The sequence below is a fragment of the Paenibacillus sp. PvR133 genome (genome assembly GCF_017833155.1).
Taxonomy (GTDB): Bacteria; Bacillota; Bacilli; order Paenibacillales; family Paenibacillaceae; genus Paenibacillus; species Paenibacillus polymyxa_B.
The window spans coordinates 951,029-1,066,371 of record NZ_JAFIBS010000001.1; the positions used below are offsets into that span (position 1 = coordinate 951,029).

The 115,343-nt window shown below is 47.5% G+C and carries 99 protein-coding genes, 1 pseudogene and 1 riboswitch (1 of these 101 cut by a window edge); of the genes and pseudogenes, 35 read left to right on the top strand and 65 right to left on the bottom strand.

The annotated features are described in order from the left end of the window. The first annotated feature begins 38 nt into the window (after positions 1 to 38). Both JOE49_RS04215 and JOE49_RS04220 read left to right on the top strand, forming a co-directional pair. On the top strand, positions 39 to 1,115 hold the full coding sequence (locus JOE49_RS04215; RefSeq protein ID WP_209940613.1) for a GGDEF domain-containing protein: 1,077 nt from the start codon (positions 39 to 41) through the stop codon (positions 1,113 to 1,115). A 135-nt stretch (positions 1,116 to 1,250) separates the two neighbouring features. Continuing rightward, positions 1,251 to 1,424 (top strand): aspartyl-phosphate phosphatase Spo0E family protein, encoded by a 174-nt coding sequence (locus tag JOE49_RS04220; protein ID WP_013312483.1) that lies wholly within the window; start codon positions 1,251 to 1,253, stop codon positions 1,422 to 1,424. Between the two features lie 105 nt (positions 1,425 to 1,529). On the opposite strand, the gene cidR is transcribed toward JOE49_RS04220, so the two are convergent. Then, the gene (gene cidR / locus JOE49_RS04225; protein WP_245248344.1) at positions 1,530 to 2,429 is read right to left on the bottom strand and encodes a cidABC operon transcriptional activator CidR; all 900 of its coding nucleotides are present in this window, start codon (positions 2,427 to 2,429) and stop codon (positions 1,530 to 1,532) included. Positions 2,430 to 2,560: 131 nt separating this feature from the next. Here cidR and JOE49_RS04230 point away from each other — a divergent pair, with 131 nt between their 5' ends. Both JOE49_RS04230 and JOE49_RS04235 read left to right on the top strand, forming a co-directional pair. Next, positions 2,561 to 2,932, top strand: a complete 372-nt coding sequence (locus JOE49_RS04230; RefSeq protein ID WP_013312485.1) for a CidA/LrgA family protein — start codon at positions 2,561 to 2,563, stop codon at positions 2,930 to 2,932. Beyond that, entirely contained in the window at positions 2,929 to 3,606 is a 678-nt protein-coding gene (locus JOE49_RS04235; protein WP_013312486.1) for a CidB/LrgB family autolysis modulator, read from the top strand. The genes JOE49_RS04230 and JOE49_RS04235 overlap by 4 nt, the downstream gene beginning before the upstream one ends. A gap of 115 nt (positions 3,607 to 3,721) precedes the next feature. On the opposite strand, the gene JOE49_RS04240 is transcribed toward JOE49_RS04235, so the two are convergent. The 4 genes from JOE49_RS04240 to JOE49_RS04255 form a co-directional block, all read right to left on the bottom strand. Continuing rightward, a complete protein-coding gene (locus JOE49_RS04240; protein ID WP_280922052.1) occupies positions 3,722 to 5,425 on the bottom strand; it encodes a glycerol-3-phosphate dehydrogenase/oxidase in 1,704 nt (567 codons plus the stop codon). Between the two features lie 228 nt (positions 5,426 to 5,653). Then, positions 5,654 to 7,144, bottom strand: a complete 1,491-nt coding sequence (gene glpK, locus JOE49_RS04245) for a glycerol kinase GlpK (protein ID WP_209940615.1) — start codon at positions 7,142 to 7,144, stop codon at positions 5,654 to 5,656. 57 nt (positions 7,145 to 7,201) lie between these two features. Continuing rightward, positions 7,202 to 7,759 carry a glycerol-3-phosphate responsive antiterminator gene (locus tag JOE49_RS04250; protein ID WP_025721809.1) on the bottom strand — a complete coding sequence of 186 codons (558 nt, stop codon included), beginning with the start codon at positions 7,757 to 7,759 and terminating at the stop codon, positions 7,202 to 7,204. A gap of 206 nt (positions 7,760 to 7,965) precedes the next feature. Further along, a complete protein-coding gene (locus JOE49_RS04255) occupies positions 7,966 to 8,919 on the bottom strand; it encodes an alpha/beta hydrolase (RefSeq protein WP_209940616.1) in 954 nt (317 codons plus the stop codon). Between the two features lie 260 nt (positions 8,920 to 9,179). Here JOE49_RS04255 and JOE49_RS04260 point away from each other — a divergent pair, with 260 nt between their 5' ends. Then, entirely contained in the window at positions 9,180 to 9,815 is a 636-nt protein-coding gene (locus tag JOE49_RS04260) for an NAD(P)-dependent oxidoreductase (protein WP_160788416.1), read from the top strand. Positions 9,816 to 9,973: 158 nt separating this feature from the next. Here the strand turns inward: JOE49_RS04260 and JOE49_RS04265 are convergent, their stop codons facing one another. The 8 genes from JOE49_RS04265 to kduI all read right to left on the bottom strand — a co-directional run bounded on the left by JOE49_RS04265 (position 9,974) and on the right by kduI (position 18,579). After that, on the bottom strand, positions 9,974 to 11,161 hold the full coding sequence (locus JOE49_RS04265) for a cation:proton antiporter (protein ID WP_209940617.1): 1,188 nt from the start codon (positions 11,159 to 11,161) through the stop codon (positions 9,974 to 9,976). A gap of 313 nt (positions 11,162 to 11,474) precedes the next feature. Beyond that, entirely contained in the window at positions 11,475 to 12,065 is a 591-nt protein-coding gene (locus tag JOE49_RS04270) for a GNAT family N-acetyltransferase (protein WP_071558084.1), read from the bottom strand. A gap of 62 nt (positions 12,066 to 12,127) precedes the next feature. Further along, on the bottom strand, positions 12,128 to 13,489 hold the full coding sequence (locus JOE49_RS04275; protein ID WP_209940618.1) for an MFS transporter: 1,362 nt from the start codon (positions 13,487 to 13,489) through the stop codon (positions 12,128 to 12,130). A 92-nt stretch (positions 13,490 to 13,581) separates the two neighbouring features. Next, complete coding sequence (locus tag JOE49_RS04280) at positions 13,582 to 14,733, bottom strand: winged helix-turn-helix domain-containing protein (RefSeq protein ID WP_209940619.1); 1,152 nt, start codon at positions 14,731 to 14,733, stop codon at positions 13,582 to 13,584. Continuing rightward, positions 14,714 to 15,952 carry a CynX/NimT family MFS transporter gene (locus JOE49_RS04285; RefSeq protein WP_209940620.1) on the bottom strand — a complete coding sequence of 413 codons (1,239 nt, stop codon included), beginning with the start codon at positions 15,950 to 15,952 and terminating at the stop codon, positions 14,714 to 14,716. The genes JOE49_RS04280 and JOE49_RS04285 overlap by 20 nt, the downstream gene beginning before the upstream one ends. 247 nt (positions 15,953 to 16,199) lie before the next feature. Beyond that, a complete protein-coding gene (gene kduD, locus JOE49_RS04290) occupies positions 16,200 to 16,976 on the bottom strand; it encodes a 2-dehydro-3-deoxy-D-gluconate 5-dehydrogenase KduD (protein ID WP_071643751.1) in 777 nt (258 codons plus the stop codon). 49 nt (positions 16,977 to 17,025) lie between these two features. Then, positions 17,026 to 17,670, bottom strand: a complete 645-nt coding sequence (locus tag JOE49_RS04295; protein ID WP_209940621.1) for a bifunctional 2-keto-4-hydroxyglutarate aldolase/2-keto-3-deoxy-6-phosphogluconate aldolase — start codon at positions 17,668 to 17,670, stop codon at positions 17,026 to 17,028. Positions 17,671 to 17,748: 78 nt separating this feature from the next. Next, entirely contained in the window at positions 17,749 to 18,579 is an 831-nt protein-coding gene (kduI, locus tag JOE49_RS04300) for a 5-dehydro-4-deoxy-D-glucuronate isomerase (protein ID WP_023990866.1), read from the bottom strand. 340 nt (positions 18,580 to 18,919) lie between these two features. Between kduI and JOE49_RS04305 the strand changes: the two genes are divergently transcribed. Continuing rightward, complete coding sequence (locus tag JOE49_RS04305) at positions 18,920 to 19,876, top strand: sugar kinase (protein WP_209940622.1); 957 nt, start codon at positions 18,920 to 18,922, stop codon at positions 19,874 to 19,876. A gap of 182 nt (positions 19,877 to 20,058) precedes the next feature. Here the strand turns inward: JOE49_RS04305 and JOE49_RS04310 are convergent, their stop codons facing one another. After that, positions 20,059 to 21,072 (bottom strand): LacI family DNA-binding transcriptional regulator, encoded by a 1,014-nt coding sequence (locus JOE49_RS04310; RefSeq protein WP_023990869.1) that lies wholly within the window; start codon positions 21,070 to 21,072, stop codon positions 20,059 to 20,061. A gap of 224 nt (positions 21,073 to 21,296) precedes the next feature. After that, positions 21,297 to 22,706 (bottom strand): MATE family efflux transporter, encoded by a 1,410-nt coding sequence (locus JOE49_RS04315; RefSeq protein WP_023990870.1) that lies wholly within the window; start codon positions 22,704 to 22,706, stop codon positions 21,297 to 21,299. Positions 22,707 to 23,063: 357 nt separating this feature from the next. Here JOE49_RS04315 and JOE49_RS04320 point away from each other — a divergent pair, with 357 nt between their 5' ends. From JOE49_RS04320 to JOE49_RS04330, 3 genes are all read left to right on the top strand, one after another. After that, positions 23,064 to 24,071 carry an acrylyl-CoA reductase family protein gene (locus JOE49_RS04320; RefSeq protein ID WP_028540801.1) on the top strand — a complete coding sequence of 336 codons (1,008 nt, stop codon included), beginning with the start codon at positions 23,064 to 23,066 and terminating at the stop codon, positions 24,069 to 24,071. 285 nt (positions 24,072 to 24,356) lie between these two features. Then, positions 24,357 to 24,917 (top strand): RNA polymerase sigma factor, encoded by a 561-nt coding sequence (locus JOE49_RS04325; protein WP_025721972.1) that lies wholly within the window; start codon positions 24,357 to 24,359, stop codon positions 24,915 to 24,917. Next, positions 24,877 to 26,562 carry a DUF4179 domain-containing protein gene (locus tag JOE49_RS04330; RefSeq protein ID WP_209940623.1) on the top strand — a complete coding sequence of 562 codons (1,686 nt, stop codon included), beginning with the start codon at positions 24,877 to 24,879 and terminating at the stop codon, positions 26,560 to 26,562. Before JOE49_RS04325 ends, JOE49_RS04330 begins: the two co-directional genes overlap by 41 nt. Positions 26,563 to 26,670: 108 nt before the next feature. On the opposite strand, the gene JOE49_RS04335 is transcribed toward JOE49_RS04330, so the two are convergent. The 13 genes and pseudogenes from JOE49_RS04335 to JOE49_RS04395 all read right to left on the bottom strand — a co-directional run bounded on the left by JOE49_RS04335 (position 26,671) and on the right by JOE49_RS04395 (position 40,630). Then, a complete protein-coding gene (locus JOE49_RS04335; RefSeq protein ID WP_023990874.1) occupies positions 26,671 to 27,495 on the bottom strand; it encodes a carbohydrate ABC transporter permease in 825 nt (274 codons plus the stop codon). Beyond that, positions 27,495 to 28,361, bottom strand: coding sequence for a carbohydrate ABC transporter permease (locus JOE49_RS04340; RefSeq protein WP_209940624.1), 867 nt, complete (start codon positions 28,359 to 28,361; stop codon positions 27,495 to 27,497). Before JOE49_RS04340 ends, JOE49_RS04335 begins: the two co-directional genes overlap by 1 nt. A gap of 16 nt (positions 28,362 to 28,377) precedes the next feature. Then, on the bottom strand, positions 28,378 to 29,610 hold the full coding sequence (locus tag JOE49_RS04345; RefSeq protein ID WP_023990876.1) for an ABC transporter substrate-binding protein: 1,233 nt from the start codon (positions 29,608 to 29,610) through the stop codon (positions 28,378 to 28,380). 153 nt (positions 29,611 to 29,763) lie between these two features. Further along, positions 29,764 to 30,564, bottom strand: a complete 801-nt coding sequence (locus tag JOE49_RS04350; protein ID WP_076295224.1) for an ABC transporter permease — start codon at positions 30,562 to 30,564, stop codon at positions 29,764 to 29,766. Continuing rightward, positions 30,561 to 31,289, bottom strand: a complete 729-nt coding sequence (locus tag JOE49_RS04355) for an ABC transporter ATP-binding protein (protein WP_023990878.1) — start codon at positions 31,287 to 31,289, stop codon at positions 30,561 to 30,563. Before JOE49_RS04355 ends, JOE49_RS04350 begins: the two co-directional genes overlap by 4 nt. 344 nt (positions 31,290 to 31,633) lie before the next feature. Next, positions 31,634 to 33,710 (bottom strand): annotated as a pseudogene (gene abc-f, locus JOE49_RS04360) (ribosomal protection-like ABC-F family protein). A gap of 103 nt (positions 33,711 to 33,813) precedes the next feature. Further along, a complete protein-coding gene (locus JOE49_RS04365) occupies positions 33,814 to 33,957 on the bottom strand; it encodes an RAxF-45 family protein (protein ID WP_016822706.1) in 144 nt (47 codons plus the stop codon). Between the two features lie 80 nt (positions 33,958 to 34,037). Then, positions 34,038 to 35,216, bottom strand: coding sequence for an MFS transporter (locus tag JOE49_RS04370; RefSeq protein WP_160788426.1), 1,179 nt, complete (start codon positions 35,214 to 35,216; stop codon positions 34,038 to 34,040). A 69-nt stretch (positions 35,217 to 35,285) separates the two neighbouring features. After that, positions 35,286 to 35,385, bottom strand: a riboswitch (purine riboswitch). A 57-nt stretch (positions 35,386 to 35,442) separates the two neighbouring features. Then, positions 35,443 to 36,402 (bottom strand): acetylxylan esterase, encoded by a 960-nt coding sequence (locus tag JOE49_RS04375; protein WP_209940625.1) that lies wholly within the window; start codon positions 36,400 to 36,402, stop codon positions 35,443 to 35,445. 11 nt (positions 36,403 to 36,413) lie between these two features. After that, entirely contained in the window at positions 36,414 to 37,463 is a 1,050-nt protein-coding gene (locus JOE49_RS04380) for a glycoside hydrolase family 130 protein (RefSeq protein ID WP_209940626.1), read from the bottom strand. Positions 37,464 to 37,523: 60 nt separating this feature from the next. Next, positions 37,524 to 38,357: a carbohydrate ABC transporter permease gene (locus tag JOE49_RS04385; protein WP_028540810.1), complete on the bottom strand. Its 834-nt coding sequence runs from the start codon at positions 38,355 to 38,357 to the stop codon at positions 37,524 to 37,526. Positions 38,358 to 38,359: 2 nt separating this feature from the next. Then, positions 38,360 to 39,244, bottom strand: a complete 885-nt coding sequence (locus JOE49_RS04390; protein WP_053326360.1) for a carbohydrate ABC transporter permease — start codon at positions 39,242 to 39,244, stop codon at positions 38,360 to 38,362. Between the two features lie 66 nt (positions 39,245 to 39,310). Further along, positions 39,311 to 40,630, bottom strand: a complete 1,320-nt coding sequence (locus JOE49_RS04395; protein ID WP_053326361.1) for an ABC transporter substrate-binding protein — start codon at positions 40,628 to 40,630, stop codon at positions 39,311 to 39,313. 235 nt (positions 40,631 to 40,865) lie between these two features. Between JOE49_RS04395 and JOE49_RS04400 the strand changes: the two genes are divergently transcribed. The 3 genes from JOE49_RS04400 to JOE49_RS04410 all read left to right on the top strand — a co-directional run bounded on the left by JOE49_RS04400 (position 40,866) and on the right by JOE49_RS04410 (position 44,498). After that, the gene (locus tag JOE49_RS04400) at positions 40,866 to 42,041 is read left to right on the top strand and encodes an AGE family epimerase/isomerase (protein WP_209940627.1); all 1,176 of its coding nucleotides are present in this window, start codon (positions 40,866 to 40,868) and stop codon (positions 42,039 to 42,041) included. Continuing rightward, positions 42,038 to 43,237, top strand: a complete 1,200-nt coding sequence (locus JOE49_RS04405) for a glycoside hydrolase family 130 protein (RefSeq protein WP_028540814.1) — start codon at positions 42,038 to 42,040, stop codon at positions 43,235 to 43,237. The genes JOE49_RS04400 and JOE49_RS04405 overlap by 4 nt, the downstream gene beginning before the upstream one ends. 247 nt (positions 43,238 to 43,484) lie before the next feature. Then, positions 43,485 to 44,498 carry a substrate-binding domain-containing protein gene (locus JOE49_RS04410; RefSeq protein WP_023990888.1) on the top strand — a complete coding sequence of 338 codons (1,014 nt, stop codon included), beginning with the start codon at positions 43,485 to 43,487 and terminating at the stop codon, positions 44,496 to 44,498. A gap of 155 nt (positions 44,499 to 44,653) precedes the next feature. Here the strand turns inward: JOE49_RS04410 and JOE49_RS04415 are convergent, their stop codons facing one another. Both JOE49_RS04415 and JOE49_RS04420 read right to left on the bottom strand, forming a co-directional pair. Then, positions 44,654 to 44,866: a cold-shock protein gene (locus tag JOE49_RS04415; RefSeq protein WP_023990889.1), complete on the bottom strand. Its 213-nt coding sequence runs from the start codon at positions 44,864 to 44,866 to the stop codon at positions 44,654 to 44,656. Positions 44,867 to 44,985: 119 nt separating this feature from the next. Then, complete coding sequence (locus tag JOE49_RS04420; protein ID WP_023990890.1) at positions 44,986 to 45,501, bottom strand: DUF2179 domain-containing protein; 516 nt, start codon at positions 45,499 to 45,501, stop codon at positions 44,986 to 44,988. 156 nt (positions 45,502 to 45,657) lie between these two features. On the opposite strand from JOE49_RS04420, the gene JOE49_RS04425 reads away from it, so the two are divergent. Beyond that, a complete protein-coding gene (locus JOE49_RS04425) occupies positions 45,658 to 45,834 on the top strand; it encodes a CsbD family protein (protein WP_068939077.1) in 177 nt (58 codons plus the stop codon). 255 nt (positions 45,835 to 46,089) lie between these two features. Next, entirely contained in the window at positions 46,090 to 47,136 is a 1,047-nt protein-coding gene (locus JOE49_RS04430; protein WP_069290637.1) for a stalk domain-containing protein, read from the top strand. An 81-nt stretch (positions 47,137 to 47,217) separates the two neighbouring features. Here the strand turns inward: JOE49_RS04430 and JOE49_RS04435 are convergent, their stop codons facing one another. Further along, positions 47,218 to 48,015, bottom strand: coding sequence for a copper amine oxidase N-terminal domain-containing protein (locus JOE49_RS04435; RefSeq protein WP_209940628.1), 798 nt, complete (start codon positions 48,013 to 48,015; stop codon positions 47,218 to 47,220). A 185-nt stretch (positions 48,016 to 48,200) separates the two neighbouring features. Continuing rightward, the gene (locus JOE49_RS04440) at positions 48,201 to 49,307 is read right to left on the bottom strand and encodes a hypothetical protein (RefSeq protein ID WP_209940629.1); all 1,107 of its coding nucleotides are present in this window, start codon (positions 49,305 to 49,307) and stop codon (positions 48,201 to 48,203) included. A gap of 304 nt (positions 49,308 to 49,611) precedes the next feature. Between JOE49_RS04440 and JOE49_RS04445 the strand changes: the two genes are divergently transcribed. Continuing rightward, positions 49,612 to 52,167 (top strand): LamG-like jellyroll fold domain-containing protein, encoded by a 2,556-nt coding sequence (locus tag JOE49_RS04445; protein WP_209940630.1) that lies wholly within the window; start codon positions 49,612 to 49,614, stop codon positions 52,165 to 52,167. Between the two features lie 94 nt (positions 52,168 to 52,261). Here JOE49_RS04445 and JOE49_RS04450 read toward each other — a convergent pair whose 3' ends face one another. Together JOE49_RS04450 and JOE49_RS04455 are read right to left on the bottom strand one after the other, a co-directional pair. Further along, entirely contained in the window at positions 52,262 to 53,443 is a 1,182-nt protein-coding gene (locus JOE49_RS04450; RefSeq protein ID WP_023990895.1) for an NAD(P)/FAD-dependent oxidoreductase, read from the bottom strand. Positions 53,444 to 53,470: 27 nt separating this feature from the next. Next, positions 53,471 to 53,902, bottom strand: a complete 432-nt coding sequence (locus tag JOE49_RS04455) for a DUF1641 domain-containing protein (RefSeq protein WP_013312528.1) — start codon at positions 53,900 to 53,902, stop codon at positions 53,471 to 53,473. 501 nt (positions 53,903 to 54,403) lie between these two features. Here JOE49_RS04455 and JOE49_RS04460 point away from each other — a divergent pair. Next, positions 54,404 to 54,799, top strand: a complete 396-nt coding sequence (locus JOE49_RS04460; RefSeq protein WP_023990896.1) for a rhodanese-like domain-containing protein — start codon at positions 54,404 to 54,406, stop codon at positions 54,797 to 54,799. A 24-nt stretch (positions 54,800 to 54,823) separates the two neighbouring features. Here the strand turns inward: JOE49_RS04460 and JOE49_RS04465 are convergent, their stop codons facing one another. Further along, a complete protein-coding gene (locus JOE49_RS04465; protein WP_209940631.1) occupies positions 54,824 to 55,651 on the bottom strand; it encodes an HNH endonuclease in 828 nt (275 codons plus the stop codon). A gap of 262 nt (positions 55,652 to 55,913) precedes the next feature. On the opposite strand from JOE49_RS04465, the gene JOE49_RS04470 reads away from it, so the two are divergent. Continuing rightward, a complete protein-coding gene (locus JOE49_RS04470) occupies positions 55,914 to 57,407 on the top strand; it encodes an alpha-amylase (RefSeq protein ID WP_209940632.1) in 1,494 nt (497 codons plus the stop codon). Between the two features lie 64 nt (positions 57,408 to 57,471). On the opposite strand, the gene gpmA is transcribed toward JOE49_RS04470, so the two are convergent. From gpmA to JOE49_RS04495, 5 genes are all read right to left on the bottom strand, one after another. Next, the gene (gene gpmA, locus JOE49_RS04475) at positions 57,472 to 58,221 is read right to left on the bottom strand and encodes a 2,3-diphosphoglycerate-dependent phosphoglycerate mutase (protein ID WP_190298221.1); all 750 of its coding nucleotides are present in this window, start codon (positions 58,219 to 58,221) and stop codon (positions 57,472 to 57,474) included. 133 nt (positions 58,222 to 58,354) lie between these two features. Beyond that, positions 58,355 to 59,095, bottom strand: a complete 741-nt coding sequence (locus JOE49_RS04480; protein ID WP_023990900.1) for a Bax inhibitor-1/YccA family protein — start codon at positions 59,093 to 59,095, stop codon at positions 58,355 to 58,357. A 147-nt stretch (positions 59,096 to 59,242) separates the two neighbouring features. Beyond that, positions 59,243 to 59,530, bottom strand: a complete 288-nt coding sequence (locus tag JOE49_RS04485) for a hypothetical protein (RefSeq protein WP_160788436.1) — start codon at positions 59,528 to 59,530, stop codon at positions 59,243 to 59,245. Between the two features lie 243 nt (positions 59,531 to 59,773). Further along, positions 59,774 to 62,068, bottom strand: a complete 2,295-nt coding sequence (locus JOE49_RS04490) for a glycoside hydrolase family 2 protein (RefSeq protein WP_209940633.1) — start codon at positions 62,066 to 62,068, stop codon at positions 59,774 to 59,776. A gap of 200 nt (positions 62,069 to 62,268) precedes the next feature. After that, positions 62,269 to 63,333, bottom strand: coding sequence for a LacI family DNA-binding transcriptional regulator (locus JOE49_RS04495; RefSeq protein ID WP_209940634.1), 1,065 nt, complete (start codon positions 63,331 to 63,333; stop codon positions 62,269 to 62,271). A 179-nt stretch (positions 63,334 to 63,512) separates the two neighbouring features. Between JOE49_RS04495 and pepT the strand changes: the two genes are divergently transcribed. After that, positions 63,513 to 64,748, top strand: a complete 1,236-nt coding sequence (gene pepT / locus JOE49_RS04500; RefSeq protein ID WP_160788439.1) for a peptidase T — start codon at positions 63,513 to 63,515, stop codon at positions 64,746 to 64,748. Between the two features lie 200 nt (positions 64,749 to 64,948). After that, positions 64,949 to 65,785 (top strand): methyl-accepting chemotaxis protein, encoded by an 837-nt coding sequence (locus JOE49_RS04505; protein WP_023990905.1) that lies wholly within the window; start codon positions 64,949 to 64,951, stop codon positions 65,783 to 65,785. Positions 65,786 to 65,972: 187 nt separating this feature from the next. Here JOE49_RS04505 and JOE49_RS04510 read toward each other — a convergent pair whose 3' ends face one another. Beyond that, complete coding sequence (locus JOE49_RS04510) at positions 65,973 to 66,848, bottom strand: DNA-binding protein (protein ID WP_076264544.1); 876 nt, start codon at positions 66,846 to 66,848, stop codon at positions 65,973 to 65,975. A 561-nt stretch (positions 66,849 to 67,409) separates the two neighbouring features. On the opposite strand from JOE49_RS04510, the gene hxlA reads away from it, so the two are divergent. Together hxlA and hxlB are read left to right on the top strand one after the other, a co-directional pair. After that, on the top strand, positions 67,410 to 68,045 hold the full coding sequence (gene hxlA / locus JOE49_RS04515; protein WP_013312540.1) for a 3-hexulose-6-phosphate synthase: 636 nt from the start codon (positions 67,410 to 67,412) through the stop codon (positions 68,043 to 68,045). A 5-nt stretch (positions 68,046 to 68,050) separates the two neighbouring features. After that, positions 68,051 to 68,608: a 6-phospho-3-hexuloisomerase gene (hxlB, locus tag JOE49_RS04520; RefSeq protein ID WP_023990908.1), complete on the top strand. Its 558-nt coding sequence runs from the start codon at positions 68,051 to 68,053 to the stop codon at positions 68,606 to 68,608. A gap of 121 nt (positions 68,609 to 68,729) precedes the next feature. Here hxlB and JOE49_RS04525 read toward each other — a convergent pair whose 3' ends face one another. From JOE49_RS04525 to JOE49_RS04565, 9 genes are all read right to left on the bottom strand, one after another. After that, on the bottom strand, positions 68,730 to 70,421 hold the full coding sequence (locus JOE49_RS04525) for a glycoside hydrolase family 43 protein (protein WP_209940635.1): 1,692 nt from the start codon (positions 70,419 to 70,421) through the stop codon (positions 68,730 to 68,732). A gap of 52 nt (positions 70,422 to 70,473) precedes the next feature. Continuing rightward, positions 70,474 to 72,606: an endo-1,4-beta-xylanase gene (locus JOE49_RS04530; protein ID WP_209940636.1), complete on the bottom strand. Its 2,133-nt coding sequence runs from the start codon at positions 72,604 to 72,606 to the stop codon at positions 70,474 to 70,476. A gap of 61 nt (positions 72,607 to 72,667) precedes the next feature. After that, entirely contained in the window at positions 72,668 to 73,591 is a 924-nt protein-coding gene (locus JOE49_RS04535) for a carbohydrate ABC transporter permease (RefSeq protein ID WP_028540826.1), read from the bottom strand. 633 nt (positions 73,592 to 74,224) lie between these two features. Further along, the gene (locus JOE49_RS04540) at positions 74,225 to 75,205 is read right to left on the bottom strand and encodes an ABC transporter permease (protein WP_023990911.1); all 981 of its coding nucleotides are present in this window, start codon (positions 75,203 to 75,205) and stop codon (positions 74,225 to 74,227) included. A 14-nt stretch (positions 75,206 to 75,219) separates the two neighbouring features. Then, positions 75,220 to 76,887 (bottom strand): ABC transporter substrate-binding protein, encoded by a 1,668-nt coding sequence (locus JOE49_RS04545; protein ID WP_023990912.1) that lies wholly within the window; start codon positions 76,885 to 76,887, stop codon positions 75,220 to 75,222. 211 nt (positions 76,888 to 77,098) lie between these two features. Then, on the bottom strand, positions 77,099 to 78,862 hold the full coding sequence (locus JOE49_RS04550; protein ID WP_023990913.1) for a sensor histidine kinase: 1,764 nt from the start codon (positions 78,860 to 78,862) through the stop codon (positions 77,099 to 77,101). After that, positions 78,859 to 80,490: a response regulator transcription factor gene (locus JOE49_RS04555; RefSeq protein ID WP_209940637.1), complete on the bottom strand. Its 1,632-nt coding sequence runs from the start codon at positions 80,488 to 80,490 to the stop codon at positions 78,859 to 78,861. Before JOE49_RS04555 ends, JOE49_RS04550 begins: the two co-directional genes overlap by 4 nt. Before the next feature lie 273 nt (positions 80,491 to 80,763). Further along, complete coding sequence (locus JOE49_RS04560; RefSeq protein WP_028540834.1) at positions 80,764 to 81,537, bottom strand: class I SAM-dependent methyltransferase; 774 nt, start codon at positions 81,535 to 81,537, stop codon at positions 80,764 to 80,766. Positions 81,538 to 81,651: 114 nt separating this feature from the next. Next, complete coding sequence (locus JOE49_RS04565; protein ID WP_025721355.1) at positions 81,652 to 81,993, bottom strand: cupin domain-containing protein; 342 nt, start codon at positions 81,991 to 81,993, stop codon at positions 81,652 to 81,654. Between the two features lie 224 nt (positions 81,994 to 82,217). On the opposite strand from JOE49_RS04565, the gene JOE49_RS04570 reads away from it, so the two are divergent. The 4 genes from JOE49_RS04570 to JOE49_RS04585 all read left to right on the top strand — a co-directional run bounded on the left by JOE49_RS04570 (position 82,218) and on the right by JOE49_RS04585 (position 85,622). Beyond that, positions 82,218 to 83,453, top strand: a complete 1,236-nt coding sequence (locus JOE49_RS04570) for an FprA family A-type flavoprotein (protein WP_160788443.1) — start codon at positions 82,218 to 82,220, stop codon at positions 83,451 to 83,453. Positions 83,454 to 83,489: 36 nt separating this feature from the next. Next, positions 83,490 to 84,683 (top strand): NAD(P)/FAD-dependent oxidoreductase, encoded by a 1,194-nt coding sequence (locus tag JOE49_RS04575; RefSeq protein WP_160788444.1) that lies wholly within the window; start codon positions 83,490 to 83,492, stop codon positions 84,681 to 84,683. A gap of 2 nt (positions 84,684 to 84,685) precedes the next feature. Continuing rightward, on the top strand, positions 84,686 to 84,856 hold the full coding sequence (rd, locus tag JOE49_RS04580) for a rubredoxin (RefSeq protein WP_007432984.1): 171 nt from the start codon (positions 84,686 to 84,688) through the stop codon (positions 84,854 to 84,856). A 61-nt stretch (positions 84,857 to 84,917) separates the two neighbouring features. Further along, positions 84,918 to 85,622: a Crp/Fnr family transcriptional regulator gene (locus JOE49_RS04585; protein WP_209943541.1), complete on the top strand. Its 705-nt coding sequence runs from the start codon at positions 84,918 to 84,920 to the stop codon at positions 85,620 to 85,622. 130 nt (positions 85,623 to 85,752) lie between these two features. Here the strand turns inward: JOE49_RS04585 and JOE49_RS04590 are convergent, their stop codons facing one another. The 4 genes from JOE49_RS04590 to JOE49_RS04605 form a co-directional block, all read right to left on the bottom strand. Further along, on the bottom strand, positions 85,753 to 87,516 hold the full coding sequence (locus JOE49_RS04590; RefSeq protein WP_209940638.1) for a glycosyltransferase 87 family protein: 1,764 nt from the start codon (positions 87,514 to 87,516) through the stop codon (positions 85,753 to 85,755). 99 nt (positions 87,517 to 87,615) lie between these two features. Further along, the gene (locus JOE49_RS04595) at positions 87,616 to 88,326 is read right to left on the bottom strand and encodes an MBL fold metallo-hydrolase (RefSeq protein ID WP_209940639.1); all 711 of its coding nucleotides are present in this window, start codon (positions 88,324 to 88,326) and stop codon (positions 87,616 to 87,618) included. A 358-nt stretch (positions 88,327 to 88,684) separates the two neighbouring features. Further along, a complete protein-coding gene (locus JOE49_RS04600; protein ID WP_209940640.1) occupies positions 88,685 to 89,326 on the bottom strand; it encodes an SDR family oxidoreductase in 642 nt (213 codons plus the stop codon). Positions 89,327 to 89,426: 100 nt separating this feature from the next. Further along, the gene (locus JOE49_RS04605) at positions 89,427 to 90,026 is read right to left on the bottom strand and encodes a TetR/AcrR family transcriptional regulator (RefSeq protein ID WP_053326378.1); all 600 of its coding nucleotides are present in this window, start codon (positions 90,024 to 90,026) and stop codon (positions 89,427 to 89,429) included. Positions 90,027 to 90,269: 243 nt separating this feature from the next. Between JOE49_RS04605 and JOE49_RS04610 the strand changes: the two genes are divergently transcribed. From JOE49_RS04610 to JOE49_RS04630, 5 genes are all read left to right on the top strand, one after another. Then, positions 90,270 to 91,010, top strand: a complete 741-nt coding sequence (locus JOE49_RS04610) for an ABC transporter ATP-binding protein (protein WP_209940641.1) — start codon at positions 90,270 to 90,272, stop codon at positions 91,008 to 91,010. Continuing rightward, positions 91,007 to 91,768, top strand: a complete 762-nt coding sequence (locus JOE49_RS04615; protein ID WP_023990927.1) for an ABC transporter permease — start codon at positions 91,007 to 91,009, stop codon at positions 91,766 to 91,768. Before JOE49_RS04610 ends, JOE49_RS04615 begins: the two co-directional genes overlap by 4 nt. Before the next feature lie 124 nt (positions 91,769 to 91,892). Next, positions 91,893 to 92,180, top strand: a complete 288-nt coding sequence (locus JOE49_RS04620) for a KGG domain-containing protein (RefSeq protein ID WP_209940642.1) — start codon at positions 91,893 to 91,895, stop codon at positions 92,178 to 92,180. 243 nt (positions 92,181 to 92,423) lie between these two features. After that, positions 92,424 to 92,720, top strand: coding sequence for a hypothetical protein (locus JOE49_RS04625; RefSeq protein ID WP_209940643.1), 297 nt, complete (start codon positions 92,424 to 92,426; stop codon positions 92,718 to 92,720). Between the two features lie 131 nt (positions 92,721 to 92,851). Further along, entirely contained in the window at positions 92,852 to 93,754 is a 903-nt protein-coding gene (locus tag JOE49_RS04630) for a helix-turn-helix domain-containing protein (protein WP_209940644.1), read from the top strand. A gap of 191 nt (positions 93,755 to 93,945) precedes the next feature. Here JOE49_RS04630 and JOE49_RS04635 read toward each other — a convergent pair whose 3' ends face one another. The 3 genes from JOE49_RS04635 to JOE49_RS04645 form a co-directional block, all read right to left on the bottom strand. Continuing rightward, a complete protein-coding gene (locus JOE49_RS04635) occupies positions 93,946 to 94,551 on the bottom strand; it encodes an ATPase (protein ID WP_028540845.1) in 606 nt (201 codons plus the stop codon). Beyond that, a complete protein-coding gene (locus JOE49_RS04640; RefSeq protein ID WP_023990932.1) occupies positions 94,548 to 94,721 on the bottom strand; it encodes a hypothetical protein in 174 nt (57 codons plus the stop codon). The genes JOE49_RS04635 and JOE49_RS04640 overlap by 4 nt, the downstream gene beginning before the upstream one ends. Before the next feature lie 484 nt (positions 94,722 to 95,205). Next, positions 95,206 to 95,709 (bottom strand): hypothetical protein, encoded by a 504-nt coding sequence (locus JOE49_RS04645; protein WP_023990934.1) that lies wholly within the window; start codon positions 95,707 to 95,709, stop codon positions 95,206 to 95,208. A gap of 257 nt (positions 95,710 to 95,966) precedes the next feature. Here JOE49_RS04645 and JOE49_RS04650 point away from each other — a divergent pair, with 257 nt between their 5' ends. Next, on the top strand, positions 95,967 to 97,148 hold the full coding sequence (locus JOE49_RS04650) for a serine hydrolase domain-containing protein (protein WP_209940645.1): 1,182 nt from the start codon (positions 95,967 to 95,969) through the stop codon (positions 97,146 to 97,148). Here JOE49_RS04650 and JOE49_RS04655 read toward each other — a convergent pair. Continuing rightward, complete coding sequence (locus tag JOE49_RS04655; RefSeq protein ID WP_028540848.1) at positions 97,134 to 97,577, bottom strand: Lrp/AsnC family transcriptional regulator; 444 nt, start codon at positions 97,575 to 97,577, stop codon at positions 97,134 to 97,136. The genes JOE49_RS04650 and JOE49_RS04655 overlap by 15 nt on opposite strands. Positions 97,578 to 97,733: 156 nt before the next feature. Here JOE49_RS04655 and JOE49_RS04660 point away from each other — a divergent pair, with 156 nt between their 5' ends. After that, positions 97,734 to 98,912: an MFS transporter gene (locus JOE49_RS04660; RefSeq protein ID WP_209940646.1), complete on the top strand. Its 1,179-nt coding sequence runs from the start codon at positions 97,734 to 97,736 to the stop codon at positions 98,910 to 98,912. Between the two features lie 134 nt (positions 98,913 to 99,046). On the opposite strand, the gene JOE49_RS04665 is transcribed toward JOE49_RS04660, so the two are convergent. After that, positions 99,047 to 99,754, bottom strand: coding sequence for an SDR family oxidoreductase (locus tag JOE49_RS04665; protein ID WP_076264557.1), 708 nt, complete (start codon positions 99,752 to 99,754; stop codon positions 99,047 to 99,049). Positions 99,755 to 99,813: 59 nt separating this feature from the next. Continuing rightward, positions 99,814 to 100,758, bottom strand: a complete 945-nt coding sequence (locus JOE49_RS04670) for an AraC family transcriptional regulator (protein WP_069081058.1) — start codon at positions 100,756 to 100,758, stop codon at positions 99,814 to 99,816. 166 nt (positions 100,759 to 100,924) lie between these two features. Between JOE49_RS04670 and JOE49_RS04675 the strand changes: the two genes are divergently transcribed. From JOE49_RS04675 to JOE49_RS04685, 3 genes are all read left to right on the top strand, one after another. After that, a complete protein-coding gene (locus tag JOE49_RS04675; RefSeq protein ID WP_209940647.1) occupies positions 100,925 to 103,123 on the top strand; it encodes a glycoside hydrolase family 52 protein in 2,199 nt (732 codons plus the stop codon). A gap of 35 nt (positions 103,124 to 103,158) precedes the next feature. After that, positions 103,159 to 105,327, top strand: a complete 2,169-nt coding sequence (locus tag JOE49_RS04680) for an alpha-glucuronidase family glycosyl hydrolase (RefSeq protein WP_209940648.1) — start codon at positions 103,159 to 103,161, stop codon at positions 105,325 to 105,327. A 319-nt stretch (positions 105,328 to 105,646) separates the two neighbouring features. Then, positions 105,647 to 109,240 (top strand): family 14 glycosylhydrolase, encoded by a 3,594-nt coding sequence (locus JOE49_RS04685; protein WP_160788458.1) that lies wholly within the window; start codon positions 105,647 to 105,649, stop codon positions 109,238 to 109,240. Between the two features lie 169 nt (positions 109,241 to 109,409). Here JOE49_RS04685 and JOE49_RS26270 read toward each other — a convergent pair whose 3' ends face one another. The 5 genes from JOE49_RS26270 to JOE49_RS04705 all read right to left on the bottom strand — a co-directional run. Beyond that, the gene (locus JOE49_RS26270) at positions 109,410 to 109,523 is read right to left on the bottom strand and encodes a putative holin-like toxin (protein WP_010347020.1); all 114 of its coding nucleotides are present in this window, start codon (positions 109,521 to 109,523) and stop codon (positions 109,410 to 109,412) included. A 322-nt stretch (positions 109,524 to 109,845) separates the two neighbouring features. Further along, positions 109,846 to 110,874, bottom strand: coding sequence for an NADH:flavin oxidoreductase/NADH oxidase (locus tag JOE49_RS04690; protein WP_209940649.1), 1,029 nt, complete (start codon positions 110,872 to 110,874; stop codon positions 109,846 to 109,848). Positions 110,875 to 111,192: 318 nt separating this feature from the next. Beyond that, positions 111,193 to 112,497: an ABC transporter substrate-binding protein gene (locus tag JOE49_RS04695; RefSeq protein WP_023990947.1), complete on the bottom strand. Its 1,305-nt coding sequence runs from the start codon at positions 112,495 to 112,497 to the stop codon at positions 111,193 to 111,195. Positions 112,498 to 112,603: 106 nt separating this feature from the next. After that, positions 112,604 to 114,250: a response regulator transcription factor gene (locus JOE49_RS04700; protein WP_209940650.1), complete on the bottom strand. Its 1,647-nt coding sequence runs from the start codon at positions 114,248 to 114,250 to the stop codon at positions 112,604 to 112,606. Continuing rightward, on the bottom strand, positions 114,243 to 115,343 hold the 3' portion of the coding sequence (locus JOE49_RS04705) for a cache domain-containing sensor histidine kinase (RefSeq protein ID WP_209940651.1). 759 nt of this gene lie beyond the right edge of the window; only the last 1,101 of its 1,860 coding nucleotides appear in the window; the start codon falls outside the window, past its right edge — the gene reads right to left on this strand; the stop codon is at positions 114,243 to 114,245. The genes JOE49_RS04700 and JOE49_RS04705 overlap by 8 nt, the downstream gene beginning before the upstream one ends.

Consider the following 115,343-nt stretch of genomic DNA (forward strand, 5'->3'; position numbering starts at 1 on the left):
GATACTACAACTCTCATTACAGCATAAAGGATAGGGATATGTTAAAAGAATTAATTAACAATTTTGCGTTATTAACAAGCTTCTTATTCTTTGGAAATTTATTTTTCCGGAAATATGAACGTTACCTAAAAAAACATGTATTCATTTATCGGGTAATGAACGGTTTAATGCTGGGTCTGTTTGGCATTCTGTTAATGATGACCGGTTTATGGATCCGTGGGCACTTTGTGGTCGATCTGCGCCAATTGGCGATTATCATATCTGTTTATATGGGAGGATCGGTATCCGGTCTGCTGACCACCTTGATCATAAGCCTGTACCGTATTTACATCATAGGTGGTTGGACAGATGTCTCTCTGACTGCTACCGTCAATTGCTTCATGACACTGGGCATTTCACTTATCTTTATTCGAGAAAAAAGCCTAACACTCCGCAAGTGGATGTCGGCTGTGCTTGGAGCTGCTGTAGTGTCACTGTTATCTACTTTCTATGTGGTTAATCCTCCTGATAATGAATCTATGATAATAATCACAACCGTTAAGTTACTTGGCGGCCTGTTCACTTATTTTATGATGTCCCATATCAAAAAAACAGAACGGGCTGTTCATCTGTTGGAAGAAGCTGCAAATCGGGATCATTTAACCGGACTCTACAGTCCGCGTGCTTTCGATGCGCTATTCGAAGAGGTCTTTCATACTTCCAAGACTACAAAACAACCCTTTGGACTCGTTATGCTGGATATTGACCACTTTAAAAATATTAATGATACGTATGGTCATTTGAACGGAGATACCGTCTTAAGCCAATTAGGAATGCTGTTAATCCGGGAATCTACAACGAGGGCGTACCCCTCCCGTAAAGGCGGAGAGGAATTTGCCATTCTGATTGGAAATTGTGATAGTCAGAAAGCAGCAAGCTTTGCCGAAAAGATTCGGAAAGCTGTGGAAAATGAACGTTTTCTTTTGAATGACGGAACCTCGATCTCGCTAACCGTATCCATCGGAGCAGGCAGTTCACCTGTCATTGCATCGAGGCACTTACTGGAAAAGTCAGATGAGGCATTATATGAAGCTAAGCGTTCAGGACGCAATCAGGTGAAACTGGCAAAACCATAGATATTAGTCGCTAAATGTCAGGAAAGCTGGATTATTGTTAATAAAAAGTGGTAAAATGGAAATAACATCGTTATCAAAAAAAACTTCTGCCGCTAGTGGAGACATGCCTTACAATCGACATGGGGGGTGGGCTTTGTGAACCTCGAACAATTGGAAAAACTCATGGAAAAAGAACGCCGTGAACTGAATCGCATGGCTGACTTACACGGATTAAAAGATGAACGTGTATTGGACAAATCCTCCAGACTTGACCGTATTATGGACAAGTACCTTCACACCAAGCGTGCAATAAACCAAACACACTCATAGAAGCAAGCTACATCGCTGCCCCTCAGGGCAGCTTTTTTATGATGTAAGCAGTATTCGTCCTCCTTCGGTACACATCTGCATCGTACTCACCTTCTTGCGGACTGACTACTTCCCGCCATATTCCGTCCGCAACAATTGCTGTGTGAACGATATCCATTCTCTGGCGGCAAAGGACAGATAACGATCGTTCCGCCAGATCATCCCCAAATGCCAAGGAATGACGGGGTCCACCAATGGAAGAACACGCAAACGCTCGGAATCCAGATCTCGGCATATAGCCTCCGGCAACAGTGCTACTCCCAGGTTTGCAGCAACCATTTCGCTAATCAGATCCCATTGTGAGCTTTCGTAGACTACACGCGGTTGAAAGCCAGCACGAACACATTCCGCAATGATACGGTCATGCAGCGTAAAATCCTCACGGAACAGTACAAACGCCTCCTCCGCCAGCGCAGATAACGGTACCTCCTTGCACTCTGCCAATGCATGCGTAGGATGAACGAGCAAATTCAGCTTTTCCTCCACAAACAGAAATGTCTCAAACATATCTCCAACCGCAGGCAGCACAATCACCCCGATATCCAATGCCCCGGCTTCTACGTCCCGTTCCACTTTCTTCGCCCCGTCCTCAAATAATTGAATGGTCACATCAGGATATGCCTTATGGAATTCTCCAATGACACGCGGAAAAAAGCTCGATCCGACCATAGGGGGCAGGCCAATACGGATATGTCCCTTTTTCAGGTTCATCAAATCACTCAGCTCCGAGGACAGGCTCTGAAAGGACTTTACAATCGCTTGTGCTTGAAGCTCAATTACCTTTCCCGCGTCCGTCAGTTCGATTCTTTTGCCAATTCGGTCGAACAAAGCGACCCCCAATTCATCTTCCAGACTTTTAATCGTCTTACTGATCGTCGGCTGGGTAATAAACATGCTCTGGGCTGCCTTTGTAAAGCTACGCAACCGCGCGACTTCTAAAAAGTATTGTAAATGTCGGATATCCAAAGCTACACCTTCTCCCATAGACAAACGGAATAGATTACATTCTTTATATGCATTTTACTCATGAAAGCTTGTGATGTAAAATTTCATTACAGTTTGAAAATAACCGATCTCAAAGATAGGAGCCATTATATATGAAAAGCTTCATACGCGGTGTCCTCCAGATCGCCGTCCTGATGGCCTTTTCGCTCATCCTGAACGCGGTAGTCTCCTGGCTCCACCTGCCTGTACCCGGTAGTATCATTGGTATGCTGATCCTTTTTATTCTGCTGCAAACCGGCTTGGTCCGGCTAAGCTGGATTGAAGTTGGTGCAAATTGGTTGCTGGCCGAGCTGCTATTATTCTTTATCCCCTCCGCTGTCGGCGTTATGAATTATTGGCCGATGCTGGAACACGATGGTATGAGCATTATGCTGGTCGTGTTGCTCGGCACCTTTCTGGTGATGGCCTGCACAGGTATGGTCGCTAGTCTGCTTGGTAAACGAAAGGAGCATAAATCATCATGACCGGTCTTCTATGTATTGTATTGACACTCGCTATTTACTGGATGGCCAAACGCATGTACCGCACACTACCCAAGGTGTATTTGTCTCCATTGCTCATTACACCTATTGTTATCATTTTGATTTTGACGCTGACGGGTGTGAACTACCGTTCTTATAATTCGGGCGCTCACTTGCTGTCCATGCTGCTACAGCCAGCTACGATTGCATTTGCTGTCCCTTTGTACCGATATTTCCCTGTGTTAAAAAAACACGCGACCCAAATCGTGCTTAGCGTGCTGTCTGGGTCTGTTGTAGCCGTGTTGTCCTCCATGGCGCTTGCTAAGTGGATGCACCTGAATTCTTCGCTGCTGAGCAGCCTGATTCCTCGCTCCATTACGACGCCCATTGCGATGAATGTATCGCAAACGATTGGCGGCAATCCGACGGTCACGGCTGTATTCGTTATTCTGACCGGATTGAGCGGTCTTATTATCGGTCCGATGATTGTAAAACTGTTCCGTATCGAAAATGAAGTCTCACGTGGGGTGCTGCTCGGTACCGGTGCTCATGGTACAGGCACTTCCAAAGCATTCGAGTTCAGTTCGCTGACGGGGACGATATCCAGCATCTCGATGGTGCTCGCCGCTCTCTTTACCTTGGCAGCTGCCCCGTTCCTGTTCCACTTGATGCTGTAAGCCATCTGTATACAAAGAAGCAGCGATTCTCTTGTTATGAAGAATCGCTGCTTCTTTGCTTTCAGTCCATGTCTCAAAGCAATGGATGGCTCAAGGATATATATCCCTCGCGGCCTCAAATAGCTTTAACGTCACCGGGTTTCACCTCTACCTCTACAGGCGTTACAGCTTCATACAGGTAAGCATCCAGCTCAGCCGTATATTGTCGTTCTTGCGCGGCGCTCCAGCCTGCATGTTCGGACATCCATGCGATGGCGGGCTGTTTCCAGCGCTTCACCTCGTCAATCTGGAAGAACAGAGCCCCAGTTCGGCGTATAAAAAAATCAGACGGTGTCACTGTCATTTCCTGTTCCATCGCATACAGGAGCGGGGCACGCACTTCCACAGGCAGCGCCGCTTCCTTCTCGGTAGCCTCCTTCATGCTCTGTGCCGCTATGGCAAACAATCGCTCTGTGTTGGAGCCATAGCGGGTAGCCCATGCTCTAGCTATATCCGGCGACAGGCCGAGCGCAACACCTGCTGCGGTTTGCTTACCTACGTACGCGTCCCAGCCCGCTGAGCCTCCTACGCTGCCACCCGAAATCGGGATATGTCTGGTGCGGCATGCCCGGAAGCTCTGCCCATGCAAGCGCCCCAGCTCCCGTACCGCACGATCCACGACGAGTTCGGACATTTTCCGGTAGCCCGTCAGCTTGCCGCCTGCAATCGTGATCAGACCTGAACGGGATTCCCAAATTTCGTCCTTACGTGAAATTTCCGAAGGGCTTTTACCGTCTTCATAAATGAGCGGCCGTACCCCTGCCCAACTGGATTCTACATCCGTAACAGTCAGCTTTACATCCGGAAACATTCCGTTGATCGCTTGAAGCACATAGGCCCGATCTTCGGCGGTCATCCGGGGATGCGCCGTATCCCCCTCATACACCGTGTCGGTCGTACCTGCATAGGTTTTTCCATCACGTGGGATGGCAAATACCATGCGTCCATCCGGTGTATCGAAGTACACTGCCTGTTTGAGCGGAAAGCGCTCAGCATCGAACACCAGGTGAATACCTTTCGTCAGGCGAAGCACCTTGCCCTCTTTGGAGCGATCCATTTCCCGTAACGTGTCTACCCATGGTCCGGCTGCATTAATAACCAGCGAAGCTCGAATTTCGTATGGTTTTCCCGTTACCCGGTCCGTTACGCTTGCACCGCTTATTCGTCCTTCGTCATACAGCAGCTTGTCAGCCTTGGCATAGTTCACCGCCAGCGCCCCTCGTGTAACAGCTTCCTTCATGACCTCAATCGTCAGGCGAGCGTCATCTGTGCGGTACTCTACATAGCTGCCGCTTCCCTTCAGTCCATCACGCTTCAGCAAAGGCTCGCGCTCTAGTGTAGCTTGGATGTCCAGCATGCGGCGGCGCTCACTACGCTTAACACCAGCAAGGAAATCATATACCAGCAGCCCGACAGAGGTGGTGAATGCGTTAAACGTACCGCCCTTGTGAAAAGGAAGCAGCATACGCTCCGGTATGGTCACATGTGGACCATTTTCGAATACGATTGCCCGCTCCTTCCCGACCTCGGCTACCATCTTGACTTCAAACTGCTTCAAATAACGAAGACCACCATGCACTAGCTTGGTCGAGCGACTGGACGTACCCGCTGCGAAATCCTGCATCTCCACCAATGCTGTCTTCAAACCACGATCCGCCGCATCCAGCGCAATACCCGCCCCTGTAATGCCGCCGCCAATGATTAAAATATCAAAATGCTCATGTCCCATACGTTCCAAAACAGCGGTTCTCTCCTGCGCAGCAAATCCCTGTTCTCCCATCATTTATCCCTCCAGCTTTGTATATATTCACGATGCAATCTGCCAACCGAATCATCATAAGGTACAAAAAAAGACCACGAACATCACTGCGGCGGATGCCGAGCGGTTCATGGTCTCTCCAAGTCTCCTGACGAGTATTAACTTATCTATATCGTAGCATACACGGTACGCTATGAAAAGGGAAATCTGCCTGTTGCCAGATGGCTCCCTTCTATCGCAAAACCGTCTCTACTTGAACGCCATTGCGGCATGAACTGCCTTTTTCCAGCCACCATAAAGCTCAGTCCGCATGTCCTCACTCATGCACGGAGTAAAGGTATGATCACTCTGCGCATATCCCCGGACTTCATCCAGACTGCTCCAAAACCCGACTGCCAGTCCCGCTAAATACGCCGCACCGAGTGCAGTTGTCTCGTTCACAGCAGGTCGTTCTACAGGCAGATCGAGAATATCGCTCTGGAACTGCATCAGGAACTCGTTCATCACTGCGCCTCCATCTACACGCAATGAACGCACAGGTACACCCGAATCGCTCGCCATGGCAGTTAGGACATCTTTAGTCTGGTAGGCCAGCGATTCCAGTACCGCTCGTATAAAGTGCTCCTTGGTCGTTCCCCGCGTCAAACCAAATGTCGCGCCGCGCACGTCACTGTCCCAATACGGGCTGCCCAAACCCACAAAGGCTGGGACAAAATATACCCCTTCCGTCGAGGTCACACGCGCCGCATACGCTTCACTATCTGTGGCCTCGCGGAACATGCGCAGCCCGTCACGCAACCACTGAATAGCAGATCCCGCTACAAAAATGCTGCCCTCCAGCGCATACTTTACCTGACCATTCAGCCCCCATGCAATGGTCGTAATCAGTCCATGTTCCGAGTCACAGGGTTCATCTCCGGTATTCATCAGCATAAAGCATCCCGTACCGTATGTATTTTTAATCATGCCCTTGTCAAAGCATCCCTGACCGAACAGAGCTGCTTGCTGATCGCCCGCCGCTCCGGCAATAGGAATTTCCTGCCCAAAAAAGTGATAATCCACCGTATGCGCATATATCTCAGAAGATGATTTCACCTCTGGTAGCATAGACGCAGGAACGCCGAGAATATCCAGCAGCTCCTCATCCCATTTTAGCTCATAAATGTTGTACATGAGTGTGCGGGCCGCATTGGAGTAGTCCGTCACATGTGCTTTACCACCGGACAATCTCCAGATTAGCCAGGTATCAATCGTACCAAACAGCAAATCCCCACGCTCCGCTTGAGCTCGTGCCCCTTCGACGTTGTCGAGTATCCATTTGACCTTGGTGCCAGAAAAGTAGGGATCAATGAGTAGTCCCGTTTTGCTATGAAAAATATGATCAAATCCACGGCTTTTCAATTCCTCGCAGATCCCGGCTGTTTGCCGTGACTGCCATACCAGCGCATGATATACAGGAAGACCCGTATGTTTATCCCACACCACTACGGTTTCCCGTTGGTTTGTAATACCAATCCCGGCAATTTGGCTGGCTTTCACACCTGATTCCGACAGGCAGGAGGCGATGACGGCCAAAATAGAGCTCCATATTTCATTTGCGTTTTGCTCTACCCACCCCGGCTGGGGAAAATACTGTGGGAACTCCCGTTGTGCCTTGTATACCACTTTTCCCTGCCGATCAAACAAGATGGCCCGCGAACTGGTTGTACCCTGATCCAAGGCAAGAATGTATTGCTCCATCGTTTCCCAGCCTCCTTGCATATTTATGTATTGTTACCCACTTGATTCAAATAAAAGCTATTGCTTATAATGCTCGAACAGTTGTTTATTGGAGGTCGTAACTGCTGTAGCTCCCGCAGCCAACGCCGCTTCCACATCCTCTGGGGTGCGAATAAGTCCGCCCGCCAAAATAGGAATGCCTGTGCGTTCGCTAACTTCCTTAATCATCGGTGGAACAACACCGGGCAGCACCTCAATATAATCAGGCCGTGTTTTTTCCACCAGCGCGTAGCTTTTTTCCAGCGCAATCGTATCGAGCAGGAACACGCGCTGTACAGCAAGAATCCCCTTCTTTTTAGCGGTTGCAATCACCCCGGATCGGGTCGAAATAATCCCAAACGGCTTAATTTCCTGACACAAATATTCAGCCGCATACTCGTCATTCTTCAAGCCTTGCACCAGGTCGGCATGCAGAAGCATTTGCTTGTTGCGACTCCTAGCCATCTGGTACAGGTTGCGCAGCTGCGCTACATGCGTATCCAGAAAAACCGCATACTCATAAGAGCTGTCCAAAATACCCTCCAGCTGCTTCATATGCTTAGCTGCAGGTAAAATGCGTTGTCCCTGAAATGGCATGGATATCCCCCTTAAAGCTGAATGTCGGTCAAACTCGTTCAAATTTTATATTATCACTCTGTTCGACGAAGGTGAAGCGGTTTCATTGCAGATATGTATAAAGGCTGCCTTCCCTGCAATAGATGTCAGCAGGAAGAAGACAGCCTAATCGTTCAAAAAACTGGATCAAATCACACGACGGCACCCTTAAAATGCTCTATAGTGTACTAGCCTTCAAACCCTCGGCGCAGCCATGAGGTAGCGAGCATGATCGCACCGCGCTTGGCTGCTGTTTCCGACAATGGATTCAGCATCACAAAGTCGTGTATGATGCCTTGAAAACGTGCAGCGGTCACATCTACCCCCGCTTCACGCAGCTTGTTCGCATAGGCCTCACCTTCATCGCGCAGCACATCGGCCTCGCCTGTAATGACCAGCGCACGCGGTAGCCCTTTGAGCTGTTCTGTGGTGGCACGTAACGGGGACGCCGTAATCTGCGCTCGTTCGTTGGGATCCGTCGTATATTGATCCCAAAACCATTGCATTCCTTCGCGGCTCAGGAAATATCCTGTGGCGAACTCCTGGTATGACTCCGTGTCAAAGGAAGCGTCCGTCACCGGATAAAATAACAACTGTTGCCGGATGGAAGGACCACTGCGTTCTTTGGCCAGCAGCGTTACGGCCGCGGTCATGTTACCGCCGACACTGTCTCCGGCTATCGTCAGGGTATCAGGCTTCAGTCCATGCTCACGACCATGCTGTGCCACCCATTGAACGACCGCGTAAATTTCCTCAATTGCCGTCGGATATTTAGCTTCAGGTGACAAGCTGTATTCTGGGAATACAACTGCTGCCTGTGAGCCGACTGCCAATTCACGAATCAGACGATCATGCGTATGGTCATTACCGAATACCCAGCCTGCTCCATGAATATATACAATGACCGGGAGATCGCTTGTCACTTGTTGTGGGCGAACAATTCTGACCTTCACCTCGCCGCCAGGCCCACCTGGAATAGTTAGATCCTCTAAATCTGCGGCAGGTTTGTCTGCTGGACCGGATTGGACCTCATTGACCGTTTCACGTCCTTTTTCAGGACCCAAATCATATAGAAACGGAGGCTTGGCATTATCGTCTGCAAATTTCTGTGCTGCGGGTTCAAGCTGTACTTTTTTACTCATATCAGTTCACCCTTCCTTTCTTATCTGTGGTCTACATTTATCCAATATGGCTTAAGTTGGCTCATTCAGTTTCACCTTATATATTTAAACGAGTTCCTTTCTTTCCAATCGGAGGACTTTAGTTTGCCCAACAGAAGAGCTTGACTTTTATTTTGTATTGTAACTATAATAGTTACATATTAAAGTTCGTAAATGCACTGGGTACACTTACGATCAAACTAATGAATCATCCAAATCATATTTATAGGAGGCTATCTATTATGAAAATTGCAGTTATTGGTGCAACCGGTAAAGCAGGAAGTAATATCGTAAAAGAAGCATTAGACAGAGGACATGAAGTAACCGCCATCGTCCGTGACTTGGCTAAAGTAACGGAAAGCCGTGCTACTGTAGTACAAAAAGACGTTTTTGATCTGAAAACAGATGATCTGAAAGGTTTTGACGTAGTCGTTAATGCTTTTGCCGCTCCACTCGGACAAGAGCATCTGCATGTCGATGCAGGTAACGTACTGATTGAAGCCCTGCGTAATGCATCCGGTACTCGCCTAATTGTCGTAGGTGGTGCAGGCAGCTTGTTCACTGACGAATCCCAAACACTTTTGGTAAAAGATACTCCTGGCTTCCCGGATTTCGTATACCCTACAGCAAATAACCAAGGAAAAAACCTGGAAATTCTGCGTGGTACCCGCGACCTGAACTGGACTTTCATTAGTCCTTCCGCTGAATTTGCACTGGGCAAACGTACAGGCTCTTACCAAGTGGGAAAAGACACTCTGTTGGTTAATTCCAAAGGTGCAAGCTATGTCAGCTATGAAGATTATGCAGTTGCCGTAGTGGACGAAATCGAAAAACCGCAACATCTGAACCAACGTTTCACAGTGGTGTCCGAATCCTAATTTCCCTATTCTTGCAGCGTTTATAGCATAAAAGAGACCCTTCGCCCATTTTCTCATGCTGCATGGAAAGTCCGCTTTACTCTAAATCAGACTTTCCATGCACGCTATGAGAAGCTGAACCCGAAGGGTCTTTTTGTTATGACCTGTTGATACTCTCGTTATGACTTGTCAGTACTGACCTTCTTTTCTATATCGTGAGCGGAACTCTCCCTCTTATCGCTAAAACACAGCTTGAGAATCGGAGGCGAAGCCAAGGTCGTCAGAATGATGGCAATGATCACCGATGTAAAATATTGCTGTGCCAACAGACCCGTCTGTAGACCGGTAGCTGCAATAATAAGTGCAACCTCGCCGCGAGATATCATCCCGGAGCCGATCGCAAGGGCAGAACGGTTATCGAAGCCCGTCAGCCGCGCCCCGAGACCTCCCCCGATTAGCTTTGTCACCAGCGCAATCAGTGTCAAAACAACAACAAATCCGAGCTGCTGCCCTACTCCCTCAAAGGAAACATTTAATCCGATGCTGACAAAAAATACAGGAACAAAGATGGAATAAGCGATGGGCTCCACCTTTTCTTCTACGACGTGCTTAAAGCTGGTTTGTGCAATGGCAATCCCGGCCGCAAAAGCCCCGATAATACCTGCCATCCCCAACATATCCGCAAAATACGCAAACCCAAAGCAAATAATCAACGCAGTCGTGATGACTGCTTCAGTCACCTTGAGTGGAGCAAGTATTTTCATAATCCACGGAACAACGAACCAGCCACCCAGAATAGCTACTACGAAGAAAACTAGCTTTTTGCCAACAAGAAGTCCCAGCGAAGTTTCTCCACCCATACCGAATATACTCATTACTACCGCTAGTAGCACCACGACAAGCACATCATCCAGCACTGCCGCACCCAAAATGGTCGAGCCTTCCCGGGTATTCAGCTTATTCATATCCTTGAGTACCTGTACCGTAATGCTTACAGAGGTAGCACTCAGAATAATTCCTAGAAACCAGCCTTCATGCACCGAGAATCCAAAGGCTTCCCCTACACCAAAACCGCAAATTAGCGGTAAAATAATACCTCCAACCGCCACAGCTACCGCAGGCTTCCAGTTACGTCGAAGTTGATCCAGGTCCGTCTCCAGTCCAGCAATGAACATCAGCAGCAGCACGCCGATTTCAGACATATCATGAATCAGCGAATCATTCTGAACCCATCCTAATACGGCTGGGCCCAGGACAATTCCTGCGATCAGCTTTCCCAACACCGCTGGTTGACCGAGCTTGACAGAGAAATGACCCGCGACTTTTGTGAACAACAGAATCAGCAGAAGATATAGTATAAATTGCATAGGCTGATAACCTCCTTTGGTTTAATCCTTGAACTTATTTGCGCATAATTCACAATATTGAAGAAAACTAATAATCATAAAGTGTAAAACAAACGTGCAAAATATGTGTCTGACCTTAACGGACAACTCGCAAAATAAAAAGGGGAACCCGAGATACAGCACAGGTTCCCCTAAAAAAGACATAAAGGAGCCTTGGTGACAGGCTCCTCCGGTAATTCATATATTCATTTGATGTTGTCGGTCATACTTGCGCAAACAAGCAACTTTATCCTTTAATTATATCTCTTCTGTAAACCCGTGTAAACGTGTTGAATTAACTTTCTGCTTTTTTCACATAGCGGTCGCGGTATTCGTGGTCCAGCATACTCATCAGAATCGAATCATGGTATTCATGATTGTAGAATAAAGCATCCCGTTGTACACCTTCACGCTGAAAGCCTACTTTTTCATAGCAACGAATGGCACGTTCATTAAAATCAAATACATTCAGCTCAATCCGATGCAGATTACAGATACCAAATCCGTAACCCAGCATGAGTACAAGCGCTTCGGTGCCGTAGCCTTTCCCCTGATTTCCCTGCTCATTGATTGCAATACGGATGTTGGCGCTGCGGTTCAAGCTGTCCATATCCTGCAGGGCTATATCCCCAATGACACGATCATCTTCGCGAAGCGCAATCAACAGAAGCAGGCTTGAGGCATCCTGTCCTTTAGCTTCAATATAACGGGCAATTTGATCCTTGGTAAAGCTGCGTTGTGTGCCTGTCAGCCGCCGCACATCCTGATCGAACAATGTATTATAGTACAGCTCGGTGTCCTCTACGTTAACGGGACGCAAGTATACCCGTGATCCTTCAAGTAACCGTGCCACAGGCTCTGAGGATGAAGTTTGTTGAGTCATCATGATCTCTCCCATGCTAAAAATATAAATGACGAAAATCAAAGCAAATTATTGCGCAAGATCGACTACGCAAGGTCTGCATTTTGCTCCGTAGTCAAGCTAGAATCGGCGAGGGACTCGCGCCAAATTACAGATTGAAGCAACAGTCCCGTCAAACCCAGGATTCCAACAGTCATTCCGATCCAGACAAAAGCCGTGCCCGCCCCTGCTATTCGGATCAATACTCCTCCGGCAAGCGGTGAAACGACCATGATTGCTCCAATCACGGTACTTTGGATACCAAAGACGCGTCCTACCATATCAGCAGGGGTTTTGGCTTGTAATATATAGTTCTGGGTGATAATGTACAGGCCGTTGCCCACGCCCAGCACGGCCCCGATCATAAGCAGTACGGGCAATCCAGTTCCAGGTTGCGCCCAGCCTAAAGCAGCAATAGCTCCGCCAACCAGCACATATCCACCACCGAGCCCCCAGCCTGCGCTTATGCGATTCAAGCGATTAAGCACAAGCATGCAGCCGACGGCGCCAGCCCCAATGGCTGAAACCAGCCAGCCAAGCAGCGATTCATTACCTGGAGCGAGCACTCGCAGCAATGTAGGGAACTGGTAGTCGATCATGAGAATGGCGATTAAGCCGAAAAGTCCGAATATGAGCGTATGCAAAAGCATTCGACTGCGCCATAAGAACGCCCAGCCCTCACGCCATTGGTTGAAAAAACGAGATGCGCGGACATGCTCCTCCCGCATTTTAGCTTCATCAGCCTCAGGCGCTGTATGCGCAGCCGACTTTCCTTGCTGCTCGGCTGCAACAGCTTGTTGGTCTGCGCTGACCAGCGCCGGACCGATTCCGCGCAGCGGCCACAGCAGCAGGCCGGAACAGAGACGCAGCAATGCATTGAGAATAATGCATGCCTGGGGGGACAACACAGTCAAGGTCATAGCGCCCAGTAATGGCCCTGCCACTTTGGAGGCCTGATTGACCAACCCATTCAGCGAGGTTGCCCGAAATAGGTCGTCGCTGGTGACTACCGTGCGGGTCAAGCCTTGCTGTGAAGGCATTTGGAATACGCCAGCCGCCGCGCGCAGACCAAGCAAAGGCAGCAGCCACGCCGGGCCCGGGACGGCGAGGATGGCCAGCGTCAATAAGGCAATAGCTGCATCGCAGACGATCATCAGCCTGGCCTTGTGTACCCGGTCGGCTAACGTGCCCGCGATGGAACCCAGCAGCAGACCCGGTAGGGCCATCACTACCGGAATCAGTGCAATCATCATAGGGTCGGCTTCCCAGCGATAGGCAACAAGCACCTGAATGGCGATAGCATCAAACCAATCGCCAAAGGAAGCAGCCGTGTGCGCCGCAAACATCCGCCGAAAACGGCCATTGCGCCAAATGCTAGGCGTGGATTGCAGTTCTTTCTTTTCCTTCATTATCTACTCACCCTGCTCTCATTTTCAGCTTCTTTAGCAATAAGAACATTCTAGCGGGTCTATATCAGAGGAAAATCAGACAGCTAAAAACATCAGACGACAGAAAGTGTTTGTTCCAACCAGCGCCTTAGCGCTGGACGAAGCAGTGTTAAACTGTTATCCCGGTCAAGCCGATCATATTGAGCCGCATATTTCTCTTCCAGCATGGGATAGGAGCCGCAAAGCTTCAAAAAACTGCGGATTTGGCAGATCGCCTTGATTTTTAGCAATTCCTGTTTAGCCATATCAAGGGTGTCCAGCCCTTCATCCATGAGCCGCTCGGCGTTGCCCACATCTCCAGTACGTAAAAGCATAAGTCCGCGCATCATGCGATAACGGCCCAGTTCGCGCAAATACGGAGCCTCCGACAGCATGCCTTCCAGACGATCAGACAGTTTCGCAGCCTTTTCCATATGATTGGAAGCCAGATGCATGTACATCTCCATCAGTGCAACAGGCATCACAAATTTATCGAGATCATCCCGCTCCATGACCCTCAAGGTCAGTGGTAGACCTTCCTGTGCGCGTTCAGGTTTTCCATTTTCCACATAAGCCTCCAGGATGTTGAGAATGCGTAATTCCCGTTCCTGATCACTGGACAGCAGCCTGCTGGAAAGCGCACACTCACATAGAGCAAGCCCCTCATCCGTCACCCCTGCTGTGCACATATATAGCAGCAGCATCCAATACAATCGGTCTGCGCGTGTAAAGTCCTCCCGCTCCAAGAACCAGGACACATCCGCCTGTACAAAACGGGTATACATTTGATAAAAGACAGACAATTCAAAACCCATCTGCTCCTGCTGGGCAGCCAGCGCTACGATGGAATTCCCCTGCCCCAACAGCTGGTATTTCCGGAATAGTCCATGTACGGCGTCCTGCACCTCCTGATCGTGCAAGGACGGATGATTCTGTGACCGCACGTCAGTCAAGGTCAAGCTGTAGCCATACCCTCTGACCGTATGAATACGGAGCACATCCCATGACTTAAGTTTTTTGCGCAATCTGTAGATATGATCATCCACCGTACGCTCCACCGGATACTCCAGCGGCCACACACGATCCAGCAGTTGTTCCCGGGTGAACACCTGATTCCTGTTATCGTACAGAAAGCGCAACAGCGCAAACTCTTTAGCCAACAACATAACACGATCTGCATTACAGATCACACTGTAACCGTCTGCATCAAATTGCAGTCTGATCATCCACCTCGCCTCCGACATATCGTTTCTTGGCTGCACCCAGCCCTATAAACATAAGCAGAACACTCAGGCACAAGAGCAGCAGCAGCGGAATTGTCCAGCCTTGTGTCGCATCATGCAAATAACCGAACAGCGTCGGTCCTGTTGCTGCTAACAGATAACCAAAAGATTGCGCCATACCAGACAGCTCTGCTGCCTGCTGCGGTGTCCGCGTCCGCAAATTAAAGAACATCATCACTAACGGGAAAGCAAAACCACCCGCTATACCGATACAAATAACCCAAATCACACTCCACTGTGTAGCTCCAAGCAAAAATCCACCCAGACCGATAAAATACAGCGCAGCCATAATCAGAACCAACACCCGTTGATCCTTCACCCGTGCCGCCCAAATAGGCACAATAAAGGTAAATGGCATTTGCGAAAACTGCAGCACGGACAGCATCCATCCCGCAGTCTCTGAATCCATTCCCTGTCCGCTCATCATTTCGGGAAACCAAGCGGCAGGAACATAGAACAAGGCAGATTGCAGCCCCATAAACAGCGTCACCTTCCAAGCCAAAGACGATGTATATACATTCACGGTTCGGGTAGACACTGCCGCTTTATTGGCTGTTTTGCGTGCCTTAAGGAGCTGGGGCACCCAGAGTAAAATACCTACGACACCCACAATCCCCCATATTCCCAAAGCACCTCGCCAGCCCATACCTCCATTTATAGCCAGCGGTATACTCAGGCCAGATGCGGTTGCTGCGACCACATTCATGGATACTGAGTATACGCCGGTCATTAGTCCGCTGTTGCGAGGAAACTCCTCTTTGATCAGACTGGGCAGTAACACATTACACACGGCAATAGCCAGTCCCAACATGGCGGTCCCGACAAATAATGCGGTCACCCCCAGCGTTGAGCGCACCACAATACCTGCGGTCAACAACAGCAAGGCTGCAAAAATAACAAGAGACGACCCGAAGCGGCGCGACAGTTTTGCTACAAAAGGCGACAACAGGGCAAAAGCCAGCAGCGGCAATGTCGTTAATAGGCCACTCAGTGTATTCGAAATATGTAAAGAATCCTTAATCAAACCGATAAGAGGTCCTACCGAGGTAATCGAGGCGCGCAGATTGGCACCTACCAGAATGATCCCTACGGCAAGCACCCAAGGACCGGCATGCCACAAAGATTTGTATACCAAAGCTCGTTGGTGTTGCTGTGAACTCATCTCTCCATTCTCCAATCCATCTGTATTATGCTCAAAGGCTCCAACCAAGTGTACGGCTGGAGCCTAGCAATTTTTATCTCATTAAATTATAAAGGCATTCGTGCCATATGCATAGGACGGATCGACACAGCGCCCCAAGTCTTCAAGTTCACCATATAGCTTCATTGAAAAAATAAAAGCTGCCTGAAAGGATAGTTTCCTTTGGAGGCAGCTTTCAGTTCATAAACTTCGATGCGACCAGCGCTGCTTAACGTACCAACCAGCCGCCGTCCACCGCCAAGATATGACCGTTCATGTAGTCGGAACCCTGACTGGCGAGGAAAACCACAACTCCCATCAAATCAGACGGATCGCCCCAACGACCCGCAGGAATACGCGACAAGATTTCTTGATTGCGACTTTCATCCGCACGGATTGGAGCTGTATTTGCCGTAGCAATATACCCCGGCGCAATCGCATTAATCTGAACGTTATGAACCGCCAGCTCGTTCGCAAATGCCTTGGTCAAACCAGCTACCGCATGCTTGCTCGCTGTATACGGCGGAACGAATTTGCCACCCTGAAAAGCAAGCATAGAAGCGACATTGATAATCTTCCCGCTTTTTTGCTCTACCATTACCTTTGCCACTTCCTGGCTCAGATGATATACGGCATTGAGGTTGATCTCCATGACAGCGTCCCAATCCTCATCTTTATACTCCAGCAGAGGGGCGCGACGAATCGTACCTGCATTGTTTACAAGGATATCAATTTTACCGAATTCATTGACGCATTCTTCTACAATTTTTTTAATGGATTCTTTTTGCGTCAGATCCGCCTCATGAAAGACAACCTTCACACCTGTAGGTTCGACCAGACGTCTTGTTTCTTCATAATCATCATTGTTAGCTACAATGAACAGGTCTGCACCCGCTTTGGCCAAAGCTACGGAATACCCTTGACCCAAACCACTGTTGCCTCCTGTTACAATCGCCGTTTTACCCTTTAGACTGAAAAAATCCAATGAAAAATTGTCCAGACCCATGTCTACGCCTCCATCACAAATTAGTATAAAAACCTATATTTCCTGAAGCCTACAGCGCTGCGCATACTTCCTTATATTTAGCTACATAACGTGCTGCATTTTCTGTGATCAAGTCGTAGCGACCTTCCTTGGCTGGAGCCGTCAAATTACCCCCAATTCCCACGGCTACACATCCATTACGCAGCCAGGTTTCCATATTGTCCAGATCAACGCCACCGGTTGGCATAATCTGTACATGAGGCATTGGACCTCTGACGGCCTTAACAAAGTCCGCTCCCATTGCACTTCCTGGGAACAACTTCACGACATCGCTACCCAATTTCATGGCTTCCTTAATCTCATTCAGCGTCATACAGCCGGGCATATAAGGAATCGCGTACAAATTGCATAGCTTCGCTGTTTCTTCTTCAAAAGAAGGACTCACAACAAACTCTGCTCCGGCCAGAATAGCAATTCTCGCCGTCAGTGACTCCAATACTGTTCCTGCACCAATCACTGCCCGATCTTTAAATTCGTCTCTCAATCTTCGAATGACCTGATCCGCATCCGGCGTCGTAAATGTAAGCTCAATATTATCCAAGCCGCCTTCAATGCAGGCTTTAGACATGAGATATGCTTCCTCCGCCGTGTTTCCCCGAATGACTGCGACGACACCTACTGAAGTGATATGTTCCAAAACTTTCTTTTTCGTCATGTTCCTGATCCTTTCCACGAATGGGATGACCATGTACCTCAGCCGCTTGCAGGTCTACGCTCCAATACACTGATCGGATTAACGCAACTCGCTCATGGCAACCTGATCCATGTCTTTGTATGTTTTATTTTCACCGGCCATGCCCCAAATGAAGGTATAGCTGCCCGTAGCCGCACCGCAGTGGATAGACCAAGGTGGAGAAATAACGGCTTCATCATTCTTCATCACCAGATGGCGCGTTTCGTTCGGTTCACCCATCAGGTGGAACATTCTCGCATTCTCATCCAGTTCAAAGTAGAAATACACTTCCATACGACGGTCATGAACATGTGTCGGCATGGAGTTCCACACACTGCCGTTCTCCAACGTCGTCATCCCCATAACCAATTGGCAACTTTGAATGCCTTCATCATGGATAAAGCGACGCAACGTACGGTTGTTGGCTGTTTCCTGCGAACCCAGACTTTCAGACGGTACATCGGCAAAAGACTGCTTTGTCGTCGGATATGTGGTATGAGCCAGGGCCGAAACGATATAAAATTTTGCAGGCTTTTCACTGGAATCGCTTTCAAAGATCAACTCCTTACCACCTTTACCTACGTAGAGACAGTCTTTTGTGGCCAGCTCGTAAGTTTCACCGTCCACCTTGACCGTACCGCTGCCCCCGACATTAAAAATACCCAGTTCGCGGCGCTCCAGGAAAGTTTCCGCTTTGATTTGATCGTTACCTTCCAGTGCAACAGATTTATTCACGGGATAAATGCCCCCGATAATGACACGATCTTCATGCGTATAGACCAGCTTTACCTCCTCAGGTACAAACAGTTCCTGGATCAGATAGTGCTGACGCAACTCTTCAGTCGTAAAATGCTTGGCATGTTCGGGATGAGTTGAATAACGCATTTCCATAAAAACATTCCTCCTGTTTAGATAAACTTTTTTATCAACGGAATTGTTATAAAAGCGGTTTCTAACTCTACTTCTTAGCTAGAATTGTAATAATTATCTAAGAGGGTGTCAACCCAAAACTTCACTATTCCTAGAAAAACCCTTAATACACACGAAGTTTTACACGATTTTCACATTTTGATAAACAGAATCGAATTTTTTTATCTATATTACCCAAAAAGTTTTTAGCAAATATATCAACTTCATCATTGTGAAAAACCGATTTATGTGATAATTTCAATTTATTCAGTTGGTGCATGCGCTTACAGATTAAGTTTACTAAACATAAGGAGGAATACAAATGACCGCAACATTGGATGCTGTTACCTTCGGAGAACCGATGGCCATGTTTTATGCCAATGAAGCAGGCTCTCTGGATGAGGTGTGTTCATTCACCAAAGCGTTGGCCGGGGCAGAGACGAATGTTTCAGCCGGTTTGGCGCGTTTGGGTCTACGGGCGGGACTCGTGACCAAACTCGGCGAGGATACGTTCGGCAAGTTCATTGCTAGTGCGCTACGTCAAGAAGGGATCGACACCCAGAACGTCATGTTTACCAAAGACCACTCTACTGGCATGCTGATTAAATCCAAAGTTACAAGTGGGGACCCAGAGGTGGAATACTTTCGCAAACATTCCGCCGCCTCCACACTAAGCATCGCTGATTTTAACGAGGCTTACTTTTCCGGAGCTCGCCATCTGCATTTTACAGGTATTTCTGTCGCCCTCTCCCCTGAGTGCCGTGATTTCGCACGACATGCACGGCAATTTATGAAAAAGGCTGGCAAAACCGTATCCTTTGATCCGAACCTCAGACCCAAGTTATGGCCTGACACGCAAACGATGGTGGAGGCGATTAACGAAGCATCTGAGGGGTGCGACTGGCTTCTACCCGGCATTCATGAAGGTAAAATATTGACAGGCTACACCTCACCGGAGGATATCGCTTCCTTCTATCTTGACCGAGGTACCTCGCTGGTCATCATCAAGCTGGGAACCGAAGGTGCATATTACAAATCCGCAGATGCTGAGGGATACGTCAAACGCTTCCGTGTAGAGCATGTCGTTGATACCGTAGGCGCGGGTGACGGATTTGCCGCAGGCGTTATCAGTGCGCTACTGGAGGGCTTGCCCCTGGCAGAGGCAGTCAAACGCGGTAATGCCCTTGGCGCACTGGCTGTCATGTCAGCTGGAGATATGGACGGCTATCCGACACGAGCCGAGCTGGAATCCTTTTTGCTCAGTGCCAGCACGAATTAATCCGGTTTTATTCCCCGCATAGCCTTCACCGCTATTAGCGCAAGCTCAACAAGGCCGAATCCAAAGTCAGCCTTAACTTCCAATAGCCCGTATTCGCGTTTGTACGATCTGAGCAGCATACGCATACTCAGATCGTACAAAGGAATACGGGCTATTTTTATAATATATGACACATTGCTCGTCTACAGCGTTTTGACGGATTCTCCCCGATTAATATCCGGTACAAATCGGTAGATAATCGGAACCGATTCGCCGCCCTCCTCAATGCTGGACAGCAGCGTCTTTGCCGCTTGCTTCCCCATATCCGCAATCGGTTGCGTAATAGTCGTAATCGGCGGATTGTAAATATGGGCAAACTCCGCATCGTCAATCCCGATAATAGACAACTCCACCGGAATGCGTATACGGCGGGCATTCACATATTTCAGCGCTTCTGCTAGCACAATATCATTCCCGGCCAACAGCGCAGTCGGTGGCTCTGGCAGCTGGAACAACTCCTTCAGTGTCTGCTGGATTTCTTCTCTCGGCACACTGCGCATATACTCTTCTCGAAATGGCAAGCCATGCTCCTCCAGCGCCTTTTTGTATCCGCTGAGCCGCTCCACCCGTGGAGTAATCCGATTCAAGCCAAGCGGCAAAGTAATCAGCGCAATTCGCTCATGTTTGTGAGCCACAAGTTCCTGAATCGCCAGCTTAATCGCCATTTCGTTATCCAGCAGCAGGCTGCGCGTATTCACCCCGTCTACCAAACGGTCCAAAAACACTAACGGATACTTTTCACGAATGAGCTGGTTGTAAATATCTGCATGCTTGCCTGTCGGGAAGATGATCAGGCCGTCCACCTGCCGAGCCTTGAGCATCTCAATATATTGGCCCTCCTTGTCCGGGTTTTCATCGGCGTTGCAAATGATCACCTGAATGCCAAAACGCTGCAATTCCTCCTCAATCGCACGGATGGACTGGATCGAAAGGGTATAGTCAATGTTGGCTACAATGACCCCGACCATAAACGTCCGGTTTTGCTTCAAGCTGCGGGCCAGCCCGTTAGGCTGATAGTTCAGCTCTTGAATAACCTCGGCAATCCGGTCTCTGGTCTGGTCGCTCATATATTTATATCGTTTGTTCAGAAATTGCGAGACAGTGCTTTTAGACACTCCTGCCTTCTGGGCAACATCTTCAATCGTCGGCTTCTTCATCGGTACACTCCTTGTCTTTCATGTACTGCGTTAGTGCAACAAAAGTATATCTTTTTTTTAGTAAATTTACCATACTTCTATTTATGAATGCCATTATGATATAAGTCGAACTTCAAAGTTGCCTATCGTGCCACCGTGTAGAAGTATGGTTCTCCAGCAGCAAAAAGAGGCAGCTCAAGATGTTCTCTTGAACTGCCTCCACGTAACCATAAATACTGCTCGGATCAGTGTGCCGGAACGGGCGTTGCAGACTGATCTGGTGTATCGTGCTCGACCAACGCATGCTTTTCCCATAACCGGCTTTTCCAGCGGGCATACATGATGACAGCACGAGTCCATTCATCAGCAGCAATCGCCAGCCACACGCCGGCGAGCCCCATGTCCAGCTTGAACACAAGCAGATAACCAAGCGGCAAGCTCATGCAGACCATGGAGATCAGACCCATAAAGACCGGGAACTTCGCATCTCCAGCAGCACGCAACGAGTTAATAATGACGATATTCGTTGTCCGGCCAGTTTCTAGCAGAATGCTAAGTAAAATGACCTGTGCTCCCAAACGAATAATTTCAGGATTTTCCGTGAACAAACCAAGCAAGGGAACACGGAAAAAGATGACCACCGCATCAATAATCACGGTCACGAGCAACGCCCATTTCACACTGGTCAGTACACGTTTATAGGCAGTATCCTTCTGTCTGGCTCCCACGAGCCTTCCTACCACAATAGCCGTACCCATACCGACTGCCATACTGAACAAGTAAATATAGCTTGAAATATTATTCGCATATTGACGTGTCGCCATTGCTTCTGCGCCCAGATAAGTCACGTACAGTGTGAAAATGAGCTGACACGACTGATACATAATGGACTCCAGCGCGGATGGTACACCAATGCGCAATATTTTAGAGATGAACTTTTTGGACAGTTGAACGTAATATTTCCACTCGACACGAACCTCAGTGACCCGGTACATCAGCCAGAAGAAGATCAAGAGACAAATAAAGCGGCTACCTACTGTAGAAATAGCAGCACCCTCTACTCCAAGTGCAGGCATTCCCCAATGCCCAAAAATCAAAACATAGTTGCCGACCACGTGGATCACGTTCATAAAAACCGATACATACATCGTTTCTTTGGTAAAACCATGTGTACGAATGGTCGCCGCCAGCGCATTAATCAATGCTTGAAGAAAAATGGCACCCCCGACGATGCTCATATACGACTCCGCGTAAGCCAGAATCTCACCCTGGACATTCAGCCATTGCAACATGTGCGTACCAAATACAAGAAAAATTACGCTAAGTAAAAGACCTACCATCAAATTCAACGTAATGGCCGTACCTGTAACCTGGGCCGCTTCGACTAGTTTCTTAGAACCGATATATTGAGCTACGACGATAGCAGCGCCGTTGCCGATAACCTCCAGTACAAGGATGGCAATTGAAATAATTTGATTGGACGCGCCCACACCCGACACTGCATTATCAGATACAGAACTGATCATGAACGTGTCGACGCTCCCCATTAGCATAAACAGAAACAATTCAAGGAAAATAGGCCATGTTAAACGGAACAAATTCAGTTCCTTAGCTTCGGACAATACCGAACCTTTTTTTAGTGCTCTGGTTGTCATTCATTCACCTTTCTTCATAGATTTATTTAACGATCAAAAGGTATGTTAGCACAGTCATTCTGAAAATACATCCCGTTTACGTAAAATGATTTGCAAAATGCGTAAGAATTCATTTATCACCCTCTTTATAATTGATTATCGAACTTTATTGAAACAGAATATTGCAAGAATATACCAGGAATCTGGTCTTTTCGACGTAATTATGAGCTAAAGAGTATAATAGAATACGAGCCTGTGAGCATTGCCGCTGACAGGTTGTGAAGATTGTTGTATGCTTCCTAAGCATAATTTGTGAATTAAAGATGGAATATATAGGACATTCATAGGGTTAAAAGGTAATAAAGGAGGCTTTTACAGATGACTCAATCATTTCAAGCTCTTGTCGTCGATCAGACGCAGGACGGTGAAGTTCAAGCAGAGGTACGTTCTCTGGAAGCTAGCAGTTTACCTGCTGGAGAAGTATTGATTCGTGTCGCTTATTCCAGCATCAATTATAAAGATGGGCTTGCTGCCCGCAAGGATGGCAATATTGTCAAAGCCTATCCGTTCGTACCAGGCATAGATTGCTCGGGAACCGTCGTCTCTTCGGAGGATAGCCGCTTTAGCGAAGGACAAGCGGTGCTCGTTACTGGATACGGGCTGGGTGTGTCTCAATTCGGGGGATTCAGCCAATATGCACGTGTGCCTGCGGACTGGGTGGTTCCACTTCCAGACGGACTCACGCCGAGAGAGGCGATGATTTTCGGGACAGCTGGATTCACCGCAGCCCTGTCGTTATATCGGCTGGAGCAAAACGGCGTTACTCCGGAGCAGGGCAAGGTACTCGTCACCGGAGCGACGGGCGGCGTAGGCGGGGCAGCCATTGCCCTGCTGAACAAGAGAGGCTATCATGTCGTAGCCAGCAGTGGCAAGGCTGATGCTCACGATTACCTCAAGGCGCTCGGAGCAGCCGAGGTCATTTCCCGCGAGGAGGTCTACGACGGTGCGGAGAGCATCCGCCCGCTGAGCAAGCAGCTTTGGCAAGCGGCTGTTGATCCTGTAGGCGGAAAGCCGCTCGCTTCGCTGCTCAGCCAAATCGCCTACAATGGCTCTGTAGCCGTGAGCGGCCTGACGGCAGGCACCAAGCTGCCTACGACGGTGCTGCCGTTTATTTTGCGCGGCGTAAGTCTGCTGGGCATAGACTCTGTCTTCTGCCCATACGACACCCGCGTAGCGATCTGGAAGCGACTCGGCAGCGAATGGAAGCCGGAGCGGCTGGAGCAGCTCGTTGAGCGCGAAGTCGGATTGGCTGACCTGCCAAGCGCGCTCGAAGACATCCTTGCAGCCCGCTCGCAAGGAAGAACGCTAGTACGGCTGGTTGACTAAGCAGAAGTATGTCCGCAAGCTAATCCGTAAACGCAGTTTCGCGTGAAGGAATGTTCATTCCGTAAGCTCTAGCTTCGGAAAATGTAAGAAGCCTGTAAATCTGCATTTTTTGAGATTTACAGGCTTCTTTTCGTTTATTGCTACTTCCTTATCCATAGATGAGCAAACAACATAGATACATCATGGTACATTTGAAGCAGACGGTTTACTTTTCGCAACCAAATGAACCTTTTGAGAACCTCAGTTGTTATATAGATAAACTGCACGAGAAAGGAGAGCACATCATTGGAGAGCAATCGAGAGTTGTTTGATTTGTATCAACGAGATGTATACCGAACCTGCTACTACATGGTACATAATGCATCGGATGCAGAGGATTTAACACAGGAAGTGTTTATCATCCTGTTTCGCAGCAATCGTGAACAGATCGAACAACTAAAAGCCTGGATTATGAAGATTACGGTCAATCATTGTCTGAATTACCTTAAACGCCAGAAAAGCCTGCATTTGAAGGTATCGGCTAATCCCTATCTATTTAGCGGGGCGGAAGGTAAGCCTGTAGACAGGCTGGTGGAAGAACGCGAATCGGCAGAGGAATGGGCCGTTTATATGAATCGTCTTCCAGCCAAAATCCGCGCTGTGCTGACACTCCGCTATATGCATGATTTCACGCTGGCGGAAATATCAAAACTGCTGGAAATTCCGCTGGGAACCGTCAAATCGAGGACTCACAAAGGACTAAAGTTATTGGAGCAAATATTGCGGGATGCAGGGGTACAAATTCCGGAGATGGAAGGAGAGAACTATGAACAACATAGAAAAGGCATTGAAGCGCAAGTTAAATGATGATTCGGAAATGGCCTATCCTGACTTCGATGAGATGTGGAACCGGATGGAACAGACAGGGCATACTGCCCCTACGCTAACCGACACTTCCAATTCATTCACTCCCCACCGACACAGAAATTGGCGCAAAATAGCTATCGCCGCCTCTCTGAGTGCACTTCTCGTTGCCGTTCCCGTCTATGCCGCCATCCACTATAATTGGGGCGATCTGCTGCACGGAAGAAGCGGCATTCAGACGGCACTAAATCAAGATCTTGGACAGCCCTTGGAGCAATCCGTAACCAGAGACGGAGTGAAGCTGACGCTACATACCGCTATTGTCGATGAGAACCGGACCGTGATTCTGTACAGCTTGGAGGTCGGAAAACGAGCAGAGAACGAGTTTTGGAATGTCAAAGGCGTATCGCTAAAAAGTGCTGCGGGGGAAAGCAGTGCAGGGGAATATAACTTTCAGCAATGGGACCCGAAAAATCAACGGTACAACGGGTACTTTGAAAGTGACTGGACACCGCAGCAAGAAACAGAGAACGTGCGGCTGACCGTAGATCATATTGAGCTCACCAGCGTTCAAGAACTGGAATTGCCGCTCGATATCACATCGTCTCAGATGCAGACGTTCAAGCTGGATCGTAATGGCTTACAAGATTTGAAGGTACAGGTATTCGAACAAGGGAAGGATAAGCTAATGCTGTCCTCGGCAATTACCTTCGATTCGTCGATACCCAAGAGATGGGATAATCCGCAAATTGTTGCTTATAGAGGCGGCGAGCCTGTGATGTCGCAGCCTGGAGGGGCTTTTGGCAAACCCGGAGATAACGGGGAGTATACAGCACAGCAATATTTTTCTAAAGCAGATATACCGGAAGGACAGACTACTTTCAAACTGCAATATGCACAAACTGAGAAAAGTATACATGAACCCATAAACTTTGATCTGCAGCTAAGCAAGAAGAAAATGGAAAGCGGAACGATTAAAAGCGTGCTGAACACCCCATTGGAGAACGGCAATCGAAATTTTACGCTAGAACAAATGATTGTCACACCTACACAAATCCGTGTCACGATCAGAAGCGAAAAGAAATTCGCCATGTTACCTTATCAAAAGTACTTTCTTTCTGTGAACGGCACAACGTTAGAGGGTAGTCGTTGGTCTTCACCTGATCAGGAACACGATCTGAACACGATTCGTTTTGAACGACCGTCCAATCTTGTGATTACCAAGGACACTCCTGTTACTTTTACAGGCAAATACAAAGTTACGACCCATTCGGATGACAAAACGCCACAGCGTTTAACTGATATTTCTGAGCAAAGGCAGACGCTAACGACGCAAATCGGTGGCTATCCTGTGAAGTGGACCTACTACAAACAGGGATCAGACTTATTCGTAGAAACCGAAAGCGAGGATGCTCACTTTGGAGGGATTAACCAGACGCATATTGGCCTGGGTAAAGAACGGATTATCGGCAAGCCGATCACAGCCAATTTTGCCGGAGACGGCAATAACAAGGCAGTGGATGTCTACAAGAACTTCAAAGGGAAGGAAGCTTCTATCTATATGTTCTATTATACAACGGACGACCCAGAAGCAGAGACAACCATACCCTTGCGGCCTCTGACAAGCAACAGCAAAGCATCTAAATAGCAATGTTATAAAAAGAGGGTCCTCTATACCTGTGTGAACCGTGGTATAGGGAACCCCTTTTTATTTTCCTAGTAAGGCACAGTCTGCCTGAGACGATTGACTCCCGCCCTACTTCACAGAACCTTGCGTAACGCCATTGATAATCCATTTTTGTGCAATCAGATAGACAATAATCATCGGCAGCAAGGCCATCAGGTACGAAGCAAAAGCCAGATTAAAGTCGGTATTGAACTGCCCCTGGAACACATACTGAACGAGCGGCAGTGTATACTGCTCTGCATCGCTGATAATAATGAGCGGCAGCAGGAAGTCGTTATATGTGGACAGACAAGTGAGAATTCCCACCGTAGCACTAATCGGCGCCATCAGCGGGAATATAATGCGCCAAAAAGTACCCCATGTCGTCGCACCATCTACCGTGGCTGCCTCTTCCAATGCCACCGGAATGGAGCGAATATAACCGACATACACGAAAACATTAAACGCCAAACCATACACCGTATGCAGCATAATAAGACCCAACAGATTAGTCATATGAAGGCCCGAGGCCAGTTTTACAATCGGCAGCATGATGATCGGGAACGGTATAAACATGGCGCTCACAAAGTAAAAATATAATCCCTTAAAAAAGCGTCGCTGCATATTACGGGCAATCGCATAAGCGACCATCGAATTGGTTAGCAAAGTGAGTATGACCGTCGATGTCGTGACCATCACACTGTTCTGAAAAGCGCTGAAGAAGTTGGTCATTTCCACTGCACGACTAAAATTCTCCCAATGCAGCTCGGTCGGAAAGGCAAAGGCGGAATGCGCCATCTGCTCGGGATTTTTAAGTGCTATCGTCACCGTCATATAGAGGGGAAACAGAATAAATATTGTCCCCAACGCTACCAGAAGCAGCACAGGCCAGTTGGTACGTCTGCTTGTTTTCATCAGTTATCCATCTCCCTTCTCTGGAGGAATCGCAGCTGTAAGATGGAAATGATCGCGATCACAATAAAGTAAATAACAGAGTTAGCCGACTGATAAGCAAATTCTCCGCCTCTAAAGCCTCCGGTGTATATCAGGTGGGAAATCGACTGGGTGGCCCGACCCGGCCCGCCATTCGTCAAAGCCACGATCTGATCGAACACCATCAGGGAATTTTTCATCGCCAATACCATATTGATCGTAAAAAATGGAGCAATTAACGGAAAGGTAATGCTCCAGAATTCGCGCCATTTACCCGCACCGTCCAAATTGGACGCCTCATACAGACTTGTCGGAATGGTTTGCAGCCCGGCCAGATAGAGAATCGTATTAAAGGCAATCCCCTGCCATACAGCTACGATGACAACCCCCACCCAAGCCAGTTGTTCGCTGCCCAAAATGTTCGTCGACAATGAGGTAATCCCTAAATTTTGCCCCCAAATCGTAAACACGTTCGAGAACAAGTAATTGAATATGTAACCCACGATTAGCACGCTCAAAATATTAGGCAGAAAATAAATACCGCGGAAAAAGTTACGAAACCGTATTTTAGCATTCAGCCCTAGCGCAATCAGCAAACTAAGGATATTAGTCGCAATGGTAACCACAACCGCAAATTTAAAAGTAAACCAGTATGCGTTCCCCACATTGTCATCCTGAAACAAATTAATATAGTTCTTAAACCCGACAAAGTGATACTGATGACCAAAGCCGTTCCAGTTCGTAAGCGAATAATAAAAGCCCTGCAAGGCAGGCAAGGTCAAAAATACAAAAAACAATAGCACCGCCGGCACCGTCATCCAGTAAAAAGTCGTTAGTCGCTTATTCATGTCTCCTCCTCCTCTCCTATCGGCGGTTAGCTACCTTATTCCACTCACTGTCTAGCTTGGCCAGATAAGCGTCGATGTCTCTGTTTTGCAGGAAGGCCTGCACAATAGAATTCAATTGGACCGCTTTGGGAATATAGTGATCGGCAAAATCAATGACGCGGCCCGATTTAAAATAAGGCAACAGCTCCGCCACACTCGGATCATCCTGCGTAACTCCCTTCACCGCCGAAAACAGCGTTTGCTCTGTAATGTATTGCTTGCTGTTCTCCGGCTTCAACAAGAAGGCAATGAACTCCTCGGCTTCCTTTTTATGCGGAGTGCTCTCCGATACGGCTAATAGTGTATCTATACCGGACACCAGTTTGACCGCCTTTTCGTCATTCCCTGTCGGTAATGGGAAAAAACCAAGCTCCACTTTCGGGTTGGCTTTGCGAATTTCAGATATGGCCCACGAGCCCTGAATGTACATCAATCCCTGCCCGTTAGCGAAGGCACGATTACCGTCGGCATAGTTTTTGCCAAAATTATCACCATGCCCGTATTTCAATAGCTCCAGCTGCTTTTCAGCAACCTCGCGGTACTTGTCCTGAAAGGTGACCTGATTTTCACGCCGTTGCAGGAAAAAATCAATGCCCACCAGATTCGGGCCCAGCGCATTAAAGGGGAGGTTCGTTTGCCAATCATCTTTATATGTAAAATAGAACGGGATTTTCCCAGCAGCCTTGATCTTTTGCGCCGTTGCAATCAGCTCATCCCACGTTTTAGGCACCTGTAATCCCATTTCCTTAAAAAGAGTTTTGTTATACATCACACCATTCGCATTCGCAGCATAAGGAATTCCATACACGGGATCGACCCCGGTCACATCCTTAAGCATTTTGAGGTAAATCGGGTCAATCGTACGTGGCAATTCTGTATTCGCCAGATCCGTAAAAATACCGCTTTGTGCCAAAATGGAGTAGGTATCTGTGGCCCCAAGCCCCACAATGTCAGGTACATCGTTTTTGACAACCCGGGTCAATAACACGGTCTCTGCCTCTGGCGGGTTGACCTGTGTCACTTCAATACCGGGATGTTCCTGATTGAATTGAGAGATTAGCTTATCGAATGAACCCTTGGCCTCCGGCTTGTTTTGAAAAAACTCAATTTTCACCTTACCCGAAGCATCGCCCTTGTTGCATGCGCTTACAAAAACAGCCAACAAAAGGATCGCCGCCAGTGTAGACAGCTTTTTGACCCAACTCCACATGCTCATACCTCCTTTTCCCCTATGTCAATCTATGCGGGACTAGACAATTAATACCCGTCCCTTATGGAAAAGAAACGATAAAAGATCCAACTGACCTCAAGCGGTCGGTTGGATCTTTCTTTTACTTTTATGATGTTCAGGCTACGGATGCCCCTAATACAGATAATCATCAGTCACAAAACGGCGGTATGCGCCCCAAGTAAAAAAGATAAGATATAGACTAACCACGGTGATAATCGCCCTATCCACAGACGAATTCCCGATTAAGGACCTATCTAATCCTGTATGCTGCATATATGGAATAACCATAAATGCGATCACATTGTATAGGTATGGGATATGAGAAACAAAAGAGACCAATTTTAAATACAATGAATCAAACAACAAAGAGCCCAGATTGTAAACCATACAAACACCGATGGCATACGTCACACTTTTGCTATACATAGCGATAAAACAATAAAAAGAGCTTATTGCTAATAATGAGGCAAGCGCCCAACCATAGTATTTAAGCATCTGCAGTCCTTGAGATCCGGACAGCCCAGCATCACTTACATCATAGGAAAGAGTCCATACTTCAACGATCACCTGCGAGGATACTGCAAATACAATGAGAAGAAACAAAATAGTAACATTTAAAACCAGCAGCTTACTCCAGAAAATCTGCCCGCGGGTAAATCGGCGCATAAATAACAACCGCAGTTGCCCGCTTCGAAATTCCTCTGTGTATACAGCAGCAGCTAAAGCAGCCACAGCTATGTTGCATACTAAAAACAAATTCTCACGCAGACCAGTAACGACAAAGTTTAAGGATAATACCTCTACAGGAACCTTCATCGTGCGCAAAAAATATACTCCTGTCGAACAGGCTAGAATCGGTGTACATAATACCATGAGCCAGAACCACTTCCGTCTCCACAATCGCTCGAACTCGCTGTATATTAATGATTTCATAGTCCCATCAATCCCATAAAAGCATCCTCTAGCCGTTGGCCGTCCTCTACTAATTGATCAGTAGGTCCCTGCCAAACTAGCCTGCCCTCTTTGATAACAACGAGTTCGTCACACATCTGTTGCAGTTCATCCAACAAATGACTGGAGATAAAAAAGGCATAATTCGCTGAATCACGTAGCTGAAGCACAATATCTTTCAGCTCCTGCATTCCCATAGGATCAAGCCCATTGGACGGTTCATCCAGCAATAAAAGCTCAGGAGTCCCCAGCATGGACTGCGCAATACCTAGCCTTTGCTTCATTCCCAGCGAATAGGTTTTCACCTTGTCATCTCCCCGTGTTTCCAGCCTCACCTTTGTAAGCAACTCTTCAATATGTGTCTCCCGATCTGAGGACGCAATCTCAAAGTGTAACCGTGACAAATTGCGCAAAACCTGCCTGCCTGTCATATAATCAAAAAAAACCGGAGATTCAATAATAGCCCCCACCTTGGACAGCGCCTTTTCCCGATCCGTCTGTACATCATATGAGGCTATCTTTACAGAACCGCTGGTTGGCTGCATTAATCCGGTCATGATTCGCATCATTGTAGTTTTACCAGCTCCATTAGGTCCGATGAATCCATAGATCTTCCCTTTCTGAAGCTTAAAAGAAACACGGTCTAACAAGTGCCTTTTTCCCATTTTTTTCGTTACCTGACTGACCTCTAGTAAGGAGTCCGACATACTATTCCCTCCATCCATAACAAATCACAACATAGTTCCAACGCGTGCATTTGATATGTAAGATCATGATGGATAACACAAACTTCATTTAACAATGACTCATATTATTTATTCAATTTAAAAAGTATCATATGTTGCGAAATGCAAACAACTTTCTTTATATGTAAAATATAATAACAATAATATATCAATACCATTTATCTTAATTAATGGTCATTAATTTTTGTGATGATATCTTTGTCTTTTCACTGCAAAAAAGGTAGCCCTTCAGTAAACGTTCTACCTCAGGGCTACCCTCTATATAAAATAAACTGTTTTCTAGCCAGTAACTACTAGCCTGTCACCTACTCCAACTCAACCCACTCGCCGAGCAACGTGTCCAGCTCGGCTTGCAACCGCTCACGCGCATCCCACAGCTCCGCCATGTGGATTGTGTCGCCGCTTGTGCCGAGCAGCTCCAGCTCGGCATCCGCCGCCGCCAATTCTGCTTCTTTGGCGGCGATGGCCCGCTCCAACCGCTCGCTGGATGCAGCGGGCGTGCGTGATGGCTTCGCGGCCTTCGCTTCGCGGGCCCCAGACCCGGCAGCGGGCGAGCCCAAGCGATTTGAGCGTGCACGGCTCGCATCGGCTCCCGCAGTCGCTCCCGTATGCGCAGCCGGCCCCGTGCCATTGCTCGCTGCACTGGAATGTGCAGCTGTGCCCGAGCCTGAGCCGCCACCGGATGCGGCTCTGCTTGCAGATGTCGGGCGCGTCCCGGTACCCCCCCTCGCTCTGTAGATGAGCGTTTTCCAGCTCCCGCTTCTTCGCTCGGTACTCATCAAAGCTGCCCAGATAAAAGGTCAGCTTTCCAGCCTCCAGCTCCCACACGCGTCCTGCCAGCTTATTCACAAAATAGCGGTCATGTGAAATCGCCAGTACCGTTCCCGTGTAGGTGTCTAACGCTTCCTCCAGCGCCTCGCGTGAGTCAATGTCCAGATGGTTCGTCGGCTCATCCAGCACCAACAAATTTGGCTTTTTCATGACCAGCAACGCCAGCCGCAAGCGGGACCATTCGCCACCGGACAGCATGCTCACGGGCTTAAACACATCAGCACCGTAAAACAAATACTTCGCTAGTAACCCGCGTGCCTCACCTTCTTCCACCCCTGCTTCCTCCTTGAAGTAAGCAAGCACAGTCGCCCGGCTATTCCGTTCTCTCTCTTGCTGCGCCAAATATCCATACTCCACGCGCGCACCCCACTGGACTGTGCCTGCATCCGCGCTTTCCTGACCAAGCAACAGCTTGAGCAGCGTCGTTTTGCCTGAACCGTTATCGCCCAGCAAGGCCACCTTTTCACCGAATTCCAGGCTGCCCGTTGCCCCGTTTAATATCTGACGCTCTCCATAGGCTTTAACGATTTCTTCAAACTGCAGCACCCGGCGACCGGAACGATCCTCCAGCTTTAAGTGAAATTCCGCCCCCTGCGGGTCCAATACAGGCCGCTTCACCAGCTCCATACGCTCCAACGCCTTACGAATGGAGGCTGCTTTTTTGAAAAACTTTTCGTTGTCGCCATTGCGCCCCCACTCTTCAAAACGCCGAATGGCCTCTTTCATCTTTTTGATCCGCTTTTGCTGTTCCTTATAATCTTCAAATTGCAGTAGCAATCGTTCTTCCTTTTCCTTAACATAGCCGCTGTAGTTCGTATAATACGTAAACGCCTCGCCATCCTCAAGCTCAATCATTTTAACGGCGACCCGATCCAGAAAATAACGATCATGAGATACAACCACACACGCACCTGTGTAGCCCTGCAAAAATTGCTCCAGCCATTCCAGCCCCTTCAAATCCAGATGGTTGGTCGGCTCATCCAGCAGCAACAAATCCGGCCGCCCGATGAGCTGTGATGCCAGCGCTATTTTTGTTTTCTCTCCACCCGACAGCGACCCGAAGCTGCGCGTATACATTCCTTTGGGAATACGCAGACCATCCGCTACCTGGTCAATGTTTGCATCCATTTCGTAGCCGCCGTTGCACTCAAACCGTTCCTGCAAGGCAGCATACGATTGCAGCAGCTTCTCCAGAAGGCCCACGTCTGCTGCCACAACCGGATCTGACATTTCCCGTTCCAGTGTGCTCATCTGATTGCGGCAATCCTTCAGCTCACGATAGGCGTAAGCCAGCGTTTCGTACACAGTAAAACTCTCAAACTCCGCCGGAATTTGCGGTAAATAGCCGATTTTCGTATCCTTGGCGATGACGAGCTGCCCTTCATCCGGGCGGGACAAACGTGCGATTAGGCGTAATAGGGTGGTTTTACCGCTTCCGTTGCGGCCGATGAGTCCCACCTTTTCTCCTGTATGGATATCAAACGATGCACCATCCAAAATCAGATTGGCAGCGTGGTATTTTTTCAATTGTTGGCCGTTTACTATATACATGTTCAGGCTCTCCTTTTTTTAGGAAGACCCTTACCCGGGTAACACAAAAAGAGCCGCAGGAGCAACCCCGCGACTCTTCGGAAGATACAGCAATCCGTTCGAGTTAAGGTAGGCGTCTTCTCGCGATGTTTACAACCGTATGATTAAAATTGGACAGACTTCTCCCGTTGTATGGAAAAGCATGAACAATGCCAGCCATAGCAATCGGCAGCTGGCTAATACGGTTGTTCAGCATCTCGTGATTCACCTACCTCACCTCCTTCTTCATAATTGTGTGTAGTATAACATGTTTGCTCGTATTATAAAAGAGGGTGATGGTCCAGCAAACTATGAAACAGAATGGTGCCCTCCGACAGCCTGGGATGTCCCGGCTCTGGTAATCGAAAATACGCCGCAGACAAAAGCAACAATCACAAATGCCCCACCCACCCAAGCGTTCGTGGCAACAGATTCACTATTCTCAATCACTACTCCTCCCAAGGCAGAACCGAGAGCGATCCCGACCTGAAGTGCGGAGAAATTAAAGCTTTGCTGAATACTACCCGATTCGGGTGCATTTTCAATAAGATAACTTTGCATCGGGGGCGACAAGGCCCAACTCAGTATGCCCCAGATGATCAATAATGGCGCAAATACATAAATCGAGTGGATTGAGAATGGCAGCAGGAACATCACGGCGATAAACACGCCTACGACGACTAAAATACTTTTCGCTGTGCCGAACCGATCTGCCAAAGAGCCGCCAATAAAACCGCCGCTCACTGCCGCCAGCCCAAAGACAAAATAGGCCACACTAACCCACGAAGCGTTTAAGCCCATCATATTTTCTAAAAACGGAGTGAAATACGCATATAACGTGTAATGACCCGCCAGTGTCAGCGTGGTCACCAGATGAGCACTGATGACTTTAACATTTTTCAAGGATTTCAATTGATCGCGCATAGGTACAACATGTTCCGTCGGAATCCGCTCCATAAACAAGTTGATAACGATCATAGCAACGACCGTCAACAAGGCAATGATCAGGAAAAGCACCCGCCAGCCAAACGCATTTCCAATCAGCACCCCGGCTGGAATACCTAGAACGATGGAGGAGCTAACCCCCATGGAGATGACACCAAGGACACGGGCCTGATAAGCCTTGGACACCACTTTGACTGCAATGGTCAGTGACAATGTCACGATCAGCGACCCGCTTGCAGCGGTAACGATACGGGATACAAACAAGACAGCATAATTCGGACTCCAGAAGGCCAGCAGACTTCCCAGAATAAAGATAAACATCGACCACAGGTACAGTCGTTTTCGTTCAATTTTGGCGGTCAACGCCAACAAAGTTGGCCCAGCAATAGCATACACGAGCGCATAGATCATGATAAGCTGTCCTGCCGTGCTTACGGAGACATTCAAATCCTGTGCAATTTGGGGTAGCACACCACCGATAATCAGCTCCACCAAACCCACCGTAAAGGTCGCAATCGTTAAAATAACTACTTTGAAGTTCATTACATTAACTCCTTTGCTGTCATGTAAATTCCCTCGTATTACGCAAAAAAATCCTGACCACAAGAAATGTACAAGACGTACACTTTTTGTAATCAGGATTTATCGGTTCCTGGTAGAGACCCTCAAACCATATTATTGAGGTTATACAAATGGGGCATTCATTTATTACGCATTCACGAAGGTTATAGCTATTACTATAAAGGAGCCTGTGGCTAAGTTCAACCCCCTACAGCCGCAAAAATTCGCTCATGGCACGATCCGACAGATAGGGTAGATACTCATGACCGTATTCGTGATACAGGAGTATTTCCTTGTCTGATACGATTTTATTGTACACCGCAAACTGCGTGGAGGGTGGACAGATGGTGTCCGACAGCCCTGTCACAAACAACACACGACCACGAATACGATCTGCCAAATGTTGAATATCGATGTAGCCTAGTCGGTGAAAGAGCTCCTCCTCGCGCATATGATTCGGATCAAACCAACGAAAATAATAAACCAGTTCTTCATATGCAGATGTAGTGGCATCCAGCGCCCAAGATCTTTTATAGTCCGACAGAAATGGATATACCGGAACTGCCATACGGACACGTGGCTCCAATGCAGCGCAGGCAACCGTTAAGGCCCCTCCCTGGGAGCAGCCAAATGCGCCGATCCGTTCAGGGTCGACCTGCTCCATAGACATCAGAATGCGTACCGTCTGCACGGTATCCAAAAATACATTGCGGTAATACATCCGATCCGGGTCCGGGTCGTCAATCCCGCGGATAATATGGCCGCGAACCGTCGTTCCTTGAACCTGCAAATTGTCCTCTGATAGCCCTCCTTGCCCCCGGCAATCCATAGCCAGCACGGTGAATCCGTGTGCCGCATAGCTTACCTTGTCGAACCAGTCACCACTGTCGCAGGAATATCCATGAAACATGGCCAACGCTGGACCTTGTTCCGTAAGGTGCTTAGGACGAGCCAGCTTCCCATGAACCTTCGCTCCGCCCACTCCAGTAAAATATAGATGGTAACACTCCACCATCGGAGAGACAAAATCAGCAGGCTCCAGTGTATAATCAAGCGGCTGCCGCTCCAGCTCCTGTAATGCCCGTTCCCAGTATGCGTCAAAGTCCGGCGGCTTCGGGTTACTCCCTATATATGACTGCAATTGCTGTAAAGACATATCCTCTGGCATTCAAGTTCCTCCTACATCCGGCCCGACTCGCGGTCGTCTGCGACCACTTCATCCGTTGCGATAACATACTTCATAATGTCAGTTACTGTCGTGTATGCGATACCTACATACGTGTCAGCGGCTCCATAATAAATCGCAATCCGCCCAGTGTCCGCATCATGCAGCGTAGCACACGGGAAAACCACATTCGGCACAAAGCCCCGTTCTTCGTACCATTCCTCTGGGGTCAGCACGAAATTGGAGGAACGATATTTAACTTTAGACGGATCATCCAGGTCAAGAACGGCTACGCCCATACTGTATACCAGCCCATTGCACGTGCCCGTCACCCCGTGGTAGAACATCAGCCAGCCCTCTGTCGTCTCAATCGGGGCCGGTCCGCCGCCAATCTTTACCGATTGCCACCAGCCCTGTCCGCCCTTGCTCATGACATGACGGTGCTTGCCCCAATAGACCAAGTCAGGACTTTCACTTAGAAAAATGTCGCCAAACGGTGTATGTCCGCTGTCGCTCGGACGGGATAGCAACATAAAGTTTCCGTTTAGCTTGCGGGGCAACAGCACACCATTGCGATTAAACGGCAGGAACGGATTTTCCAATCGTACAAAGCTTTTAAAATCCTTTGTTTGTGCTATTCCCAACGCTGCACCGTAAAAATCTGTACACCAGATGATATAATACGTATCCTCCACGCGGACCAGACGCGGATCGTAGGCATAATTAGGCTGGTAATCGCTTCCTTCCTCATCGACCAAATGCAGACGTTCTGTCTCAATGTCCCAAGCCAACCCGTCGTCACTCCAGCCTAGATGCAAATGCGGACGTCCATTAATCGTTTCAGCCCGGAATACCCCTACAAACCGTCCCTCATACGGGGCTACTGCACTGTTGAAAATACGGGCAATACCCGGCACCGGATTGCGTCCAATGACTGGGTTTTCAGTATGCCTCCACACCGGAGCCTCGCTACCTTCCGGCTTATCCTGCCACGGCATTTTCGACAAACTTTCTCCCACAATTCGTACGTTACCTACATCCAAATCCACATTCAATTTACTCATACGTATATTCTCCTCTCACCGAGATACTTGATCTCATCATTTTTCTATTTCGCCGTTATTCTATTTCACTGAACCCTGCGCGAATCCGTTATAGATATATTTTTGTAATGATAAAAACGCAATCAGCGTCGGAATAATGGCAATGATAATGCCCGCGCTAATAACTTCCCATTGCGAGCCATATGGCCCTTTAAACTTGAACAGCGCCGTCGATATAACCTGAAGGCTTGTTTTGGGCATATACAGGAACGGGGTGTAAAAGTCGTTGTAAATATTAACGCCCTTGATAATGATCACCGTCACAATGGCAGGCTTCAGCAGGGGCAAGATAATGCGCCAGTAGATCGTCAGATAGGAGGCCCCATCCAACATGGCCGATTCATCCAGCGCCACCGCAATGGAATCCAGAAATTGCAGAAAAATATACACCGCAATAATATCCGTTCCCAAATACAGCAAGATTGCCGCCCAAGGCGTGTTAAACAGCTCCAGCTTGTTGATAATTTGAAATGTCGACACCTGTGTCGTTACCCCCGGAATGAGGGTCGCGAGCAGGAACGCTCCGAGCATAAGACTTTTGCCCTTAAATTTAAAACGGTTCAAAATATACGCGATCATGGAACCCGTTAACGTGGCTCCGATGATCGAAATCAACAGGATAAAAGCTGTGTTCACAAATCCGGTCAGCATATTTCCGTTAATAAAGGCTTTGGTATAGTTAGCCCAATTCAGCCAGTTCACGGGGGGAGTCAGAGGACTGGTTGCCGCATATTCAGTCTTCGTCTTCAAAGATGCAAACAAAATGACGACAATCGGCAGCAGTGCAATGAACGCACCTAGTAGTAGCGCCGCATACTTGATGCTGCTAGCCAGTATTATTTTCAGCTTATACATGATTAGTCCTCCTCTCCCCGAATTAGCAACCGTTGAAGCAGCGTAACAGCGATTACGATCAGCAGCAGAACAACCGCCATCGCCGAGGCCAAACCGACCTTGCTGTATTTGAATGCCACATCAAGCGTTTGAATGACGAATGTTTCGCTACCGTTGGAGCCACCGGTCATAATATACGGAATATCGAATGCACTGACCGCACCGCTAATTGCCAAGATGAGATTCAACTGCAAAATCCGCTTGATGCTCGGCAAAATAATTGAGCGGAACTGATGCCAGCGGTTGGCTCCATCGATATCGGCTGCTTCATACAAATCACTGGATATGGAAGAAATCGCACCCAGAAACACAATAAAGTTAAAGCCCATGTATCTCCAGATCGACGTGCCAGCCAGCGAAATATTGATAATCTCCGGGTTGCCCAGCCACAGCTTGACATACGAACCCAGCCCCACTGCCTGAAGCAGGGTATCGAGCGTGCCGTCTGGCTTAAAAAAGAATAGAAAAATAAAACCAATGGCCACCCCGTTCATTAGGGAAGGAAAAAATAAAACGCCTTTAAAGAAATTTTTAAACCAGGTCTGAAAGCTGAGAATGGTTGCAAAATAAAGGGCCAGACCCATCTGTACAAACGTGGCTACAAAGTAATACAGACTGACCTTAAACACCGAGAAATACTCGGGGTCGGTAAAGATTTTGATATAGTTTTCAAAACCCACATATTCCAGACGCTTACTATAGCCGTTCCAGTCCGAAAAGCTGTATTTAAACATATTGATCACCGGCAAGTACGCAAAAGTGATCAGCAGCGCTAGCGGAATAAATGAAAAGGCAACAATAATCGCCAATCTTTGTTTGGAGTAGCTGAGATTCGAAAATTTTAACATGCTGCACCTCCTGGCTATCCGTCCATCGACTGCTACGTCGATCCTTTTTTTCGTCAGTTCAGATGGCTATTTTGCTTCCTTTGCAGCCACTTCAGCACGCGCCTTCACCCATGCATCGTTCAGGTCTTTCATAATAGCGTCATACGATTCCGGGCGGTTACCAACCGCTGCCTCAATAATGCGTTTCTTGAAATCGGGCTGCCACAAACCAATTTCGCCCATTTTGTCTATTTTATCAACAATTCCTTCCTGTCCTTTTTGAGACGGAGTAAGCGTTTCAAAAACGACTCCCTGATCTTCGTATTGCTTCAAAATGCTAGGCATTGGGGCACCCTTCAGCGGACTAATACTGCCTGCCTGCTCTACAGCATAGTTGGACTTTTCGGTAAACCAGTCCACCCAAGCACGGGCCGCCGCTTTATTTTCACTGTTTACGTTAATACCGAGATTAAAATCACCCGCTAGCGGTACAAGTACCTTCGAGGCATTCGTCGGGAAAGGCATAAAACCGATATCTTCCTTGTTAGGAGCTGTGCTTTTGATCTGGTCAATCGCCCAAGAGCCAAGTACCATCGCACCGATTTTGCCTTGAGCGAGATCCGCCTTGGAGGTCTCCCAATCCGTAGTCGTTGGATCTTTTTCAATCAGGCCTTTTTTAGCTGCATCGTACAGGACCTTATACAGTTCATAGTGGGGCTGTCCTTTCGTGAAATTGTCATCTGTATTTGGCTGTGTGATATTCACGTATTCCTTCGTACCCGCCAATGTTGCCAGACTAGACTCCCACTGGGTCAGTGCCCAACCAGAGGCATAGTTCGTAAACAGCGGCACTGCCTTGGTTTTGTCCTTAATCTGCTGTAACGCTGTTAGGAATTGGTCCGGTGTTTTGGGAAGCTGCGTGATTCCTGCGTCCTTGAACACCTTTTTGTTATAAATCACACCAGAGTAAACCATCGCAATCGGAATACCGTAACTGTTATGATCCACCGTACGTTCTTCAAGGCCGGTATACTTGTTTTTCATCTCCTCATAAGTACCCAGTGGCTCGAAAAAATTGGGCAGCTCTTCAACTGGAATACTGCCAGGAATCAGCAAAACATCTCCATAATCCCTGGTCCCCATACGGATTTTAATTTGACCCTCATAATCGGCCAATGCCTGAAAATTGACCTTCACGTTCGGATAAAGTTTGTTAAATTCCTTGGCGTAATCCTGAAATACGGTATCCACAATATCAGTCCGCTGTGTGATAACCGTAATTTCACCTTCCACACCCTTCGGATCAGAGCTGGCAGCTGGCTCATCCTTCTTTGAGGTACAGCCAGTAAACAGCCCCGCTAACAAAACCACGGATAGTAATGACATCAAAACCTTGGACAACTTCATGAGACGACTCCTCCTGTTGTTTTAGAATAAGGTTATCGTTAAAGTAACAAAATCATTTTATTATGTTAGCGCTTACTATGTCAATTGCAATATTCTTTTTGTAAAGTGAAATGGGTCACATCTTATAAAAAAACACCAATTTAGCATGGTTGACAGTTTACAAACAGCTAGATATGATAATCCTATAAAGTTAACGATAACCTAATAATTCATTTTCCGAAGGAGGCTTTGTCTCTTGGAAACATTACTGGACGAAATTAGACAGGAATGGAAGGAGCACATACTCCCATTCTGGCTTGGACTGAAGGATGAGACACACGGTGGGTTTTACGGCGAGGTGGACGTGGATCTGCACATTCATAACCAAGCCGACAAAGGCGGGATTGCCACTGCACGGCTACTCTGGTCATTCTCGGCGGCTGCCCGTGTAACAGGGGAAGATACCTATGCAGAAGCCGCACGACATGCATTCACATTCCTGCGAGATCACCTGCTTGATCCATTACATGGAGGAATGTACTGGATGGTGGACTACACCGGGCAACCCGTGGACACGTGCAAGCATGTATACGCGCAGGCATTCGCGATCTATGCGATAGCAGAGTATGCACGTGCCACAGACGACCCGAATGCATTACCACTAGCTATGGAGCTGTTCCACCTGCTGGAGCAAAAAGGATATGATCGCACCCGGCAGGCATACGGCGAACAATATGACCGATCGTGGAACACGCAGCCTAATGAGCTACTCAGCGAAAATGGGGTTACCGCGCATATCACCATGAATACGCATATTCATGTTTTGGAGGCGTACACCCAATTGCTGCACGTCTGGCCAAATGAAGAGGTTCGAGATGCACTGACGAACGTACTGGATATTTTATATCATCGTGTTTACGATGCTTCTGCCCGACGACTGGGGGTATTTTTCGACCGTGAATGGCGCTCTCTGCTTGACCTGACCTCATATGGTCACGACATCGAAGCCAGCTGGTTGATTGAGGACGCTATGAGTGTGTTGGGTTATTACCCGTCAGAATACGTGGATATGGTGATGGATATTGCCAATGCGGTAGCTGAGCGCGCTGTTCAGCCAGACGGATCGCTCATCAACGAGCGGGAAGGAGAGCGGGTAGACACCTCACGTATCTGGTGGGTACAGGCCGAGGGGATGGTTGGTTTTTACAATGCATTTCAACGTACAAAAGACGAACGATTTTTGCAAATTGTGCGTAATCTGTGGGCCTATACTCGGCAATATATCATCGATCCGCGCCCCGGAGGCGAATGGTTCTGGTCAGTTCAAGCGGATGGTAAGCCTGATGCGAGAGAGATTGCAGGCCCTTGGAAGTGCCCTTATCACAACAGCCGATTTTGCATAGAAATGCTAGAAAGGATGGAAAACCAATGATCCATAGCAAATACAATGAGCTGCGGTTGCAGCAAGAGGAACTGATTACACGCCCCAATGAGGTTAAAACTACCTTTTATAATGGTATCTACGAACGCTACCTCTATCCAGTGCTCACACGCCATCATGTTCCACTTCACTGGCGGTTTGATCTGGATGCGCAAACTAATCCCTTTTTCATGGAGCGGCTGGGGGTAAATGCGGCATTGAATCCAGGGGCAATCTATCATGAAGGAAAATACATTCTTGTTTCGCGTACCGAGGGACTGGATCGAAAATCATTTTTCGCTTTAGCAGAGAGCGATAACGGCATTGATCAATTTCGATTCATTGACGCCCCCCTAGTATGGGAGGATATCGACCCAGAAGAAACAAATATGTACGATATGCGGCTGGTGAAGCATGAGGACGGCTGGATTTACGGTATTTATTGCTCAGAGAAAAAAGACCCTGACGCACCACCTCACGATACCTCCAGTGCTGTCGCTCAGGCCGGACTGGTCCGTACTCGTGATCTTCGTACATGGACCCGGCTTCCCAACATCACTACCCAATCCCCACAGCAGCGCAACGTTGTCCTGCACCCTGAATTTGTGGACGGTCAATACGCCTTCTATACTCGTCCCCAGGACGGATTTATTTCCACCGGCTCGGGCGGTGGCATCGCCTTCGGCCTGTGCAAAGATATTACACAACCCGTGATTGAACACGAAACCGTCATTGATGAGCGTTGTTATCATACGGTGTACGAAGCCAAGAATGGTCAGGGCCCTGCCCCGATCAAAACCAGTCGCGGCTGGATTCATATCGCTCATGGGGTACGCAATACGGCCGCCGGGCTGCGGTATGTGCTGTATACCTTTGCCACCAGTCTGGAAGACCCTACGCGCGTCATCGCTAAGCCCGGCGGGCACTTTCTGGCTCCTTATGATGAGGAACGCGTGGGCGACGTTTCGAATGTTATTTTTTGCAATGGGGCAGTCGTTAACGAACAAGATGAAGTCTTTATTTACTACGCATCCAGTGATACCCGTATCCACGTAGCGACGACCACCATCGCTCGACTGGAGGACTACACCTTCAATACACCATCCGACCCGTTGCGCTCTCTCAGCAGCGCCGCTGTTCGTCGTGAGCTAATTCATCACAATGAAGCGCTATTGCAAGCACACTCCCGTCCTTCCCAGCGGACATAAGCCGCAGGCTTTATCCTGCTTGCGGAACCATGTATACTATCCATAGAACAACTGTTACCCGCAGGCTAATAGTTGTTCTATGGGCAGCCATGCTGCCAGTCTTTGTATCTTTACAGGACAGCAACCCTGCTAAGTCTTTTGGATTTTTACAGGCGGCTAAGCTACTGATATATTCCCCAGCATTTTGCATCCATTCTCTGGATTAGGCAAAATGCTTATCTTTTTAAAATTGGAAGGCGGAACAGGAATGAAGAGCAACGTAACGATGCGGGATATTGCAGATAAGCTGGGAGTAAGCAGCGTGACCGTGTCGAAGGCGCTCAATGACAAGGATGGGGTTAGCGAGGAGCTAAAAGAGCGTATTAAGACGCTCGCAGGAGAAATGGGTTATCGTTTCAATACCGTTGCCAAGTCCATGAAGGAGGGCCTCACCTATAACATTGGTGTTGTCATCCCTGAACGTTTTACCGGCCCTGGCCAATCGTTTTATCTGCACATCTACCAGCAAATTTCACGGGCACTGGAGCCATACGGCTACTACGGTATCCTTCACATCCTCCATCGCGAAGACGAAGAACAGCTTAATCTGCCACGTATCTATTACGACCGCAAGGTGGACGGCTTCATTCTCCTGGGCCAAGTGAGCAAGCCATATATTGAGCTTGTACAAACCATGGACCTACCCAAAATGTTTCTCGATTTTTATGATGAGCATGCCGATATCGACTCCGTGGTGACGGATAATTTTTACGGAGCCTACGAGCTGACCAACTATTTGATCGCCCAGGGACACCGGGATATTGCATATGTGGGTAATATCTATTCCACCAGTAGTATTCAGGATCGTTTCCTCGGCTACTATAAATCCTTGCTGGAGCACAGGTTGCCCCTCCGTAACGAGTGGGTGCTCAGTGACCGAGACGACGAAGGTACTTATGTTGAAATGGAGCTTCCTCAGCCGCTACCAACTGCCTTTGTATGTAACTGCGATCAGGTCGCTCACAATCTGGTGCATAAGCTCATTGGTCTGGGATACCGCGTACCTGAAGACTGCTCTGTGGTCGGCTTTGACAACGATGTATACGCCACTCTTATTGTTCCGCAACTGACCACGGTCGGAGTAGACATCGAGCAGATGGCACGTACCGCGATTGATTCGATGATGAAAAAAATAAGCCATCCCGGTAGCCGCTTTGGTCGAGTCCTGGTGCAGGGACATATTGTATATCGTGATTCCGTGCAGCCCATCCAGAGACCATGATCAATGCATACCTTACTTGGGGACAGGTCACCCCTACTCTAATTTCCACAACCAAAAGCCGCTCAGCATGTCGCTGGAGCGGCTTTTGACGTTCATAAATTCTGCAGTGTGATCATCGTACTCACATTCAATTGTAGATTTTGCAAAATCCTGGATTAGGAGCGCTGGGCGACAAAGGAATTGCCCGCCCGATTGAGAATCGGCAGCATCCGCATTTCTTGCCCCATCGAGGCTTGACAAAGTGGACAAGCTGGCTCGTTCAAAAAGGTGAAATCCGTTCGCATCCAACCGTTGCAACCCTCGTTTGTACACGACCAAATAGCCGTATTTTCCTCTGGAATGATTTCCGGGGCCTGGCGTCTGTACATCTATATTCCCCCTCGGTTTTTATAGGGTAATATCCCCTGTCGGCTTACTGTTAATTTCCACCTGTCCGGGTATTAATATGCTCTAACGTCCAAAAAATATGCGCAATTTACCAAAATGTTTATTTACGGATAGCCTTGGTCCAGAAGCCGCCATGAAATTGCTTCGGCTCTACCGTAATGACAAAAGCCTTAGGGTCCAGCTCCAGAATGGACTGATACAACTTATTCTGGTTTTTCCGTTTAGCCAAAATTTCCATCACCAGGCGCTCTCCATCACGTCCACTGCCCAGCCAGGCTGTAACACCGTATCCTTTGTCCCGTAGCGCATTGGCAATTCCTCCATTGATCTCATTGCTGATCACCTTAACGGTGACATAACCAAGCGCTATTTTTTCCTCAATCCATGCTCCAATAAGAATGCCCAATGCATAGCCAATGGCGTATACTGCAAGACTTGCCACTTGATCCAGGTACTTAAGCACAACATTCAAGCCCAACACATAGACCGTAACTTCCACGGTGCTAATGAGCGCAGCAATGTACTTCTGTCCTTTCAACGTCAGAATCATGCGTAGTGTATACGCCGATACGTAAATAATTTGAATAACGAGAATAAACAATAAAATTTTGAGCATGCGCTCACTCCCCACTTCACGTTCTGATTTAACCCGTATCCAACATTATACCCCCGTCTGTGATATACAGCCTCTGGTTTCATATTACCCTCACTCGGGTAATGACTAACTACAGCATGCTGAATGAAAGTTCGATCACATAAGGAGGGCTACAACATGAAGGATAACGGAATTAGCGATAAAATCAAAGGTAATGTGAACAAAGCCAAAGGTGAAATCAAGGACCAAATCGGGAACGCTACCGATAATAAGTCCCTTCAAGCCGAAGGTAAACTGGATAAGGCCAAAGGCCATCTTCAGGAAACAGCAGGCAAACTGAAGGACGGCAAATAATCCTGAATGGATAACCTCGACGCACTATTTTACCAACAAGTCACGCTGTCTTGTGCAGCGGGCTTGTTTTGTGTTGTTCGGATACTTTTGGAAAAACTTTTGCGCAAACAGGGCAACTTTTACGGTTGCTGTTGCGTCTAACCAATATAAGCACAACCCATAATGACTCTCCAAGCTGTTGGATTTTGTAGGCATTAATGTTACTCTAGTCTATGAACCAGGCTATAATTCTTAAATAAAGGGGTAGACCAACGAATGAAATCACTGAAATCTATCAAAAAACCTGTCATCATCACTGCCGTATCCGCCTTGGCCATATCCGGGGCTCTTTTCAGCCAATCCACATATGCCGCACAAGTGACTAAGCCGATCCAAGCAGTATATAACAATATCAAAATCATCTACAACGGAACCGAGGTTCCTTATGATGCCAAAACAGAACCGTTCCTGCTGGATGGCGTAACGTATATCCCACTGAAGCTGGCAGGTACAGCTTTGGATAAAAAGGTAACATGGGATGGTACAAACAAACGCGTAGTCATTGCCGACAACGGCGTTCCGATTGATCAATCTACAGTGACGGCGTTGAACAACCAGATTACGACGCTGACTCAAGAGCTCAACACAGCGAAAGCAGCGAACACGACGAAGGACGCTACCATTGCTCAATTGCAAAAAGACAACCAGACGCTAAAAGATGAAGCAAGCAAAAATAGCTCTAGCTCCTTGAAGGATCTTCAAAAGAAGCTGAACGATGATCACAGGGATGACTACAATACCAACTCGGATATTACGCTGGATGGTAACAAAAACGATATTACGGTGACCATCGAAATGACAAAATCCAGATGGACTGAGCTATCTGACAGCAGAAAGGAAAGCTTCCTGGAGGACATCGTGGAAGATATTTTGAAAGAGTATAAAGATGCCGATGTAGAGGGTACAGTTAAAAACTCCAGTAATAGAGATAAAATGGCAACCTTCACAACCAACAGCAGAGGCGATGTTACTTTGAAGGATGTAGCTTCTTCCTTGGATGCAAGTACGATTCAACGCGATTTGGTTAATAGATATGGCAATTACGCTGGCGTTGGCTTTGATTTCACAGTAAGAGGCGACAGCAGTGAAGCTAGCGTGGATGTATATGTAAAGACTGACGCTTGGAACAATACACTTACTAATGCGCAAAGAAACTCTCTTATAGAGAATGTTCTTTATGAGCTTAAAAACAGAAACTCGGTATCTCGAGTAGTGGGTAAAATTAAGTCTAGCGAAAACAGCAACACGATAACTTCGTTCTAAATCGCACTTTTTTCAAAAAAAGCGACAAAGGCTACAAAGCCTTTGTCGCTTTTTTTTGATGTACAAGCAACCTGCATTCAATTATTGAATCAGCCTGCCTACGGAAGTAATATATTTTATATAATCATTATCAGCGTCAATTGTATCGATATTCATTGTATAAACCAAATGACCGTGGCTGGTTATTTTCACTTTGTGAAATGAACCGGGTTTAGAATAAGGATCTACAGTATAGGTCCCTTTGCTATATACAATCATAGGATTAAAGTCAATTTGCTTGAAGGCGGGCGATAAGTCACTCTTATACGTAGCATGAATATTCAATACACCTTGCCTTTGATCCCAGTCAAAGGAAATAAGATCAAATGCATTCGCATCAATGACTTGGGCCAAGTCTTGTCCCTTAAACCTCATAAGAACTGGACTTTCCGTAAAGCTATCATGCCTTAGCTTCAATAAGCCACGCTTGGAATCCCACTCCATCTTCGCATCTGTATCTTTCAACAAAATGGATACCGGTAAAAACATTGCATTACTTAGCATGATAGGGACTGTGTCCATTGTCATGGGTTCGCCGTTAACCGATATATCGGGTGATCCAATCGTTGCCGTTACATTACGGTCTAACAGATCAACAGAAGCGGTTTTGTTCGCTGCATTATAAGTTACTTTACCGCCCAGTATATCCTCAGCCACTTGGAGCGGTATAAGCAGTCTTCCCTTCTTATCCACAAAGGGGGATGCAGGGAAGGTGTATAAAACGTAATGATCATTGACCTTCAAGTGTATGGGGGTATGATCTTGAGCCGATGCCAAATTCGAGTTTGTAGTAGCAAAACTCAGTACAATCATAATACCGATTAATAACCTGATTTTCATAATGCCCTCCTAATCATTTTGTTTAGGCTCAAAACCAAAATTATGGTGGAGGAGTCCAGTTGAGTAAGCTTAACATGGAAAAACATCTGCCAAGCCACATTGTTGTAAGTCCCACCCAACAACAAAGGAAATGACAGATGCTATTCAGTATATTTTAGCTTGAGCCATTGTTTAACTAATTGTTCTTATCGGTTTGGATTTCTGATCCACACACTTGTGTCAAAATGAGTAATATAATCGGTGGGCCAATCAATCGTACCGAACCACTGACTTCCATCCCAAAAAGAGTAATCCCGATAGTTATCCCATGGATAATAATAATCCGAATTGAACTTTGAGACTACCAAATCTGAAAAGTCTCCACCGATAGCATTTCCATAAATATTACTGCCATCAAAGTTTTCTTTCGCTATTGCCGTCACTCTCTTAACAGACATAGACGATAGGTCCGAGGAATTAAAAGAGGTTTGCATAACGACGATTTGATTGTAGTAGGCTAACAAATAAGCGTTATAGGTACTATTATCAATATAAAATTTAACTGAATTATATCCCTCCCCATTTACCCACGAATCTGTAGAATATTTATAAACTCCATTTTTAATGTATCCCAAGTATCTTTTTTGGCCCGTTTGGAAAGAAAATCCCCCCTCAACTTTCTTCCCATTCTTCGCATCAAAACCGTAATACACCCATGGCTGTTCGTTTGCTCCTAGATCCCTAACGGTTGGCAAAATCACACGTGCATTGACCCCATCAAAGCCATCATAATCCAATTGAACTCTTGAAAAGGCCCCAGTCGTCCCTCCGCTCACTTGCCATGGAGTGGGATTATTTTTACTTGATATGGAAAAATCATGTTTATTGCCTGATTCACTCAAAGAGGTTGTCTCTGAATAAGTAGCATCCGTTACATTATCCTCTTTTGATTCAACTTTATCTGCCATGCCTACATAACCTTTTTCTGAGCTGTATACTTCTCCATCGAGCGTAAGATATATGTATTCCGATTTATTGAGCTTCTCCAGATTTTGTTTTAGATCACTATTATTTTTACTTTTTAGTGATGTACTACCGGCTGTATTCAGTAGTTCAGTAATAGATGCTTTCGGATTAACGGCAATCTGGTGTTCTTGAAGTTCATGGACAATGGCCCGCTGTTTGAGATTTTGAAAAAATGCAGCATCGTACGTAGTGGACTTAGCTTCCGCATAAGCGAAGCTTCCCGAGAATGCAGAACACATGAGGATAGTTGCTAATCCCATGCCAATAAACTTATTTTTCCTAAACATACACAAACCTCCTAGTTATTTTTCGAAACTAGCATACCTCCACAAATATATAACGTCAACCATAATTTATAAATTTTACCTAAAAAGAGAGCATAGTATTTTACATATCATAGTGTATAGAAAGATCAACTACGTATCAAAAAAGAAAGTGTGGAGCAGTGGCGTCAAAGTCGCTTAGATGCCAAGGCCTTCCTTATAGCCATATAATTCATAAATACATTAATAATATTTATAAATAGAAAGGTATTTAGCAATGAAAGCAGAATATATCACTGTATTCCAATTTAGAAAGGGGCAAATGTGTATGATGAGAAGTTTTGTTAAACGTAAAGTCAGGAAAAGTATTGCAATAACACTAACATTATTATTAGCAATCGCAAGCGCACCATTAGGTGCAATAGACGCGGCGGCAACGGTGCCAGACCAAAACAAAAAGCAGGATGCGCCAACCTTCTCTAATGTATCGGTTCATGACCCTTCCATTGTCAAAGACGGTGACACTTATTATGTATTTGGGTCACATATCTCTGCGGCGAAGTCAAAAGATCTTACAAACTGGACTTCTTTTGCAAACGGTTACACCACGCCTGGGAACACACTTTACGGGGATTTATCGAAGAATCTGGCCGGATCTTTCGCTTGGGCGGGTGAGAATGATGCGGATAGTAAGGGAGGATTCTCGGTATGGGCGCCCGATGTATTTTGGAATGAGCATTATGTCAATGAGGATGGGACAAAAGGGGCATATATGATTTATTATAGTGCATCTTCCACCTACATTCGTTCCGCGATCGGCATTGCAGTTGCACCCAAAATCGAGGGTCCATATCAATATGTGGATACCATTATACACACTGGTTTTACGAAGGAGACTGCTTTCGATAAAGATAGCAAGGTAGATAAAAAATGGACAAATACGCCGATTCAACAACTCATTAAGGAAGGCAAGCTTGAGGGGCCCAGACCGGGATGGTTTAATACCGATGGTTCTTATGCGAATCGGATGTTCCCAAATGCAATCGATGCAAGCGTTTTTTACGATGCAAACGGTCGCTTGTGGATGACGTATGGATCATGGTCCGGGGGAATATTTTTACTGGAGCTGGATAAAGCAACTGGCAAACCCATGTACCCAGGTAAAGATGGAACTACAGAAGACGGTCGGCTCATTGATCGTTATTTTGGCACCAAGATCGCAGGTGGATACGGTGAGTCAGGGGAAGGTCCGTATATTGAATACAACCAGGAGACGGGTTATTACTATTTGTATGTAACCTACGGTGGCCTTGCAGCGGACGGAGGGTATAACATGAGGTTATTCCGTTCCAAGAGTCCGACAGGACCTTATAAAGATGCCAAAGGGCAGAATGCTGTTCTGCCGGCAAACACCAAAAATATAACTTATGGCAACAAGTTAATAGGTAATTTCTTGTTCGATAGTAAAATAGGTGACCCCGGTACAGGCACTGGCTACGGCTATGTTTCCCCTGGACACAATTCTGTATACACCGATCCTGCTACTGGACAAATGTTTGTCGTCTTTCATACCCGATTCCCTCATCAGGGGGAGACACATGAGCTGCGTGTACACCAAATGTTCATGAATCAGGAGGACTGGCCCGTCGTAGCTCCTTATCGTTACGGTGGCGAGACGCTTACAAAGCTAGATGAGAAACAATTCATTGGCGATTATCAATATATTAATCATGGCAGTGATTCTTCGGCTACGATCAAGAATACGCAATTCATTCAGCTTAAAGCAGATCATACCATTGAAGGCGATGTGCAAGGAACATGGCGCAAGTCGGGGGATTCGAATATCCAATTAACACTGGATGGTGCTGTATTGGATGGGGTGTTCTTAAGACAATGGGATCAGGTTACGAATCAATACATCCTGGCGTTTACAGTTTTATCGAATAAAGGTGAGATGGCTTGGGGCAGTAAGCTCCCTGATATGACCGATACGACAGTAGTGGACAGTGTGTATCGTGAATTAGATCTTGGCGATACAAGTCGGGTGACGGCTAGCCTGAATCTTCCGAAGGAAGGCAGTCGGCAATCCCGGATTACCTGGAAAACTTCAGACCAAAGCGTCATTACGGATACAGGTGAAATCAAGCGTCCAGGAATCGGAGAAAAGGCTGCATCTGCCACTTTGACAGCTACCATTACCAAGGGAGAACGTAGTCGGGACAAAATTTTTAACATCACGGTATCCCCTTATGAGAAGGCAACATTGACTGCGTCATACACGTTTGAAAATAATCTGGAGGATCAGCAAGATGCTTTTGCTAATGGCGAAGTTATCGGTGACCGAATCGATCGCCAGGGAGGAAGTGTGTCCTACGCTGAAGGCGTAAGAGGCCAAGCTGTAGTCCTTGACGGAAAGTCAGGCATTGCTCTGCCTGAAGGACTCATATCCAGCTCAGCATATTCCGTGTCACTATGGGTAAAACCAAGCGAATTGACTCTGCATACACCAACTTTTTTTGGAGCTATGGATAGTAATCACTGGATTAGCCTTTTGCCCAGAGGACCTGAGAAGGATAACACAATGGTCTGGTCCGGCAGCTCATCTTGGTATACTGGCAGTACCGGCCTAAAGATCAAAACAAATGAATGGACACATCTCGCCTTCACTGTAGATCGTGGGATGTTAGCCTTGTATGTGAATGGAAAGATTCAATTTACCGGCTCAGGATTTCCAGATGTCTTTACCTCTAAATCTGGAACATTCAGCTTAGGTGTCAACTGGTGGGACCCTGCGTTCAAAGGATCTATTGATGAGCTGAATATATTTGAAGGTGAGCTCCCTCCTGCACAGGTGGCAGAGTTAGCGAAGATGAAAGTGAATTAAGACTAATGAATCGTGAGTATCGCTAGAAAAGCTACAAAAAAGAGAGCGCTGAATAGCGCTCTCTTCCAATGAACCATATAAAATGTAAGAAATATTAATAGGCCAATGCAAAAAGTCCTTTGATGTGGGACAAGTAACGGATGTTACTGCCTTCCTTCATCAAAGTGGCTACAGCGCCTTTCAGTTGGGTGCCATTCGCGCCTACAGTACCAATCGCGTCTGTTCTGCCCAAGCTGCCCAGTGTACCGGAGAATACTGGTGTAAAGCGTTCCATTTTCGCTCCGTTGAAATAAGCGAAGATGTTGTAACCAACTAATTCGCCCATTTGCCAAGCCAACTGTGCAGTTGGTGGGTATGGACGCTCGCCTTCACTCGGGAACACCACTGCACTGTCGCCAGCGAGGAAGATGTCTTCGTGAGAAGTCGATTGCAGCGCACCATTCACAGTTGCGCGACCACGGTTTACTTCGATACCAGATGCGCCAACCAGTGCATTACCTTGTACGCCGCCTGTCCAGATCAGTGTGTTCGTTTTGATCGAACGTCCGTCTTTCAAGAGAACTTCGTCAGCTTTCATTTCTGTAATCGGAACACCCGCTACGATTTGAACGCCACGTTTTTCAAGGCTTGTTACTGCACGATCAACCAGTGGTTGAGGGAAGCCTGCCAAAATAGATGGTCCAGCTTCTACGCAATACAAGTTGATATCTTCGTAGTTAATACCTTTTTCGCGACAAATTGCAGGCAATTTGTCAGCATATTCGCCCACCAGCTCAACGCCAGTCAGACCGCCACCACCGATAACGATTGTAGCGTCCGCTTGGTTACCGGATTGCTTGTAAGCATCCAGACGAGCTTCCACATGTGCGCGAATACGATTGGCTTCTGCCACTGATTTCAGCGTGAAGCTATGCTCTTGCAGTCCTGGAATACCGAAGTAAGCCGTTTCACTGCCCAGGGAAATAACGAGAGCGTCATAGCTCAACGTAGCGCCACTGGCCAAGGTTACTTTTTTATCGTCAGGCTTGATTTCGGAAACAGTATCCACTTTCAGGATAATTTCCTTGTTACGCAGCAGTTTTTCCAAAGGAAGCGCAACAGCTTTTTCAGCAATTGTACCTGCCGCCAAACGGTGCAGTTCCGTAATAATTTGGTGCGACGCAAAGCGGTTAACCACTGTAATGGTTGCTTGGCTAGCGTCCATATGCTGGCGTGCTGTAAGAGCGGCCAGCAATCCGCCGTATCCGCCGCCCAAGATCAAAATTTGCTTCGACATGTCCATCCTCCGTTCTTGATCAGGTAATTATTTGCTTTCGCGTTGGCGCTCATTCAGAATATCCAGGAAAGCCTGGCTGAAACGCAGCGTTTTTTGTACATTCGGATCTTTAAGCATTTTGAGCAGGCCAAACAGACCTACACTGCCGTCCGTAGTTTGTACACGGTCATTTGCTTCAATTGCAGCAGAAGCCAATCCTTTAGCCGAATCTGTAACAGGCTTCACAAACTCTCCCATGGAGCTTTTCATATCTCCGATAAAGACAGGGTCAGTCGCCAGACTGCGAGCTACATCATAAGCATCGGTCATCAAAGTAACCATCTCAGTCAACTTGGGCAGATTTTCTACCAGCACGGTCAGCGATTGCTGAACCTCCGGTTTCATCAATTGGTCCAATACATCCCGAGACTCTTTGGTAGCTTCTTGTGTTACTGCCACCTCTTGTTGGTTTTCAGACATGCGTGAACGTCCTCCTTTACTGTGAAAATAGAAGTCCATTCCTTTCTCGTAACCTGTATCCATAAACTCTAGCAATAAAACGTGCATTGAATTCACGCCCTTAAACATGCAAGAAGCACAGCTAAAACCGGCCTATACCCTAAAGGGCAAGACTGATTTATCGCAGATGCCAATTGTATATTGCTCAGACGGTATTCTGTTGTTACTGCTGCGGAATATCCCACGAAGCGCTCCTTCGTGACTACAACAGGCCGAAACGGAACCCTATACCTCTATATTACACCTTTCACAACACAATCGTCGAAGAAATTTTAAATTTGCACAAATTTCTGCAAAATTTTTATTGTTATTTTAGATAAAAATTAGAATAAGCTCGATTTTTGTCCAAGTTTCCCTTAAAAAAAGGGTCATTTTATGCTAGAGGAGGGTAATAGAGAGCGTACGTTTCAGTTCGATAATATGAAAATAACACAAAATATATTCATACGGAGGTTTAAAACGATGGCTAAAACATTTGGAGATATGGTTCAAGAGGCGAGACAGCACGTTCAAGGCATTGATTCACAGGAGGCACGTCAGCGAATGGAGGCAAATCCTGATACATTCGTTATCGATGTACAGGACTCCCATGATGCAGGCGCTTGCGGTCTGATTCGCGGAAGCGCCAATATTTCATTGGGCATGCTGCCCATCCGCGCTGACTTGGAGGTTCCACAGGATTTGCGTGACGAACGTCTACGTGACCGCAACCGACCGATTATCACCACTTGTGGGGCAGGCGGACAAGCTGCATTGGCAGCTTATACACTCCAGCAGATGGGCTTTACCAATGTAGCTTTTATCGAAGGCGGAACAACAGCCTGGAAGGAATCCGGCTTTGAAGTAGAACTGTACTAAGGGACCTACGCTCCAAGAATCGCCCTACGTATGTAGGGTGTCTTCAGAAGTATCAGGATTATCAGGTGCTTCGAAATCATCAGGAGACGGCTGCAGCACACCAGATTCAATGAACTCATCTACATCGCGGGCAGCCTTAACTTGATTGCATTCATTGCAAGCACATACACAATTGACCGGCGTCGTGTGCCCCCCTTTTGCCCGAGGCAGTAAATGATCAATCGTGTCACCGTAGTCTCCGCAAAAAAAGCAAGTATAGCGGTCACGCTTAAGCACATATTGACGAAATTCCTTGTTGCTATACAGTCTGCGCACGGTGTATGGATTAACAATCACCGCCATACGCTCTCTGACCAGGGTCATGGCCAGATCAAGCTCAATCTCTTGATGCCAGCGTCTCCCCTGGTCGGTTTTGCCTCTTAGCCGAATCATGCCATTGCGATTGAGCCGCAATGCCCGGGTATCCGCAGGCTTCAGCCTGCTAAGCAGATGCCGAACCCGTTGCCGGTGGCGCTCACGCGCTTTATCCGTGACCAGCTTCCTGCGGGGGCGTTGTGCCTCCATAGGTAGTGGCGCCTCCAGGCTGTGCGCAGCCGTATTTGCTTCAAGGCTATGCTGCGTCACGGGAGCAGCCGAGAGGTTCGCTTCCTCGCCGGAAGGAGCGGACGTAGCCGCACGTTCTTGCGGGGCCAACCCCCGGCAGGAACGGCAAGGACCACGCCGTGAATAAGGACCAGCCCGGCGACCCGTTCTGCGCTGAAAGTCCGTTAAAGGTTTCATTTCCTGACAATACGTACATTTTTTAATCAGCGGTTTGCTCGCTTCACCCTTGTTCTGCTGCGGTTCTGTCACGTCCACTCCTCCTTTCCTCTGTTGCTCGCGCTCCACGGTTTGCCCAAAACCCGAACTATTGTTAAGTTAGATTCATTTTACCGTTTTCACGTTCCCTTTTCTAGCTATTGAGCCATTATGAACACTCAGGTATAACAAATTTTAATGATTTAGCATACGTTATACAGCGATCCTTGTTCTTCATTCAGCATCATATTGACCGTCTGACGTTTAGCCCCCCTCACTTGGTGGGTAACTTGTTATATATGAAGGAGGGACGCACATGAAAAGGAACCATACGATGATGCAATTTTTCGAGTGGAATGTCGAAGCTGACGGTTCTCACTGGAAGAAGCTTGCCCGCCTGGCACCGGAACTGAAGGCCAAAGGAATTGACGCGATATGGATTCCACCTGTCACCAAAGGCCAGTCGCCCGAGGATACGGGATACGGCGTCTATGACCTTTACGATCTGGGCGAATTTGACCAAAAAGGCGCCGTGCGCACCAAATACGGAACCAGGGAAGACCTGCTGGAGGCTGTTGCCGCCTGCGTTCGCCACGGTGTGGCCGTCTATGTCGATCTGGTTATGAACCATAAGGCTGGCGCGGATGAAACCGAAGTATTCAAGGTCGTCGAGGTCAACCCGGATAACCGCAATGAGGTCATTTCCGAGCCTTTTGATATCGAAGGCTGGACTAAATTTACGTTCCCCGGCCGTCAAGGTCAGTATTCCACTTTTCAATGGAACTTTGAACATTTTAACGGAACGGATTACGATGCGAGCCAGGACCGGACAGGAATCTATCGTATTTTAGGTAAAAATAAAAGCTGGAGCGAAAATGTAGATGATGAATTCGGCAATTATGATTATTTAATGTTCGCCAATATTGATTATAATCATCAGGATGTGCGCAAAGAGATGATCCGCTGGGGCAAATGGCTGGTAGATACTCTGCAATGCAACGGATTCCGTCTGGATGCAATCAAGCATATTAATCATGAATTTGTACGAGAGTTTGCTACAGAAATGATTAAAAAACGCGGACAGGATTTTTATATGGTAGGCGAGTTTTGGAAACCGGATCTGGAATCGTGTCAAAAGTTCCTGGATACCATTGATTATAAAATCGACCTATTTGACGTATCCCTCCACTACAAACTACATAGCGCTTCCTTGGGTGGCAAGGATTTCGATTTAAGCACCATTTTCGAGGATACGCTTGTTCATACACATCCCCTGAACTCGGTTACTTTTGTCGATAATCATGATTCCCAGCCGCATGAAGCGCTTGAATCCTGGGTGGAGGACTGGTTCAAGCCCAGCGCCTATGCACTTATCTTGCTGCGCAAGGACGGTTATCCCTGCGTATTCTATGGCGATTACTACGGCATCCAGGGACAAACGCCCGTCAAAGGCAAGCAGGCTGAGCTAGACCCGCTTCTATATGCCCGGTACCATAAAGCTTATGGTGAGCAAAAAGATTATTTCGATGATCCCCATACGATTGGATGGGTCCGTCAAGGCGTGCCTGAGCTGGAAGGCTCCGGATGTGCTGTGGTGATCACCAACGCAAATGACGGAGAAAAGCGCATGTTCGTAGGCAAACAACATGCAGCGGAAGAATGGATAGATTTGACCGGGCGTCACGATCATACCGTAAAGATTGAGCAGGATGGCTACGGGATATTTCCCGTTCGTGCCGGCAGTGTATCGGTGTGGGCACTTCCCGCAGAGGAAGACAGTCAGGAAACAGAAGAAGAAGCGAACGCTTAATCTATACCCAACACAAAGAGGGCAGGATGCGAGGAATCGCCCTGTCCTCTTTGTGTATGGAAGGTCACTCCGTTACCTTGCTTTGGTTGGCCACGGCCTGCTTCTTAGCCTCTACATGACTCGGATCACCGAGGTAAAAGCGCCGTATGGGATCTATATGCTCATCCAGCTCGTACACCAGGGGAATGCCTGTGGGAATATTCAAATCCAGCAATGCGGTTTCGTCCAGATTCTCCATATACTTGATTAAGGCCCGTAAAGTGTTACCATGTGCAGAAATGATAACTCGATCCTTTTTGAGAATCAAAGGTACAATCCGCTGCTTCCAAAACTCACCGACCCGATGCACTGTGTCCTCCAGACTTTCCCCAAGCGGCAGCTCTTCTGGCTTAATATTGCGATAACGCTCTTCCCGATGCGGACTCCGCTCGTCCTGCTCATCCAGCATGGGTGGCCGCACTGTTAGGCTACGCCGCCAGATATGAACCTGCTCCTCGCCGTATTGCACGGCGGAATCCAGCTTGCTAAGCCCTTGAAGAGCACCGTAATGGCGTTCATTCAGCTTCCATGACTTCTGCACAGGTATCCACAGATGATCCAGCTCATCCAAGATGTGATACAGCGTGCGGATAGAACGTTTCAGCACAGAGGCAAATGCCAAATCAAACGTATATCCTGCCTCCTTGAGAATACGTCCCGCCTCAATGGCCTCATGAGTCCCTTGTTCAGTCAGGTCCACGTCCGTCCAGCCCGTAAACAGGTTTTGTCGGTTATACACGCTTTCTCCATGCCTAACCAGCACCACTTGATACATACACTCACTCCTCTCCTGTCTGTCTTTATGTTTTACCCAACTTCTATGTATTTAACGTAAAATGCAATTTTTAAACCGTCTATTTAATACAAAAAGGACGGCATTCAGCCATCCTTTTCTTCTCACCCTGCACTTAGTCCCTCTTACTGAACTTGGCCAACAGATCCAAAATCCGTACATACAGCCATACTAGAGTCACCAGCAATGCAAAAGCACCATACCATTCCATATATTTGGGTGCACCTTGATCTGCTTGCTCTTCAATAAAATTGAAATCAACCAGCAGATTCAAAGCCGCAATGATCACGATAAATAAACTAATACCAATACCAAGCCAACCCGTTTCATGGATATACGGAACATTCATACCGAAAAAGTTCAAAATAAAATCAACCAGCGTCACCAGAAAAATCGCCATCGTACACAGGACAACGAATGAGATAAAGCCGCGTGTCACCTTGATGATTCGCTGTGTGTACATAAAGAGCATTAAGAACAAAATACCCACGGTCAGCAAAATGGCATTGGCTACAATTCCAGGGTACTCATACTCCATAAAAGCTGAAACGCCACCCAAAGCAAAACCACTCAGAATCGCATATACAGGAGAGAGTAATGGAGCGGTTTTTGGAAAAAAGGATATCGCAAGTGCTACGCCTGCCATACCAATAAAGCCTGCCGTCAGCAAGGATAGCACCTCTACAGTTCCCTCGTAGGTCATGTACCAGGTAATGCTGCCAGAGACGATGAGCAGAACCAGCAGAAGCAACGTTTTGTTCACCGTTCCTCCGATGGTCATGCGTTGTTCACTAGCTTCTCTTTCATCTTCGCGCAAAAAGATGTCATCACGTAAAACTGGATTGCTAAAGCTCATACAGGGTACTCCTTTTCGATGTTGTTGTTTGCTATGCTATATGTATATATCGGCACAATATGAAAAAAGTTTCAGAAAATTTCAAACAAAAAAACTCTAACCTTGCCACACGGCAAAGCTAGAGTTAGAGGGTCAGGTCGTTACAGGTTAAAAATCAGCCGTAGCAATTTGGATGGTGCCTGTCACAGCTCCAGCTGGAGTAGCTTGGAGAGCAGCTACCAGCAACAAAGCCACTTCTAACGTCAGACTATTGGCTGCCGGGATAACATACGTGATCACGGGAGCATTGACACGTGTAACAACCAGATCCACCGGATTGGCACCCGTGTTATTCACGGTAATTGTAGCATTATTACCGCCTTTCAAATTTTCAAAAAAGGATTTACCCACACCCGCAGCGAGAGAATAGAATTGCTGAGGTAATAGAATCGCCATAGGATTCACCTCCCTTGCACTTGATAGTGTATTCTATGCTTCCAATCTACGAGCGTAACGTTAAGTGACTCAGTAATAAGACACAATTAAAAAGACTCATAGATTAACGTACCCTAACCTATGCTAAAAAGGAGTTGCCCTCTCAGATTCTTTACAGAATCTGCGGACAACTCCTTTTTTAAATAATGGAAGTCTCAAACGGTATACAAGCGGCTAGTAGGATTGTATGTTGCCTTTGCTTCCTTATTGCACGTGAATGCTCAATTCCTGCGAGCCGAAACGAGAAGGCGCGGAAACTTTCACGCGGATATTGCCAGCCTCACCCTTTGTACGAATCCAGAATGCAATGCGTCCACCAATTAAGGATAAGCTTGAAGGACCGATCAATTCACCCACTCCCTCGACCTCCACCGAAATAGGATCTGCATAGAACGGCAGGGCATTGCCGTATTCGTCCAGAGCATCCACTACTACTCGGGTTACGTCCCAATCGCCAACTTCCAGCACCATATCATCTGCAGCTACCCGCAGCTCTGTCGGCACCGGATTACGTGAATAGTATTTGCGGGTCACTTCTTGCCCATCTACGTATCCAATGAATACAGCGTCTTCCCACTTCATGCCCCAGTGGCCTGTCAGCTCGTCGATCACGACAGGGGGATGAGGAAGCGCCGGGTACTTCTCTCGGTTCGGACGATAAACACCTTTGCGCTCATGACCGTAGATGAACTCCACCTCATCACAATTGGTGAACACAACCAGCGGCACGATGCCTCCAATATTTCGCTCACCACGCGACCAGTAAGTGACCGGCTCCATAACGATTTCCTGTTCGACGTTCTTCTGGCTCCGGTACACACTCGCTGCAAATTTAGGCAGGCGGAACATATCCATGACACCGTGGTAGCAGATTTTATCACCGGAACCAAAATCAGCATGCGTGTTATAGTCAAAAGCACACCAACCAATCGCCCCAGCAATGCCCTCATCGGCATAGGAAGCATTTTGGACCCGCGTATGGCGCAGTGCATGCTCCATTACCCGTTCCTCCTGGTCAAAACGCTTGGTCGGGTACATATGCCCGTTATATTCCGTTACCAGATAAGGGACCGGATGATCCAGCTTTGTAACGAGAGACGGCTGGCGCAAGCCTGTCGTTTCGCCATCTACGCCTTCTGTATCGTCATACGTATCAAAATTGCGGATTTCCTTAGCCAAATATTTTTTGTGCCCACCATCATGAACAAAATCATTTATCGTATATACATCTTCCAATAGCTCACTGCCTACAATATAACGCACACCACCCGTAGCACGGGTCGGATCTAGCTTTCGTGCTAGCTCATTGGTACGCGTGTACAGATCATGGTCATCCTGCGACTCATTAATTCGTACCCCCCAGATTACAATGGAGGGATGATTACGATCACGGACAATCATGTCCTCTACGTCCCTCACCGCCTGCTCCTTCCACGCTTCACCGCCAATGTGCTGCCAACCCGGAATCTCTTCGAAAACGAGCAATCCGATCTCATCACAACGGTCTAGAAAATGACGGGACTGAGGGTAGTGGGATGTCCGTACCATATTCAGCCCCAGCTCCTCCTTGAGCACATCTGCATCACGACGCTGCGCTCTTTTAGGCATAGCATAGCCAACGTACGGATAGGACTGGTGACGGTTCAAGCCGAGTAGCTTGATCTTTCGCCCGTTCAAGTAAAAACCGTCCGGCTGAAATTCGGCCTCGCGGAAGCCAAAGCGCACGGTCACCTGATCCAACTCTTCTCCGCCTCGTAGCAGCGTCAGCTTCGCTTCATATAGCTTGGGATCATCTATATCCCAAAGTTGCAGGCCGCCCAGCTCTTTCAGCTCCAGCGTTACTTCCGCCGCCGTCATCGCTGCCAGCTCGGTCTCCGCCTTCACGCTCGCTCCGTCCAGCAATTGCAGCGCGACCGTCAAGTCGTCCTGCTGATCGCTGATGCCCTCCAGCTCCACGACCACGTGCACCGTCTTGCTTGCCGCAAGCGGCTCTGGTGTCTGAATGAATACCGTTCCGAGGTGTACAGGCTCCACTATTCGTAGCTGCACTTCGCGGTAAATACCGCCGTAGGTCAGATAGTCAATGACTGCCCCAAAGGGAGGGATGTCGTCCCGTTCCGTGGAATCGACAATGACCGTGAGCACATTGGGGCCGCCATATTCGGCAAGTTCGGTCAATTCAACGCTGAACGGTGTATATCCACCTTTATGCTCCCCCGCTTTTACCCCGTTTAGAAATACCTGGGCATAGGTCATGACTCCTTCAAAATCAACATACACTCGCTTACCTTTGGCATCTGCCGGAATGTTCAACTCTCTTTTATACGTAGAAATAAACTGAAATGCCTTGTCGTCAAAATAATTATACGGAAGCTCTACATTGGTGTGCGGCAGCTGAATTGGCTCATACCGACTTGCATCAATGCCTGCGCTTACTTCGCTCTCGACATATTCAGGAAGATAAAACCATTGGTCATTCAACGGCAAAATGGTACGCATGGGCAGTCACCTCAACCTTTTATTTTTCACTCTTATACTATAGTAAAATATTTAAGTAAAAATAACGAGTAAAACTTAGTAAAATAAATATATGTTCAATGTAAGCATTTACAAGGTAATTGTCAATCCATTTTTGTATCTTTTTATATCAAAAAAACAACCCCGGTAAGCCGGGGCTGTCCAAATCAATAACGCCGATTTTATTGGGTATCGGTATGTAGCGGCGCACTGCTGTTGCGAATCATTAGCTCGGTCGGAATGATGACCTTGCGCCCCACCTCGTTTGCACCGTTGCGTACCGTATGCAGCAAGAGTTGAACGCCCGTCTCTCCCATCAGTTCGGTATGCGTTTTGACCGTTGACAGAGATGGGGTCAAATATCCCGCTGTCGGAATATCATTGAAGCCAACAATTGAGATACGTTCCGGCACCGCAAGGTGATGCTGCTCCAGCGCCTTCAACACCCCAATAGCCACCGAATCGCTCGCGACAAAGAAGGCTGTAGGCAGGTTTTCTGGTCCTGCCAAAATAGCCGCTTCCATCGCACGGAAGCCGTCTGCCGCCGTTCCTCCGCACACATGAATATCATCCGACGTGCACAGCCTGTGCTGTTCCTGATACCGTAAAAACGTCTCATAGCGGGCATCTAGCTCGACTCGTTCGGAATCATGGGGCTGCTCATCCTTGCCCATACCTACATATCCGATGTGACGATGGCCTGCGCCCATCAAATAATCCAGTGCATCAGCCGCAGCGTGAGCAAGGTCAATGACCACATAGTCTGCCCCTGTACGCTCTACCGGATGATCCAGGAAGACGCAAGGAATGGGCAGTTCCAGCATACGTTCTACCTCTTCGCTGCTAAAATGCCCCAGCACGATCAGCCCATGTAGCCCTTCGGATGACGCCTTCAGCGCAGTCAGGTCCTCTCTTCTGAAAATACGCTCCAGCTGCGCCCCGCTTTGGCGGCACTCTTTTTCCACGCCAAACCGGATAGACAGATAATAAGGGTCTTCCAGTTCCTCGTACGCGCTAAACCAGTGCACCATACCCAACCGGATGGGTCCCTCTGCCTTCTTGCGGGGCTGACGACCAATACCGCCATTTTTACGTTTAGCAGTCGTATATTTCATGCGCTCGGCAACCTCAAAAATTTTACGTCGCGTTTCCTCTGATACAGACAGTGTTTCATCATAATTCAGCACTCGGGAGACCGTGGATATTGAAACCTCTGCCTCCTGGGCGATATCTTTTAACGTAGGCATTGCAGACTCCTTTAATGGTTTTACTCTATTTTTACTTTTATTTTACTATTATCTTACTCGTCTCCCCTGTGCAACACAACCCGTCATTCCTAAAAGGGTCAACCATTTTTTTCATATTATAAGCCTAATCATGATAAAATACGTACCATAATAGAAATGACACCAAGGAGGATACACACATGAAACAGGAACTGATTGACCGCCTAACTACATATGTTCAGGTAGATACCCAATCTGATGAAAGCAGCCACACTTGCCCCACTACACCCGGACAGCTCACATTGGGCAACCTTTTGGTGGGCGAATTGAAAGCCATTGGTATGACAGACGTAACCATTGATGATCATGGTTATGTGATGGCAACCCTTCCTTCCAATACGGATAAAGAGGTTCCCGTCATCGGTTTTCTCGCTCACCTCGATACGGCTACCGAGCTGACTGGCGCAGGGGTAAAGCCGCAATTGACGGAAAACTATGATGGGGGCGATATCACGCTGAATGCTTCGCTTGGTGTGGTTCTTTCTCCACGTGAGTTTCCCGAACTGGCTCAATATAAAGGCCACACCCTGATCACAACAGATGGTACCACCCTGCTCGGTGCAGACAACAAAGCCGGGATCGCAGAAATCATGACAGCTATCCACTACCTGATTGACCATCCAGAAATTCAACATGGCAAAATTCGCGTTGCTTTTACACCAGACGAAGAGATTGGAAGAGGACCGGAACGCTTTGATGTAGCCGCTTTTGGCGCTGAATATGCCTATACGGTAGACGGCGGACCGCTCGGAGAACTGGAGTATGAGAGCTTTAACGCCGCAGCCGCCCATATTACCATTCACGGTGTGAATGTGCATCCCGGTACGGCTAAAAATAAAATGATCCACGCTGCCAAAATCGCTATGGAGCTGCATAGTCGGTTACCTGCAAACGAAGCCCCGGAATATACAGACGGATATGATGGCTTCTATCATCTCTTGGAGTCTACAGGCACGGCAGAACAAGCTAAGCTATACTATATTATCCGTGATTTTGACCGCGAGAGCTTTGAAAAACGGAAAGCTTATTTAACAAATGTAGTCAAAGAGCTGCAGGCCGCTTATGGAGAAAACCGTATTGCGCTGGAGCTGAGAGATCAGTATTACAACATGAAAGAGAAAATAGAGCCAGTCAAGCATATCGTCGATGTCGCTTATGAAGCAATGACAAAGCTGAATATCGAACCTATTATCAAGCCGATTCGTGGCGGTACAGACGGTTCACAGCTATCCTACATGGGACTGCCTACCCCGAATATTTTCACAGGTGGGGAAAATTACCACGGTAAGTTTGAATATGTATCGGTGGACAACATGGTACTTGCTACCAAGGTTATTGTGGAAATCGCACAACTGTTCGAGCAACGCGGCAAGTGAACTACCTATACACAGCACTGACACGTTAAGATTAAATAGAAGGCATATCGTTCCGTAATGGAAACGGTATGCCTTTTTTTCTGAAGCTTTCATTTCCCTTTAAATTTTCAATATCTTTATAACTTTTATCCGTCTTTAGACCGACAACTATATACGAGACTATAAAAAATATATCTAGTAAAGAAAGGTAGGTTATCTATTTGAATACAATAGATGCATTAATTGCAGCCATTCCCTACATACAACAGATTATGCGTGAGAAAGTGACCCTTGCTCTCTTCGACCGCACTCATGTCCTTATGTATACCCAATCGGAGGGTATGGATCTCGGCTTTGAAACAGGCTCGGAGCTGCTCGAGGACTATAAAGATTTTGCCATGCTTAAAAATGGACGTGAGGCCAGCCTGACCCACATTCCTGCTGAAATTCTAGGGTTTCCTCTTGATATGATCAGTATCCCTGTATTTGACGAGAAAGGTGAAGTCATCGCAGCATTTGCGGCCTCCTATAATTTGACTAACAAAAATCAACTGGATCAAATCGTATCCGAGAATCGCTCCATCACCGAGCAGCTCATTGATATGGTACAGCATGTAGCGGCTCATTCCGAGGAGCTTCAGGCAACCAGTGAACAGATTTTGAAAAACACTCAAATCGCCGTACAAAACTCGGGTAAAATCAATCAAGTAGCTGTGTTCATCAAGGAAATTTCCGATCAAACCAACCTGCTTGGATTGAATGCAGCGATCGAAGCCGCGCGTGTGGGAGAAGCAGGGGCAGGCTTTGGTATCGTCGCTCAAGAGGTGCGCAAGCTATCCGTAGAATCCAAAAAGGCGACGGTCGATATTGAAGGAGCCCTTAAGGATGTACAAAACTCCATTCGTCAAATGGAGCAGGAAATTGAACAAATTGTTTCTTCTTCTCAGGAGCAGGCGACTCTGGTAGGCTCCTTCACTGAAGTGATGGAGCGTATGCAAAAGGCGAGTGAAACGATGCAACATCTGGCCAATGACCTGACTTCGTATGCCATAAAATAAATCTTGGGATAAAAAAGGGGAGCACACTGATCGCAAAATGCGTAAAAGTGTGCTCCTTTATGTACAAAAGCCCTATCGGGCTTGATGGTCTAAATCTGAAACTCAAGCAGTATAAGAAAAAACACCATGATTTGAAGGAAACACTGGGTCTAACCCTCCCAAAATATTTCCCACCGGAAGAGCAATACTAAGAAACGCCAAGACCATAGTTACCGAGATTAATGCCTTTTTCATTATGAAGCCCCCTTAATAAAATGGTTTGGTATTGCTCTTGCTGTGATGGTGTTGCCAAATCTCGATAAGTTTCAAACAGAGCAACCAATGTCCTGAAATCGGCATCCGCTTCTACACTGGCAGAGAATTGCAGAGAATCAAGGACATAATTTAAGGCAGCGGAGTACTGCTTCTTCTTGAAATGGTAAATGGCCAATTGGTTGACCAGTTTTAAATAATATACGCGGTTTGCTCTATCTTCATAACCTTCAAATATCTTAATATCATCAGCAAAATCGTTCAGCAGGTCGTCTATATTCCAATTATTCAAGTTAGCCGCTTCGGCAATACCAACCAATCCTGGAAGTAGCTCCTCTTCATTGTCGTGAAGAAATTGAACGTACTCAGGCAAAAGTTCCCTTCTCCCCGAAAGTAATTCAATCGTAAATAAATTGGCCTTGGCGAGGAAACGGAATCTCTCTACTTCTTCGTGACCGCTCTGATCCAGCCCCATAAACCAGCCCATTTCGCTATACTTCATAATATAGTTTCTGGCTTCCTCATACTTTCCCATATTCTGATAGTAAATAGACTTCGCCAGATAACTGTAAGCATAATAAAACACTAGCGGGTGTTTGGTGTCCAATGTCTCATACTTGCCGTCTGCAGCATTTCTCAGTTGGGTGTGATACAGGCTTTCAGCCAACGTATGCAGATAATCTGCTACTTTGTTCGCTTCATCCCAATCATTATGTGTGTAGCTGATTCTAAACAACTCACAAGCTTTATCGAGTTCGTGGCTGTCCGACAACAAATAAATGGCTTCCCTTTGGTTCAGGACCTCTTCCACTAAAACCCGCCTCCCTATCCTGAAAATTGCGATTACCCCTTAGCACAGCGGCTACTCTTCAGGGTAGTTATGCTCTTAGCCTCCATTTTTTGCATACCAGTATATTACAAATATAGTCAAAACCTAACTTGAAGTCAATTTAATCATCGCTACCTTCTTTTTTTTGCAACCTTACATTGCTGTGTATGGTTATGGATTTTGCAAAATTCGATTCCAGTCGCTCCGAAGTGCAAGATATAGACGAACTAAACCATTTCGATCTATATCTTGTTCATTGGAAGTCGCTTATGGGATTTTTGCAAAATCCTTGGTTACGAATAATCGACTCCCCTTATAGAAATAATGCTAAAGAAGACAAAATGCAGGCTCTCTCATGAATGGTTTTTATGATGCTATAGTATCGTCGGGGTAACTACGTTACGAATTAGTGCGTACTTTTCAATCGGATATCGGGGCCTTACAATCAAACCTGTGCATGAAACCAAAGTATAGAGTAATACTCAACAGAGCATGTACCTGTTCATCAAAATATAAATTCACTTAAGGAGTGAAGTTAATAACATGGAACTTCAATTGGCTTTAGACTTAGTAGATATCCCGCAAGGTATTGCATTGGTAAAAGAAGTAGAGTCGTATATTGATATCGTAGAAATCGGTACGCCGATTGTCATCAATGAAGGACTTCATGCAGTAAAAGCAATGAAAGAAGCATTCCCGAATCTGAAAGTGCTGGCTGACCTGAAGGTTATGGATGCAGGGGGCTATGAAGTGCTAAAAGCTTCCGAGGCTGGTGCAGATATTGTTACGATTTTGGCTGTAGCTGAAGATGCAACAATTAAAGGTGCAGTAGAAGAAGCGAAAAAACAAGGCGGCAAAAAAATCCTGGTGGACATGATCGGTGTTAAAAACCTGGAGCAACGTGCGAAAGAAATCGACGCTCTGGGCGTTGACTACATTTGTGTGCATACAGGCTACGATCTGCAAGCTGAAGGACAGAGCCCGTTCGAAGCACTGCAAACCGTCAAAAAAGTCGTGAAAAACTCCAAAACTGCCGTGGCTGGCGGTATTAAACTGAGCACCTTGGCTGAGGTCGTGAAGGCTCAACCGGATCTGGTTATCGTCGGCGGTGGTATCACTGGCGAGGACGACAAAAAGGCTGTAGCTTCCCAAATGCAACAGCTCATCAAACAAGGTTAATCCCAATGGAAACCTCTCAATATTTATCCGAGGTACTCAAGGAGCTGCAATTGGTTCCACAATTGATCAGTGATACAGAATCGGAGCAGCTGATCCACTCCATCGCCGCTGCGAATAAGGTATTCGTGGCAGGTGCGGGCCGCTCAGGGTTCATGATTCGCTCGCTGGCGATGCGGCTGATGCATATGGGGATTCAAGCTTACGTGGTCGGGGAAACCGTAACTCCTGGTTTGGGCGAGGGCGACCTACTCATTATTGGTTCAGGCTCTGGTGAAACCAAAAGCCTGACCTCCATGGCAGAAAAAGCAAAGAAACTTGGGGCCTCTCTGGCGCTTCTAACCACTTCCCCGGGTTCCACCATTGGCAAACTGGCCGATATCATCGTCAAGCTGCCTGGTGCGGCCAAGGACCCGTCCAACAAGGACTACCAAACGATTCAGCCTATGGGCTCATTGTTTGAGCAAACCCTGCTGTTATACGGTGACGCATTGGTACTCAGAACGATGGAGCTGCGCAAGCTGACCTCCAAATCTATGTTTGGCCAACACGCCAATTTGGAATAAAAATGTAATTCCTTTACGATAACAAAGCAGGCTGTCCTTTACATGTCACATGTGAAGGACAGCCTGCTTTTATGCTTGTATAAGGCGACTTTCCTATCTACACCGTTTGGACGTTTATTCTTCAGGTTTGGCTTATATGGCTTATATAGTCCAAGCCATCGTAGGAGAAATATTGAAAGTATGCGGGAGTCGCGGCGACAGATACCGGTTCATCTACAGCGACGGTCGATACAGCATACATGCCAATCAGCGCTCCCGTGAAACCGCCATTGCTTTCAGATGAGACTACAAAAGCCGGAACCGTAGCGAGCGGTACCCAGTTGCTTGGACGCACAGCATAAGATAAGGCGAAATGATACGCATCGGATAGGATGCGAAGCTCCATACCTTCACCGCTTGGTATATCAGGAGCCGCCAGCGGTACAGAGACCCATTCGGTTCGTTTTCCCTGATCTGCGACCGAGACCACTACAGTAAGCATGTTGCCTTCTCCATCCCGACGAATACCCAGCGTAAAGTGACCGCGCTCATTAAGCCGTACCGCAAGGCCGGCTTCCTCGCCCTCATGCTGTGGTTGAAAATAAAGCCGGCTACGGACGGCGATCTGATGATGCCGCAGCCGGGTGCCGAGGAATACGCTCGGCGCTTCGTCCAGCAGCGTGTGGCGATTGCCGATGAGCGTTAGCCATCCGGGGCGCGCTTCCAGGCTGATGCAGGCTTCACACAGCCTGCGCGGAGCAGCCCAACGGAAGTCCAGCCGCTGACCACCAAAGTCATCGCGCCAGCTATGACGCTTTGCAGGCGCGAGCGGCGCAGAAGCAGGCGGGAGAGCCTGCTCCGCCAGACTGAATGGCTGACGGTCTACAGACATGTGCAATTGCACCGTGCCTGCGTTGTTGTCAGCCGTAGGCCATCCGTCCGTTGTCCAGCGGACGGGGGCCAGAAAGGTTTCGCGTCCGAGCACGCTATACGAAGGTGGTACCTCAGCCTGAGGCTCGACAGCCTCCAAGCGGTCAGCCACAGGCTCGATGTCCACCACCGGACGGACACCGAGAAAAAAAGCCCACCAGTCCCCGCGAGTGTCCTCAACCAATTCGGCATGACCTGTGTTCTGAATCGGATGTGCAGGGAGAGCGTTATGCGTGAGCATCGGCTCTGTCATACGCTCGAACGGACCGTAAGGGCGCTCCGCACGATACACGAGTATTCGATGATCACGCCCCGTTCCGCCACATGCGCAGAGCAAATAATAGTGGCTGCCGATGTGATACAGATGCGGCCCTTCGGTCCATACGCCGCCATCCCCGTGAGCAATCGCTATAGGCTCTGTCAATGCCTGACCTGTAGTGATATCAATCTCATACTGGATAATATGCGACTCGGCATCTGCCCCGGATTGTACGGTCACATACACTTTCCCATCGTCATCCAATAGCAGAGACGGATCTATATTCCCGTATCGAATACAGATCGGGTCTGACCAAGGCCCAGCGGGGTTCACAGATGTGATATAAAAATTACCTATCCCCATCACATCTGTCGTAATCAGATAAAAAACACCTTGATGATAGCGCAGTGTGGGCGCATATATGCCTTCCGAGCTTTTCCGAGTGGACAAATCAATCTGACTGCGCCGGTTCAACGCATGCCCGATCTGCCGCCAATCGGTCAGGTTTCGGCTATGAAAAATGGGCAAGCCCGGCATGTATTCAAACGAGCTTGCCGCCATGTAATAATCTTCTCCGACGCGTATCACACTCGGATCAGGATAAAATCCGGGGACAACCGGATTCGTATAGCGTAAGGTAGCCATAGCTCCAGCTCTCCTTTTGAACAGCTCTATTCCTCTGTTTCATTCAAACTATTCATTGGTTATTCCCCGCTGGCAACGGCGGGACTTTGGACGGATCAGCAAGTGCCCAATAGGCATATTTGGCCTTTAACCGTTCGTCGAATAGTAGCGGCTTATCCAGCCGGGCTATCGGAAACGTGCTGAGCCACGTATTTCCATCATCCGTACCCCAAATCGTCACATTGCTGATATGATTCTGCTGCCTTGAAAACATATCGAACAGCGCCCGATAGCGGTGAGCCTGCCGGATCAGCATAGATTCTGGAATCGTTTCATAGCGATCTGTGTCATTGGAATAAAGACCCATATCCAGCTCGGTAATCTGATTATCCAGACCAAGCGAAGCAAACTTTTCTATGGACTGCTCAATCTCGCTAATAGCGGGAAACTCCAGGCGGATATGCGATTGGTGGCCTACCCCGTCAATCGGTACGCCTTTAGCGAGCAGATCACGTACCAAATTGTACAGAAAATCCCGTTTCTTCGGCTCATGTGTGTTGTAATCGTTAATGAATAGTCGTGCGTTCGGGCCCGCCGCTTCCCTCGTAACACGGAATGCTTTTTCAATATAATCAGTACCAGTAATCTGATACCACTTGCTGCGGCGCATGCCATCCGGCTGATCAGGATCAATGACCTCATTCACCACATCCCAATCGGTGATGACATTTTTATATCGGGCTGCAACAGCGCGAATATGCGTCTCCAGCCGATCCAGCAAAAGCTTTTTATTCTCAGCAGTCGGCGTCATCGGCTGTCCATTCTTATCCTTGAACATCCAATCCCCAGTTTGGTTATGCCACACCAAAGTATGGAAGCGAATTTCCAGTCCATGCTGTCTAGCAAATTGCACAATTTGGTCTGCTTCCTCCCAATGGAACTGTCCCTCGGACGGTTGTAAGGAGATCGGCTTCATCGCATTCCCTGCAACGACGCTGTTAAAATGCTTCTGTACCAACTCTCCGTAAGCCCCTTCGGTCTGGAAAGCTTCAATCGCCGTGCCAATGCTAAACTGTCCCCCATATAATCCATGCAAAGAAGGAATGTCCTTTTCAATAGCCAGCGGCGGTACAAGTGACAGCTCGAAATCATCCATATAAAAGGAAGACGTTCCTTCTGCCGTTTCCAAATACATAGAAACGGTGTCTGCATCATGCGCAAGCGTATACGTACCAGACAAATGCATCCATCCCCCTGTCGTAGTAGCCGTGTCGCCTACAACAGTTTCATACGCACTATCCCCTTGGTGATCACGCTGTATGCTGAGCCTCACCTTGGCAGGCTGCTCACCCGGCGCCAGCTTCACCCAGGCACTGACCGTATATCGGCTGCCCTTTTGCATCGTAGCAGTCACATCCAGCTTGGGGCCGGCATATGTCTTTTGTCTGCCTGTTGTCAGCAGACTGTATGAGCCGGTTCGTGCATCGGCATTCGAAACCTGCACGGTCTCGGCTCCCATACGGGACACCCATCCTTGAGCCGTACCATCTTCAAACCCGGATACGATACCATTGGCCGGCTCCGTTGGCGTCTTCGATACCTGTGTTATTTCTACCTCATCCACATAGTAGGCCTGCGCGGGATTCGAGCTTTCCACATACAGCTTCAATGCATCCATCCCCCCGGTAAAAGTATATTTCCCCTGAAGTTTGATCCACGATGTATCCGCCGTCTCCGTCTGCGCTACCGTCTTCCATGTCGTAGTCCCACCTGTCGGCTGCTGCTCCACTGTAAGTTTAACCATGCTCGGAACCGCAGAATGACCATCTAGCTTCACATAGCCACTAATTTCATACTCTACATCCGGCTGCAACAGCGACTTCACATCCAGCTCCGCCCCGTTCCAAGCCGCTGTGCGGGCGGTTGCCTTCAGACTATGCGTGCTGCCATATGCTGCTTCCGTAACGGATGCAATTTGAGTATAAGTTCCCCGAGGCTTCCAGCCATCGCTGTTTCCTTGCTCAAATCCATACGTTCCAATGGTCTTATGGATATCACCCGCTGACAGCACCATATCCGCAACGGGCGGGGAATGTTCTATAGACGTAGCTGCCTTCGCTACAGACGCTCCCCACCAACCAACAGGCGATAACAATAGCGCTCCAGCCAGCACCAGACAAAAAGGCTTAACCCAACATGGCCGCAAAGCAATCCCTCCCGCACTCAAATTTTTTTAATTCGTATTGGGCACCATTGGATTTCAGTTACTATCCTTTGACACCTCCCAAGGTCATACCCTTCACAAAGTATTTTTGCAAAAAAGGATAAACTAAAATAATAGGCACTGAAGCGACAATCGTCATCGTGGCCCGAATCGAGGTAGGCGTGACCGACTTCGCCAGATTTTCCGAACCAGCGAATTGGCTCGCATAGTCCTGAGTGTTAACAGACGTGTTGGAATTTTGCAGTATTTTCATCAGCTCATATTGAAGAGTGCTCCATTGCTCATATGACGAATTGTACAAAAACACATCGAACCAGGAATTCCATTGCGCGACCGCTGTAAACAGCGACACCGTCGCCAGTACGGGAACACACAGCGGCAAAACGATGCGCATAAAAGTGGCAAACTCCCCAGCCCCGTCAATACGCGCCGACTCTAAAATCCCTTCCGGCAATCCCTCAATAAAGGAGCGAATGACAATCACATTAAACACCCCGATCAATCCCGGCACGACATACACCCAGAAAGTCCCCAGCATCCCAAGCTCACGAATCAGGAGAAAGTTTGGAATCAATCCACCGCTAAAATACATCGTTAAAATAAAAGCAATCGAAACAAATTTGCGCAGCACATATTCCGGCCGGCTGATCGTATACGCCACCATCGCGCAGCAAAACACAGAGGTCACCGTACCCGCAACCGTACGTAATACAGAAATCAGCGTAGCATGGAAAATCGTCGCTTCCTTGAACACATATTCATAATTACTCCACGTGAATTCACGCGGCCACAAATAGATCCCGCCCCGAATCGAATCATTCGCTTCATTCAACGAAACCGCCAGCGTATTTAAAAACGGATACAGCGTGAACACCATCAGGCAGAGCATAAACACGATATTGCACGCATCAAAAATTCGATCCGAGGGGGCCCGAAATCGCCCGTGTACGGCCTTCCCTTTGCCCATGACTTCCGCTCCTTTCTAAAAAATAGTTTAGGCATTTGGATCGCGCACCCTAATTCAACTAATTGTTATTGGAGCTTGTTGGTGCTGTTACTTGGAACTGTTATTTTGAGTGGTTATATTAGTGGCAATTGGAGTTAACCTTGGTGAAATATTATTGGTACTATAAGAAGTCATGTTTTAGTTCGTTTGATAAGGTTTTGATGAGGTCAGCGAAGCGGCCTGCTAAAAATCCACTGACTTGCACCTGTAGTATGCATGAGCATGCACCTTCTGTTACCACCACCACTAGCACAATCCTAAAAACAAGCGATAGCGAAGCTGAGCCAACCATGATGGCACATTTACCCAAGGAAGCGCGAGTCACGCGCCTTCCTTAAACTCTCCCCTTGCCACTACCCTCAGTTCTCAAAAAAAGTGACTTTACGGCGGGTAGCAGCGGAGCGGGCGGAATTGTTCTGAAGAAGCGGAGCGTTCGGCTAAAAGCTTTCCAGAGGAAAGCTCGCATCGTAAGCATAAGCTAGCCCCGGATTTTAACCTATGATCTTTATTCCAATAAGAAAATACGGGGATAACAGCGATCGGAAGAACAATCCGCACGCGGAGCAGCCTTCTCCCCCCATAACTCCCTTTATTCTAGAACAATCTTTCCTCCCCTAACCGCTTCGCAATATGATTGGCGCTAAACAGTAAGATGAAGCTGACCACCGTTTTGAACATCCCAGCAGCAATGGAAAGCGAGAAATTACCCATCTGGATACCATATTTCAGTACGAAAATATCCAGATTCTCCGAATAATCCACGTTCATGCCATTGCCCAGTAAGTATTGCGGCTCAAAGCCGGATTCCAGCAGATTGCCGATGTTCATAATGAGCAGGATGATAAATACAGGCTTCAATCCGGGTAATGTCACATGCCAAATCCGCTGAAAACGCCCTGCTCCATCCATCTCGGCCGCTTCATACTGCGAGGGATCAATCATCGTCATCGCAGCCAAATAAATGATGGTGTTCCAGCCGACATTTTTCCATACCTCCGATGCACCGAGAATGCCCCAAAAATAGCTTCCCTCGCCCAGCCACAGAATAGGCTCCTTAATCAACCCCAGCCACATCAGCACCTCATTGATGATGCCGCCATCCGCAGACAGCGCCGTACTGATGATGCTAGCCGCGACCACCCACGAAATAAAATGCGGTAGATAGCTGATCGTCTGTACCACCCGCTTAAATACGAGCTGGCGAAGCTCATTCAGCAAAATCGCTAATGTTATAGCGGTGACAAAGCCCAGCACCAGATTAATAAAGCTCATCGCCAGCGTATTGCGCATGACCCGCAGAAAGTGTTCATCCTGAAATAGAAAATGGAAATGTTTTAATCCGACCCATTGCTGATCGAGCAACTTGCGGGCAGGCTTAAAATCCTGAAAGGCAATTGTCCAGCCCCAGATGGGCAAATACTTGAAGATAAACAGCCAGATTAAAAAAGGGACGGACATCCATACCAGTGCCCGTTGCTGATTCAGCTTGTGCATAAATCCCCTAAAGCCGGTTCGCCGCGAGGGCGGCAACTGATCCGGGGAGATCGTGACTGCTGGTGGTGACGAGTGGCCCATAGCTGCTTCCTCCTTTATTTTTTACCGGGATTCTCGATTTTTTTGGCAACCTCCTTCGTGATCAGCTCCTCATACGCCTTTACATCCAGCTTGTTGAATTCAGTAGTGTATTCACTCCATATCGCATCAAACTGCTCCGGTGCAGACAGCACCAAACGCGGGAAATATTTGCGCTGCAGGTCCCCCTTCTTTTGCTGGAAGAGCTGCGCAGGTGAACCTTGAGCAATTGGGATACTCCAGGCCGGATACCATGGGCGCTCGTCTGGTGCGGAAAACATTTGCGAGAAGGACTCTACACCATAGACTTTTAGTAGCTTTTTATCTCCCTCGGTGTAGGACATACGCGCAACCTCCGGCTGCCGTCCGGCACCAACGGAGTTGCCGTCAGGCAGGGTGGAACCGCTACCGTATCGCGGCCAACTGTATTCAAAATATTTGAACCCGAATGATTCGCGGAACGCGTCCTGACCAGTCTGCTTAATTTGCTCCTCAGTCCGGTAAAAGCGTCCTTTTTTATCTACATCATAGGTTTCTCCCTTGATTCCCCAGTTGGATAACACCTGGTTTTCGTCGGTCAGCAGGTTGTCAAAAAATTTGATGATACGTACCGGGTCCTTGGCACTGACCGTAATTCCTATGCCTCGGTTATTAACGAATGACGACGGATCAATGTACTGATCCTTTATATTCTGGTCGTATACAACAGGCAGCCCTATATACTCCATATCATCATTGCCCGATTGCTTGGAAGCCTCCTGCAGATTATTCAGGGCCTGCCCCGCCTGCCAGCGGTAGTCGAAAAAGCCCAGCACCTTACCCGAGGTCAGCTTCGCCAGATATTGATCGTAATTGTCCACAAAGGACGATTTATCAAATAGGCCTTCTACATTGAGTTGATTTAGCTCTTTCAGATACCGCTTTGTGATTTCCATATCTCCATAATCCGTGGCCCGGTGTGTTTTCATATCAATAATCGTGCCGCCATCATTCGGATAGCCTGCCAGATGCATCGGTGCGTTCGTAAGAGCATAAAACCTATCCTGCGTGGTTAACGCCAGGTACCCAGTCAATCCCTCATCTGCATGCTTTTTCGCATAGTTACGAATCAGGGCTAAATACTCGTCAAGTGTTTTGATTTTTGGATATCCCGCTTCTTTTAATACCCTGCGTTGCACCCAAAAGGCTCCTTGCTCTAAGTTAGGCGCAGGTAAATAATCGCCTACCACCGCACTGAGCGGCAGAAAGTAAATGTTCCCATCCTCCGCCTTCATCAAGTTGTAGTACGGTCCATATACACGCTTAATATTCGGTCCATACTTGTCGATCAAATCATTCAGGGGAATAAAAGCCCCGGCATCCAGCAGCTTATCGATCGTGCCATCCGGTACTATCACATCCGGGTAATCGTTACTGGCAATAAATGTACCGATCTTCGTATTGGAATCACCCACCAAATGCTCCAGCTTCCAGTTTACCCCCGTCTGATCCTCCAGGATTTTGCCGATCCGCGTTTCTTTGGTATTAATGTCCCTCCCCGCAGTGGCATTAAAATACGTGAATGTGACCTTCTCCTTGCTATCTCCTGACGCCGGCTCCTTGCCCGAGCTCCCTGAGCAAGCAGCGATCATAGACGCCATCATAACCATTACCAGAGTGATGATTCCGAACCTTTTGCTTGTCATGCCAGACCCTCCCCTTTTGTCCTCTTTTGTCGATTGTGTGTGAATATCGTGCGCACGTACCTCAAGCACTGAGAATCCCGTACGCCCTAAATTGTAAGCACTTTCATTTTATAAAATGCCGTTCATTTCGTTCACCTGTCAATCTAAAGGTGTTACTTAGAAAACTATAGGTAAAGGTCCTTCAAAGCAAAATAGGCGTTGCTGTCTACCCTCACTCCCGATCCGCAGGAATCCTAATTCGAATCTCCGTACCTTCGCCGGGTGCGCTGCGAATGGCAAGCTCAAAGCGGCTCCCGTAGTAAAGCTTAAGACGATAGATGACATTTTGCAGACCTATACGCTCACCCATTTCCTCCTGCCTTTGCATGTAACCATATAAGCGTTGTACCTGTTCCGCAGACATGCCCACCCCATCATCCCGAACCGTTAGAATCAGTTGTCCTTCCTCATGCTCAAAATGAATCTCAATGCGTCCTCCATGCTTTAGCGGCTCAATGCCGTGGATACTTGCATTTTCAACCAGTGTCAGCGCGACCATTTTGGGAAGCAGATTGTCCAAGTCTTCAGAGCGCGCTTGCACTTCGTACTGTATTCGCTCACCAAAGCGATATTGCTGGATTTCCAGAAAACAACGGATCAGCTCCAGCTCCTCCCGTAAAGTAACCCGATCCTTGTTCCACACCAGCGAATTGCGGAAAATCCGTGCCATGTTATGAATAATGCGCGCTGTCTCATCCTCATGCTTCATCAAGCTCCGCATGCGAATCGTCTCCAGCGCATTGAACAGGAAATGCGGGTTGATCTGGCTGTGAAGTGCATTCAACTGAGCATGTCTGCGCTGAATTTCCAGATTTTTTCGCTGAATATCGGCCATATAGACATCGTTAATCAGTCGCTTTATTTTCAGCGTCATCCGATTAAACTCACCTGTTAATTGCCCGATTTCATCTCTCGACTCTGTACCGCGAATCAGCTCAAAATGCTGGTTTTTCACCTTCTTCATGTGCTTTAAAATACGATGAATCCTCACGTTCAACGAACGTGTAATCCAAATAATGATTAATGTAGGCAGCAGCATATTTACACAGGTTAACAAGAGCACAAAATTGCGAGATTCCTGCATTTCATACAGCACTGCATCTCTCGATACCGCAGCCACAATGCTCCAGCCATTCAGATTGCTCGTAAGCACATAATTCGTCTTGAACTCCATCGTGTCCTCGGGCAGCTTGAGAGTGTTATAGGCTACATGTTTGTGGTTTATATCCACTTTGGGGTCCGTTGTATATTCGATTCCCCCTCGTTCGTTCAGCAGAAAGAGACTTCCCTGCAAATTCAGGTTATTGAAAATCTCCCGAATGGACGACATTCGCAGTTCTATTTTCAGTATTTTTTCACGACCATTTTGGGAATAAAAGTAGTTCATCCGCCGAATCAGGCTAAAAGGGTACATCTGTTCACCTGTGCTGTCATCGGTACGTACAAATATAGGCTTGGACTGGCGTCCAGGCGAGATTTTGGTATACCAGGGCAAACTTCTGACTCCCTCATCTATAAAGCTGATTCCCCCGGAATTCAGCAGCGTTGAATTATTGGTGTAGATCGTAATTCCACCTACGGAATGGTATGCAGGACTGTAAGTGTTGTTCAAGATATGACGTAAATAAGAGTCATAAGCGGCGATATAGTCAGCAGGGTGGGGATATGTTTCTTCCAATACCTCATTGAGCTGATGATCAGTATAAAAGATAGACGAGATTTCCATCGCATCTTCAAATTCACGGTAAAATTCAATTTTAATCTGTTCCAGTGCGCGCGAAATATCCTGCATACGCTGTTCCTTCACGTTTTGCGAAGTGACATGGTAAAAAATAAGATTGGTCAGCACTACAGGCGTGAAAACACAGAGAAAATAAAGCAGCAGCATTTTATCCCGCAATCGCACATGATCAAGAGTCGTTCTCAGCATCTTCATTCGCTGGCCCTCTCTGGCTCGTCGCCAATACTCAGGCTATTGCGGTATTCACTAGGCGTGGCGTGCGCCATCTTTTCAAACTGGGTAACAAAATAGTCTGAACTGCCGAAGCCCACGCGCTCAGCAATTTCATAAATCCGCAGATCCGTCTGCCGCAACAAGCGTTTCGCCTCCTGAACACGCAATTTCAGCAGAAATTCGTTAAAGTACACACCATACGTTTTCCTGAACAATTGACCGAGGTATACCGGGTTCATGTAAAAGCGAGCCGCAATACTTTTCAGGCTTATATTCTCGGCGGCATGCTGCTCAATGTAAGCACGAATGTGCTGAATGCCTCCTTGCTGACAATCCTTGCGCAGAACCCCAATATACCTTCCACTTTCCTCTGCAAAAGCTGTAAACAATCGCTGTAGTTCACCCAGGGACAGGTTCATGTCCTGCCAGTTCATCATCGGTTCTAGTGACTGAAGTGAGCGCTCATTTCCCTGCATGTTTTGAATGACCCGAACGATACTAAGTAAGCATTGATGCAGACTCATTTTCATAGCCTCAGGTGCATAACACTCCTCCCGAAAACTACTAAATAAATAATCCACGGCCACACGCAGCTCATCCAACCGCAGTTCCTCAACTTGTTCCGTCAAGCGATCCAGTACGTCCTGAGGGATGGTCTTATAGTGAAGTGGTGGCATTCCCTCCCGTAGATATACAACAATACCGCTATTGTCATAAATGTATTTATGGAGCACTGCTTCCTTCGCACAGGCGTAGGACTGCTGGATATCCTGCAACCGATTCACAGGCTTTCCTGCATAAACGAAAACCCGACTTCCCAGCTGACCTTTTAGTGTCTTCATCCCCTCTATCTCTCGTTGTAGCGCTTTCATAAAAACTTCGACCTTGCCTTCAAAACACCCCAAAAAGAAGTCCGGTACGATAAGACCAATCCGGTTACGATGCTCATGAACATAGAGAGGGTACTTGCCATCCATTAAACGATGAAGCGCTTGCTCTATAAGCTCCCTGAACTGAAAAAGTGATAGCATGACACCATCGGCACCGGAGCGCCAGGGATGTTGGTCATTCAGCTCGACGAGTACATAGTACATATACGTGGCTTCCCCAAGCCGTAGCTGCTGCTCCCACTGTGTCACCACTACATCATCCACTGGGTTCATCATCACAGTCTCTAACAGCCCACCTGCATGGTGATTCTGATATCGTTGTGCATTCTGTTGTTCACGATGCAGTCTTTCACTCAGCTTGCGCAGTGTAGCCGAAAAGTCACCCTCATCAATCGGCTTAAGCATAAAATCATGAACCCCATAGCGGATTGCCTGCTGCGCATAAGCAAAATCACTATAGCCGCTTAAAATAATAAATGCGGGATGTTCTGTACTCTGTTCGAGCACAGACCGAATCAGCTCTAATCCGTCCAGCACAGGCATACGAATATCGGTAATGACCAGGTCCGGGTGAATACGGCTGATTAGCTCCAGCGCATCCTCACCGTTATCAGCTTCTCCTACGATTTCAAAACCACAGGCTTGCCAATCCATGAGTTGAAGCAGCCCTTTGCGAGTAAAGGTTTCATCATCCACCACAATGGCTCGATGCAGCTTCATAACACGCTTCCTCCTTTTGAAGTATGCCTATTTTATTATTTTGGTTAACTATTCCAATGATCTCAGTCACTATGGTAATGTAAAACATCAGAAATTGGAAATTTTCGTTATACCTAATATATGACGAATAGAGGGGTGCAAAGCATGTGCACTCCAGCAGCCAAGCCAAAGCAGCAAATATACAAAAAGGAGACGAATCCCTGAATGTGGGTTCGTCTCCTTTTTTGCTATTGCGTAAAAAGCTTTTATTATTCTCTTATTCGTGAATTCAGGCTATCGCTCAGCGATGATACTGACCGCTTGCAGATGGTCGGCGTACTTTACAAACTGCTTGCGCATACCCATAACCCTTGTCCGGGCAGCATGGTTACGCATAAGGTTAAAGGCGATTTTTCCAAATCTCAACCAGCCCTCGTCCTGAATGATACGTGGCAGATGCAATAAGTGCATGGGAACCGTATAGATTTTAACGACCTTAAAGCCTTCCTCTTTCAGCAGCTGTTCCCACTCTGACACCGTCAACGGTGTCGCATTAACTCTCATGGCTGTAGCCAAATCCTTGTAAATTTGTTTTCTGAGCGCAGGCTCAATATGGTTAGAAGCAAGGCACATCTCATGAATAGCATACTTCCCGCCCGTTTTCAAAAGCCGCCTGGCTTCCGAAATAATCTGCGCTTTCTTGGCTCTTGTGTGCATCGTCAGCATGGCTTCCCCATATACCACCGTCGCAGAGGCATCCGGCAACGGAACCTGTTCAGCATCGGCAATAATAACTTCCCGGTTTGCTCCGCTTGCATACGTTTTTACGATAGAAGCCGCCTTCTCATTCTGTTCAATCGCAATATAACGACGGGGATTAAGCCGCAGTGTGATTTGGGCAGTTATACCCAATCCGGGGGCAAACTCAATAACCTCATCCTGCCCGGTTACGTCAAGTCCCTCTATCATCCAACGTGTTGTTTTTAACCCTCCGGGCCTAAGCACGCGCTTACCGAGACTTGCTAATATCCAGTGCCCTGGCACCTGTTTGTAATCTACTGTCTGCATTGGCTATTAACACCTCTCCTTAAAATTTGATAATGATATTCATTATCAATACGAGTGAAAAAAAATAACTATTTTCTTTTTTTTTATATGAGCATGTTGCTGCTGTGTCCTCTTTTATATGTTCTGCGCATAGCTTTCACTTGGCGTTTGGGTCAACACTACATGCAGACTGGAATTCGCCTCTGCACCACCACGATAGGAAAAGTGCTCATCTCCCGTAACATGAATGATATCCCCTTGGACAACTTCCGTTGCTTCGCCGTTCACAGTTACAGTCCCGCTGCCTTCAAGAACAAGCAAATATACATTCGCTCCTGGGTGATTATGTGTTGGTAGCTCGGCATTAGGAGTAAAGTTGAGAATAAAAATTACATTGTCGGCTTCCTTATGCACAATTCGTTTTGTAAACGCAGCTTCTTTATATTCCTGAAATTGAATGAGGTTTGATTTTTTCATATTAGTTCACGCTCCTGTTTGAAATTAAATTTGCTTAAGATGGATTAATACCTTTATTGTATTGGATTATTTCGCTCGCCTTGTGATTGCAATCACAAAGCTAAATTTAAGTAAAAATACTTTTAAAATATTTAAAAATTTGATTTCAATCATCTTTTTCATCGACACATCCAACTAGAATCAAATTGTGTTAGATAAACAAAACAAGCAGGAGGTTATTCCATATGAAGCCTGGATTCAAGCTGGCAAAGGATATTTATTGGGTAGGAAAAATTGATAATCGTGAGGTTCCCTTTCATCGTCTTCTACTATCAAAGGGTACAACCTATAATGCATATCTATTGAAAACTGGAAAACCAACCATTGTGGATACCGTAGATATGGCGTTCGGTAGAGAATTTGCCGAAGCTGTAACCGAATTGATCGATCCATTGGATATTCAATATATCATCGTCAATCACACGGAACCAGATCACTCGGGCGGATTGGCGGCACTTGCTTCCAAGGCAACGAACGCTACGATTGTCTGCACTGAGATTGCCGTTCCGGAAATTCAACAAATGTACAAGCTTCAGCATCGCAACTTCCTCGTAATCAAGGATGGGGATCAACTGGACATTGGAGGCAAAACGCTGCTATTCAAAGAAACTCCTTATCTGCATACAGAAGAAACCATGATTACGTATTGTATAGAAGATAAAATCTTGTTCCCTTGCGATATTTTCAGTACACACGTGGCTGTAGAGCATCTATTTGCTGATGAGGCTGGTTTTGATATCACCGAGGACTTTATCGGATACTATCAGGCTATTATTCATCCACATCGCAGATATGTGCGCACATTAATCGAAGCTGTTGCCGATCTGGAAATTGAGATGATTGCACCTTCCCACGGCTTCGCGATCCGACATGATATTGCCAAGTTTATTGATTTGTACGCCTCTATGAGTACCGAAACCAAGGAGGATAAAAAAGTAGCGATTGTCTATGCCACCCTCAAAAATAACACTAAAAAAATGGCAAACATCCTGAAGGACTGCTTTTTGGAGAACCAAATCCAGGTGGAGCTATGGGACGTGGATAAAGCGGATGAAACGGAAATATTGAAGAGTATTGCCTCAGCAGATGCTGTTTTCGTCGGTAGCTCTACCAAATATGCCGACATGACGGGCAAATTGGAAGACCTATTGCAACAAATGCAAAAGATGAATCTGGAAGGCAAGCTGGCTGCTGCCTTTGGTTCCTACGGCTGGAGCGGGGAAGCCATTGAAGTTGTACAGGATTACTTGAATGGTACTAATATGAAGGTCCAAAGCACTTCAGATGTAATCAAATCAACGGGTATGACCCATGTGGAATTCCCGGTGCGTATTCGTTTCTCTCCTACAGAAGATGAAAAAGTGAAGAAAATTAAAAATGCCGCTGAATTTGTCTCAGATCTACTGCTTAGTGTTATTTAAAACACAGTAGCGTATAGCGAATAGGAGAGATACTGAATGGGTAACCAACATTACGTTATTATCGGAGGCAGTGTTGCCGCCGTCAACGCGGCAAAAGCGATTAGAGATCAAGATGAGCTGGCCGAAATTTCTATTTACGGGGAGGAAGCATCCTTTCCGTATAACAGAGTCAAACTTTCCAAGGGACTATTCACTGATTTGCACAGCGACAAAATTCTGATCAAAAAGGAAAAATGGTTTGCCAATCAACGAATTCATGTGTATTCCGGCATCAAGATAACCGAGATACATCCAGAGGATTGTACTATCAAAACAATAGATGGACAAACCGTTGCTTATGACAAGCTACTGCTGTGTACAGGAGCTCACAACCGTAAGCTTGTGCTAGATGGGGCTTCTCTAAGGAACGTTCACAATATTCGTTTTCGACAAGATGCGGATCGCCTTAAAGCGGAATTGCGACAGGGAGACCGGATATGTATCATCGGGGGCGGTATTCAAGGCGTGGAAACCGCATGGTCCTTCCAGCAAGCAGGATATGCTGTAACCATACTGGAAGCTTCGCATCGGCTTATCCCCCGTCAGCTAGATGAAAAGGCCTCCGCTATTTTGACCGATCGGATGACCGAACAGGGTACTCAGATCCACCTTGGGCAAGGCGTAAATCGTATTAAAGGCACAGATCACGTAGAAGGTGTGGAACTACAGGACGGCTCTGTTATCCCCTGCGAGCATGTCGTGTACTCTATCGGAATTGTACCGAATACGGAGCTTGCTCGCCAAATCGGCCTTGATATTGGACAAGGCATTCTGGTGAATGCGCAGATGGAGACCAGCTCCGCCAATATCTATGCAGCAGGTGATGCAGCCGAATTTCAGAGTAGAGTAGATGGGTTATGGGAAAGCGCAATGGAGCAGGGAAAAATAGCAGGCGCTAATATGGCGGGCGCATCCGTCAGCTATCAGCGTCCCCTCCCTGTAACCCTTTCGAACTGCTATGAATCTCCTCTCTTTTCCATCGGTCTAGTAGATGAACAAGTCTGCGACACCAGCCTGATTACTAAAAATCAAACTTCTTATACACGTATGTTCATACAAAACGGCTCTATCTGCGGCGTGATTGGCTTTGGAGATGCCCTTGCTTCACTACCATACAAAACAGCCATCATGCAGGGACTCAAACCGGACGCACCAGAGCTTACAAAAATTTTGAATGACAAGGAGAACTAGAGATGAAAAAATATGTATGTCAGCCCTGTGGATACATTTATGATCCTGCTATCGGTGACCCCGATGAAGACGTTATGCCCGGTACAGCGTTTGAGGATCTTCCAGAAGACTGGGTTTGTCCAGTCTGTGGTGAGGATCAAAGTCATTTTGCCCCAATAGATGATACAGAATAACAACCATGCGCTATAACCTGTAGTTTCCGGTTTATGAATGGAGTGAATGAATGTGAATGAGATGTCCTGCCCCTGCCAGTGCGAAAAGGAGCCCTGTGCCCGCAAAGTGCCTATCTTTTCCTCTTTGTCCTGCGAAGATTTGTGTAAGGTCAGCTCCATGATCCGACACCGAAAATACCAGAAAGGCGAGGCCTTGATTGTGGAGGAGCAGGCTTCCGATACGCTGTACATTATTAAAAGCGGGCATGTCAAGCTGCTGAAGATGACGCCTCAGGGCAAGGAGCAAATTCTGCACATTCTGACAACTGGCGATTTTTTTGGCGAGTTGAACATATTTAACAGCGATGAGCTGAGTAACTTTAGTGCGTATGCCTTAAAAGATACTGATATTTGTATGCTCACCAAGGATGATATGGAGCAGCTGATCCGCAACAATCCCGATATCTCTTTGAAGCTGCTCAAAACCATTACTAAACGCTTGGCACATACCGAAAACCTGGCTCAAAGCCTAGCTACCAAAGACCCGGAAATCCGCATCGCCTATATGATTCTTGAGCTTGGACATAAATACGGCAAGCCGGATGGTTCCTACATTAAAATAAACCTCCCCCTTTCACGCGAGGAAATGGCTAATTATGTGGGTGTCACCCGCGAAACCATCAGTCGCAAAATCGGAAAATTTGAACAGCTGGGGATTATTCATAGCAAGGGTACAAGAGAGATTACCATCTGCGATGTACAGAAACTGAACGAATATATGGATTGAGACACATAGATACAATGTTACTCTAACATGAGGACAACAAAAAACAGCTTCTTTAACTTATGGATTGTAGTTGATCTATCAACCACTTCCATTTCGTTAAAGGGCGGTTTTTACCGTATTTTATACTCCACTAACTATCAATTGTTGTGTTCACACTTGGGGAAGACGCACCCCATATAAGTTTCCCTGAAGGTGACTCCGATGGAAGCATGTCCTTGGGAGGGGCAGTCTCAATCGTGGTCGATTTGGAGCAATCCCACACTACTTTGACCAAATACCCAAACAACAACACATTCAACAATGATGTCACACACAAAATAATACCGTATTGATCCCGAGAGTTGGAGCTATAGAAAATATCGAAGGTGTTTAGGAAAATCGTAAGACTAAATCCACCCGCAAGCCACAAAAATCTGCGGTCTCGTAAATACAGATACGCTAGTACAGCTAACGCGGCCGCAGGGAACAAGTACCGTTCATGCATGCTGGAAGCGAAGGTAAATACACCTGCAATGAGCACCAGTGCAGCTGCCGCTGCAAACTGTGGTTTGCGACTGCGGATATACATCCACCACGTAAACAGAGTCACCAGCACAATGCAGATCATACCCCATGTATGGTAACTGAACAGGAACAATGTTGTAGTGTCCTGCGTATAATTGCCACCGATCAGTGCAAAGAAATTATATGCGTTCACCGAAGCATACGGATACTCGCCGACCGTTCCCTTGTATAGGTCAAGTAGCCATACCGGCTCCTGCCCCCACGAAAATGGTAATATGACCAGAATGGTCGTCACAACAGCACCGCCAATGGACAACAGCCAAGGCTGTATTTTACGTTGTCTCAGCAGCTCAAAGAACAAAACAGGCCCATAAATAATTCCCTGCGGCTTCATCAATACGGCTACCGTAAACAATACGGCGGACCAGCCGACCCGGTTTTCCACAAGCAGCACAATCATGCCCACAATCAGCATAGTAAAGAAAGAATCCACCTGCCCCCAGAAGGTCGAATTGATAAATACAGCTGGGTTAAACACGTAGAATATAGCCAATCCAAGGCTTATTCCATAGCCGACCCGTTTGCTTGCCAACCGGTACAGCATGTACGCTGTCACGATATCGGCTAATATATTGGGAAGCCGCAGCAGCACGGACATATAGGGACTGAAAGCATCCGTAGAGCCGATTTGACCAATCACATATAAAATATAAATATAGAACGGTGGATAATCGCTTGATCCGTTCGTGTAAAAGCCCGATAAGCTATCCGCTGCTGTCGTAGCCCAGTTCCGGAATAGCATTAAATCCATGTGACCCGAGATCCAAGGGGCGATCGCCATTCTTAAAAAGAACCCCACACCCAGCACAGTCCACAGCATCAGTCCTCGATTACGTTCCCCGAGCTTCCATTCACGAGCCCGAAACCGGTACGCAATAAACACGAATGCACCGAAGAACAAAGCGGCGAAAATCGCCAGCGGAGTAGCATAAGCAGATGAGGAGTTCCCACTTCTTCCACCACCCATACCACCGCCAGGACCGCCCATGCCAGATCCGTTACCAGACATGCCACCGGGGCCTCTGTGCTGTCCGTCTCTGGCAACACCACTGCCGCCCGATACAGACGTATCATTCCCGGTCGTTGTACCTTTGTCACCCGATGTCGATGTTCCCTCAGTGGAGGAGTTGGTAGGTTGCCCCGGTCCTCCCATACCTCCACCAGGTCCGCTTCCTCCTCCGAACCCGCCGGATGGGCCCTGTCTAACAGCCGCAGACTGGGACGCAGAACTACCTGAATAACTCCATAACGAAACGACACTAGCGACAGCACACAATATGAGACTACATAGAAGTATATATTTCAGACCGTTCGCTTTCCAAACGTTCAAATCCGATGCACCTCTCTCTGTTTCTATTTTCCCATATTGTATCTGCCTTAGCTTAGGACTTTGTGAGTTCTGGCTGAATGTTGGCTGAATACCGAATCATCACACTGAAGATTGTCGTTCCATCTCCATAATCGCCCTTTCCATCTGAGATTGTGGATGCTTCAGCATGTTACCGTGACCGTCAGCTAATAAAGATGGATCGAAACTCGCCAGCTTTTTGGCGCTTTTCAGCGAAATTTCCTTGTTCCAGGTAGCCAGTGCCGGAAAAGGAAACAGCGGCTTAAGCCTTCCCGATACCGCTATACCACCTCGGGTCTGAAAGGCGTCGCCTGCAATTAGCGCTCGGGTGCGAGTATCCAAGAATGCCATTGAGCCCGGCGTATGTCCCGGTGCACTGATCGCCAACAGCGAACCTACATGATCCCCATCCTCCAGTAAAACGTCAGGCTGGGTAAGGATATACTTCGGTACATCGCCTCGAATAGGAGTATCCGGTTCTCCTGTCTCCAACGATACATTGCCCTGTAGCAGCGGTGCGTCCCGCCTTGAAATGAACACTTGCGCGTCAGGATACCTTGCCTTGAGCTTATCCAACGCACCCACATGATCCCCATGGGCATGGGTAAGTACAATTCGAATAATCGGCTGCCCGATCCGCGCCGCAGCTTGTGCTATACCACGGGTACTGTATGGCAATCCGGCATCTACCAAGGTGAGCCCCTCTTTCTCCTCCACCAAATAACAGTTCACCGGGAACAGCCGGGGCATAAACGTCAATTGATACACATGCTGCACCTGAACAATACGCATTTATCTCATCTCCTTGACTTAAATATAAACTAATTATATTAGTATTATAAATAATATAATTAGTTTTAAGCAAATACTTTTGCTGCTATTCAGCTGGAGTTGGAGCTTGGAACTGCTACGGGGACGGTCGTACTGAGAAAACAGCAAAAAGCATCCCCGGGACTCTGCCCCCGGGGATGCCTCTCAAAACAAGAATTAATCTTTTCCTCCTGTTATTAATAACGAAGCCTTCTTAGCTATTTCCTCTTTATCAAACGGAGTAATTCCAGATGACCATATAGCGAGAAGATGACCATTGTGGCCGTCTTCTCGCTTTATGGTCATTTATAAGCGTCCTCTGCAACAACTTCATCCGTAATTATAGCCGGATTGCCTCAGCAATAGGCGTACTGCCAGACACCAAATTAATTGCACGATGATACGTCTGCTGTTCCTCCAGCGCTGCTACCACCGTTGCCGCCACATCTTCACGAGAAATGGTGTGGCTGGTGAGCTCCTCACCGGTAGCAACTTTTCCGGTGCCCACATCATCCGTCAGGCCACCCGGACGAAGAATCGTGTAGTCCAGGTTGCTCGCTTCCAACAGGCGGTCAGCGTAATGCTTCGCCACATAGTACGGTTTAATGGATTCAGGCCACTGTTCCCGATTCTCCGCATGAAGGGCGCTGACCATAACGAAGCGCTGGATACCCGCTTGTTCGGCGGCTTCCATCGCCTTGACCGCTCCATCCAGGTCGATAAGCAGCGTTTTATCCGCTCCTGTTTTTCCACCGGAGCCTGCTGTGAATACGACAGCATCGCTGCCCTTTATAGCTGCGGCAATATCACCAACCGTCCCTTCGAGGTCAGCTACCACCGTTTCTGCTCCCAAACGTTCAAGCGCTTCGGCCTGATCCGAATGGCGGATCAACGCCTTTACGCGATGCGATTTATTTTGCCCCAGTAGGCGAACAAGATGTCTGCCTACTTTTCCATTTGCGCCAATCACCAGTACGTTCACTCATACCCCTCCTGTATTCGCAGTCTCTCATCTACATTATACAGATGTATTTTACCCTTCGGGTCTGCGACGCAATCATGTTAGCTGCATCAGGTTGAAATCAGACTTCTTTGGTAAGCTCGACATCTCGCTTTTGCCGCACACGCAGACCTGCCAAAAAGGTAGCCATCATCACCTCAATACTCCGGTCCACCTCCACAGGTAAACCAAAGCCGCCCTTTTGTTCAAGCGAGGCGAATCCATGAAGCAGACTACGGAATCCCCTCGCTGCATGAATGCAATCTTCTTCCTTGAAGCCATAACCACTGGACAGGACGGTAATGACCAGCTCGGCCACGCGATCCGCAGCCTGCCTCATTTCGGTATCATTTCGATCTGTTGCATACAGCATCGCTTCATACAAACCGGGTCGCTCCCGAGCATACCGCATATACGCCTTCCCCATAGCGGTCAGCGCATCTTCGCCCGCTCTACCAACCGCTGCGCTCATCAAAGCTTCCTCCAACTGTTCGAGGCTATGCAATGCCAGTACTTGGCGCAGTCCGTTCAATCCGTTCACGTGGTTATACAAGGATGGAGGGCGAATGTGGAGTTTTTGAGCCAGCGTGGTGAGCGTGACATCCCCCATCCCTTGTTCATTGGCAATGTCCTCGGCAGCCCGCAGGATATCTTGCAACTTTACTCCGTTTCTAGGCGACATCATCCTGTCTCCTTTCATCGAATTTCTATGTAATCCGGTTCCTTATACCTATACAGAATTGATCCAGATTCTATTTTAACTAATCCTGTTAGTTTATACAAAGAAGATGCCGTTTACAACAGCCGGCCTGCATTGAACCTTTATAGAAGAGCATAGCAGTCATTACTGATATAATAAAAAAATAAGATCATAGAACGGATCTGATCCCTTTCTCGATCCCCTACAAAGGAGCTAGCTATATCTATGGAATCCAAGCCACTTCCAGCTATTGAATTCAATCACATTATCAAATATTTCGCCGGGTCTGGACAGCAACGTGCTGTTCTGAACGGGATTACGGCAAAAGTTTCCCCCGGCAAAATCACCACGTTGGTCGGTCCATCGGGGTCTGGTAAAAGCACGTTGCTTTCACTGTGCAACCTCCTAATGACACCGGATGAAGGGGACATCCGTGTCCTCGGCAAACCGATATCGGAGTGGGAGATCCCTGAACTAAGACGGAGAGTAGCATTGGTTTTTCAGGATGCCCCCATGCTTCAGGGAACTGTCCTGTACAATCTCCAAACCGTAGAACGGCTGCACGGTACAGTGCTGGATGATCCTGCCGGCCTGTTGGAACGCGTAGGACTCACCCACGATCTGTTGGAACAAAAGGCGCAGGAACTGTCCGGTGGACAAAGACAGCGCTTGGCCTTGGCACGGACGCTCGCGAACCGCCCGGATATTTTACTGCTGGATGAGATTACTTCTGCACTGGACCCCGCCTCGGTCAAAGAGGTTGAGGAACTGCTGCTGCAAATGAACAAAGAAGAGGGAACAACGATGATCTGGATTACGCATCATATGGAACAAGCCCGCAGGGTAGGCCACGAGACATGGCTGATGATCGACGGAAGACTGGTAGAACAAGCGGATACGGAGACGTTTTTTAATGCTCCGCAGCATAGTGAGACCCGCAAGTTTGTAGCAGGAGAATGGGTATGACGATTGTTGCCTTGATTCTCTCTCTCGGTTTTGTATTTATCGCCATCGTCATGTCCAAATCCTTCAAACTCGGTCTGGACCGAGACATTATCATCGCCACAATCAGAGCGTCGATTCAACTGCTGGCGATTGGATATGTATTACATTTAATTTTTGGGATGCAGAGCTACGGATTTATCGTATTATTCATTCTGCTCATGATTACCGTAGCCTCACAAAATGTTGCGCGCAAAGGACGATTTATCCCCGGTCTCATGTGGAAGTCATTCCTGACGCTGCTGTGTGTGGAAATCGTTACGCAGGCGTTCCTGATTGGCCTGCATATTATTCCGGCGACAGCCCGATATATGATTCCGATTAGCGGCATGATCATTGGCAGCTCCATGATTTTGTCCAGCCTGCTGGTGTCCCGGCTCAAGTCGGAAGTTCTGCTGCGCAAGCCTGAAATCATGCTCATTCTGGCGCTAGGCGGCACGCCTAGACAAGCCATCTTCCCTATACTCAAGGATTGCATACGTTCCAGTATGATTCCAACCATCGAGGGGCAAAAAACGCTGGGGCTTGTCCAGCTTCCCGGCATGATGACCGGACAAATCATCGCAGGTGCCAATCCGATTGCCGCCGTGCGTTTGCAATTGCTAATCGTATTTACTACCATGACCTCTGCTATTTTGACCAGCGTGCTGCTCAGCTTGTTCATTTATCCGGCATTATTTACCCGCCAGCAACAATTGAACACAGAAGCATGGGAACGCTGATCGAGGCGGATATATCCAGTTATTTACCAGATTCCACAAAAAAGTAGACATGTTTAATTCCTGACATGAAGGTTAATAGATACACGAACACGCTTTACTAAAATTCGATGAGGAGTGATTGAACATGGCTAACAACAACCAAAATGGCAAACTGAGTCGCGAAGAAGCAGGACGTTTAGGTGGAGAAGCTACTGCTAAAAATCACGACAAAGAATTTTATCAGGAGATTGGCGAAAAAGGTGGCGAAGCCACTTCCAAAAATCATGGCAAGGACTTCTACCAGGAAATCGGACGCAAGGGCGGTGAAGCCCGTGGCAATTCAGACCAGAGTGATAGCGACGGGAAAATGAGTAGGGAAGAAGCTGGCCGTAAAGGCGGCGAAGCCCGCGCACGTCAGCGTAGAGATAATTGACAATAGGGAGTATGTGGTTGGTGCAATTGTAATGTAGAGGCACAGACTGCGCATAAACACGAAGTATAGTGGACGTTTATGTTATAAAAGCCTATCTGCCGGAACAACGGCAGATAGGCTTTTTGTGTGAAAGTTACTTTCATCATCGGATCATACGCATTACAATATACATAAACAGGTTAAATAACCAATCATACATATTTTATTACAAATGAAAGGATGGATTATGGGAGGTTTGCGCGAATGTTGATTACAAAGAATAAAACGGCTGCAACTATTCTAAGAATTATATTTTTTTCACTGATTTTCAGCTGGATTTATTATTATTCAGGTCATCACTCAGCAGAAACCGCTAAATTAGTTAAAACTACAGATGATTACTTGGTCATACAGAGAGATGCTTCTAACGGAAGTGAATATAAAGAATTATATATTTCCTCAAAGTCTGTGATCCCTCCTCTGGTTATAGGCAAACCATATTATTTCGTGTCTGATCAAAGGTACCTTCAACGCCCATATATCCGTTATGTAGAGGAGTAAAATAGAACAAGACAACAAGGACTAACATAGCCCTTGACTAAAGCTTCATGAATACAAAAGAGTGCATGCAACTCAAGTCAAATATTCCTGTATTCCGGCTGTTAAGATGGAGTCGAAAGGAGGGAACCCTCGTGTACGAATGGAACGAAATGGTCCAGCTCATGATCGATTGGATTGATAATAATCTTACTTCAGCACCTTCGTTGTTGAGAATGTCCAATCAGTTAGGCTACTCCCCTTACTACTGTACAAAACAGTTTCATTCTCTTACAGGAATGACGTTAAGGGATTATGTGTGGATGCGCCGGATTAGCCGTGCTGCACTGGAACTCCGGGATAGCAATGTCCGCATCCTCGATGTTGCAGTAAAGTATGGGTTTTCTTCACAGGAGGCTTTTACACGGGCATTTGTAAAAGCGTTTGAGGTAACTCCGGCTGTATACCAGAAGGAGCCCCGACCTATTCCGTTAGCCATTCGTGTTGAGGTATTCTCTCCTTATCATTACCATTTGAAGGAGCGGGATAAGATGGTTAAGGATCATTTGCAAGAAGCTGAAGTCAAAATCGAGCATATACCAGCACACAAATTTATTGGAATCTGGGATACTTCTTCTCGAAACTACGGCGATTTCTGGAGAAACGGTCACAATTGTGATGAAATTTGCGGAACATTGGAAAGCATGTCTCATCTCAAGCTTCCCGAACAATTGGGTCAAACTGCGGGCTGGTTTTATCAGGATGGTCAGAAGGGCTATCTCTATGGAATACCGGTTGTCGCTGACTATGCCGGAGAGATTCCCGCAGGAATGAATTGCCGGGACATCCCCGAATCAGATTACCTGGTGTTTTTTCACCCGCCCTTTAATTATTTAAAAAACAATGGAGACGTTATGAGAATGGTGGAGGAGAAGGCTTGGAACTTTGACCCTAGCAGCCTGGGGTATGAATGGGATGAGGAAACGAAGCAGGATTATCAGCGACATTTCCCAGAAGGATATGGCTACGCAGTGTTACGTCCAGTGAAAAAAGTGTAGAGAAAAAGAATCCGAAGAAGCCGCTACGATCAGGGTGCTGTTCATCGTCTTGCTAAAGTCTGTTGAAAAATAATAACAGTCTATTACTAACGGGTACCATTTTGAGGTGCAATACACATCGAATTGACATTGTGGACACAATACGATGTAAATATAGAATAAACCGATCACTGAATCATACAGTTGTCGGTTTATTCTTGATCAGTATTTTTATTTTGCAAGTAACTATCAATGATTTTAACCCAATCCGGTAACAACGCCACATGGTGTTTTATCGTTTCACTATCTGATTCCAATACAATCACGCCATCTGAGCTGCTGTTGTCAATGACAATTAAATGATCGATAAGTTTAAGATGTAAGAGAAGATTGTCCAGTGAGGTCTGATGCCGTCTTATAATATCAGCGGTATCAATGTGGTGACCCCCATTTCGAACTCGTGCAGCAACTCGCTCGATATTAAGACGATAATCACCAAGGCCCACATAAAACATAATAACTTCAAAGCCCTTTTCTTTTGCCACTCGCATTTGTCGAATCACATTGCCACCAGCAAGTGTCGTCTCTACAGTAAAATCTCGTTTATTTCTTATACAATCCCGCGCTAGCTTAATCGCTTCCTTTCCTGCCGATACTTTGTGTCGATCAGGGTTTTCACGATCAATCCCTCGCGCTAACGCATCTGGATCGATATTAACACTTACACCAAGTTTATCAACGATTAGATTACGAATTGTACTCTTACCACTTCCGTTGTTTCCTGCGAATACAAACATAGTAGCAAACGGCTCACTCATGATAAAATATCCTGTTCTTTAATGCGTTCGACTTGACCGTTACTGTACTCTTTAACAAATTGACCATCCGGCGTTTTGTAGACAATATATGTGCCATTTGCTTTAGCGTCCAGTTTTGCTCTATCTCCAGTTAGTTTGATTAGCTTGCCTAGGTCGTGTGTACGATTCATTCAGCCATCACCATCCCATCCAATTCATATATCGAGAGTATATCACAAATCGAAAAGTCTGAAAGAATCCAGCGTCACTCAAATCCATACGAATACCGCACGGCTAAAAATCGTGACATGTAAATAGGATCGAAATATCGTTCTTTTTAATACATTTTAATAAATAAATTTGGAATAAATGCTACTTTCAGCTTTTTGATTCGTCTATAACAACAAATACACTTGCGGAGGTATAGGCAATGAAATCTTTTCGTTTTTGGCTGGTCCTACTCTCATGTCTAGTTATTACTGTAAATATTACGGGGTATGACGACTACAATATACTATTAGCTATTATTAGTCCGTTGGTTTGGATGTATGAATCATTTCGATTTGTGCGAGAGGCAGACATCCCCATAGCCATTGTTTACTTCACTACCCTAGTTTTCTGGTATCTTATTGGATACGCCTTGGACCGTTTGATTAGAAAATTGAAAAATTAAAATCACTTGAAATTATCTTCCAAAATATTATCTACCTTCTCAGGCTCGTACTCGACCGTTCTGTAGTCAGGAGATGAAGGAATCATATTGATCACAACATTTCTCATTTGTAGCTTGTACTTTCCTTCCTCAAAAGCAAGAACATGCTTAATGGAAGGTAACTCCATATCCTCATACTTCGTTATCGACGAAACAACAATCTTGGAAGGGTTAGAATCATCCACAGACACGATACGATAATCAATCGGTGTTCCCTGAGCTTTTAGAAAGTTAAGCCGTGCCTGTTCTGTTTTAAAGCGATAATCATCAGACAGTGAAAGCATCTTATCGTAATCCCGACTCATAGAAGCGTTCATATATTCTGAAAATGTCGAGACAGCAGCCTCTTTGGGCTTATCGGGAAGTTTATAAGGTTCCTTATCCCCTCCAAAACCTGTAGCAATTACAGTCAAAATCCCTCCGAGGACAACCAAGCAAGCCAACTTATTACGCGATACAAGCCTCAATAAATAAAACCCCCTTTGTTGTAAATTTTACCACCTATTTTCAACGTATCTCAACTTAAAAAGCCACTGTAAAACGCGGTATAACTTTTTGTAAAACCCCATTCATTTAAATCCAAAGCCATTCTTTTAATATAATTTTATTTTAACGTTAATACTCACTGAACACCTTTGTTACCTTATGTAATGTCGCCTTCCCATCCTGTAAACTAAGTTCCATCAAGCGATAACCGCTGGATCATAGAGAGGATGAGATATTTATGAGTTTGGATAATAGAGTTTTTGCGATACAAGCTGATCTGGACGGACGTGTAAATGCAGTTATAGATCAAACCCTTAACGAGAAGCGCCTGGTCGGCGCAGTCGTCATGATATATATGGATGGTTCACCCGTGTATGTCCGAGCGGCGGGGCTGGCTGATCGAGAAGAACAACGTCCTATGCATGAGGAGGCTTTATTTCGGCTTTCTTCTGTATCCAAACCGATTGTATCGACTGCGGCTTTGGTTTTGGCAGCCCAAGGATTGATTAAGCTCGATGAATCTATTGAACGCTGGTTGCCCGATTTTCGCCCCCGATTAATCAGTGGTGAGCAGCCCTCCATTACAGTACGCCAATTGCTGACACATACTGCCGGGTTGACCTATGGCTTTTTAGAGGAAGAAGGCGGCGGCCCCTATCATCGTGCAGGCGTATCAGATGGCATGGATTTTTCAAATCTTACGCTGGAAGAGAACTTGCAACGTTTGGCTTCTGTGCCTCTGTTATATACACCGGGTAAAGCATGGGGATATTCGATTGCTACTGATGTGCTCGGCGCTATCATTAGCCGTGTATGTGGCACAACCCTTGATGCAGCTGTTAAAAAGCTCGTTACAGAACCTCTCGGTATGCACGACACCAGTTTCACGGTCGCGGATGCTGGACGGCTTGCGGCTCCTTATGTCAACGATATATCAGAACCCCGGCGGATGCGCGAGCTTGAGGTTGCGCAGGTTTTTGAAGGCACCGCAGGACTTCGTTTTCAGCCTGCACGAGCCTTTGATTCCACGGCTTTCCACTCTGGTGGCTCGGGTATGATTGGCAGCGCAAAAGATTTCATGCGGCTGCTGGAAACACTGCGAAACGGCGGCAATCCGTTACTTTCAGAGGAATGGGTCCGTGAAATAGGCACCATCCAGACCGGGAACCTTCCCTTGGCAGGCTGGCCGGGGCGGGGCTTTGGACTAGGATTCACCGTACTCCAAAATCCCGACGAAAGTGGAACAGCAGAATCACCCGGAACGTGGCGACTCGGAGGAGCTTACGGCCATTCGTGGTTCGTTGATCCCACACTAAGACTTAGTGTGGTCGCCTTTACCAATACAGCATTCGAAGGGATGTCAGGTCCGTTTACAACTGAGCTTTGCCAAGCCATTTACGGTAGCTCAAATAGGGTCTAATAAAGTGGGGGTTACATGTTTATGGTCTACAGGCGAGGACAGGACAATTAACGTGGTAGAGTGCCCGTGCTTTCCACACTCATCCCCGAACTGCTCCAGCTTGAGCATAGACTCAACCATGACTTTCAGTAAGTAATTTTGCTCACCGCTGATTCTATGGCATTCAATGACTTCGGGTGCAGATTGGCAAAACTCAACAAATGAATTGCATTGATTCGTATGCACGAGCACGTGAGCCATGATCGGCTTTCCAACTTTCTCATGTGAAACTATGGCACGATACCCGGCGATAATACCTTTATCCTCCATGCGCCGCACTCTTTCCGTTACGGCAGGCTGGGAAAGCCCAACCTCCTTACCCAGCTCGGTCATGGAGATACGCGCCTGGTTTTGTAGACACAACAAAATTTTATGATCCACTTGATCCATCAAATCCATCTCCTTAAGTCCAAGGTAATATTACAAAAACACAATTATTATTATGTACTATTCCGAATATTGCCTTATTATTTTATGATTTAATGAAATATTAGCACGCAAAATCAAGGACGTAAAGCAGGAAGAAGTGGAGAAGGAATGAAACTAATGAAATATAGTAAGCCCCTGCTTTTCATTGCGCTTGGCCTATTTGGTGTATACACGATCGAGTTCGGTGTGGTTGGCATTTTGCCAGTCATCATTGAACGTTTTCATATTACGGCAGCCCAGGCCGGGTTTCTTGTCAGTTCATTTGCATTGATCATCGCGCTGTTCGGTCCCTTCATGGTGCTATGGATGTCTAGGTTTAACCGCAAGCGAATCATGACAATGTCGTTGTTTGTTTTTGCCATAACAAGCTTGCTGTCAGCCTATACATCCAACTTTTATCTACTAGTGATTTTACGTATCATTCCGGCTCTGTTTCACCCGGTGTATTTCTCGCTTGCCTTTGTCGCCGCCACTGCGTTGTATCCCCCGGAAAAAGCAACGCAAGCTTCCGCCAAAGCCTTCCTCGGCACGAGCATGGGAATGGTACTCGGTATTCCAATTACGGCTTATATCGCCAATCAATTTTCATACGAGGCCTCCTTCTGGTTTACTGCAGTAGCGAATGGGATTGCGGGGATCGGTATTTTATTTATGCTGCCGGATACACCACAAGCCGAAATGTTCTCCTACCGGAAGCAGCTTGGCATTTTGCGTAAAATATCGCTGTGGCTCAATATCGGGGCGGCTACTTTTATTTTTGCAGCCATGTTCTCGGTGTATAGCTATTCTGCCGAATATTTGGGGCAAAATACAGGGATGAGCAGCAATGTTATCAGTTTTCTGCTTATTATTTTCGGCATCGGCGGAATGCTCGGCAATCTGTTGGCTGGCAAGCTCATGGGCTTGCATAAGGTACGCACCGCTCTTTTTCATCCAGTAGCCTTGGGGGGCACCTATTTGCTGTTGTACGGGATCAGTTCTTCATTTATCCCTACGCTCTTCATCATTATCGTGTGGGGGGCCGTTCATACCAGCGGACTGATTGTCGCCCAGATTTGGGTGATTGATGAGGCCAAAGAAGCTCCCGCGTTTGCCAACAGTCTTTATATCTCGTTTATTAACCTAGGGGTCTCACTGGGCTCACTGGCAGGGGGGTGGTTTATTGCCAGAGCGGGGATCCATGGGACGCTGTGGAGCGGTTTGCTGTTCGCCATGCTGGCGATGGTATGCATCGGGTCTAAAGTGATTTATCCACGTATTTTGCGAAAATATAAAGGGTTAGATGTGCAAAGCTAAAGAGTTGCAAGAGGCAAACCTGTTATCATAAAAAACCGGTTCAACACTTTGTATGGTGTTGAACCGGTTTTTGTTTAAAAATTGATTCCTGCCTGTCGGATTGGATCAGAATGAAACACACACTTCGTTGCGAATTAGATCAGCGTATAACCGCCATCCGGGAACAGCACGCTTCCGGTGGTAAACTTGTTCGTCATCAGATACAACACAGTATGTGCGATTTCCTCATTATACCCCACTCGACGGAGCAAGGTTACTTCCTTGTATTCCTCAAAAGCCTGCGCCCGCTGCTCACCCTCAGGGCCGTCTCTCCAAATCGTGCCGGGGGATACGACATTAACCCGTACGGGGGCCAATTCTACTGCCAACGCCTTGCCCAAGCTTTCAATCGCGCCGTTAGCCGCTCCATATGTAGCACCAAATCCCATCGGTCGTTGACTGAAAGCCCCAGACATGAGGACGATCGAGCCGTCCTTGGAGATATGCGGTACCGCATGCTTGGCAGCAAAATATTGCGGCCAGAATTTCCCTTCGAACGGGGTTCTTGCCTTTTCCGTGTCTATCGTGATCGGACCACGCGTGTAGCTGGCACCCGGTGTAAACAGATGGTCGAATGCTCCAACTTTTTCAAAAAACGCTTGAACCTCTTCCTCTATCTGATTATTCAGTTGGAAGGTTTCCACCGATTCGGCAGGGATGACCTTCTTCGCCTGCTCCAGTTTTTCTGCGGAACGCCCAGCGATCACAATGCTTGCCCCTTGCTTTGCTGCTTCTATGGCTGTTGCCAGCCCTATACCTGCACTGCCGCCAATCACGACGACACGTTGATTATGTAAATTCATATTATTCTCAGCTCCTTTATGAGGATTATATCATAACTATTTTAAAGGCATACTTATTTTTATTCGAATAGGCTTTCCTGCACCGTGCTTTTGCGATAGGATGTCGGCGATTGGCCCGACCAGCGCTTGAATTGTCTGCTAAAATGCGCAATATCCCCATAGCCGAGCATATCGGCAATTTGTTGCACCGACCATTGCGGATCAGCCAACAGCAACTTGGCCTCATGCAGCACAAGCCCGGATAGATATACACGGGGAGATACGCCGAAAACGCTACGGAATACACGATTACAATGGGACACGCTAATACCTAGCTCGGATGAAATCCCCTCGATCCCATCCTGCTTTTCCACCGAGCCGGCCTGTCCATAAGGCTGATTCACTCTGCCCTGAAGACGACTGGCAATCTGATGGGCAAGCTCTGCCTGCACATATCCACGCCCCGGCAGATGGGCCGCTTCACTGGATACAGCCTCCCATAACGTTGCGAACAGTTCAAACACAGCAGATTGAATCCGCATTCGCTTTGCCACCGAATCACTACCTACTCCTATGTCTTCCGGCGCTGAAAGATCGAGCAACTTGCCCAGCGCTGGTCCCATCTGCCCTGCCACTGTTCCTTCAGCTGGAAACAGCACCTGCTCCAGACGACTCAGGAGCGAGAGAAACAGCTTATCATCAATATCGAAATGCATACAAAAATACGTAAATCCCTCTCCGTTACTATGACTGGAGTGGACAATCCCCGGTCGCAGCAGCACCAGATCACCCTGTCGCTGGGTATAGCTGCGACCATCTACAACCATGATCTGTTCTCCCGCAAGCACGATGTTAATCTCATATTGAGGATGCTCGTGTAGCGGATAGCTCCACTCTCTTCCGACACTTCGTGTATGAATAGCAAACAAATTGACTGTGGTTCGCACATCGGGAAAAAAGAATTCCTCTCTGGCAACTGTAAGGTCTGGATGATGGGGGCGCTTCGGTAAACGTGATGTCGACATGTTTTCCCTCCTGGCTTACTTGCATGGATATACTCCAGTATATCGCTTTCAGCGGGATTTGGATAAATAGTTGAGCGATTTGACAATGGTTCCCCACCACATGACATGCTAGGCTCTAAGTAAAGTTAGTCAAAGTTAAACCTTACTATGAAAGGGGTTTCATTATATGTCGAAAAATATATTTTATAACACGCAGCATGCACCTATCGGTTCTTTTTCCAGCTTTACGCTTGGGTTTAAGGGCAATCACGGCGGAATCGGTTTGGAGCTGGGCAAGCCTGCCGATGAAAATGTATATATTGGGCTGCAATCCAGAGATGGCGGATCATACGAGGCGCTTCCCTTTTTTGCATCCACACAGGATGAAAGTGCCCGCTACGACGTGGAGAAAAAGGGTAAACGAACGGAACCACAGCTTATGGCCTTTGCCGATTCAGACATTACCCGTGAGCTAAAAGCAGGAACGGATACATGGCAGGCTGGTGATTTGACGTTCCGGCTGTACTCTCCTGTTCGCCCGGTGCCCGAGCCGGGAACCGCGGGTATGGATGAGCTGCGAGCAGCGTTGGTTCCGGCGGTATTCGCTGAGCTAACTGTCGATAACACGCAAGGAACTGCAGCACGAAAAGCTTTTTTCGGCTATCAGGGCAGTGATCCGTATAGCGGCATACGCATTATTGGAGAAGATCCGCGCAGGGACGCTACGGATTCTACCCCATTGGAGGGAAGACTCACAGGCATCGGCCAAGGGCGCAGCACAGCCATTGTGACCAACAGCAGCGAAGCAGTACCTGCCAGCGGATTTGCAATGGAAAAGCTGCTTGGGGAGACCATGTCCGAGAATTTATCCTTTGGCCTGGGCGCGACGGGTGCGCTTCTGATGGACGTTCCCGCAGGTGAGAAGCGCACATATGCTTTCGCCATATGCTTCTATCGAGGCGGCATTGTGACAACAGGCATTGAAGCGTCGTATTACTATACCCAGCTGTTCAAGGATATTGAAGACGTGGGAAGCTATGCGTTGAAGCATTTTTCAAACCTGACCGCAGCCTGTGTTCAGGCTAATCGCTGGATGGAGTCGGCCGACTTGAGCCCGGACCAGGAATTTATGCTCGCTCAGGCGATCCACAGCTACTATGGCAGCACCCAACTGCTTAGTCACCAAGCGGATGGAGAACCGATCTGGGTTGTGAACGAAGGCGAGTATCGGATGATGAATACACTCGATTTGACGGCAGATCAGCTCTACTATGAATTGATTTTAAATCCATGGACGGTACGCAACGAGCTGGAGTGGTTTGTCCAAAGGTACAGCTATCGGGATGAGGTACGCTTTCCGGGAGAGGAACAGACCTATACCGGTGGTATCACGTTTACGCATGATATGGGCGTGGCAAACGTGTTCTCCCGGCAGGGGTACTCCTGTTATGAGCTGGCTGGGATTGACGACTGCTTCTCTTACATGAGCCATGAGGAACTGGTGAACTGGCTTTGCTGCGCCACGGTATATATCGAGCAGACACAGGATCAGTCATTTACAACACGTATGCTGCCTGTCTTGTGTGACTGTTTCGAAAGCATGCTGCGGCGGGATCACCCCGACCCGGCACAACGAAACGGCTTGATGGGCTTGGACAGCTCTAGAACCCGGGGAGGCGCGGAAATTACGACCTACGACAGTCTGGACGTATCTCTGGGTCAGTCCCGCAACAACATTTATTTAGGCAGCAAATGCTGGGCGGTATATGTTGCACTGGAAAAGATATTTGCCTCAAAAGGGCTTAACTCCCTCTCACAGGAGGCTGGCTTACAGGCGGACAAATGCGCAGCAGCGATTACAGCACATATGACAGACAAGGGCTATATTCCTGCAGTTATTAAGGAGGGCAATGACTCGCAGATTATTCCTGCCATTGAGGGGCTGATCTTCCCTTACTTTACAGGGTGTGAGGCTGCGCTTAAGCCTGATGGACGGTTCGGTGGATATATCCAAGCACTGCGGCGTCATTTGGAAACTGTACTGGTACCGGGAGTTTGTCTATTTGAAGACGGAGGCTGGAAGCTGTCCTCGACCAGTAACAACTCCTGGCTGAGCAAAATCTATCTGTCACAGTTTATTGCCCGCGAGTTGCTGGAGCTGCCTTGGGAAGAAGCTGGGCAGGCCGCAGACGCTGCTCATGCCTCATGGCTCCTTCACCCTGATGAATCCTATTGGTGCTGGAGCGATCAGATACTCTCCGGTATTGCTCACGGCAGTAAATATTATCCGCGCGGAGTTACCGCTATTTTGTGGCTGTATGAAGGCAAGGGCAACCGTCTGACTCTCCCTCAGCATATGAGTCAGGATCAGGAACAGCATGTCTGAGGATCATCTTCACCTGCCCAAAAGGAGGTTCCAATATGAGCAAGCTGATGGATATGCCAAAAGAGAGCGGCTATGCGGCTTGGCTGCATTACAGCCGCAATAGTAAGGTAGAAAAGCTGCCCGCTTGGTGCAGGGTCATCGTGGTCCATGGGACAGATGAAGTGCTTCAATCGGCTGCGAGTGAGCTTCAGCACGGATTGACCTCTATGTTTGGACAGCAGCCGAAGATCAGCGCCGTTCCTGTGAATACGCCATTCATTGCGCTGGGTACGTTCCCAGAGCATCCTTTGGTCGCAGAACGATTCAGCGCAAAAGAACAGGCAGAAGTGAGCGCAGAAGGCTACCGAATTCGCGGGATAGAGATGCCAGATCCGGCATATTCAGCTTCGCACGGTAACGATGATATCAAGGGACAGTACGTTACAATCGCGGGGCAGACCTCCAAAGGCGTATTGTACGGAGTCTTTCATCTGCTGCGCTACCTGCAGGGAGGACTAGACGGGAAGTTGAAGCCCACCACCGAATCAGTGCACGTCCCCATTCTAGACCAATTATCCAACCCTGCTAATCCCATCCGCATGATCAATCACTGGGATAACATGGATGGTAGTATTGAACGCGGGTATGCGGGTGGCTCTATTTTCTACGATAATAATGCCTTTACTACAAATATGGAGCGCCTGCGAGACTATGCCCGTCTACTCGCTTCTGTAGGCATTCAAGCACTATCCATTAACAACGTGAATGTCCATCAGGTAGAGACCGAGCTGATTACAGATAAATTCCTACCGGATGTGGCTAAAGTAGCTGCGGTATTTCGCGCCTATGGTATACAGATCTACTTGAGCATTAACTATGCCAGTCCTATTCAGCTCGGTGGGTTAACCACCGCCGATCCCTTGGAACCAGCTGTAGCTGAATGGTGGCAGACCAAAGCCCAGGAAGTTTACGCCGTCGTTCCTGATCTGGGTGGTTTTGTGGTCAAAGCCGATTCCGAAAATCGGCCCGGACCGTTCAGCTACGGGCGCCATCACGCCGATGGAGCCAATATGCTGGCAGATGCGTTGCAGCCCTATGGCGGACGTGTGATTTGGCGCTGCTTTGTCTACAACTGCAAGCAGGACTGGCGCGATCGCAAGACGGATCGGGCCTGCGCAGCCTTTGACCATTTTAAACCGCTGGATGGATTATTTCGGGAAAATGTCATTTTACAGATCAAAAATGGTCCCATGGATTTTCAGGTACGGGAGCCTGTCTCCCCCCTGTTCGGTGCGCTGGAATCCACTCAGATACTGCTGGAATTTCAAATTGCGCAAGAGTACACCGGGCAACAGAAACATCTATGTTACCTTGTTCCCCAATGGAAGGAAGTATTGGATTTTGACACCTACGCCCAAGGAAAAGGCTCCACCATCAAGCGTATCGTGAGTGGCGCTCTGCATTCTCCCAAGCATACCAACTATGGAATAGCCGCTGTATCCAATATTGGTGCAGACACCAATTGGACCGGACATTTGCTCGCTCAGTCCAATCTTTATGGCTATGGTCGGCTGGCATGGGACCCGGAGCTGTCCGCAGACGAAATCGCTGATGAGTGGGTTCGGCTGACGTTTGGCAGACAAGGGAATAGCGACGGCGGCACAGATTTAATTTCTACCCTTAAGCAGATGCTGCTCGATTCATGGAATGTCTACGAATCCTACACCGCCCCTCTCGGGGTCGGCTGGATGGTCAGTCCCGATCACCACTATGGGCCGGATGTAGACGGGTACGAATATTCCATGTGGGGCACCTACCATTTTGCTGATTGCTGGGGGATCGGGGTAGATCGCACGACCGCAACCGGAACGGGCTATGCAGGACAATATTTTTCTCCCAATACTGATATCTACGAATCTACGGACACCTGCCCGGATGAGCTGCTCTTATTCTTTCACCATGTTCCTTATACACACTTGCTCCACTCCGGCCAAACCGTCATACAGCACATTTATGATACCCATTTTGAAGGTGCAGAACGTGCGGCCCATCTCCGAGACACATGGGTTAGTCTACGAGGGCAACTGAATGCTGCCATGTATGAACAGGTGTTGGAGCGGCTGGAGCATCAGGCAGAGCATGCCAAAGAATGGCGGGATCGGATCAATACGTATTTCTACCGTAAAAGCGGCATTGCCGACCAGAAGGATCGTCCTATTTATTAAGTAAGCAACTATTAAACAAGCTGCCTCGGCAATACTTTCATACAGACTGGAACAAGGCTTTTATACGCTTAGGTTCACTTTCTCCTATACTGGCATTGGCTCGCACATCACTAAAAGGCATGCGTCTTACTCAGACCTATGCCTTATTTTTTTGTCTGGAAACTTTTAAGCACACGGTTGCTTACGTAAAATGTCATATTTGTCCACCCTGAGTGTGCAATAAATTCTTCTTTTTATGCAACCGCTTGCTTTATACTATTTTTGTAGACGTTTACAAAATGTTGTCGAATTAGACTATGCTTTGGGGAGGATGATCGGTTTGACCTTGTATCGAAGTCTATGGAAAAAAGGGTGCCTGATGCTATTAAGCATTGTGCTATCTCTGACCGCCTTTATTGGCTCACCCTCCAATACGGCAAGCGCAGCGGTTGCTGATGATTTTCAGGCTTCTGTCATGGGGCCGCTGGCGAAAATCAGTGACTGGGGTGCATTCAAAAAGCAACTGCAAACGCTGAAAAGTAACGGTGTGTATGCCATTACCACCGACGTCTGGTGGGGCCATGTGGAGAGCGCAGGAGATAACCAGTTCGATTGGAGCTACTACAAGACCTATGCAGATGCCGTAAAAGAAGTGGGATTGAAGTGGGTTCCTATTATCTCTACGCATAAGTGTGGGGGAAATGTGGGGGATGATTGCAACATCCCGCTACCAAACTGGCTGTCTAGCAAGGGCAGTGCAGATGAAATGCAGTTCAAGGACGAAAGCGGTTTTGCCAATAACGAAGCCCTCTCTCCATTATGGAGCGGGACTGGTAAACAATATGACGAGCTGTATGCCTCATTTGCTCAAACCTTTGCTAGCTACAAAAGCATCATTCCCAAAATTTATTTAAGCGGTGGGCCCTCTGGAGAATTGCGATATCCTTCATACTATCCGGCAGCGGGATGGAGTTATCCTGCACGGGGCAAATTCCAAGCCTACACTGAAACAGCCAAAAATGCGTTCCGCACGGCCATGAATGAAAAGTATGGATCAATGGACAAGATTAATGCAGCCTGGGGTACCAAGCTGAGCAGCCTTGGCCAAATCAATCCGCCGACTGACGGGGACGGATTTTACACGAACGGCGGGTATACTTCCACGTATGGGAAGGATTTTCTGTCGTGGTACCAAAGCGTGCTTGAGAAGCATCTGGGCGTCATCGGAGCTGCTGCACACAAAAACTTCGATTCCGTGTTCGGTGTCCGTATCGGAGCCAAGATTTCCGGTCTGCACTGGCAGATGAACAATCCTGCCATGCCTCACAGCACAGAGCAAGCAGGTGGATATTATGATTACAACCGTCTCATCGAGAAGTTCAAAGATGCGGATCTGGATTTGACCTTTACTGCTCTGGAGATGAACGACAGTGGTACAGCACCGAATTATTCCTTGCCGTCCACATTAGTAGATACTGTCTCCTCGATCGCTAATGCCAAGGGTGTTCGCCTAAATGGTGAGAATGCACTCCCGACTGGCGGTAGCGGCTTTCAAAAAATCGAAGAAAAAATCACAAAGTTCGGTTATCACGGCTTTACACTTTTACGCCTCAACAATCTCGTCAACAACGACGGCTCACCAACCGGTGAGATGAGTGGATTCAAACAGTATATTGTAAACAAGGCCAAGCCCGGCGATAACGGTGGCGGTACAGGCAACAAAGTAACTATATACTACAAAAAAGGCTTCAACTCACCTTACATTCACTACCGTCCGGCTGGGGGAAGCTGGACTGCTGCGCCTGGTGTGAAAATGCAGGATGCCGAGATTAGCGGCTATGCCAAAATTACCGTCGATATCGGGTCTGCCTCCCAATTGGAAGCTGCTTTTAATGACGGTAATAACAACTGGGACAGCAACAACACCAAAAACTACTCCTTCAGCACGGGCACTTCTACTTACACGCCCGGTAACAGCGGCAATGCGGGAACGATCACATCAGGCGCTCCATCGGGCACGGTTCCCGGGGATGGCGGCGGTACAACTAACAAGGTAACGGTATACTACAAAAAAGGCTTTAACTCGCCTTACATTCACTACCGCCCGGCTGGCGGAAACTGGACTGCCGTACCCGGTGTGAAAATGCAGGATGCCGAGATTAGCGGCTATGCTAAAATTACCGTCGATATCGGGTCTGCCTCCCAACTGGAAGCCGCTTTTAATGACGGCAATAACAGCTGGGACAGCAATAACACGAAGAACTACCTTTTCAGCGCAGGAACTTCTACCTACACGCCCGGCTCTAACGGAGCCGCAGGAACTATCCGAACGGGGGCACCTTCGGGGAGCATCCTCAGCGTAGGGACTTCCACCTACACAACCAACCTTAACGAAGTTGCAGGACCTATCCAAACAGTGGAACTTTCGGGTGCATCCTTAAACGTAGGCACTTCTACGTACGTACCCAACCCTAACGGAGTTGAAGTAACTATTCAAACGGGGGCGCCTTCGGGCGCCTTCACTCCTATAGATCTGGGTACCCTCTCCAAGCCCACTCCCCTCAACACAGACTGGAGCAAACAGAGCATTTATTTTATCATGACAGACCGATTTAGCAACGGAGATCCATCCAACGATAATTACGGTGGCTTCAATTCCAACAACAACGATCAGCGCAAGTGGCATGGTGGCGATTTTCAAGGGATTATTAACCAACTCGACTACATTAAAAATATGGGGTTTACCGCCATCTGGATTACTCCGGTAACGATGCAAAAGAGCGAATACGCTTACCACGGCTATCATACGTATGATTTTTATGCGGTAGACGGGCATCTTGGTACCATGGACAAGTTCAAAGAGCTGGTTGGTAAGGCACACGACAAAAATATCGCTGTGATGCTGGACGTAGTTCCCAATCACACTGGCGATTTTCAACCTGGGAACGGCATCGCCAAGGCTCCTTTTGACAAAGCGGACTGGTATCATCACAATGGCGACATCACAGGAGCAGACTACAACTCAAACAATCAGTGGAAAATCGAAAACGGTGACGTTGCCGGATTGGACGACCTGAATCAGGACAACCCAGATACAGCGAATGAACTCAAAAACTGGATCAAATGGCTGCTGAACGAGTCGGGGGTAGACGGACTGCGGGTGGACACTGTGAAGCATGTACCCAAAGGGTTTTTGAAGGATTTTGACCAGGCCGCCAATACCTTCACTCTCGGTGAAATTTACAGTGGCGATCCTGCTTATGTGGGTGATTACACCCGGTATCTCGATGCCGCACTGGATTTTCCGATGTATTATACAATCAAGGATGTGTTTGGACACGATCAATCTATGAGGAAAATCAAGGAACGTTACTCAGATGATCGTCACTATCGCGATGCCCAGACCAACGGCGTATTTATCGACAATCATGATGTAAAACGTTTCCTGAATGACGCCTCTGGCAAGCCGGGTGCTAACTATGACAAATGGCCTCAGCTCAAGGCCGCCTTGGGCTTTACTTTGACCTCACGCGGGATTCCTATCATCTATCAAGGCACCGAGCAAGGCTTTAGTGGCGGAGATGATCCTGCCAACCGGGAAAACGTTGTGTTTAACGCCAATCATGATCTGTATCAGTACATCGCTAAGCTGAACCGTGTGCGCAACAGCCACCCTGCCCTGCAAAACGGGAGCCAAAAGGAAAAGTGGGTAGACGACTCCTTTTACAGCTTCCAGCGCTCTAAAAATGGAGACGAGGCCATCGTACTTATCAACAACTCCTGGAGCAGTCAAACCCGCACGATTGGCAACTTCGACAATCTGTCCAACGGCACTCGCCTGACCAACCAATTAAGCAACGACTCCATTCAGATTAACAACGGTTCGATCACCGTGACCCTCGCTCCAAAGGAAGTTAAAGTTTTCACCAAATGAGTTACATCGATTATCCAATTGTGCTAAAATAAATGATAGAAGGATATACTAAAAAAGAGCAAGGATGCTGGTAACATCCCTACTCTTGGCAACAGCCGCTTTGAAGAGCGGTCGGCTGAACAGGGCTAGCTCTATTAGAAATAGACCGTTTTCCCTTGTCCAGGGCGGTCTATTTCTTTTTGTTTTGGTTCAACGCAATAACAATCGTAACGATTAATCCGATCAACGCTACTAATAGCGTGCCGAACATCATCATTAATGTCAGAGCATCTTTAACCTCCACAGGCATCACCTCCCTTCCGGGAGACTTAGCCGACCGCCCACCTAAGCCATTCTGTTGTTACTGGAATTATAGCACGTAAATCCGTCCTTCGGCGACAACATCTACAACTTCATTCAATCAACCTCATACGGGCACTCATCGTCATTTACTGCTTACACATTCTACTTATTTCTCTAAATGATATACAAAATATAACCACTACCACGTGTAAGATTGCTTACACTGTACCATCTGTCCATAAAACAAAACAGGCACCTGACGAAGCATACACTTCGTTGCAGGTGCCTTGTTTATATATAAACAACGTGGGATTACTTAGGCCTCAGTAGCCACGTTGATATTGTTCAGGTATGGAAGGCTCCTCGCCGCGCAGCGTCACTGCTGCATGAATCGCCCAATATGGATCGCGCAGCAATCCGCGTCCCACAGCGACCAGATCGGCATCCTCGTTGCCGATAACAAACTGCGCCAAGGCTGGGTCATCCAGTGCGCCGACAGCGATCACCGGGATGTTCAGTGCCTCGCGAATTTGGCGTGCGAACGGCACTTGATAGCCCGGATAGTTGCCCGGCTTTCTGACGCCAGCAGGGCCTTCCCCGCCCGAGCTAACATGGATCACGTCTACGCCTGCCGCCTGATATGCACGGCTCAGCTCAATGGCATGATCCACATCGTACCCACCATCTACGTATTCCACCGCGCTGATGCGTAAGATTAACGGCATACCCGCAGGCATTTCCTTGCGTACAGCCTGAATGACTTCAACACCGAAACGGGATAAATCCTTACCGTACTCGTCGTCCCGCTTGTTTGTAACTGGCGAATGGAATTGGTGAATCAAGTAACCATGTGCCCCGTGAAGTTCAATCGTATCCACGCCCGCTTGAACCGCACGCCGGGTAGCGTCTGCAAATTTCTGCACCATGCCACGGACTTCCTCCGTGGTAAGCGCGCGTGGCTGTTTATAATTCGCATCCGGGTATGCAATGGCCGAAGGAGCAACTGGCTCAGCTGCATCCTCAGCTTTACGGCCCGCGTGAGCAATCTGGATGCCTACCTTGGACCCGTGCGCATGAATGCCATCAACCAGCTTCTTATAAGCTGGGACATGCTCGTCTGACCAAAGACCCAGATCATAATCTGTAATCCGTCCATCTGGTTCCACGTCTGTCATTTCTATAATAATCAGGCCCGTACCTCCAATAGCCCGACTCAGGTAATGAACATGATGCCAATCATTCGGAATCCCGTCCTTGGCTGTCACCGAGTATTGGCACATCGGGGGCATCACCACACGATTCTTTAATTCCAAATCTTTCAGTGTATACGGTGTAAACAACGAATTCGTCAAAACGTTCATCTCCTTTTTACCTTTACCACATCAATGAAAATGCGTTCCAAATTACACGGTCTATTATAAACATGATCGGCATAGTCCAAACGGAATAAAGAGATTCCCTCCAACGGGGGATCTCTCACATTTGCAACTTGCAGTCATTATGTATGTCGTATGTTGTAGATATATTGCACACAACCTATTATCCACAACTCAATAACTTTTTGCAAGTAAATATTTAAATATTATTAAATATTTTTTTGTCTACGCCCTCTCGGCCTCCTAGCTATAACACAAAAAGACGCCCTTACGGACGCCTCTGCGGAACCAATCTTATTGTGCTGAACCTAATTGCACCCATGCCTTCTCAATCTCTGCAACCGCCTGATCCTTGTTCATGTTACCGCTGATATATGCTTGCATCAGCTCGCCAAATTTTTGGTGGAACGTATCCAGCGAGTAGTTAACAGACAGATCACCGGACTTCGACGTTTTCAAAATGCTTTCCATTTCCTTAGGCATTTCCAGATCAGGAAGCGGTGCATCCTTAATTGGAGGAATCACCTTCGCTACCTGGGAGAACCAGTTCTTGCCGTATTCCGAAGTGTACAGCCAGTTGAAAAATTCTATCGTTTCCTTCGATACTTCGGAATCCTTGTTGATACGCAGCGCCTGATCTGCACCGGTAATGATGACCGATTGATCAGCTTTGTCACTCACCGGATATCCCATGATGCCAATTTTAAGATCAGGATTAATTTTCTTGATTGCTTCCTCATCCCACGCACCTTTACCCGTCATAAACGCAGCTTTTCCGGATGCAAAATCACTTACTTCCGCATTGCTGTCCCGTTCCAGCGGCTTATCTGTGCCATGTTTCACCGTCAAATCAATGAAGTTAAAGAAGTTGTTGTACAGCACTGGGTAGTCCTTGATTTTTGCTTTGCCTGCGATAAAATCGCTAACGAGTTGCTTCGGTTCCACGCCTGCATCCTGCGCAGCAGCATCTACATAGTGTTGGAAGATATGCTTCCATACCCACCACTCTTTATATGCGTTGGCAAATGGAGTAATGCCCTTCGCCTCTAGCTTGGTGACCGCATCCTGCATTTCTGCAATCGTCTTTGGTGGGGAGGTTACCCCAGCCTTGGTGAGCAAATCCTTATTGTAAATCAGCGTAAACAGGTTCCCCTTTACCGGGAGACCCAGCACTTTGCCGTCACTGGAGCTCATATTCGCTCGAACAGCATCCGTCATGGCTGCTGCCAGTGGCTCATTGGTCAGATCGGCGCTATAATCCGCATACGTGTCGATGTCGCCTCCAGCCGTCGTTTGGAATACATCCGGTGTACTACCTGAGGCTATTTTCGACTTCAGAATCGTGTTGTAGTCTGCCTGCATGATCTCCAGATTGATCTTCACGTTAGGTTTGACCTTCTTATACTCCTCAATATACGCGTTAAAAGCATCGGTATACTCTGGTGAAGCTGTGAACATGTTTATTGTAACCGTTTTCAAATCTTCTTTGCCGCCAGCACTTTCTTTCGACGCATCCGTGCCGCCGCTGCTTCCACATCCGCTCAACAAACCGACCGTCAAAAGCAAACTGCCGGATAACGCCATCATCTTCTTTAACATGGATACTCCCCCATTTGTTTGTGATCAACGTCCATGCGCTCATTCTAAAAAATATACTCCAATTTAAAAAGGCAGATTAGTGAAGCGTTAAGGGTAAAAAAGTGGTTTATTGCAGGCTCACGCGATACTCAGACGGTGACACCTGATAATAATTACGAAAAGCCTTACTGAAATAATTTTTATCTTTGTAGCCAAGCATATCCGAGATTTCCTGTATTTTCAGGCTAGAATCACCCAGCAGCTCCTTCGCCTTGTCCATTCTAACCTTCTGCACATATTCGTGAATACCGTAACCAAACTGCTGCTTGAACAGCTTCATCAGGTATTCCCGACTCAAAAAATAGGTTTCGGCAAAAAACGAAATTTTGATATCCTCGAAATAATAACGGTCGATGTGCCTTTTGATGTCCGTTATGTCAAAGGGCTGGTTCCCCGCTTGAGCATGTTGGACCCCAGCAATGTAAAGCTCCAGCATTCGATTCAATCTCTGACCATAATGGGCAAAACTCGTAAAATCAGCAGACAAATCGCTTTCCCCCACTTGCTCCGGTTCTTCCAAAGCTCCATCTTGATTCAACGCTGACGTAGACGCACCCAACTCAATCGCAGCTTCTCTCAGTAAAAAATGGAACTCCTTCATCATTCGATCCGCATCCTGTAAACGGAAAATAGGGCCTGATGCCAATTGTTTCAGCAGATCGCCCAGCAGTACCTTTGCCCGGTTCGCCTGACCTGTCTGAGCATCCTTTTGGATCGACAACAGTCGCTCCGTCCATGACATTTCCTCTAACGTACCCATTTGCCGTGGCACTGTATGAAGAATGGATTCCCCTTCCAGCTTTAACACATCCGTGCTGTGAATGAGCGTCTTGGCATCCATATAAGCAGACGCTAGCTCCAATACATCTATGCAGAGCTTACCCAATCCGGCAACTACCACCATGCTGAACAGCCCATGCAGGTTGGCCACCGCCTTCTGTGTCACTTGTGCCAATAGTAAGGCCATATGTTCTTCTTGTCCTGGGGCCAGGGTACAGATCGAAACGACCTCACGCTCCCGTCGCGGATGGGAGAAGCTAAAACAACTCAACCGTTCATCTGACGTCTGAGCTAACACATTGGTCACGGCAAAATCCATCAGATCGGCATCGCCATGAAAACGCGTCCTGCGAATCTCATCCCTGTTCAGCAGCCGCAGCACGATCACCCCAAAGCGATTCCCCTTCTGATCCGCTCCGATCAATGGGAGCAACGCCGTATTGGCCTGCCTTTTAAAGCTACCGTCCAAAATGGACAAATATAGCTTCTCTTTCAGCTTCGGCAGTGACATATTCAGCGTAATGTTCTGGCTAATGAACTTGTTTTTGCTTTGCTCTCGGCTTTCCAGAATGTCCACTGCTTTGCGCAGTGCCTGGTTCAGATCCTGACGATTGATAGGTTTGAGCAGATAGTCCACTACCCGGGATTGTATCGCCTGCCGTGTAAATTCAAAGTCGTTGTAGCCGCTAATGACAATCGTCAGCAGATGGGGATATGCCTTTTCGATCGCACGAAGAAATTCAATACCGTTCAGCTCAGGCATTTTCATATCGACCATCACCACGTCTATATGGTGCTGACCCAACAGCTCCAGTCCCAACCTTCCATTCGTCGCCTCATAAATATGTTCGATGCCCAGACGGTCCCAGTCCCCGATAATACGAATGGCTTCGCGCAACGGCTCTTCATCGTCAATAATCAATACGTTATACATGACTACTTCCTCCCCGGGGAATTTGCATTCTCATTTCCGTTCCCGTTTCATCCGTAAGTATGAATAATCCTGCCTGATCTCCGTACAAAAGCTTCAGCCGTGTGTTCAGATTTTTCAAACCAATATGCTGGCTCTCCCGTTCTTCCCATTTTTCATGGAATGAATCCAGCACCATTCTCAGCTTGTCCTCTGAAATTCCAGGTCCGTTGTCCCTGACTGCAATTGTGGCATTTGTAGGACTCGATTCGGCTGAAATGACGATCAGAATATCGCTTGATACTTTTTCCAACGCATGCTTGATAGCGTTTTCCACCAACGTCTGCACAGATAATCTCGGGATCGGCAACTCCATCAGCGTTTCCTCCCATACCACTTCGACCCGCAGTCTCGCCCCGAACCTTGCTTTTTGCAGACCTATATACCGTTCAATGTGCTTGAGCTCTTCGCGGGCAACTACGATATCCTTGCCGTTGATGGAATACCGCAACGTTTGGGCCAATGCATCCACCATATCCGCCATGTCGAACATCTCCCGCTTTAATGCCTGTGTGGATATGGCTTGCAGGGCATTGTACAGAAAATGAGGATTAATTTCAGCCTCCAACGCCTTGAGTATGGCATTCTTTTCGACCAGCTTCATGCGATAGCGCTCATTAATAAGTTCTTCGGTTCTTTGGACCATTTCGTTAAAATGCAGCGACAAATATGCAATCTCGTCATGTCCCTTCACAGGAGCTGTTGCTCCAAAATCTCCGGTGCTAAACCGCTTCATCTGGGTGGACAGCTTATGTAAAGGTCGGGTAATGGCGTTCGAGGTCAGTGTCACTAATATAATAGACACACCTAAAAATAAAGCCCCGATGGCATAGCTCCAATTCCGTGTTGTCGTAGCTGCTTCATAAATCTGGCGGTATGGGATGGGCTTGATGAGCTGCCACCCATCTTTTTCACCAGCATCATAGACGACCAAATACTCCTGATTGCCACTGTTATCTGACCACGTTACTCGCCCGCTTCCTCCCTTGCCAATCTGTGCCAACACTCCGGAATCACGCATCCGCTCATATAGCGGAAAGCTGTTCACATAAAAGGG

What these genes read in the sequence shown, in the direction of transcription:
- JOE49_RS04295 (WP_209940621.1), bottom strand. Translation starts at nt 17,670, where the DNA reads ATGACGAAAAAGAAAGTTTTGGAACATATCACTTCAGTAGGTGTCGTC.
- kduD (WP_071643751.1), bottom strand. Translation starts at nt 16,976, where the DNA reads ATGGGTCTGGACAATTTTTCATTGGATTTTTTCAGTCTAAAGGGTAAA.
- JOE49_RS04565 (WP_025721355.1), bottom strand. Translation starts at nt 81,993, where the DNA reads ATGAAAAAATCAAACCTCATTCAATTTCAGGAATATAAAGAAGCTGCG.
- JOE49_RS04570 (WP_160788443.1), top strand. Translation starts at nt 82,218, where the DNA reads ATGAAGCCTGGATTCAAGCTGGCAAAGGATATTTATTGGGTAGGAAAA.
- JOE49_RS04495 (WP_209940634.1), bottom strand. Translation starts at nt 63,333, where the DNA reads ATGCCTACGTTAAAAGATATCGCCCAGGAGGCAGAGGTTTCAATATCC.
- JOE49_RS04380 (WP_209940626.1), bottom strand. Translation starts at nt 37,463, where the DNA reads ATGAGTAAATTGAATGTGGATTTGGATGTAGGTAACGTACGAATTGTG.
- JOE49_RS04700 (WP_209940650.1), bottom strand. Translation starts at nt 114,250, where the DNA reads ATGTATAACGTATTGATTATTGACGATGAAGAGCCGTTGCGCGAAGCC.
- JOE49_RS04345 (WP_023990876.1), bottom strand. Translation starts at nt 29,610, where the DNA reads ATGTGGAGTTGGGTCAAAAAGCTGTCTACACTGGCGGCGATCCTTTTG.
- JOE49_RS04585 (WP_209943541.1), top strand. Translation starts at nt 84,918, where the DNA reads ATGTCCTGCCCCTGCCAGTGCGAAAAGGAGCCCTGTGCCCGCAAAGTG.
- JOE49_RS04385 (WP_028540810.1), bottom strand. Translation starts at nt 38,357, where the DNA reads ATGTATAAGCTGAAAATAATACTGGCTAGCAGCATCAAGTATGCGGCG.
- JOE49_RS04230 (WP_013312485.1), top strand. Translation starts at nt 2,561, where the DNA reads ATGAAAAGCTTCATACGCGGTGTCCTCCAGATCGCCGTCCTGATGGCC.
- JOE49_RS04535 (WP_028540826.1), bottom strand. Translation starts at nt 73,591, where the DNA reads ATGGGCAAAGGGAAGGCCGTACACGGGCGATTTCGGGCCCCCTCGGAT.
- JOE49_RS04215 (WP_209940613.1), top strand. Translation starts at nt 39, where the DNA reads ATGTTAAAAGAATTAATTAACAATTTTGCGTTATTAACAAGCTTCTTA.
- JOE49_RS04355 (WP_023990878.1), bottom strand. Translation starts at nt 31,289, where the DNA reads ATGTCGGACTCCTTACTAGAGGTCAGTCAGGTAACGAAAAAAATGGGA.
- kduI (WP_023990866.1), bottom strand. Translation starts at nt 18,579, where the DNA reads ATGGAAATGCGTTATTCAACTCATCCCGAACATGCCAAGCATTTTACG.
- JOE49_RS04610 (WP_209940641.1), top strand. Translation starts at nt 90,270, where the DNA reads ATGGAATCCAAGCCACTTCCAGCTATTGAATTCAATCACATTATCAAA.
- JOE49_RS04635 (WP_028540845.1), bottom strand. Translation starts at nt 94,551, where the DNA reads ATGAGTGAGCCGTTTGCTACTATGTTTGTATTCGCAGGAAACAACGGA.
- JOE49_RS04280 (WP_209940619.1), bottom strand. Translation starts at nt 14,733, where the DNA reads ATGATCAGACTGCAATTTGATGCAGACGGTTACAGTGTGATCTGTAAT.
- JOE49_RS04450 (WP_023990895.1), bottom strand. Translation starts at nt 53,443, where the DNA reads ATGTCGAAGCAAATTTTGATCTTGGGCGGCGGATACGGCGGATTGCTG.
- JOE49_RS04485 (WP_160788436.1), bottom strand. Translation starts at nt 59,530, where the DNA reads ATGGCGATTCTATTACCTCAGCAATTCTATTCTCTCGCTGCGGGTGTG.
- JOE49_RS04395 (WP_053326361.1), bottom strand. Translation starts at nt 40,630, where the DNA reads ATGAAGTTGTCCAAGGTTTTGATGTCATTACTATCCGTGGTTTTGTTA.
- JOE49_RS04435 (WP_209940628.1), bottom strand. Translation starts at nt 48,015, where the DNA reads ATGAAAATCAGGTTATTAATCGGTATTATGATTGTACTGAGTTTTGCT.
- JOE49_RS04275 (WP_209940618.1), bottom strand. Translation starts at nt 13,489, where the DNA reads ATGAAGGAAAAGAAAGAACTGCAATCCACGCCTAGCATTTGGCGCAAT.
- JOE49_RS04545 (WP_023990912.1), bottom strand. Translation starts at nt 76,887, where the DNA reads ATGACAAGCAAAAGGTTCGGAATCATCACTCTGGTAATGGTTATGATG.
- glpK (WP_209940615.1), bottom strand. Translation starts at nt 7,144, where the DNA reads ATGGAGCAATACATTCTTGCCTTGGATCAGGGTACAACCAGTTCGCGG.
- JOE49_RS04650 (WP_209940645.1), top strand. Translation starts at nt 95,967, where the DNA reads ATGAGTTTGGATAATAGAGTTTTTGCGATACAAGCTGATCTGGACGGA.
- JOE49_RS04350 (WP_076295224.1), bottom strand. Translation starts at nt 30,564, where the DNA reads ATGAAATCATTAATATACAGCGAGTTCGAGCGATTGTGGAGACGGAAG.
- JOE49_RS04550 (WP_023990913.1), bottom strand. Translation starts at nt 78,862, where the DNA reads ATGAAGATGCTGAGAACGACTCTTGATCATGTGCGATTGCGGGATAAA.
- JOE49_RS04265 (WP_209940617.1), bottom strand. Translation starts at nt 11,161, where the DNA reads ATGCAATTTATACTATATCTTCTGCTGATTCTGTTGTTCACAAAAGTC.
- JOE49_RS04640 (WP_023990932.1), bottom strand. Translation starts at nt 94,721, where the DNA reads ATGAATCGTACACACGACCTAGGCAAGCTAATCAAACTAACTGGAGAT.
- JOE49_RS04625 (WP_209940643.1), top strand. Translation starts at nt 92,424, where the DNA reads ATGTTGATTACAAAGAATAAAACGGCTGCAACTATTCTAAGAATTATA.
- JOE49_RS04620 (WP_209940642.1), top strand. Translation starts at nt 91,893, where the DNA reads ATGGCTAACAACAACCAAAATGGCAAACTGAGTCGCGAAGAAGCAGGA.
- JOE49_RS04405 (WP_028540814.1), top strand. Translation starts at nt 42,038, where the DNA reads ATGATCCATAGCAAATACAATGAGCTGCGGTTGCAGCAAGAGGAACTG.
- JOE49_RS04235 (WP_013312486.1), top strand. Translation starts at nt 2,929, where the DNA reads ATGACCGGTCTTCTATGTATTGTATTGACACTCGCTATTTACTGGATG.
- JOE49_RS04665 (WP_076264557.1), bottom strand. Translation starts at nt 99,754, where the DNA reads ATGAATTTACATAATCAACGTGTCGTCGTGATTGGCGGCAGTGCAGGT.
- JOE49_RS04420 (WP_023990890.1), bottom strand. Translation starts at nt 45,501, where the DNA reads ATGCTCAAAATTTTATTGTTTATTCTCGTTATTCAAATTATTTACGTA.
- JOE49_RS04605 (WP_053326378.1), bottom strand. Translation starts at nt 90,026, where the DNA reads ATGTCGCCTAGAAACGGAGTAAAGTTGCAAGATATCCTGCGGGCTGCC.
- JOE49_RS04440 (WP_209940629.1), bottom strand. Translation starts at nt 49,307, where the DNA reads ATGTTTAGGAAAAATAAGTTTATTGGCATGGGATTAGCAACTATCCTC.
- pepT (WP_160788439.1), top strand. Translation starts at nt 63,513, where the DNA reads ATGAAACAGGAACTGATTGACCGCCTAACTACATATGTTCAGGTAGAT.
- JOE49_RS04410 (WP_023990888.1), top strand. Translation starts at nt 43,485, where the DNA reads ATGAAGAGCAACGTAACGATGCGGGATATTGCAGATAAGCTGGGAGTA.
- gpmA (WP_190298221.1), bottom strand. Translation starts at nt 58,221, where the DNA reads ATGTATCAAGTGGTGCTGGTTAGGCATGGAGAAAGCGTGTATAACCGA.
- JOE49_RS04335 (WP_023990874.1), bottom strand. Translation starts at nt 27,495, where the DNA reads ATGAAAACAAGCAGACGTACCAACTGGCCTGTGCTGCTTCTGGTAGCG.
- JOE49_RS04240 (WP_280922052.1), bottom strand. Translation starts at nt 5,425, where the DNA reads ATGGGAGAACAGGGATTTGCTGCGCAGGAGAGAACCGCTGTTTTGGAA.
- JOE49_RS04455 (WP_013312528.1), bottom strand. Translation starts at nt 53,902, where the DNA reads ATGTCTGAAAACCAACAAGAGGTGGCAGTAACACAAGAAGCTACCAAA.
- JOE49_RS04375 (WP_209940625.1), bottom strand. Translation starts at nt 36,402, where the DNA reads ATGCCAGAGGATATGTCTTTACAGCAATTGCAGTCATATATAGGGAGT.
- JOE49_RS04560 (WP_028540834.1), bottom strand. Translation starts at nt 81,537, where the DNA reads ATGCAGACAGTAGATTACAAACAGGTGCCAGGGCACTGGATATTAGCA.
- JOE49_RS04305 (WP_209940622.1), top strand. Translation starts at nt 18,920, where the DNA reads ATGACCGCAACATTGGATGCTGTTACCTTCGGAGAACCGATGGCCATG.
- JOE49_RS04445 (WP_209940630.1), top strand. Translation starts at nt 49,612, where the DNA reads ATGATGAGAAGTTTTGTTAAACGTAAAGTCAGGAAAAGTATTGCAATA.
- JOE49_RS04330 (WP_209940623.1), top strand. Translation starts at nt 24,877, where the DNA reads ATGAACAACATAGAAAAGGCATTGAAGCGCAAGTTAAATGATGATTCG.
- JOE49_RS04480 (WP_023990900.1), bottom strand. Translation starts at nt 59,095, where the DNA reads ATGAGCTTTAGCAATCCAGTTTTACGTGATGACATCTTTTTGCGCGAA.
- JOE49_RS04595 (WP_209940639.1), bottom strand. Translation starts at nt 88,326, where the DNA reads ATGCGTATTGTTCAGGTGCAGCATGTGTATCAATTGACGTTTATGCCC.
- JOE49_RS04670 (WP_069081058.1), bottom strand. Translation starts at nt 100,758, where the DNA reads ATGTCGACATCACGTTTACCGAAGCGCCCCCATCATCCAGACCTTACA.
- JOE49_RS04555 (WP_209940637.1), bottom strand. Translation starts at nt 80,490, where the DNA reads ATGAAGCTGCATCGAGCCATTGTGGTGGATGATGAAACCTTTACTCGC.
- JOE49_RS04390 (WP_053326360.1), bottom strand. Translation starts at nt 39,244, where the DNA reads ATGTTAAAATTTTCGAATCTCAGCTACTCCAAACAAAGATTGGCGATT.
- JOE49_RS04310 (WP_023990869.1), bottom strand. Translation starts at nt 21,072, where the DNA reads ATGAAGAAGCCGACGATTGAAGATGTTGCCCAGAAGGCAGGAGTGTCT.
- JOE49_RS04655 (WP_028540848.1), bottom strand. Translation starts at nt 97,577, where the DNA reads ATGGATCAAGTGGATCATAAAATTTTGTTGTGTCTACAAAACCAGGCG.
- JOE49_RS04320 (WP_028540801.1), top strand. Translation starts at nt 23,064, where the DNA reads ATGACTCAATCATTTCAAGCTCTTGTCGTCGATCAGACGCAGGACGGT.
- JOE49_RS04525 (WP_209940635.1), bottom strand. Translation starts at nt 70,421, where the DNA reads ATGGCTACCTTACGCTATACGAATCCGGTTGTCCCCGGATTTTATCCT.
- JOE49_RS04540 (WP_023990911.1), bottom strand. Translation starts at nt 75,205, where the DNA reads ATGGGCCACTCGTCACCACCAGCAGTCACGATCTCCCCGGATCAGTTG.
- JOE49_RS04285 (WP_209940620.1), bottom strand. Translation starts at nt 15,952, where the DNA reads ATGAGTTCACAGCAACACCAACGAGCTTTGGTATACAAATCTTTGTGG.
- JOE49_RS04260 (WP_160788416.1), top strand. Translation starts at nt 9,180, where the DNA reads ATGAAAATTGCAGTTATTGGTGCAACCGGTAAAGCAGGAAGTAATATC.
- JOE49_RS04575 (WP_160788444.1), top strand. Translation starts at nt 83,490, where the DNA reads ATGGGTAACCAACATTACGTTATTATCGGAGGCAGTGTTGCCGCCGTC.
- JOE49_RS04370 (WP_160788426.1), bottom strand. Translation starts at nt 35,216, where the DNA reads ATGAACTTCAAAGTAGTTATTTTAACGATTGCGACCTTTACGGTGGGT.
- hxlA (WP_013312540.1), top strand. Translation starts at nt 67,410, where the DNA reads ATGGAACTTCAATTGGCTTTAGACTTAGTAGATATCCCGCAAGGTATT.
- JOE49_RS04415 (WP_023990889.1), bottom strand. Translation starts at nt 44,866, where the DNA reads ATGTACAGACGCCAGGCCCCGGAAATCATTCCAGAGGAAAATACGGCT.
- JOE49_RS04675 (WP_209940647.1), top strand. Translation starts at nt 100,925, where the DNA reads ATGTCGAAAAATATATTTTATAACACGCAGCATGCACCTATCGGTTCT.
- JOE49_RS04255 (WP_209940616.1), bottom strand. Translation starts at nt 8,919, where the DNA reads ATGAGTAAAAAAGTACAGCTTGAACCCGCAGCACAGAAATTTGCAGAC.
- JOE49_RS04490 (WP_209940633.1), bottom strand. Translation starts at nt 62,068, where the DNA reads ATGCGTACCATTTTGCCGTTGAATGACCAATGGTTTTATCTTCCTGAA.
- JOE49_RS04660 (WP_209940646.1), top strand. Translation starts at nt 97,734, where the DNA reads ATGAAATATAGTAAGCCCCTGCTTTTCATTGCGCTTGGCCTATTTGGT.
- JOE49_RS04615 (WP_023990927.1), top strand. Translation starts at nt 91,007, where the DNA reads ATGACGATTGTTGCCTTGATTCTCTCTCTCGGTTTTGTATTTATCGCC.
- JOE49_RS04470 (WP_209940632.1), top strand. Translation starts at nt 55,914, where the DNA reads ATGAAAAGGAACCATACGATGATGCAATTTTTCGAGTGGAATGTCGAA.
- JOE49_RS04340 (WP_209940624.1), bottom strand. Translation starts at nt 28,361, where the DNA reads ATGAATAAGCGACTAACGACTTTTTACTGGATGACGGTGCCGGCGGTG.
- JOE49_RS04695 (WP_023990947.1), bottom strand. Translation starts at nt 112,497, where the DNA reads ATGTTAAAGAAGATGATGGCGTTATCCGGCAGTTTGCTTTTGACGGTC.
- JOE49_RS04680 (WP_209940648.1), top strand. Translation starts at nt 103,159, where the DNA reads ATGAGCAAGCTGATGGATATGCCAAAAGAGAGCGGCTATGCGGCTTGG.
- JOE49_RS04250 (WP_025721809.1), bottom strand. Translation starts at nt 7,759, where the DNA reads ATGCCATTTCAGGGACAACGCATTTTACCTGCAGCTAAGCATATGAAG.
- rd (WP_007432984.1), top strand. Translation starts at nt 84,686, where the DNA reads ATGAAAAAATATGTATGTCAGCCCTGTGGATACATTTATGATCCTGCT.
- JOE49_RS04270 (WP_071558084.1), bottom strand. Translation starts at nt 12,065, where the DNA reads ATGATGACTCAACAAACTTCATCCTCAGAGCCTGTGGCACGGTTACTT.
- JOE49_RS04460 (WP_023990896.1), top strand. Translation starts at nt 54,404, where the DNA reads ATGGCTAAAACATTTGGAGATATGGTTCAAGAGGCGAGACAGCACGTT.
- JOE49_RS04315 (WP_023990870.1), bottom strand. Translation starts at nt 22,706, where the DNA reads ATGACAACCAGAGCACTAAAAAAAGGTTCGGTATTGTCCGAAGCTAAG.
- JOE49_RS04425 (WP_068939077.1), top strand. Translation starts at nt 45,658, where the DNA reads ATGAAGGATAACGGAATTAGCGATAAAATCAAAGGTAATGTGAACAAA.
- JOE49_RS04430 (WP_069290637.1), top strand. Translation starts at nt 46,090, where the DNA reads ATGAAATCACTGAAATCTATCAAAAAACCTGTCATCATCACTGCCGTA.
- hxlB (WP_023990908.1), top strand. Translation starts at nt 68,051, where the DNA reads ATGGAAACCTCTCAATATTTATCCGAGGTACTCAAGGAGCTGCAATTG.